The sequence below is a fragment of the Mucilaginibacter terrenus genome, from assembly GCF_003432065.1.
Lineage (GTDB): Bacteria > Bacteroidota > Bacteroidia > Sphingobacteriales > Sphingobacteriaceae > Mucilaginibacter > Mucilaginibacter terrenus.
In genome coordinates this window covers 1,898,894-2,013,450 of the sequence record NZ_QWDE01000001.1, presented here as the reverse complement: position 1 = coordinate 2,013,450, position 114,557 = coordinate 1,898,894, and the positions used below count along the sequence as shown (strand labels likewise).

General features: G+C 45.2%; 115 protein-coding genes and 3 tRNA genes (2 of these 118 running past the window's edge). 63 read left to right on the top strand and 55 right to left on the bottom strand.

Going from position 1 to position 114,557, the window contains the following annotated elements; all coding sequences use genetic code 11:
* The 7 genes from DYU05_RS09055 to DYU05_RS09025 form a co-directional block, all read right to left on the bottom strand.
* Positions 1-2,106, bottom strand: the 5' portion of a protein-coding gene (locus DYU05_RS09055) for a xanthine dehydrogenase family protein molybdopterin-binding subunit (RefSeq protein ID WP_117382623.1). Its footprint begins 48 nt before the window's first position; 2,106 of the gene's 2,154 nt are visible here — the first part of the coding sequence; the start codon lies at positions 2,104-2,106; its stop codon lies off the left edge, out of view.
* Positions 2,106-3,086, bottom strand: a complete 981-nt coding sequence (locus DYU05_RS09050; protein WP_117382622.1) for an FAD binding domain-containing protein — start codon at positions 3,084-3,086, stop codon at positions 2,106-2,108. Before DYU05_RS09050 ends, DYU05_RS09055 begins: the two co-directional genes overlap by 1 nt.
* The gene (locus DYU05_RS09045; protein ID WP_117382621.1) at positions 3,083-3,721 is read right to left on the bottom strand and encodes a (2Fe-2S)-binding protein; all 639 of its coding nucleotides are present in this window, start codon (positions 3,719-3,721) and stop codon (positions 3,083-3,085) included. The genes DYU05_RS09050 and DYU05_RS09045 overlap by 4 nt, the downstream gene beginning before the upstream one ends.
* A gap of 126 nt (positions 3,722-3,847) precedes the next feature.
* Entirely contained in the window at positions 3,848-4,102 is a 255-nt protein-coding gene (locus tag DYU05_RS09040) for a hypothetical protein (RefSeq protein WP_117382620.1), read from the bottom strand.
* 48 nt (positions 4,103-4,150) lie between these two features.
* On the bottom strand, positions 4,151-4,948 hold the full coding sequence (locus DYU05_RS09035) for an NIPSNAP family protein (RefSeq protein ID WP_117382619.1): 798 nt from the start codon (positions 4,946-4,948) through the stop codon (positions 4,151-4,153).
* An 88-nt stretch (positions 4,949-5,036) separates the two neighbouring features.
* Positions 5,037-5,120, bottom strand: a tRNA-Leu gene (locus DYU05_RS09030).
* Between the two features lie 75 nt (positions 5,121-5,195).
* A tRNA-Leu gene (locus DYU05_RS09025) sits at positions 5,196-5,279 on the bottom strand.
* A gap of 162 nt (positions 5,280-5,441) precedes the next feature.
* Between DYU05_RS09025 and DYU05_RS09020 the strand changes: the two genes are divergently transcribed.
* From DYU05_RS09020 to DYU05_RS09010, 3 genes are all read left to right on the top strand, one after another.
* A complete protein-coding gene (locus DYU05_RS09020; protein ID WP_117382618.1) occupies positions 5,442-5,879 on the top strand; it encodes a DUF2147 domain-containing protein in 438 nt (145 codons plus the stop codon).
* Positions 5,876-6,883: a WD40/YVTN/BNR-like repeat-containing protein gene (locus tag DYU05_RS09015; protein WP_117382617.1), complete on the top strand. Its 1,008-nt coding sequence runs from the start codon at positions 5,876-5,878 to the stop codon at positions 6,881-6,883. The genes DYU05_RS09020 and DYU05_RS09015 overlap by 4 nt, the downstream gene beginning before the upstream one ends.
* Before the next feature lie 131 nt (positions 6,884-7,014).
* A tRNA-Lys gene (locus tag DYU05_RS09010) sits at positions 7,015-7,087 on the top strand.
* Positions 7,088-7,316: 229 nt separating this feature from the next.
* Here the strand turns inward: DYU05_RS09010 and DYU05_RS09005 are convergent.
* From DYU05_RS09005 to DYU05_RS08995, 3 genes are all read right to left on the bottom strand, one after another.
* On the bottom strand, positions 7,317-8,915 hold the full coding sequence (locus DYU05_RS09005) for a serine/threonine protein kinase (protein ID WP_117382616.1): 1,599 nt from the start codon (positions 8,913-8,915) through the stop codon (positions 7,317-7,319).
* Between the two features lie 134 nt (positions 8,916-9,049).
* Positions 9,050-9,532, bottom strand: coding sequence for a DUF4112 domain-containing protein (locus DYU05_RS09000; RefSeq protein WP_117382615.1), 483 nt, complete (start codon positions 9,530-9,532; stop codon positions 9,050-9,052).
* A gap of 202 nt (positions 9,533-9,734) precedes the next feature.
* Positions 9,735-10,703: a bifunctional helix-turn-helix transcriptional regulator/GNAT family N-acetyltransferase gene (locus DYU05_RS08995; protein ID WP_117382614.1), complete on the bottom strand. Its 969-nt coding sequence runs from the start codon at positions 10,701-10,703 to the stop codon at positions 9,735-9,737.
* A 153-nt stretch (positions 10,704-10,856) separates the two neighbouring features.
* Here DYU05_RS08995 and DYU05_RS08990 point away from each other — a divergent pair, with 153 nt between their 5' ends.
* Positions 10,857-11,357, top strand: coding sequence for a protease (locus DYU05_RS08990; RefSeq protein WP_117382613.1), 501 nt, complete (start codon positions 10,857-10,859; stop codon positions 11,355-11,357).
* A gap of 92 nt (positions 11,358-11,449) precedes the next feature.
* Here the strand turns inward: DYU05_RS08990 and DYU05_RS08985 are convergent, their stop codons facing one another.
* Positions 11,450-12,553 (bottom strand): SPL family radical SAM protein, encoded by a 1,104-nt coding sequence (locus DYU05_RS08985; protein ID WP_117382612.1) that lies wholly within the window; start codon positions 12,551-12,553, stop codon positions 11,450-11,452.
* A gap of 143 nt (positions 12,554-12,696) precedes the next feature.
* Here DYU05_RS08985 and DYU05_RS08980 point away from each other — a divergent pair, with 143 nt between their 5' ends.
* From DYU05_RS08980 to DYU05_RS08965, 4 genes are all read left to right on the top strand, one after another.
* A complete protein-coding gene (locus tag DYU05_RS08980) occupies positions 12,697-13,569 on the top strand; it encodes a DUF808 domain-containing protein (protein ID WP_117382611.1) in 873 nt (290 codons plus the stop codon).
* Positions 13,570-13,713: 144 nt separating this feature from the next.
* Positions 13,714-14,463, top strand: coding sequence for an SDR family NAD(P)-dependent oxidoreductase (locus tag DYU05_RS08975; RefSeq protein WP_117382610.1), 750 nt, complete (start codon positions 13,714-13,716; stop codon positions 14,461-14,463).
* A gap of 82 nt (positions 14,464-14,545) precedes the next feature.
* Entirely contained in the window at positions 14,546-15,127 is a 582-nt protein-coding gene (locus DYU05_RS08970; protein WP_117382609.1) for a TetR/AcrR family transcriptional regulator, read from the top strand.
* Between the two features lie 65 nt (positions 15,128-15,192).
* Entirely contained in the window at positions 15,193-15,603 is a 411-nt protein-coding gene (locus DYU05_RS08965) for a DUF1810 domain-containing protein (protein ID WP_117382608.1), read from the top strand.
* Here DYU05_RS08965 and DYU05_RS08960 read toward each other — a convergent pair.
* The 13 genes from DYU05_RS08960 to DYU05_RS08900 form a co-directional block, all read right to left on the bottom strand.
* Positions 15,600-15,848 carry a hypothetical protein gene (locus DYU05_RS08960; RefSeq protein WP_117382607.1) on the bottom strand — a complete coding sequence of 83 codons (249 nt, stop codon included), beginning with the start codon at positions 15,846-15,848 and terminating at the stop codon, positions 15,600-15,602. The two genes, DYU05_RS08965 and DYU05_RS08960, sit on opposite strands and share 4 nt — an antisense overlap.
* Before the next feature lie 22 nt (positions 15,849-15,870).
* The gene (locus DYU05_RS08955; RefSeq protein WP_117382606.1) at positions 15,871-16,092 is read right to left on the bottom strand and encodes a hypothetical protein; all 222 of its coding nucleotides are present in this window, start codon (positions 16,090-16,092) and stop codon (positions 15,871-15,873) included.
* 124 nt (positions 16,093-16,216) lie between these two features.
* Complete coding sequence (locus tag DYU05_RS08950) at positions 16,217-16,960, bottom strand: class I SAM-dependent methyltransferase (RefSeq protein ID WP_165852031.1); 744 nt, start codon at positions 16,958-16,960, stop codon at positions 16,217-16,219.
* 251 nt (positions 16,961-17,211) lie between these two features.
* Entirely contained in the window at positions 17,212-17,532 is a 321-nt protein-coding gene (locus DYU05_RS21500; RefSeq protein ID WP_394339610.1) for an FxLYD domain-containing protein, read from the bottom strand.
* Between the two features lie 52 nt (positions 17,533-17,584).
* The gene (locus DYU05_RS08940) at positions 17,585-19,816 is read right to left on the bottom strand and encodes an SGNH/GDSL hydrolase family protein (protein WP_117382603.1); all 2,232 of its coding nucleotides are present in this window, start codon (positions 19,814-19,816) and stop codon (positions 17,585-17,587) included.
* Complete coding sequence (locus DYU05_RS08935) at positions 19,816-20,436, bottom strand: DUF6712 family protein (protein ID WP_117382602.1); 621 nt, start codon at positions 20,434-20,436, stop codon at positions 19,816-19,818. The genes DYU05_RS08940 and DYU05_RS08935 overlap by 1 nt, the downstream gene beginning before the upstream one ends.
* 4 nt (positions 20,437-20,440) lie before the next feature.
* Entirely contained in the window at positions 20,441-21,727 is a 1,287-nt protein-coding gene (locus DYU05_RS08930) for a hypothetical protein (protein WP_117382601.1), read from the bottom strand.
* Complete coding sequence (locus tag DYU05_RS08925; protein ID WP_117382600.1) at positions 21,724-21,981, bottom strand: hypothetical protein; 258 nt, start codon at positions 21,979-21,981, stop codon at positions 21,724-21,726. The genes DYU05_RS08930 and DYU05_RS08925 overlap by 4 nt, the downstream gene beginning before the upstream one ends.
* 69 nt (positions 21,982-22,050) lie before the next feature.
* Positions 22,051-22,635, bottom strand: coding sequence for a hypothetical protein (locus DYU05_RS08920; protein ID WP_117382599.1), 585 nt, complete (start codon positions 22,633-22,635; stop codon positions 22,051-22,053).
* A 109-nt stretch (positions 22,636-22,744) separates the two neighbouring features.
* Positions 22,745-23,953 (bottom strand): hypothetical protein, encoded by a 1,209-nt coding sequence (locus DYU05_RS08915; protein WP_117382598.1) that lies wholly within the window; start codon positions 23,951-23,953, stop codon positions 22,745-22,747.
* A 121-nt stretch (positions 23,954-24,074) separates the two neighbouring features.
* On the bottom strand, positions 24,075-25,265 hold the full coding sequence (locus DYU05_RS08910; protein WP_117382597.1) for a head maturation protease, ClpP-related: 1,191 nt from the start codon (positions 25,263-25,265) through the stop codon (positions 24,075-24,077).
* A gap of 552 nt (positions 25,266-25,817) precedes the next feature.
* Complete coding sequence (locus DYU05_RS08905; protein WP_117382596.1) at positions 25,818-26,048, bottom strand: hypothetical protein; 231 nt, start codon at positions 26,046-26,048, stop codon at positions 25,818-25,820.
* A 111-nt stretch (positions 26,049-26,159) separates the two neighbouring features.
* On the bottom strand, positions 26,160-28,505 hold the full coding sequence (locus DYU05_RS08900; protein ID WP_117382595.1) for a hypothetical protein: 2,346 nt from the start codon (positions 28,503-28,505) through the stop codon (positions 26,160-26,162).
* 96 nt (positions 28,506-28,601) lie between these two features.
* Between DYU05_RS08900 and DYU05_RS08895 the strand changes: the two genes are divergently transcribed.
* Positions 28,602-29,243 (top strand): hypothetical protein, encoded by a 642-nt coding sequence (locus DYU05_RS08895; RefSeq protein WP_117382594.1) that lies wholly within the window; start codon positions 28,602-28,604, stop codon positions 29,241-29,243.
* Positions 29,244-29,249: 6 nt separating this feature from the next.
* Here DYU05_RS08895 and DYU05_RS21095 read toward each other — a convergent pair whose 3' ends face one another.
* Positions 29,250-29,426, bottom strand: a complete 177-nt coding sequence (locus DYU05_RS21095) for a hypothetical protein (RefSeq protein ID WP_165852030.1) — start codon at positions 29,424-29,426, stop codon at positions 29,250-29,252.
* A gap of 377 nt (positions 29,427-29,803) precedes the next feature.
* Between DYU05_RS21095 and DYU05_RS21090 the strand changes: the two genes are divergently transcribed.
* The gene (locus tag DYU05_RS21090) at positions 29,804-29,980 is read left to right on the top strand and encodes a hypothetical protein (RefSeq protein ID WP_165852029.1); all 177 of its coding nucleotides are present in this window, start codon (positions 29,804-29,806) and stop codon (positions 29,978-29,980) included.
* A 110-nt stretch (positions 29,981-30,090) separates the two neighbouring features.
* Here DYU05_RS21090 and DYU05_RS08885 read toward each other — a convergent pair whose 3' ends face one another.
* The 7 genes from DYU05_RS08885 to DYU05_RS08860 form a co-directional block, all read right to left on the bottom strand.
* Positions 30,091-32,133 (bottom strand): hypothetical protein, encoded by a 2,043-nt coding sequence (locus DYU05_RS08885; RefSeq protein WP_117382592.1) that lies wholly within the window; start codon positions 32,131-32,133, stop codon positions 30,091-30,093.
* Positions 32,134-32,237: 104 nt separating this feature from the next.
* Positions 32,238-34,310, bottom strand: a complete 2,073-nt coding sequence (locus DYU05_RS08880; protein WP_117382591.1) for a hypothetical protein — start codon at positions 34,308-34,310, stop codon at positions 32,238-32,240.
* A gap of 10 nt (positions 34,311-34,320) precedes the next feature.
* On the bottom strand, positions 34,321-34,767 hold the full coding sequence (locus DYU05_RS08875; RefSeq protein ID WP_117382590.1) for a hypothetical protein: 447 nt from the start codon (positions 34,765-34,767) through the stop codon (positions 34,321-34,323).
* A 133-nt stretch (positions 34,768-34,900) separates the two neighbouring features.
* The gene (locus DYU05_RS21420; RefSeq protein WP_262511254.1) at positions 34,901-35,032 is read right to left on the bottom strand and encodes a hypothetical protein; all 132 of its coding nucleotides are present in this window, start codon (positions 35,030-35,032) and stop codon (positions 34,901-34,903) included.
* Between the two features lie 11 nt (positions 35,033-35,043).
* Positions 35,044-35,745, bottom strand: coding sequence for a hypothetical protein (locus DYU05_RS08870; protein ID WP_117382589.1), 702 nt, complete (start codon positions 35,743-35,745; stop codon positions 35,044-35,046).
* Positions 35,746-35,770: 25 nt separating this feature from the next.
* The gene (locus tag DYU05_RS08865; RefSeq protein WP_117382588.1) at positions 35,771-36,985 is read right to left on the bottom strand and encodes a terminase large subunit; all 1,215 of its coding nucleotides are present in this window, start codon (positions 36,983-36,985) and stop codon (positions 35,771-35,773) included.
* 38 nt (positions 36,986-37,023) lie between these two features.
* Positions 37,024-37,479, bottom strand: coding sequence for a terminase small subunit (locus DYU05_RS08860; RefSeq protein WP_117382587.1), 456 nt, complete (start codon positions 37,477-37,479; stop codon positions 37,024-37,026).
* Between the two features lie 162 nt (positions 37,480-37,641).
* Between DYU05_RS08860 and DYU05_RS08855 the strand changes: the two genes are divergently transcribed.
* Positions 37,642-38,121: an antitoxin Xre/MbcA/ParS toxin-binding domain-containing protein gene (locus DYU05_RS08855; RefSeq protein WP_117382586.1), complete on the top strand. Its 480-nt coding sequence runs from the start codon at positions 37,642-37,644 to the stop codon at positions 38,119-38,121.
* A gap of 130 nt (positions 38,122-38,251) precedes the next feature.
* Positions 38,252-38,713, top strand: coding sequence for an RES family NAD+ phosphorylase (locus DYU05_RS08850; protein WP_165852028.1), 462 nt, complete (start codon positions 38,252-38,254; stop codon positions 38,711-38,713).
* Between the two features lie 13 nt (positions 38,714-38,726).
* On the opposite strand, the gene DYU05_RS08845 is transcribed toward DYU05_RS08850, so the two are convergent.
* Entirely contained in the window at positions 38,727-41,117 is a 2,391-nt protein-coding gene (locus DYU05_RS08845; RefSeq protein ID WP_117382584.1) for an ABC transporter permease, read from the bottom strand.
* Positions 41,118-41,498: 381 nt separating this feature from the next.
* Between DYU05_RS08845 and DYU05_RS08840 the strand changes: the two genes are divergently transcribed.
* From DYU05_RS08840 to DYU05_RS08815, 6 genes are all read left to right on the top strand, one after another.
* Complete coding sequence (locus DYU05_RS08840) at positions 41,499-42,083, top strand: hypothetical protein (protein ID WP_133300201.1); 585 nt, start codon at positions 41,499-41,501, stop codon at positions 42,081-42,083.
* Between the two features lie 119 nt (positions 42,084-42,202).
* On the top strand, positions 42,203-44,137 hold the full coding sequence (locus tag DYU05_RS08835; RefSeq protein WP_117382582.1) for a PAS domain-containing sensor histidine kinase: 1,935 nt from the start codon (positions 42,203-42,205) through the stop codon (positions 44,135-44,137).
* A 104-nt stretch (positions 44,138-44,241) separates the two neighbouring features.
* The gene (locus DYU05_RS08830) at positions 44,242-44,520 is read left to right on the top strand and encodes an RNA recognition motif domain-containing protein (RefSeq protein WP_117383000.1); all 279 of its coding nucleotides are present in this window, start codon (positions 44,242-44,244) and stop codon (positions 44,518-44,520) included.
* Between the two features lie 93 nt (positions 44,521-44,613).
* Positions 44,614-45,036 (top strand): DUF1801 domain-containing protein, encoded by a 423-nt coding sequence (locus DYU05_RS08825; protein ID WP_117382581.1) that lies wholly within the window; start codon positions 44,614-44,616, stop codon positions 45,034-45,036.
* 159 nt (positions 45,037-45,195) lie between these two features.
* Positions 45,196-46,530, top strand: coding sequence for a sensor histidine kinase (locus tag DYU05_RS08820; RefSeq protein ID WP_117382580.1), 1,335 nt, complete (start codon positions 45,196-45,198; stop codon positions 46,528-46,530).
* 93 nt (positions 46,531-46,623) lie between these two features.
* Positions 46,624-46,962 (top strand): hypothetical protein, encoded by a 339-nt coding sequence (locus tag DYU05_RS08815; RefSeq protein ID WP_117382579.1) that lies wholly within the window; start codon positions 46,624-46,626, stop codon positions 46,960-46,962.
* Between the two features lie 213 nt (positions 46,963-47,175).
* Here DYU05_RS08815 and DYU05_RS08810 read toward each other — a convergent pair whose 3' ends face one another.
* Positions 47,176-47,592: a hypothetical protein gene (locus tag DYU05_RS08810; RefSeq protein WP_117382578.1), complete on the bottom strand. Its 417-nt coding sequence runs from the start codon at positions 47,590-47,592 to the stop codon at positions 47,176-47,178.
* Positions 47,593-47,615: 23 nt separating this feature from the next.
* On the bottom strand, positions 47,616-47,810 hold the full coding sequence (locus DYU05_RS08805) for a hypothetical protein (RefSeq protein ID WP_117382577.1): 195 nt from the start codon (positions 47,808-47,810) through the stop codon (positions 47,616-47,618).
* Positions 47,811-47,974: 164 nt separating this feature from the next.
* Between DYU05_RS08805 and DYU05_RS08800 the strand changes: the two genes are divergently transcribed.
* From DYU05_RS08800 to DYU05_RS08785, 4 genes are all read left to right on the top strand, one after another.
* Positions 47,975-48,667 carry a S24 family peptidase gene (locus tag DYU05_RS08800; RefSeq protein ID WP_117382576.1) on the top strand — a complete coding sequence of 231 codons (693 nt, stop codon included), beginning with the start codon at positions 47,975-47,977 and terminating at the stop codon, positions 48,665-48,667.
* A 371-nt stretch (positions 48,668-49,038) separates the two neighbouring features.
* On the top strand, positions 49,039-49,539 hold the full coding sequence (locus DYU05_RS08795) for a GNAT family N-acetyltransferase (RefSeq protein WP_117382575.1): 501 nt from the start codon (positions 49,039-49,041) through the stop codon (positions 49,537-49,539).
* Between the two features lie 205 nt (positions 49,540-49,744).
* Positions 49,745-49,957, top strand: coding sequence for a hypothetical protein (locus DYU05_RS08790; RefSeq protein ID WP_117382574.1), 213 nt, complete (start codon positions 49,745-49,747; stop codon positions 49,955-49,957).
* Between the two features lie 116 nt (positions 49,958-50,073).
* Positions 50,074-51,105 (top strand): aldo/keto reductase, encoded by a 1,032-nt coding sequence (locus tag DYU05_RS08785; RefSeq protein WP_117382573.1) that lies wholly within the window; start codon positions 50,074-50,076, stop codon positions 51,103-51,105.
* 65 nt (positions 51,106-51,170) lie between these two features.
* Here the strand turns inward: DYU05_RS08785 and DYU05_RS08780 are convergent, their stop codons facing one another.
* The 3 genes from DYU05_RS08780 to DYU05_RS08770 all read right to left on the bottom strand — a co-directional run bounded on the left by DYU05_RS08780 (position 51,171) and on the right by DYU05_RS08770 (position 54,019).
* Entirely contained in the window at positions 51,171-51,836 is a 666-nt protein-coding gene (locus DYU05_RS08780; protein ID WP_117382572.1) for a Type 1 glutamine amidotransferase-like domain-containing protein, read from the bottom strand.
* A 68-nt stretch (positions 51,837-51,904) separates the two neighbouring features.
* Entirely contained in the window at positions 51,905-52,645 is a 741-nt protein-coding gene (locus DYU05_RS08775) for a 3-keto-disaccharide hydrolase (RefSeq protein WP_117382571.1), read from the bottom strand.
* 3 nt (positions 52,646-52,648) lie between these two features.
* Positions 52,649-54,019 carry a Gfo/Idh/MocA family protein gene (locus DYU05_RS08770; protein ID WP_117382570.1) on the bottom strand — a complete coding sequence of 457 codons (1,371 nt, stop codon included), beginning with the start codon at positions 54,017-54,019 and terminating at the stop codon, positions 52,649-52,651.
* A 589-nt stretch (positions 54,020-54,608) separates the two neighbouring features.
* Here DYU05_RS08770 and ubiE point away from each other — a divergent pair.
* From ubiE to DYU05_RS08635, 27 genes are all read left to right on the top strand, one after another.
* A complete protein-coding gene (ubiE, locus tag DYU05_RS08765; protein ID WP_117382569.1) occupies positions 54,609-55,340 on the top strand; it encodes a bifunctional demethylmenaquinone methyltransferase/2-methoxy-6-polyprenyl-1,4-benzoquinol methylase UbiE in 732 nt (243 codons plus the stop codon).
* A complete protein-coding gene (gene porT, locus DYU05_RS08760) occupies positions 55,337-56,074 on the top strand; it encodes a type IX secretion/gliding motility protein PorT/SprT (RefSeq protein ID WP_117382568.1) in 738 nt (245 codons plus the stop codon). The genes ubiE and porT overlap by 4 nt, the downstream gene beginning before the upstream one ends.
* 148 nt (positions 56,075-56,222) lie before the next feature.
* Positions 56,223-56,981, top strand: coding sequence for an SDR family oxidoreductase (locus DYU05_RS08755; RefSeq protein ID WP_117382567.1), 759 nt, complete (start codon positions 56,223-56,225; stop codon positions 56,979-56,981).
* A 115-nt stretch (positions 56,982-57,096) separates the two neighbouring features.
* Entirely contained in the window at positions 57,097-57,546 is a 450-nt protein-coding gene (locus DYU05_RS08750; protein ID WP_117382566.1) for a GatB/YqeY domain-containing protein, read from the top strand.
* Positions 57,547-57,666: 120 nt separating this feature from the next.
* A complete protein-coding gene (locus DYU05_RS08745) occupies positions 57,667-58,428 on the top strand; it encodes an alpha/beta fold hydrolase (RefSeq protein WP_117382565.1) in 762 nt (253 codons plus the stop codon).
* Between the two features lie 3 nt (positions 58,429-58,431).
* Entirely contained in the window at positions 58,432-59,094 is a 663-nt protein-coding gene (locus DYU05_RS08740; protein ID WP_117382564.1) for a CBS domain-containing protein, read from the top strand.
* Positions 59,095-59,182: 88 nt separating this feature from the next.
* Positions 59,183-60,493, top strand: a complete 1,311-nt coding sequence (locus DYU05_RS08735; RefSeq protein WP_117382563.1) for a hypothetical protein — start codon at positions 59,183-59,185, stop codon at positions 60,491-60,493.
* A gap of 17 nt (positions 60,494-60,510) precedes the next feature.
* Positions 60,511-61,140, top strand: a complete 630-nt coding sequence (locus tag DYU05_RS08730) for a hypothetical protein (RefSeq protein ID WP_117382562.1) — start codon at positions 60,511-60,513, stop codon at positions 61,138-61,140.
* Positions 61,141-61,200: 60 nt separating this feature from the next.
* Complete coding sequence (locus DYU05_RS08725; RefSeq protein WP_117382561.1) at positions 61,201-62,082, top strand: NAD kinase; 882 nt, start codon at positions 61,201-61,203, stop codon at positions 62,080-62,082.
* Between the two features lie 9 nt (positions 62,083-62,091).
* Positions 62,092-62,880 carry a type IX secretion system protein PorG gene (porG, locus tag DYU05_RS08720; protein WP_117382560.1) on the top strand — a complete coding sequence of 263 codons (789 nt, stop codon included), beginning with the start codon at positions 62,092-62,094 and terminating at the stop codon, positions 62,878-62,880.
* A gap of 879 nt (positions 62,881-63,759) precedes the next feature.
* Positions 63,760-64,284 (top strand): ExbD/TolR family protein, encoded by a 525-nt coding sequence (locus tag DYU05_RS08715; RefSeq protein WP_117382559.1) that lies wholly within the window; start codon positions 63,760-63,762, stop codon positions 64,282-64,284.
* Positions 64,285-64,584: 300 nt separating this feature from the next.
* On the top strand, positions 64,585-65,325 hold the full coding sequence (locus DYU05_RS08710; protein WP_117382999.1) for an isoprenyl transferase: 741 nt from the start codon (positions 64,585-64,587) through the stop codon (positions 65,323-65,325).
* Positions 65,326-65,388: 63 nt separating this feature from the next.
* On the top strand, positions 65,389-67,941 hold the full coding sequence (gene bamA, locus DYU05_RS08705) for an outer membrane protein assembly factor BamA (RefSeq protein ID WP_117382558.1): 2,553 nt from the start codon (positions 65,389-65,391) through the stop codon (positions 67,939-67,941).
* A gap of 19 nt (positions 67,942-67,960) precedes the next feature.
* On the top strand, positions 67,961-68,491 hold the full coding sequence (locus DYU05_RS08700; protein WP_117382557.1) for an OmpH family outer membrane protein: 531 nt from the start codon (positions 67,961-67,963) through the stop codon (positions 68,489-68,491).
* A gap of 51 nt (positions 68,492-68,542) precedes the next feature.
* The gene (locus tag DYU05_RS08695; protein ID WP_117382556.1) at positions 68,543-69,055 is read left to right on the top strand and encodes an OmpH family outer membrane protein; all 513 of its coding nucleotides are present in this window, start codon (positions 68,543-68,545) and stop codon (positions 69,053-69,055) included.
* Positions 69,056-69,116: 61 nt separating this feature from the next.
* Complete coding sequence (gene murI / locus DYU05_RS08690) at positions 69,117-69,959, top strand: glutamate racemase (RefSeq protein ID WP_117382555.1); 843 nt, start codon at positions 69,117-69,119, stop codon at positions 69,957-69,959.
* A 140-nt stretch (positions 69,960-70,099) separates the two neighbouring features.
* Entirely contained in the window at positions 70,100-71,173 is a 1,074-nt protein-coding gene (locus tag DYU05_RS08685; RefSeq protein ID WP_117382554.1) for a complex I subunit 1/NuoH family protein, read from the top strand.
* Positions 71,174-71,213: 40 nt separating this feature from the next.
* Positions 71,214-71,804, top strand: coding sequence for a NuoI/complex I 23 kDa subunit family protein (locus tag DYU05_RS08680; protein WP_117382553.1), 591 nt, complete (start codon positions 71,214-71,216; stop codon positions 71,802-71,804).
* Positions 71,801-72,340 carry an NADH-quinone oxidoreductase subunit J family protein gene (locus DYU05_RS08675; protein ID WP_117382552.1) on the top strand — a complete coding sequence of 180 codons (540 nt, stop codon included), beginning with the start codon at positions 71,801-71,803 and terminating at the stop codon, positions 72,338-72,340. The genes DYU05_RS08680 and DYU05_RS08675 overlap by 4 nt, the downstream gene beginning before the upstream one ends.
* A complete protein-coding gene (gene nuoK / locus DYU05_RS08670) occupies positions 72,337-72,642 on the top strand; it encodes an NADH-quinone oxidoreductase subunit NuoK (protein WP_117382551.1) in 306 nt (101 codons plus the stop codon). Before DYU05_RS08675 ends, nuoK begins: the two co-directional genes overlap by 4 nt.
* The gene (locus DYU05_RS08665; RefSeq protein ID WP_235853975.1) at positions 72,639-74,702 is read left to right on the top strand and encodes an NADH-quinone oxidoreductase subunit 5 family protein; all 2,064 of its coding nucleotides are present in this window, start codon (positions 72,639-72,641) and stop codon (positions 74,700-74,702) included. The genes nuoK and DYU05_RS08665 overlap by 4 nt, the downstream gene beginning before the upstream one ends.
* Positions 74,702-76,303, top strand: a complete 1,602-nt coding sequence (locus DYU05_RS08660; RefSeq protein WP_117382550.1) for a complex I subunit 4 family protein — start codon at positions 74,702-74,704, stop codon at positions 76,301-76,303. The genes DYU05_RS08665 and DYU05_RS08660 overlap by 1 nt, the downstream gene beginning before the upstream one ends.
* A 63-nt stretch (positions 76,304-76,366) precedes the next feature.
* On the top strand, positions 76,367-77,947 hold the full coding sequence (locus tag DYU05_RS08655) for a DUF4139 domain-containing protein (protein WP_117382549.1): 1,581 nt from the start codon (positions 76,367-76,369) through the stop codon (positions 77,945-77,947).
* Positions 77,948-77,950: 3 nt separating this feature from the next.
* The gene (locus DYU05_RS08650; protein ID WP_117382548.1) at positions 77,951-79,450 is read left to right on the top strand and encodes an NADH-quinone oxidoreductase subunit N; all 1,500 of its coding nucleotides are present in this window, start codon (positions 77,951-77,953) and stop codon (positions 79,448-79,450) included.
* An 83-nt stretch (positions 79,451-79,533) separates the two neighbouring features.
* Complete coding sequence (locus tag DYU05_RS08645; RefSeq protein WP_117382547.1) at positions 79,534-80,841, top strand: ammonium transporter; 1,308 nt, start codon at positions 79,534-79,536, stop codon at positions 80,839-80,841.
* A 299-nt stretch (positions 80,842-81,140) separates the two neighbouring features.
* On the top strand, positions 81,141-83,105 hold the full coding sequence (locus DYU05_RS08640) for an amidohydrolase family protein (RefSeq protein ID WP_117382546.1): 1,965 nt from the start codon (positions 81,141-81,143) through the stop codon (positions 83,103-83,105).
* A gap of 2 nt (positions 83,106-83,107) precedes the next feature.
* On the top strand, positions 83,108-83,455 hold the full coding sequence (locus DYU05_RS08635) for a hypothetical protein (RefSeq protein WP_117382545.1): 348 nt from the start codon (positions 83,108-83,110) through the stop codon (positions 83,453-83,455).
* Positions 83,456-83,504: 49 nt separating this feature from the next.
* Here the strand turns inward: DYU05_RS08635 and DYU05_RS08630 are convergent, their stop codons facing one another.
* Complete coding sequence (locus tag DYU05_RS08630; RefSeq protein ID WP_117382544.1) at positions 83,505-84,356, bottom strand: sugar phosphate isomerase/epimerase family protein; 852 nt, start codon at positions 84,354-84,356, stop codon at positions 83,505-83,507.
* Positions 84,357-84,568: 212 nt separating this feature from the next.
* Here DYU05_RS08630 and DYU05_RS08625 point away from each other — a divergent pair, with 212 nt between their 5' ends.
* Positions 84,569-86,476, top strand: a complete 1,908-nt coding sequence (locus DYU05_RS08625; protein WP_117382543.1) for an amidophosphoribosyltransferase — start codon at positions 84,569-84,571, stop codon at positions 86,474-86,476.
* A 595-nt stretch (positions 86,477-87,071) separates the two neighbouring features.
* On the opposite strand, the gene DYU05_RS08620 is transcribed toward DYU05_RS08625, so the two are convergent.
* Positions 87,072-87,728: a LysE family translocator gene (locus DYU05_RS08620; protein WP_117382542.1), complete on the bottom strand. Its 657-nt coding sequence runs from the start codon at positions 87,726-87,728 to the stop codon at positions 87,072-87,074.
* A gap of 187 nt (positions 87,729-87,915) precedes the next feature.
* Between DYU05_RS08620 and DYU05_RS08615 the strand changes: the two genes are divergently transcribed.
* Together DYU05_RS08615 and DYU05_RS08610 are read left to right on the top strand one after the other, a co-directional pair.
* Positions 87,916-89,526, top strand: a complete 1,611-nt coding sequence (locus DYU05_RS08615) for an MFS transporter (protein WP_117382541.1) — start codon at positions 87,916-87,918, stop codon at positions 89,524-89,526.
* A gap of 201 nt (positions 89,527-89,727) precedes the next feature.
* Positions 89,728-90,180 (top strand): deoxycytidylate deaminase, encoded by a 453-nt coding sequence (locus DYU05_RS08610; RefSeq protein WP_117382540.1) that lies wholly within the window; start codon positions 89,728-89,730, stop codon positions 90,178-90,180.
* A gap of 122 nt (positions 90,181-90,302) precedes the next feature.
* On the opposite strand, the gene cmk is transcribed toward DYU05_RS08610, so the two are convergent.
* Positions 90,303-90,980, bottom strand: coding sequence for a (d)CMP kinase (gene cmk / locus DYU05_RS08605; RefSeq protein ID WP_117382539.1), 678 nt, complete (start codon positions 90,978-90,980; stop codon positions 90,303-90,305).
* 85 nt (positions 90,981-91,065) lie between these two features.
* Between cmk and arfB the strand changes: the two genes are divergently transcribed.
* Positions 91,066-91,476 (top strand): alternative ribosome rescue aminoacyl-tRNA hydrolase ArfB, encoded by a 411-nt coding sequence (gene arfB, locus DYU05_RS08600; RefSeq protein ID WP_117382538.1) that lies wholly within the window; start codon positions 91,066-91,068, stop codon positions 91,474-91,476.
* On the opposite strand, the gene DYU05_RS08595 is transcribed toward arfB, so the two are convergent.
* The 3 genes from DYU05_RS08595 to lon form a co-directional block, all read right to left on the bottom strand.
* The gene (locus DYU05_RS08595; protein ID WP_117382537.1) at positions 91,473-92,426 is read right to left on the bottom strand and encodes a lipid A deacylase LpxR family protein; all 954 of its coding nucleotides are present in this window, start codon (positions 92,424-92,426) and stop codon (positions 91,473-91,475) included. The genes arfB and DYU05_RS08595 overlap by 4 nt on opposite strands.
* An 83-nt stretch (positions 92,427-92,509) precedes the next feature.
* Entirely contained in the window at positions 92,510-93,127 is a 618-nt protein-coding gene (locus tag DYU05_RS08590; RefSeq protein ID WP_117382536.1) for an SMI1/KNR4 family protein, read from the bottom strand.
* A gap of 44 nt (positions 93,128-93,171) precedes the next feature.
* Positions 93,172-95,646 (bottom strand): endopeptidase La, encoded by a 2,475-nt coding sequence (gene lon, locus DYU05_RS08585; RefSeq protein WP_117382535.1) that lies wholly within the window; start codon positions 95,644-95,646, stop codon positions 93,172-93,174.
* A 356-nt stretch (positions 95,647-96,002) separates the two neighbouring features.
* Here lon and DYU05_RS08580 point away from each other — a divergent pair, with 356 nt between their 5' ends.
* The gene (locus DYU05_RS08580; protein WP_165852027.1) at positions 96,003-96,629 is read left to right on the top strand and encodes a tetratricopeptide repeat protein; all 627 of its coding nucleotides are present in this window, start codon (positions 96,003-96,005) and stop codon (positions 96,627-96,629) included.
* On the opposite strand, the gene DYU05_RS08575 is transcribed toward DYU05_RS08580, so the two are convergent.
* Together DYU05_RS08575 and gpmI are read right to left on the bottom strand one after the other, a co-directional pair.
* The gene (locus DYU05_RS08575; protein WP_117382533.1) at positions 96,626-97,177 is read right to left on the bottom strand and encodes a hypothetical protein; all 552 of its coding nucleotides are present in this window, start codon (positions 97,175-97,177) and stop codon (positions 96,626-96,628) included. The genes DYU05_RS08580 and DYU05_RS08575 overlap by 4 nt on opposite strands.
* The gene (gene gpmI / locus DYU05_RS08570; RefSeq protein ID WP_117382532.1) at positions 97,164-98,717 is read right to left on the bottom strand and encodes a 2,3-bisphosphoglycerate-independent phosphoglycerate mutase; all 1,554 of its coding nucleotides are present in this window, start codon (positions 98,715-98,717) and stop codon (positions 97,164-97,166) included. Before gpmI ends, DYU05_RS08575 begins: the two co-directional genes overlap by 14 nt.
* 59 nt (positions 98,718-98,776) lie before the next feature.
* Here gpmI and DYU05_RS08565 point away from each other — a divergent pair, with 59 nt between their 5' ends.
* The 5 genes from DYU05_RS08565 to DYU05_RS08545 all read left to right on the top strand — a co-directional run bounded on the left by DYU05_RS08565 (position 98,777) and on the right by DYU05_RS08545 (position 102,646).
* A complete protein-coding gene (locus tag DYU05_RS08565) occupies positions 98,777-99,172 on the top strand; it encodes a DUF4783 domain-containing protein (RefSeq protein ID WP_117382531.1) in 396 nt (131 codons plus the stop codon).
* A 46-nt stretch (positions 99,173-99,218) separates the two neighbouring features.
* The gene (gene nadC / locus DYU05_RS08560; protein ID WP_117382530.1) at positions 99,219-100,067 is read left to right on the top strand and encodes a carboxylating nicotinate-nucleotide diphosphorylase; all 849 of its coding nucleotides are present in this window, start codon (positions 99,219-99,221) and stop codon (positions 100,065-100,067) included.
* Positions 100,068-100,115: 48 nt separating this feature from the next.
* On the top strand, positions 100,116-100,763 hold the full coding sequence (plsY, locus tag DYU05_RS08555; protein WP_117382529.1) for a glycerol-3-phosphate 1-O-acyltransferase PlsY: 648 nt from the start codon (positions 100,116-100,118) through the stop codon (positions 100,761-100,763).
* Positions 100,764-100,773: 10 nt separating this feature from the next.
* The gene (locus DYU05_RS08550; RefSeq protein ID WP_117382528.1) at positions 100,774-101,580 is read left to right on the top strand and encodes a M48 family metallopeptidase; all 807 of its coding nucleotides are present in this window, start codon (positions 100,774-100,776) and stop codon (positions 101,578-101,580) included.
* Between the two features lie 337 nt (positions 101,581-101,917).
* Positions 101,918-102,646, top strand: a complete 729-nt coding sequence (locus DYU05_RS08545) for a YqjF family protein (protein ID WP_117382527.1) — start codon at positions 101,918-101,920, stop codon at positions 102,644-102,646.
* A 293-nt stretch (positions 102,647-102,939) separates the two neighbouring features.
* Here DYU05_RS08545 and DYU05_RS08540 read toward each other — a convergent pair whose 3' ends face one another.
* Positions 102,940-104,205, bottom strand: a complete 1,266-nt coding sequence (locus tag DYU05_RS08540; RefSeq protein ID WP_117382526.1) for an anthranilate synthase component I family protein — start codon at positions 104,203-104,205, stop codon at positions 102,940-102,942.
* 100 nt (positions 104,206-104,305) lie between these two features.
* Between DYU05_RS08540 and DYU05_RS08535 the strand changes: the two genes are divergently transcribed.
* Positions 104,306-104,782, top strand: coding sequence for a CPBP family intramembrane glutamic endopeptidase (locus tag DYU05_RS08535; RefSeq protein WP_117382525.1), 477 nt, complete (start codon positions 104,306-104,308; stop codon positions 104,780-104,782).
* A 68-nt stretch (positions 104,783-104,850) separates the two neighbouring features.
* On the opposite strand, the gene DYU05_RS08530 is transcribed toward DYU05_RS08535, so the two are convergent.
* From DYU05_RS08530 to DYU05_RS08510, 5 genes are all read right to left on the bottom strand, one after another.
* Positions 104,851-106,128, bottom strand: a complete 1,278-nt coding sequence (locus DYU05_RS08530) for an adenylosuccinate synthase (RefSeq protein ID WP_117382524.1) — start codon at positions 106,126-106,128, stop codon at positions 104,851-104,853.
* Positions 106,128-106,757, bottom strand: coding sequence for a nucleotidyl transferase AbiEii/AbiGii toxin family protein (locus tag DYU05_RS08525; RefSeq protein WP_117382523.1), 630 nt, complete (start codon positions 106,755-106,757; stop codon positions 106,128-106,130). The genes DYU05_RS08530 and DYU05_RS08525 overlap by 1 nt, the downstream gene beginning before the upstream one ends.
* Positions 106,712-107,005: a DUF6922 domain-containing protein gene (locus tag DYU05_RS08520; protein ID WP_117382522.1), complete on the bottom strand. Its 294-nt coding sequence runs from the start codon at positions 107,003-107,005 to the stop codon at positions 106,712-106,714. The genes DYU05_RS08525 and DYU05_RS08520 overlap by 46 nt, the downstream gene beginning before the upstream one ends.
* Positions 107,006-107,007: 2 nt before the next feature.
* Positions 107,008-107,478 (bottom strand): Fur family transcriptional regulator, encoded by a 471-nt coding sequence (locus DYU05_RS08515; protein WP_117382521.1) that lies wholly within the window; start codon positions 107,476-107,478, stop codon positions 107,008-107,010.
* A gap of 194 nt (positions 107,479-107,672) precedes the next feature.
* Complete coding sequence (locus DYU05_RS08510; RefSeq protein WP_117382520.1) at positions 107,673-109,895, bottom strand: RelA/SpoT family protein; 2,223 nt, start codon at positions 109,893-109,895, stop codon at positions 107,673-107,675.
* 109 nt (positions 109,896-110,004) lie between these two features.
* Here DYU05_RS08510 and DYU05_RS08505 point away from each other — a divergent pair, with 109 nt between their 5' ends.
* From DYU05_RS08505 to bshB1, 3 genes are read left to right on the top strand one after another with little or no spacing between them, the layout of a single operon-like run.
* Positions 110,005-110,622 (top strand): DUF4294 domain-containing protein, encoded by a 618-nt coding sequence (locus DYU05_RS08505; RefSeq protein WP_117382519.1) that lies wholly within the window; start codon positions 110,005-110,007, stop codon positions 110,620-110,622.
* Positions 110,622-111,119, top strand: coding sequence for a glutathione peroxidase (locus DYU05_RS08500; RefSeq protein WP_117382518.1), 498 nt, complete (start codon positions 110,622-110,624; stop codon positions 111,117-111,119). Before DYU05_RS08505 ends, DYU05_RS08500 begins: the two co-directional genes overlap by 1 nt.
* A gap of 12 nt (positions 111,120-111,131) precedes the next feature.
* Positions 111,132-111,857, top strand: coding sequence for a bacillithiol biosynthesis deacetylase BshB1 (bshB1, locus tag DYU05_RS08495; RefSeq protein WP_117382517.1), 726 nt, complete (start codon positions 111,132-111,134; stop codon positions 111,855-111,857).
* A 54-nt stretch (positions 111,858-111,911) separates the two neighbouring features.
* Here bshB1 and DYU05_RS08490 read toward each other — a convergent pair whose 3' ends face one another.
* The 3 genes from DYU05_RS08490 to DYU05_RS08480 all read right to left on the bottom strand — a co-directional run.
* On the bottom strand, positions 111,912-112,355 hold the full coding sequence (locus tag DYU05_RS08490) for a hypothetical protein (protein ID WP_117382516.1): 444 nt from the start codon (positions 112,353-112,355) through the stop codon (positions 111,912-111,914).
* Positions 112,356-112,553: 198 nt separating this feature from the next.
* Positions 112,554-113,885: an L-lysine 6-transaminase gene (gene lat, locus DYU05_RS08485; protein ID WP_117382515.1), complete on the bottom strand. Its 1,332-nt coding sequence runs from the start codon at positions 113,883-113,885 to the stop codon at positions 112,554-112,556.
* A 276-nt stretch (positions 113,886-114,161) separates the two neighbouring features.
* Positions 114,162-114,557, bottom strand: the 3' portion of a protein-coding gene (locus tag DYU05_RS08480; RefSeq protein ID WP_117382514.1) for a 1-aminocyclopropane-1-carboxylate deaminase/D-cysteine desulfhydrase. 495 nt of this gene lie beyond the right edge of the window; 396 of the gene's 891 nt are visible here — the last part of the coding sequence; its start codon lies off the right edge, out of view; its stop codon occupies positions 114,162-114,164.

Genomic DNA, 114,557 nt, shown 5'->3' with positions numbered 1-114,557 from the left:
TCCGGTGGCATTGTAAACCGCGTTAGCTACCGCCGCAGACATGCCTATTAACGCGATCTCGCCCATGCCTTTAGCACCAATGGGGTTGATGTAAGGGTCGGGTTTGTTCACGAATATAGCGTCTATCTGTGGTATGTCGGCATTTACCGGTACGTGATAGTCGGCGAGGTTGTTGTTTACGTACCTGCCGTAACGGTGATCTATCACACCTTCTTCCATCAAAGCCATACCAATGCCGCCAATAGCGCCCCCTACAATTTGGCTGCGCGCGGTTTTAGGGCTTACAATATGGCCGGAGTCGGCGACGCAGGCAACCTTATTTATCTTTACAACGCCGGTAGCCGGATGAACCAGCACCCTTACAAAATGCACCGACCATGATTGCATGGAGTACTTTTGATTATTTGGCCCGCCCTGTGATTTGGTAAGCACCTCTAACGATGGCAGGTTTTTGTCGTTTAATATTTTAACGTAGTTCAACTTGTCAGTACCGCCGTTACCCATCAGCTGCTGAAACTTTTCTTTCATCACCACACAGGCATCATGCACCGCCGATCCTACGGTTGATGTAATGGACGAGCCGCCCTGCATTGGCGCGTAGGGCAGGGAAGAGTCGCCCATTTCAAACTTTATCTTCTCTGGTGCTATGCCAAGTTGTTCTGCAGCGATACTAACAGCTGCCGTCCCGGTGCCGGGACCAATATCACTTACTGCTGTTTGTAGCACCAGGGTGCCATCAGCATTAAATATTGCCCTAACGGTAGCAGTATCTCGGTATGCACCGAACATGCCGCCGGCCATGCCATAGCCAACCAGCCAGCCATTCTCCTTCAAGGTGCCCGGTTCGGCTTTACGAACAGACCATCCGATCTGCTTTGCGCCCATCTGGTAAGCCTCATCCAGGTACTTGCTCGAGTATTCCTTTTTGTTCTCCGGATCAACCTTGGCATAGTTCTTCATGCGGAGGTCTATGGGGTCCATCTTCAGCTGGTACGATAGTTCGTCCAATGCGGACTCCAGCGCGAAAGCACCAGTAGCCTCACCCGGGCCGCGCATCCATGTTGGCGTATTTACGTCCAACGAAATAAGCCGGTAGCGGGTGGTAACATTAGGGCATTCGTAAAGCCCCTTACTGGTACCTATTGGCCCTTCGGCAAAATCTTCATAAGTAGATGTTTGGCCGGTAGCCTCATGCGTAATGCCAACCAGCTTGCCATCGGCTGTAGCGCCGATGCCTATCTTTTGCCAGGTATAAGGCCGGTAACCTACAGAAGTGAACATATCTGGACGGGTTAGTACCAGCTTGACAGGGTGCTTAACTACTTTTGCACCCAAAACAGCAGCAATCTCGTGCGGCCAAACCTGCAGCGCGCTGCCGAATGCACCACCAACAAACTTTGAGTTTACCTGAACATCTTCTTTCTTGAGGTTAAATGCTTTTGCAATGTCATCACGGGTGGCTATAGCGCCCTGTGTTTTGTCCCAAACCGTAAGCTTGTCAGGAGCATCCCAGCGCGCTATTATGGCGTGCAGCTCCATAGGGTTGTGCACTTCGGTAGGTATAATGTATTCTGCCTCCAGTTTTACCGGTGCAGACTGCCATGCATCTTCGGTACCGCGGATATCGTCCTTTCCGCCCCAGGGTGCCTTGCCTTTTAGTTCGGCAGGTGGCTTAGTCTGGTGGGCCTCTTTGTCGTAAGTTACCTTCACCAACGATGCGCCGTATTGTGCACGTTCAAAGGTATCTGCCACAACCATGGCAACGGGGTGGCCGTTGTATAATATTTTGTTATCGTTAAAAACTCTCAGAGGACCGCTTTTTACCTCAGGCTTGGCTGGGTTTTTAGCTTTTTGATGCCCGGGAACTTTGGGCGCGTTCAGGTGGCTTAATACCGCCAGTACTCCGGGTGCTTTTTCCGCAGCTTTTGACTCAATAGAGGCAATTGTGCCTTTGGTAATGGTACTCATTACCAACACGGCGTAAACCATGCCTGGCAATTTATGTTCCGCAGAATATTTTGCAGCACCAGTTACTTTGGCGCGGCCATCCACACGGCTCATGCCGTCAGCAGAGGTTGGGATTGTTTTCATAAGGTCCATTTCCATTATACCAATCCTCCCGCGTGTTTAAGGGCTTCGGTGATAGTAGCCGGGCCAAGTTTAAGTTTAAATGAATTGTACTCGCGTCCTTTAGCACCCTGCATTGCTAAAGCTGCTGCCTGCGCAAAGTTTTCTTCTGTAGGTTTTTTGCCAATCAGCGACTTTTCAGCATCGAACAATCGCCATGGTTTGTGCGCTACACCGCCCATTGCTAAACGTGCTTGTTTGATAACACCGTTCTGGATATCCAACGCGGCAGCTACAGACACCAATGCGAATGCGTAAGACTGCCTGTCGCGCACTTTAAGGTAGTAACTGTTCTTTGCAAAATTGTTGTCTGGTATTTCTACCCCTATTATCAGCTCGCCGGGGGCAAGGTTGTTGTCTTTCTCCGGATGTTCTCCGGGCAGGCGATGAAAATCTGTAAATAAGATTTTTCGCTGACCAGTCTTACCAACTATTACAACAGATGCATCAAGCGCAGCTAAGCCAACGCACATATCGCTTGGGTGTACGGCAATACATTGCGGGCTGGTACCAAAAATGGCGTGCATGCGGTTAAAACCGCCCATTGCGCCACAACCTGTTCCGGGTGCCCGCTTGTTACAAGGCATTGCTGTATCGTAAAAGTACGGACAACGGGTGCGCTGCATCATGTTGCCGCCAACAGTTGCCATGTTGCGCAACTGTGGTGACGCGCCGGCTTTTAGCGCCATTGAAAGCAGCGGTTGTTTATTTAACACTAGCTGATTTTCAGAAACTGCTGAATTTAGTGCCAGTGCACCAATGTGCAGGCCGTTTGCAGTAGTGTTTATACTTCTTAGCGGAAGCTGGTTGATATCTACCAGCCTGTCCGGACTGGTTACACCTTTCTTCATCAGGTCCACCAGGTTGGTACCGCCGGCTATGATCCTGGTGCCGGGTTTAGCTATCACATCAAGCACGGCTTGCTGGCTGGTAGGGCGTACGTATTGAAACTGTTTCATACAGTTTGTCCTCCTTGCTTAACTTCTAATATAGCATTAACAATATTAGGGTAAGCGCCGCAACGGCATATGTTGCCACTCATATATTCGCGTATCTCTGCTTCGGAATTGGCGTGTCCTTCGCGTACGCATGCAACAGCCGACATGATCTGGCCAGGTGTGCAGTAACCGCATTGGAAACCGTCGTGTTTTATGAACGCCTCCTGCATAGGGTGCAGGTTATCGCCGTTGGCCAACCCCTCAATGGTAGTAACTTTCCTCCCGTTAACCATTACACCAAGTGTAAGGCAAGAGTTTACGCGCTGTCCGTCTACATGTACGGTGCAGGCACCGCATTGGCCATGGTCACAACCTTTTTTTGTTCCGGTAAGGTCAAGCTGTTCGCGGAGTATATCCAGCAGCGTAGATCGTGGCTCAACGGAAAGCTTGTATGGCTTGCCGTTTACCTCCATGTTAAGCGGCAGCTTCTCGGCATCAGCCGTATGACCATCTAACTGGCCGGTAGCTGCCTGCAAGGCTAATGGAGGAGTTAAAGCCGCCGCGGTAAGCAACGACGTTTGCTTTATAAAGTCGCGCCGCGTTCCATTAGAGAGCATATCTCCCTCCGGAAGCATTTCGGGTTGTTTTTCGGGCATAAAAAAGTGTTTGATTGGCAATGTCAAGATAGCACTTTTGTTAGAACCCTGAAAGGCGCTGAATAGTTTTTAGAAAAGAACCTGACAACAGGTTAAAGCAAAGTAGTAAATAGCTGTTGTCAGCGGCTATTCTAGCTCCTCGTCCTCGTCTTCCTCTTCAGGAACGTAATTGTTTATAGCTTCGCCAATGCGGTTTACTTCAGGGTCGTCGCCAAACATCGGTAGTTCAGTTTCCGGGTTAAGCTTTATCCAAAGGTTTTCGGTATCCTTTTCTATTTTACCGTACTCTACACCAGCCTTAAAAATGGTGTAAACATTGTCTTCTTCCGGGAAAACGGAGTATACAACTCCGCCAGCCAAAACGTCAAATGGTTCTTGCATTACTTAGTAGATATGTAGCAAGGTAGCATTGCAGCTACCTTTGCTCAGTTAAATTTGTGAGTATGCTGTTGGCACTAGCAGGGTTGATGTTATTTTATTGACCAACAAGGCATCTGCGTATTCCGGTACCGAGCTTATCTTCTTCCACTGCGAATCGCCGCCAAAAGCTTTCCAGTGTGCGTCTTTTGCAGCCAGATCATCAAAGGTGATCATATAGGTAAGGTTTGGCCTTTGCGGACCAATGATGGTTTCGCCCCAAAATACCGGATTAAAGCCCAGACGTTTAAAGATGTCTATCTCGCCCTGATCATTAAACATCTCTATTTTCTTCTGGCCGGCTGCTTCGGTAGCGCTCTGGTACTGGCGTAATTCAAATATTCTGGTCTTTTTGTCGGGAGGTGCAAGTATAGGGCTGTGTTTAAAAGCTTTCATCAGGGAGCTTTCTATACGCTCGTAAGCCGGCTGTGATGCAGGCGCAGTAAGGTAAGCGGCACCTTTTGTTTTATAAGCCGTGTCGTTGTTTATGTTGTCGGAGATGTGGTCAAAGTGCGCAATGCCATTATACTGTATCAACACGTACAGCTTAGTTTGTTCTTCCGGCTTTAGTTCGGTAAACACCCCAACATGTTTTACCCCCATACTATTAAATGCAGGAATGGCAGCATTCTGCAAAAAGTCTTCTACCAATTTTTGCTGTTCGTCATTCTTTAACGTGTATACACGCAGTTCGTAGTAATCGGTACCTTTAGGCGGAACCGCGCTGTTAGCTGCTGACGCGACTGCCGGAGCAACTGTGCCCGCAGCGGCTGTTAAAAGAGTTGATTTCACAAAAGAACGTCTTTTCATAATAGATGGTTATTTATACTATCTCTACCATCAAAAATATGTAAATGTTTGGGAAAGAAACTATAAGGCGGTAAGAGAATAGATAATGTGCCCGAGACGAGATTCGAACTCGTACAACCTTACGGATGCCACCCCCTCAAGATGGTGCGTCTACCAATTTCGCCACCCGGGCCTTTTCAATAAGAAGTCTTAAGTAAAAAGCCGTGGTAATTAACCATTGCAACTTTACTTAAGACTTAAAGGGATGTGCCCGAAGAGAGACTCGAACTCTCAAGAGACAATTCTCAACGGCTTCTGAGACCGCAACGTTTACCAATTTCGCCATCCGGGCATTATAGAACAACTCACAAAGCATTGATAATGTATCTGGCATTTATGAGGCTGCAAATATAACGGTTTGCCCCATGCAATTAAAAATTAATGCAAAATTATGAACGTTTTGTATTAACCGACGTAAACGTATACCTTGGGCTAACCAATTCTAAAAAATACTATGATCAGAAAAATATTTTTAACAACTGTACTGGCCGTTGCTTGCGTGATTACCGCGTCTGCCCAAAATGCAGATGCAATATTGGGAAAATGGTTGAGCAAAACAGGAGAGGGCCAGATACTTATCTATAAAAAAGGCAGTAAGTTTTACGGCAAACTTGCCTGGATCAAAGTCCCTAATGATGAAACGGGCAAACCTAAAACCGACGAAAAGAACCCGAAAGCGGAACTTCGATCACGACCGATATTGGGCCTGGAGATTATAAAAGATTTCGTTTTTGATGGTGATGATGTTTACGAGGATGGTACCATTTACGACCCGAAGTCTGGCAAAACCTATAGCTGTAAAATGACGCTTAAGGGCGATGTGTTGAAAATTCGCGGGTATATTGGTATATCATTAATAGGAAGAACCGAAAATTGGAGTCGCGTAAAATGAAGATAGCATTTAAACTATTTGCCCTTGTGGCGCTGTTATTCCCAACATTTGTAAATGCCCAAACCATAACCCGGATGAACCAGCCCGCGTCTGCCAGTATCCGTGGACTTTCGGTGGTAGACAATAATGTTGCCTGGGTAAGCGGCAGTCGCGGTAATTTCGCTATCAGTACAGATGGTGGCAAAACATGGGCATGGAACCAGGTAAAGGGATATGAGAAGAGTGACTTTAGGGATATTGAAGCCTTTAGCAGTAAAGAGGCGATAGTAATGAGTTCGGGTTCGCCTGCCGTGATCCTGAAAACTACGGATGGAGGCACGACCTGGCAGGAAAAGTACCGCCAAACAGAAGAAAGGTACTTTTTAGATGCAATGGACTTTGCCGATGAGCAACATGGCTTTATACTGGGCGACCCTATAAATGGCAAGTTCCTTCTGCTGGAAACTAAGGATGGCGGCAGCACCTGGGCGCAAGCCAATGGCCCTGAAGCCTTAAAAGATGAGGCTGCATTTGCAGCCAGCGGAACCTGTATACGGGCGGCGCCAATGCTAACTGTTGTAACAGGTGGCAGCCATAGCCGTATTTTGATAGCTAATCCAAACAATTTAAAGTGGACAGCAACTATGCTGCCTTTAACCAACGGTACGCCCAGCAGAGGAGCATTTTCATTTGCCACCGGCAGTAATAGTACCATAGTAGTAGGTGGCAACTATGCTAAAGATGTTGTTGCTGATTCTGTTGCTTACGTATTTAAAGGCATCAAAAAGCTGAGTAATGGCGGCAACCCACAGGCTGGTCCGGCAGGTTTTCAATCCAGTGTGGAGTTCTTAAAAGGGCAAACCTTTCTTGCGACCGGTACATCAGGCAGTAATATTTCTACTGATGGTGGTAAGAACTGGCGTAAAATAGATGACAAAAGTTACAACGTTTGCAGGAAAGCAAAGCACGGAAACCTTGTTCTGTTAGCTGGCGATGGTGCTAAGATTGGTATCTATAATCCTTAATTGCTGATAATGAAATTGTTATTATCTACTTAAAAATAAATTTAAAATACGTTTGCAGGCAATGTACAATAAGCGTATATTTGCACCACTTTAAACGGAAACGCTTTCAACAGCGAAAAAGTTAAAAGGATGATTCCGTAGCTCAGCCGGTAGAGCATAACACTTTTAATGTTGGGGTCCTGGGTTCGAGTCCCAGCGGGATCACAAAGACCACCCAACAGGTCGAAACGAAAAACCCTTTAAACAAATAGTTTAAAGGGTTTTTTCATTATTTACCTTACTAAAGCCAGGTTCTGAACATCCTTCTCATTACCCTTGGATAGCTTGTACTTCAGGTCGAAAGTAGCTTAATGTGCTAACTGTAAAAAAGTAGATCATGATTGGAGGTTCCTTGATATCTGCTTTAGCACTCAGAACACGCATCGAACTTGCATTATTGTCCAACCACAATCAAATCCTTTTTCCTAAGCCAGCCTTTGCTGGTTTGTCCTTTATCGTTGGTATACACCACATAGATAAACCCGTTTTGATCGTCCAGGGCTTTTAAGCGTGCGTTGTTCCATTGGTTTATGTTTGCCGCACGTTTGCTTGCCTCATCCGGGCGGCTGTGGAAGTAGGCGTAGGTAGTAAACAATGTAAATACTTTACCTACATCGCTGCCCTTACCGCTACTGACCGGCGCAGCTTCAGCAGGCTTTGGTTTAGGCTCCGCTGTTTTTACCACCTTTTTAGCTGAATCTTTTCTTGTTTTCTTAACCGCCAGCGTTTTGGGTTTTGTAACGGACTTCTTTACCGTTACCTCTGGTGTTCCCTTTATACTATTCTGCGGCTCTGGCTCTATCCGTGCTGCTTTCCCGTTATTAAAAAGGTAATGGCCAGCCAATGCACCCATGCAGGTAAGCAGCAAACCTATGCCTAATAATGCCGCTTTTGACATACTCTTGCCACTGTTTTTATGTGGCAACGGTGCTGTAACAGGCGCTGCCTTGAAAGCTACCTGGTTGTTTTTAAGCTGCGTTATTTCCTCCAATAACCGGCTTGTCTTGGTCTCCTCTTCCTTTAGTTTTAATTCCAATGCGTCTTTTTCGTTTTGCAGGATCAGGGCACTTTCTGCATCACCTTTTACGCTGATCACACTGTGTTGTATCACCTCGCGAAGCTCGGTGCCGTTCGTGTAACGGTCGGCCGGATTCTTTTGCAAACATTTAGATATGAGTGTCAGCAGCCACGCAGGCACCTGCATTTCGCGGCGGCGCTGGTCTTCGGGCCAGCTTAAAGGCATGTTCTTTTCACGCAACGTCAACAGATCAGGCGGCTCCTGCTCCAGGTGTGCTATCATTACAGCATTACGGGCAGTCTGGCCGTTGTCATTCAATTTAAAGGGAACAGTGCCAGCCAGCAATTCGTAAAGAATAATGCCGTAGCTGTAAACGTCGCTTTGCGGCAGCAGGTTGCCTTCGCTTTGCTCAGGCGCCATAAACTCTACCGCCCCAGCGTTTCGTAAGCTGCTTCGCCGCTGCTCGTCGCTCATAATTGCGAGACCAAAATCAAGCAGCATATAGTTGCCGGTATTGATATTGAATTTAACGTTATTGCTTTTGATATCGCCATGCTTTACTGATACTCTATGGCAATGGCTCAACGCATTTGCAAGCTGATAAGCCACCTTAATGGCTTCATGAATGGTAAAAACAGGTGTATCTTTTTCAGTAAGGAGTTCTGCGAGATCAGGACCCTCAATAAATTCCATCTCGATGAATGGGAGGGAGCCACTTTCAGTAATCCCGGAATTGAGAATTTTAACTACGTTGGGGTTTGATACCTGGTTAACCTTTTTTAATTTCTCTACCTCGTTAATGAAATCTTTATAGTGCTTGTCATTCTCATCTTCGGCGTGAATTGGGGTTGGCAAAAGCTTTACCGCTACAAAAATTTCGCCGATGCGCCTGCCTTTATATACCGAACCCTGGCCACCGGTATGAAGAGCACCCATGTTTTCGAGCCCCTCGGTTATCGTAAAAATTTTACCCATTTGGTTGTTAACGATAAAGCAGTTTAGCTATAAAAGTATCTACCTTAAACCCTACTGCACAAAAATAGTTTTTGAACAGCAGGTATTGGAACCGGCCTTGCTGCCAGAGATTGGTATGCTTGTAATTATCATGTCTATTGAAAAAGCCCCAGTAGCCATCGCAAAGTGATGTAGGAGACATAAATAGTTGACAAAAGGAAAATCACCAATACAATTAATATCAAGGCAATAATACCTTTACCGCTGCCCTGGTGCTTGCCTTCTTGATAGTGCTCTTTTAGCAGCTTAATGTTGCGGGTATTTGCTTTGAAATAGAAGTCGGTTATCTGACCTACGAGGGGAATTCCGCCAAGAAGTCCATCTACGCAAATATTAACAGCCATTAAAATAAGTACCTTTCGACTCACACCTCCGTTCTTTGCAATTACATAAAGCAGCGCTGCTGCTACTATGAAGCCAGAAACATCTCCTGCAAAGGGGATGAAGTTCAGCACAGGATCGAGCCCGAAGCGAAAATTTGTACCAGGGACGCGGAATTTGTCGTCCATAACGGAAGCTACCTGCTCCACCCATTTTAACTGCCCTGTAAGTGCTGTGTTTTTTGGTAATTGTTTCATCTACTAAAAGAATTGAAAGCACAGTGATTTGTTTTGTGAATTTTGAGGCGGTAAACTTCAGCAGAACGGTATCGCAGTGTTTAATTGGATTAGGGAATTGGCTATAAGATAAACGCCCCAAACTTTAATTACATGTCATTGGTTCTCGCTTTGTAATTGGTAAAAACAAATAAGATCATCTAAGATCAATGAAAGCACATTCTTACTGATTTTTACTTATATCACAAGCCATCTGAATGTTACATCTTTCATAAGGAGTAGGATGGCCCACGACCTTTTTAAATCCGAGTTTATGATAGAGGTTAATAGCCGGTTTCAACAAGGTGTTACTTTCTAAATAGATCTTTTTAGCACCTTGCCTACTTGCCCAGTTTAGTGCTGCCCGGCCCAGCAGCCATCCTATATTCTTACCTTGAGCAAGTGGCGACACCGCCATCTTGGCAAGTTCAAAATCATAATCGCTGTTATGCATTTTAATCAACGCGCAAACACCAACTGGTTTGTCGTGGTATAAAGCAACCAGTATATGGCCGCCTTTTTTCAAGATATAACCTTCCGGGTCATCTAAAGACTTATAGTCTGTTTCTTCCATCTTAAAATAGGTGGAGATCCATTCTTCATTCAATGACTTGAAAGCCGCTGCATAATTCGACTGGTAGTCTACAATTTGTACGTCTTTACTTTCCCGTTGTTTTTTTTCTTCTGTCACCCTGCGCAGCAAAGGTTTTTGTTCAAGCAAAAACTCCCACTCTTCTATTGCCTTCCATAAATCATGTGTCGCCTGCGCGTTTATGGTTGTAATGGCTTGCTCAAGATCTGCGTACTGGTCTTTTATTTTGTCTGCATAGCCTTTTCCTTTCTTAGAAAGAGCCACTAAGGTTCTTCGGCCATCCACTGTACCTTTTTTCTCGATAACCAATCCCGCCTTGATCATTTCGCTTACAATTTTACTTACAGACGGGTGCGAGTGTCCGATTTCAACAGCTATTCCCGTTATAGTCTTTTCTTCGCCACGAGATAAAGCATAAAAAACCGGAAACCACTTCGGCTGAATTTCGATTTCATAGAGTTTGTATATACCAGCAGCTTCATTGGTAATAGCCTCCGTAAGCATTCTTAGCCTGCTACCAATAGCTATGATGCCTGCATCGTTAAAAAATTTATTATTCATTGATTACGTAACTAGTTACGCAAATATAATAATTGTTTGTTAAAGTCGAAGAAATAGTTAAAAATTCTGGGTTTAATTACCTGGTGGTGATGTTGTTGAACAAATACAAGGAGAGAACATCAAACCATTGTGCAATTTTAGTGTCTCTGAGGTATGAAAATTAGAATATTTCTCGCCGCCATTACTATTTGCCTGTTTTCATTTGGTTGTAAAAGTAGAAAGCAACTTAGCCAAGAGGGTGCATCTAATGCAAGTCAAAATTCTGCCGGTAAGTTGATAGTGCATATGACCATGAAAGAGAAGTTTGTCTCAAGCGGTTCTGCGCTTTTATCTTTTACAGTAATAAATAACACTAATCGTGATCTGCGTTTCTGCAAGTGGGAAACCCCTTTTGAGCCGCGCATTGGGAAGTATTTTGAAATTATTGATGGTAACGGGAATGAGGCTGTTTTTAAAGGAGCAATGGCAAGGCGTGTAATGCCCCCGCCAGCAAGTGCATATATCACGGTAGCTGCTAAGAGTAAAGTTACGACTGAGATTAATCTAGCAACCAACTATGTATTAGCCAAAACCAAGTATAAGCTAACGTATGTTGGCAGCGGTGTAAGTGGGCTGCAGGTGAAAAATACAATAAGCTTCTCAGTTGCCAACTAAGATCTGTTTTGAATAAATGTTACGTTGTGATTTAATCCAGATAACATCAACTACGGAGTATATTTAAGCGTGATATTATCAAAATCAAATAGTTACGTCCAGTATAATATCCTGGCATTCGGAAACCTGCGTGCTATTTCAGCTTCAAAAAACGATTTTAGTTCTTTCATCAGTTCTTTTACAAAAACATACTTATGGCCACCAAACTTATTCCGTTTTATAGCTCTGTTCGTTTCGCTAAAATCCAGGCTGGTATTGGGGTACCACTCCATCAAAATATCTCGGGAACCAGGTGTGAACCGGTGCGTTATCAATTCAAAGGTTAAATCAATTTCAAAGTTAAGGTTAAGCTCCAGTTCATCCATCAGTTTGGAATAATGTAGTTCCCAATCGGGTATAGGCATTATTGGTGCCAGCACTACACCAATAGGGTAGCCTCCACCTCCCTGCTGGCGTGGCAGCGCCATTTTCCTTAAAGCCTTTATGCGGACTGATACATTTGGAGTGCCACCTTCCAACTTCCTGGCAATTACATCTGCATTTAGGCTGCTCCGGAACCTTGTACGGCCCTGATGATTGAGGTTGAGCAAGCCGCTTACATTATCAAATTTGGTAACAAAACGCAAATGTGTATTCGGGCGATCTGCAAAGTGGTTAATCGATTCGGCCAAACCTCCGGTAAGATGTTCCAGGCTCAAGGGATCTGTATAGCAGCTGGCCTCAAATGAGGTGACCTGATTTAAGCTTTCAAATTTAATGGTGTTTTCTAAAATCTGCGGCAGGTTTGCAAATACCCTTATGGCGGGCGGACCGGATAAACTCCCGGCTAAATAACAGTACTGGCAGTGAGCAGGGCAGCCTTCGGCCAAATGAAACTGCCAATCTGCAGAAGGAGGGATTGGGCGAAGATTAAATGCGCTTGGCGGTGCATTAACGATTGCTAACGTGTTCTTAGCTATACGGTAGGTTTCACGTTCGTCTTTACCGCGCAGCCCTGTTATGCGATTGTTTTTTGCTATTTCAATATTTAGGTTAAGTTCTTTAATCCGTTCATATATCTTTTGGCCGTAGGCTTGCTCCAGTGCATCAGCTGTAAAAACTACCCGCTTCGGCATCCACAGTTTAAATGACTTCTCTTCACCGTTTAACTCCCGCGCTTCTGTGGTGATGTCGTTTAATATATCCAGTAACTCCATGTAATCTCAACTGCAATTCGCGTTCCGCAAAAACCATTAATGTGCTCATCGCAGGCTAATATTGTTACATTTTAAAACTTTACTCTGCAACTCGCATTTATACGGTTGGGTAAACACGAGTCCACTAAATATAATACTACCAAATGGCTGCAGGCATATTCGCAATTCTGGATGATATAAGTGCATTAATGGACGATGTAGCTGTGGCCGCTAAATTGGCAACACGCAAAACGGTAGGTATATTGGGCGACGACCTGGCTGTTAACGCGGAAAAAGCCACCGGCTTTCTGTCGTCCAGGGAATTGCCGGTACTTTGGGCAATTACAAAAGGCTCCCTGGTAAACAAGCTTATCATTGTTCCTGTAGCATTATTGCTGAACCTGTTCTTCCCGGCTGCAATAAAAGTTATTTTGATTCTTGGCGGTTTGTATTTAGCCTACGAAGGCGTAGAGAAAATTATAGAGTATTTTTTTCATGGTAAAAAAACCAGCGACAAAGTAGTAGAGAAGGAACAGCAAGATGACAGTGCTGCTGAAAAGGCGAAAATCAAGTCGGCTATTGCTACAGATTTTATCTTGTCTATTGAGATCGTGATAATTGCTTTAGGGTCTGTTTCTGATAAAACCCTCGCTATCCAAATAATAACTGTTTCAGCCGTAGCCATTTTGGCAACTGTAGGAGTTTACGGGATTGTGGCTGTAATTGTCAGAATGGACGATGCCGGTTATAACTTGATTAAGCGGTCGGGAAATAAAGGTTTTTTATCAACATTGGGTACGGTACTTGTAAAGTCGTTACCGGTAATTATCCGCATACTTAGCGTTGTAGGTACTATTGCTTTGATACTTGTTTCCGGCGGCATCTTCGTTCATAATATCGAATATATACACCATCTGTATCCCCAAATTCCCTCAATTGTTAAAGAGCTTGCATTAGGACTGGTTGCGGGTTTAGCCGCAGTGTTGGTGATAACTGTAGGTAAAAAAGTATTCTCCTCACTTAAGCCCCAAGCCTAGCCCAGCACCACACACGCACAAGTAATTAGTCGTGTTCGCCTCATTGTCATACCTGTATAATCTTTGAAACTAATTGGAACGGTCGTTCTGTTTTGAATATATATTTGCGGAACGATTATTCCAAAATAATATTCACAACAGAAAATGAAAAAGTTAGAAAACAAAGTAGCAGTAGTTACAGGCGCATCAAAAGGCATTGGTGCCGAAATAGCAAGAGGTTTAGCAGCAGAAGGCGCAGCCGTAGTAGTAAACTATGCGTCAGCTAAAGAAGGTGCTGAAAAGGTAGTAGCAGACATAGTTAGCAATGGCGGCAGGGCAGTTGCCGTACAAGGCGACGTGTCTAAACCAGCCGATGTTGACCGTTTATTTGCTGAAACACAACAAGCTTTTGGTGGAGTAGACATACTGGTGAATAATGCCGGCGTTTACCAGTTTGGTGCTATTGACGATTTTACGGTAGAAGAATACACCCGCCAATTTAATACAAACGTATTGGGTTTATTTCTTGCAACCCAAGCGGCAGTAAAAGGCTTTGGCGAAAAAGGCGGTAGCATAATTAATATTAGTTCGGTGGTAACACGTATAACACCTCCACAAAGTGGTATATACACTGCAACTAAAGGCGCGGTAGACTCGCTTACACAGGTACTTTCAAAAGAACTTGGCAGCAGGAAAATACGGGTTAATTCTATCAACCCGGGCATGGTAGAAACTGAAGGCACACAAACGGCCGGCTTTATCGGTAGCGACTTTCATGCGGAGGCCGTAAGCCAAACACCACTTGGCCGTACAGCTCAGCCAAATGATATAGCACCTGTAGCTGTTTTCCTGGCATCTGATGATTCACGGTGGTTAACAGGCGAAGTGATTATAGCCAGCGGTGGCGTACGCTAATTTTTAGCTGCGAACTGCTAATAGTAAATAATTAATATCTAAATGAATAGCTTTGCCCTGAAAGGGGCAAAGCTTTTTGATTATGGCAAGGACGAAGGATTTTGATGAAGAGGAAGTTTTAGGTAAAGCAGTCTGCCTGTTTTGGCATAAGGGCTACAATGGCACATCCATGCAGGAACTTGTAGATACCCTGGGGATCAGCCGCTCCAGTTTGTACGATACCTATGGTGATAAGCACACGCTTTATGTAAAGGCGTTGCAGTTTTACCAAAGTGGTTCGGGCGGACAAATGTGCAATATCATCAGCAATGCTGAGTCTGCCAAAGAAGCAATAAAAAAATTACTTGAGTTCACTACCGTAAACTTGCTTAATGATGTACAGCAAAAAGGCTGCTTTATGGTGAATGCCGAGGTAGAAGTAGCACCGCATGACGTGGAAGTAAAAGCCCTTATCTCACAAAATAACCAGCTACTGGAAGATACCTTTTGCCATGCCATAAAAAAAGGCCAAGACAGTGGCGAGATCAATGGTAAACAAGACGCTCGTGCCTTGGCACGTTTTATCATGAACGTAGTTAAAGGTATGCGGGTGACGGCCAAATCCAGTACCGACAAAGCCATTTTTGACGACATCATTAACACCACGCTTACCGTATTCAATTAATTTGCGATACGGTCCAATTTAGCTGTGTTCAGCAAACCATCCGTTAGGGCATTTGTAGTTCCTGTATGGGACTTGAGAGATTCATAAAAGCGCAGGAACGTGATTACACTAAAGCGTTGGCCGAGATCAGGAACGGGCGTAAACGCAGCCACTGGATGTGGTACATTTTCCCACAGATTGCGGGATTAGGATACAGTGAAATGGCTCGACATTATGCCATTACTGATTTGGCCGAAGCTGGCTCCTACCTCGCACATCCAATACTTGGACCAAGACTAGTAGAGATCAGCAAAGTTTTACTGCGGTTGCAAGGGGATGATGCTAATGCTGTGTTTGGCAGTCCCGACGACATAAAGCTGCGATCATCAATGACTTTATTTAGTATGGCAAAGGGCACTGACCCGGTTTTTGAAGCGGTGCTAGAGAAGTATTTTGATGGAAAGAAAGATAACGCAACGGTAGATATCGCCGGCTAAAACTTTCTTGTTCTTATTTCCTCTACTTCGCGTTCCAGTAAGGCCACTTGTCCCTCAAGTACCTTAAGCCGTATTTCGTTTACCCGTGTTTGGGCTTCTTGTTTGGTCTGCATGTCACGGAGGTCGCCTTTAATTTGCAGATAACTCGTCATTACGGTTGCCACTATACTGGTAGTGCTAACTATAGTTACGATGATGCTCCTGATAGTAATACCGCGCAATTCGCGGTGTTCAAAAGATGTCATAGGTGTTTTATTAAGGTTGTTGTTAACTGTTTTCCGGCTGTAACTGCTTTACCGCAAACTGCGACACTATCGCTATGGTAGTACCTACCGAGATGAGAATAGTGCAAAGTTTCGACGGTATACCCGCTACAGTAGATAAGGATGTACCCACACCAGCAAGCCCGAACCCAAAAAGTTGGGCACGCTTAAAAAAAGCCGGGGTTTCGCTGGTAAGGCGTTTGATAAAGGTAAGTTTAGGTTGCATGGGAATAATAGTTAACGCTGCGACAAGAAATATCAAGTCGAGTGCGTACAATTAAATAAAAATGATATTTGTTAACGTACTTGGATCGGTACTCTTAACATGTAAATTTCAACAAAGAACTTGCTTAGCGAATTACAATATTCTCCCATTTTTCATCAAATGGTAAAACATCGTCAGACGCATAAAAATATAGATTATGACGAGATGGATAGATTGTCTCAAATACTTTTACGTGCGTGAAGTGTGGTTCAAAAAACGATAATAGGTCAGCCTTAGATTTAAATTCTCTTTCATGATGACTTAATCCTTTTCCAAGCGGCGATTCCACAAGAGTATACCCGGTTAGCACGCCTGCTGGCTTTAATCTCTGCTTAATATCTTTAAAAATTGCTGCAATTTCCTCCTCTGTGAAATGTTCTATCGCCGCATCCCATACAATGTTGTCAAAGGTTCCTTTGGGCATTTCCATACGTATATCGGCAAGCTTAAATTCAATATTTTTCGCTTGATTATACTTTAGGGCATGTGTTATTGCACCCTTATCAAAATCAACAGAAATAAGCTGCTTAGCACGGCCAGAATAGAAATGAAAAGCATTGAAGCCGTCACCGCAACATAGTTCCAGCACTGTTGCTCCGGGCTTAATCGCTAACAGGCCAAAAATCCCTCTTTCTGCCCACAACGGATTTTGAGATAATCTAAAGTTATAGAATTGGTCGCAATAATGATCGAACCACTCTGGTTCAGGTGATACGGTCCAATCGAAATTTAATTGAGTTTTGTGACAAAAAGAAGCGAATTTTCTAGACATTAAAGAAACTGATTGCAAGAAATTTGAAACGTTTTGTTTTCCAAACGTAGTTGCCAAACTTGATCTAAGATGTTTTCTTATTCGCATAATTTGAAAAAACAAAGAAGAAATTTTTTACGCAAATAGTATAGTTTTAAATAGATTGGAATTGCACTTCCCACATCGCAAGCATGTTAATATTTCATCTACAACATAAAACGTGTTACCGCTGTTACCTGCTAAAAACAATCTTGCAGATAAACTATTAAGCGGGTGACTATTCCACCGAGATAGCGGCCTTTAACAAAGATTTAATACCTTTTTCTGCATCACATCAATCCTGGTATTACAAGTGCTTTAGAAATTGGCTCGGTATCAGAGATAATCGCACTTGTTGCAAATGAAGCAATCTGACCGGGTTTAAGACAGTCTATAATATTACTTCTGGTAGTAATAATGTAGTATCCGCTAGCATCATAATAGTTAACGTCAACGAACACTTTTCGCAAGGCTGACAGACCTGTATTCTTCAGAACAATATCGACGTGGCAACCTTGTTTAAGACTAATCTTTTGCTTTGTAACAATTAGTGGGATGCCCTTTGAGCGATAAAGAAGTATCGGTGTATTTTGCACACCGCAAGAGCACATCGAAAAAAGCAAAAGACAAATAATCAACTTCATTCAACAAATATAAAAAACCTCATACACCTAATAGCCGCTTTACTACTGGTTTTACTGCTGCTGCAATGTCATTAGCTAACGCTATGGTTGGGTGTGTACCATCGCTGTAATAGGTCGTATTAGTCGGTTCCAAAGCATTTGGCAAAACAGCTATGTCCACGATAGCGTCAGCAAACTGTCCCCATGTATTTCTCAATTTAGTATTTATATTACTGTCTAGTGATGCGGTAGTGTAAGCTGTACTAGGCAAAACAGTAAGTATTATAACTTTGTAACCTACCGATTGACACTGCTGACATATCGAAACTATGTTACTATACAAGCTGCCATTTAGGTCATTATGCCCAATCAACATACAAAATACGTTTGTCGTGGTTGGCTCTGCTTGTGTTAGAACCTCTGTAGCAAGTCTCGTTAAAATACCACTACTGCTTTCTCCGTTCAACGCTCGGTTTGAAAAACTTAGCAAATTATCAAGATAAAGGTCTTTATAGATATATTCCGGATAATTGCCATTGGACAGATTTGGCGCTGTAATGCTGTCACCTATGAATATTATTCGCTTCGGCTTTACCAGCCTGTACTTATCCAACAAATGAGTATTTACCCGTCTAACCTCCTGGATGGATAGCTTTCTATTATACACTATCACCCTTTGAATGCCTCCAATAAAGGGAAATTGGCAACCCGTACCTATACTGTGTTTGAGAGTAGGGTCAACGCCCCAGCTTGCTGTGCCCGCAAACGCATGAGAAGATGTTAATACGTCGAAAAAGATAAACTTCGTTGCATCAGCTTTCTTAACGGTCATGCAAAAAACCTCCCAGTTTGGTGAAATCACTGCCGGGATGTCCGTGTTTAGTTGAGCAGACTGGGGAACATAGCCACCCATGTATTTTGTTATCCCAGGTATAGTTGCTCCGCTGATGTAAGATGTAAATCCAAATCCATTTGAATTGTCGTTACCTTGATGAAATACACTTTGTATTCTTTCATCAGTATACTTACCACCCTGTTTTTTAATTAGGAAAATAGTGCATTCTAATGTGCCTTGTAGTAATGCTCCCGATAGCCATTGTGTACCGTCAAAAGTTGCGAATGGTTGGTTATTTGCACCTCCGTTCAACCTTAAAATTGGCTGGTTGGTGGTTGTCGCTTGCAGGCTTACGACAGCATTCACGCTGTCAGTTATTTGCGATATTTTTTTTGTGACATTATCATATTGGATATTTGCTAATACACCAAAGTCGAAATCGTGGACTAAGCTTGTGATGTCAGAAGGAAATGGAACACCGCCACTTGCCATTCCACTCTGATCCACCCATTGTGTGCTGTAGTCCGCATTGCTTAACTTGGAAAGAACCTGGCCTGCGCTGCCACCTATTGGAATACCCTGACCCGCGGGCCCTGTTGCTCCGGCTGTGCCTGACGGCCCGGCTGGGCCGCTGGCACCCGTGTCGCCTTTGTCTCCCTTTAGTCCTTGGGGGCCTTGTAAGCCAGTGTCGCCCTTTGGTCCTGCAGCGCCGGTTACTCCCGTGTCACCCTTGTCTCCTTTAGGTCCTGTTGCCCCGGCAGGTCCAACTGCACCCATTGGGCCGGGTTCTCCTTGTGCGCCATCCTCACCAATCATAGATGTTCCGGCGCCCCAAGTCCCTGCCGCTTTTGGGCCAAATAAGGTTAAAGTGCTGGTGTTAATGTAAAAATCCCCATCTGCCCCCGTGCTCAGGTTGGCAGGGTTGCTGGTTCCGCTTAATAATGTTTTGCCGTTAATACCTGCTACTCCAATATCACCCTTATCACCCTTTGGCCCTTGCGGTCCGGTTTGCATAGAAAACACCTGGCTCCAGCCGGTAAGGCTTTTCTGGTAAAATACACCGGTAAGCGTATTGATGTAGCTGTCACCGTTTTTGCCGGTTCCGCTGCCGGGGATTCCTGCGCCATACAGCAGGGTGCCGTCGGCGCCATTCGCTTCCGGCAGTTGGTAAACTATGCTCCAGGTACCGGCAAGTTTTTGCGCAAACCGCCCGGTGTTGGTCTGCAGGAACACGTCGCCATCTTTACCGGTAGAATTTTGCGGGAGAGCAGTACCGAATGCAATTGACGCACCTGCAAATAAGTTGCTGCTTAAATATTGCAGCAGCTGGGCCATAGTGAATTGGTAATCTACGCCGTTACGTACCAATAACGATATATCTGCCGCATTGAGTCCGGATGTTACCGGTAGTTCGCTTATTTTTTTATCTGTAGCCATTAGTTAAATAGTTCTGGTATGAGCGGATCAATGTTGTAGTCATCTTGCAGGAACAGGTCTGTTCTGTCTACCCCGCGTATGCGCGGCCCTGCCTGCCTTGCTGTTTTGTTCTTTTGGTTGTAATGCCATATCGGGAACTGTTCTTTGTGGTCCAGCAGGAAGCGTTCAACCTCGTTGGTGTAAGCATTTGCGGTACTGCGCTGCTGCTGTACCAACTTTACAACATCTTTGGCAGGTAAGGCGTCGGCATTATCGTAACGCTTAGTTACAGGGCCGGTAGCGGTATAATGTATCGCATCGGCTTCAATAAAGCGTGCAAAGGTGAAGTAAGCCAATACCGGCTGCAGGCCCTGATGCAGCACTATGTAGCCTTGTTCGTCCAGGTATTCGCTGCCATTCAGCAAGTCTTTATAATGCTGCGGGGTGCCCTCGCTAAGTGTGCCGTCTGCTTCCAGGTGTTTTATTAGATCATAGTACAAGGCATAACCTAAAAATGGTTTAAGGTCCAGTTCCTGCGCTTTTTGTATAAATACCTTAATGCGCTCGGGCTTTATATTGGCAGCTATGTCCTCGTAACGCTTCAGCGTGTCTGGGATAATAAGTGTGTTTTGTGTAGACATATTGTTATTGATTATGCGGGTTTACCATGGCTTCAGCTTCGCTTTGTTTTAAACCGTATGCGTGTACCAGGGTGGCAATTTTGCTGGCAGGTGAAAGAGTAGATAAGAGTAACTGGTTAATGGCCGATCCGGCCTTTAAGCCGATTGCATCATCGGCAACGTTGGTCGGTACGGGTATAATATTCCAGTTAGCAGCAGGGTTGATGTTGCTGTAGTAATTGGCGAATATGCTTTCAAGCGTTTCGCTCAGTTCGAGCCTGTCTGGCGCGGTGTTGTCGTTAAACTCGCGAATGGCTTCTTTCTTTTCGCTGCCGTTGCTTAAGCCGGATGATTTCTCGGCATTAACCAGTTCCTTGGGTACGGAGAAGCCTTTGATAATACGAGCCTCTACCGATCGTTCTGTTGTTTCGAAAAGCTTGTCATTATTTTGTATCGCATATGGCTGAAACTCTGGTTTGGAGCTTTCGTCTTCGTACTCTATTACAATTATTTTTTGCGCGCTTTTAGCACCCTGGAAACTGCTTAGGTCACGTTCTAATTGAGACGGCGTGTTACCTCCTCTGCCATTATCCGTGCTGTTATCTGCTTCTTCGCGGCGTGATTGCATGAACAGCATGGTTGATGGCAAAAAGCCTGTAGTCACTTCCCTGTTGTTGAAGGTTTTTATACCTGCTTCGGTCTCGAAATCTTCCCATACCGAATCTGCTTCTAACAGCGGGTAATCATCCACTTCGGGGTTAAAGTAAAACAGCTGCCCTTTGTATTTGCTCCAGCCACCTGCTGCAATCACCTGGCGCTTTATTACTTCTGCATCAGGGTTATAATTGTCCAGGAAGGTGATCTTGCTGCGCATGATGTGTTTCCAGGTGCGGCGGCCCCAGTCATTATAAACGGCAAACTTGCCCGCGGTTTGTGCATCATCGGTGTCGCCCATGCGGATGTCCTCAAACTTGACATAATTTACAGAAGCGATCTTGCAATTAGCGTTGTAGTTTACGTGAATGCCAAACCCGCAAAATAGTGCTTTATCAGTAGCTATTGCTTTTAACAATTTGGCCATCGTGAGCCCTTTGCTATTGATAACCTGTTTGCCCAGGGTAGCATCTTCAAAGCCGTTGCCGGCTATAAATTTTGCGCGTTTGTTCCAGCAGTCCTTTGCTGTGGGCGAGCGCGATACCAGCTCGAGCATACGCTGCGGATAGGCGTTATCCATATCGTAATTGAGGATGCCAAACGTTTGATTTGGCCTTACCACTATCCGCCGTTCTATTTGTGGAAGGAAAGTCTTCATTGTCCCGCCTTACCCCCTGAAGGGGGAGCAAAAGCTGATGTTTGCTCCATTTCTGTTTGATTTGATTTCATCTTAGATTTCTTTGCTGTTGATACTTCCCCTTCGGTAGGCAGTGGTATAAACAACTTTGCTATGTGCGGGAACCGTTGCAGGTACCATTTGGCTTCAGTATCCGTAAGGGTATCGTTGATATGCACTGCGGGCGAACTGGGTGCAAACTGGTGCCTGCCGGGTTTAAGTATGTATTTTTTCATGAGCCCTCCTTTTAAATTATTTGAGTAGGTATTAAAAGTCTCCCCATTCAGGGGGAGACTTAGAGGAGGTTAGACTGTAAGTGCCTCTATAGCAGCCAGGGTACTGGCGTAGGTAGCGGTTCCGTTATCCGGTGCTATGGAAATAGCGCGTGGAGGGTACGGTTCTTTAAGCTTGTCGGGATTGGTTAGCTTTATTTTGTAACCACCATCGAGTGTCTCGTCGGCTGCGTTGCGCTCAGCTTCGGTTACAATAAGGCCGTTTACAGCACCAAACAATTCAACGGCCGAATTGCCATCTTTATAGTTGTTTACTGCAATAGCCCGCACTCGACCATAGCCCATTGCCATTAGCTGTGCTTTTACCTCAACCGAAAGGCCGGCGATATTAAAATCGATCTCTTCGGTATAGCGCGGCCCAACCTGCGTTTTAGCAAGCTTGCTCATAGTGTTAAAGCTGTTGTTTGTACCCTCGAACTTGTAAATTTTTGCGCTGCCAACAGCGGTAAGGCCGGTTACAATAAGCGGATTTGCGGTATCATACGTAAGCGTTACATCTTCATCGTTGAAAATGTAGATAACATCCTCAATACCTGAGGTGATAGGAGAGTTGGTGCCCAGGCTAAACCCGGCGTTTATTTTATTGTAGATTGACATTATTAAGTGGTTAGCCCCCTAGCCCCCTGAAGGGGGAACTGAGAAGGGGCCGGTTAAGTGGAATAGTTAATTTTGCTCCCCCTTTAGGGGGTGGGGGTAAGCTGGAGGCTTACGCGCCCAGGTAGAAGAGTTCGTTGGCGAACTTAAAGTTTACGGCGGCTTTCATGCGGGCCTTCATGCGCACCACGTTATCGTTGGTGTAAGGCTTCATGTAAACGGTTGATAGTTCGGACATGTCGCCAAGCAGATCCACACCCAGGAACAGGTTTGATGAGCGCGCACCCAATATGGTGTTGGCCTGCCAGTGATTCATCAGCTGCAGCGGTACACCCAGGTAATCCATCTTTTTAGGATCGGTAAAGGCGTTCAACACGTTCACCGCTTTATCTGCCTGTGCCTGTGCGTAAGCATAGCCCACATGCAAAGGTATTTGCAAGTTGAAATCTTCCTGGCTGCGGTCAGCAGGGTCAAGCTGCGCGTAAATACTGGTAAGTACACCCAATACGTTGCTAGCGTTGATGAAGTTGATGGTGGCCGCGCTTGCTGCACCTTCAAAGATGGCAGGCTTACGGGTGTTTACTTCGTTATAGTTGCGCACCAGCTTAAAGGTAGTGGCACTCAGCACTTGTATGAAGTACGATTGCCCGCTAATAGCCACACCCGGGCCGCCATTGGTAATGTCTAATATGCCGCCGGTTACGCCTGTTATGGTTACCACATCGCCGTCCCTTAGAGCTGCTGTGCTGCTTACGGTAACAATGCCGGCAGAGTTGATGGCACTTGCAGCCACAGATGTGGCCGGTTTGCTCAGGCTTACTTTATAAGTGCCTGATGCATCTGCAATCGAAGGAAGCAAGCCTTTGAACTCTGCAGTAAAGGCGGCTTCTTTAGTGGCACCTTTGCCAAGCCAGTACAAACGCTCGTTGGCTATTTGTATTTTGGTGAGATAGCGCTGTACCATAAAGTCGCTAAGGTCCACTACGCCTTCATAGTCCTGGAAAGCGCCGGGTTTAAGTTGCTGGCTTTCCCATGATTGTACCAGCCTGTCCCATTGTTCCTGTTTCATGAATTCATACACCACTGGGTCCAGGTAGCTTTCGGTTTGTGTTGTGTTTGTTCCCTGGTCGGTAAACATGCCCTTAGGGTCTTGCAGTACCACGTCATCGTCTACATCAAGGATCACCTTGCGCGATTTTACATCGTTGATAACGGTGAGCAATCCGCGCTTAACGGAGTCGGCCTCCAGCAGCGTGCTTGCCATGAAACCCGCCAGCGCTTCGCCGGCGTAGGTGTTGTTTGTAAAAGTAAATTGAGCCATAGTTTAAGCCCCATGCTGAACATGGGAAGAGCCCCCCGCCCCCTAAAGGGGGAGCTTGATTGTTAAGTAACCTTGTAGGGATAGGTGTTGATTAGGTGATTAGGATTTAGGTTGAAAGTCTCTATCGGGCAATAGCTTTCTTTACCGCCTGCTGCGCCAGCGGACTTTGCGGAGCGAAAAAGGGCTGAGCTTCTGTTTTAGCCTTGTTGCTGCGTTTGGAGCCTTCGGGCGTAAAATCGCTTTTAACTTCATTGCGGATCTCTTCGCGGCTTTGTTTAAGGCGGTTGCCGGCATCTTCAAGTGCTGCCCGTGCTTCGTTTAAAAGAGCATTTTGCGCGTGTAGCCTTGCCTTAACTTCCTGTAAACGGTTTTGGATGTTTATCGGCTTCCGGGCTTCTTTAAACTTGTCGGCAGGCACGGTTTCTTCCTCATCTTCGTTAGTTGCTTCAGCGCCTTCAACAGGTGTTACTTTCTGCACCTTGCCCTGCTTAACCGCAAGCTGTTGCCCGTCGGCCGTGGTGTAAGTGTCGGTAATGGCAGGGGTGGTCATGTCTTCGTCCTGGTATACCTCGCAACCTTCTTCAAGTTCGCCGGTGTGGTGCAAGCATCCCTTATCGGTAATCGTTTGTTTGTTCACAACTTTCTTAAAGAAGTTCATGATCTTGTCCAGTACCGATGTTGTTTTCTCGATAAGTTCTCTGTTGTCTGTATTCATATTTGTGTTTTGAGTTAAAAGCTTATTAATGCAGCGCTGGTAAACGGCCGGAGCACTGTCGGTATACTTTTTTATTAGCGCACTGTTTATAATGGTTTCGCTGTAATCTTCAATGGCGTCTATAAAGCCAAGGTTTAGTGCCTGGTCGGCTGTCATCCAGGTAACGGAGTTGATAAGGCTGTTAATGGTAGCGCTATCCAGGCTGGTGCGGTCCATGTAGATCTGCGCCAGGCGCGATTGTACCACGTTGAGCATCTGGACATCTTTCAACAATTCATCGGCATTGCCACCGCTGCCTACCATAGGTTTGTGTATCATGAGCAGCGCGTATTTGCTCATTACTATCCGGCTGCCTGCCATGGCTACAACCGATGCCGCCGATGCTGCTAAAGCATCAATGTAGGTGGTTACGTTACCAGGATACTTCTTCAGCAGATCGTAAATGGCAATTGCGTCAAAAGCGCTGCCGCCAACCGAGCTGATGTGTACCTCTACATTGGCACCGGCAGCTGCATCCAGTTGTGTTTTAATGTATGCAGACGACAAGCTCCCGGAGCCTATGCAATCTGTTTCGTTGTCGTATAAATATATTTTCATTTGCTATTGGTTACGGTGTGATTAGTTGATGAATTCTATGCTGATTGGCATAATTGTCTGAAGCAGAATTAGAGAACTGGTCTGAATCAGAATTTACAAGATTAAAGAATTAGCAGAATTTTAGGAATCTCGTCTGAACTCGAATGAGAAGTATTGTTAAAATGGCAGAATTAGGCGCGATCTGTAATTCTTTCAATTTGGTGAATCCCGGTTCAGATAAAAAGAACACTACAAATATCGGTATTACTTCTGATTAAAGTGCTGACACTGTTTTGTCAGTAGAGCTGGTCTGAATTCGAATTAAAAGAATGTTTTGGAATTATCGAATTTTCATCCATTCTGTTGATTCTTAAATTCTATAAATTCAGGTTCAGAATGCTGAGGAGAACAATACAAATATCGGGATTACTTTTGATTAAAGTACTGACACTGTTTTGTCAGTGATGGTGGTCTGAACTCGAATTAGAAGAATTCTTTAAATTGGCAGAATTAGTGCATTCTATAATTCTTTAATTCCGAGAATTCTGATTCAGACATACTGATTCTGACAATTCAGGCAGTGAAGCTGTTCAGCGCGCGCCATACTGTTCGCTCGTCCTTGTCAAACTTTGTTGCGGCTTCTGACACAGCCTGGTTCTTGGTGATATGTCGTGTTTGTACCTGGGCGTGTACCCACAGGTAGATCTCGCGGTAAGTAAATACTTTTGCTGTTATGAACCCGGCCTTGTACATGGCCGAGAACACCCCCTGGTCGAACAAGGTGTTTGCTGTTTGTATGTTCATGAACCCCTCCCGTCCCCTAAAGGGGATGCTGTTGATAGTGTGATTAAATTATAGATCTATTTGTTAGCCCCAGCTCAGTTATCCTGTTCCCCCTTTAGGGGGTTAGGGGGTTTACAGATTCACCCTGTTAACCGTTTGTGCCAGTATATTCTGCTGGTTATTCACGTCCTTTACGTCGACGTATATAGGCGGGAAGTTGTTGATCATCTGGTAAGCCAGCGTGTTAGCCATTTCTTTAATGTCGTTTACGGGCTGGTTGTAGTAGCGGTTAGCGTTACCGCCATCGGTGTAAATACCACCAACAGCATAGCCATAGCTTGTATTCGGAACAGAGAAATCCCTGCCGCCGTGGGCAACGTTTATAGCACTCACCAGGTTACGCGCCCAAGGGTTACGCATCGCTTCGGAAACCACTACCGCTTCGCCGCTGCGCAGGTAAGCGTTGGTATCATCGGTACGGCTGTAACCAGGTAGGAGAGCACCACGGCCATCCGAGACAAAGCGACCGCCTTTTGCATATGCAGGTGGTTTTTGCGCCAGGATAGTGGCTACCTGCAACGCGGTGGACGCAATAATGCCTGGTATAACAAACGGTGCCAGTATACCTGTTTGTGAAGTGGCCTTGGTTATAGCCAGGGCGCCATTCACTACGGCCTGCAGTATGGAAGCTTTTTGCTCGGCCTTAAAGGCTTTTACCTTTTCCTCATTTTCTTTTTTCCTGTACTTGTCTTCTATTGCCTTGCGCTGGGTTGCGGTAAGATTCTTATTGTTCAGCTCTGCCGCCTTGTCTTTTTCCAAACCTTTGATCTTTGCATCACTGGACGACTTTATGTTGCTGCCGATGATAGAAAATGCCTTGTCGGCCACCTGCTGGGCTGTGTTGAGTGCAAATTCTTTCCGCTGCTGCTCGTAGCTGCGCGTAACATTTGTGAGGTCCTCCTGCTTTTTTTCCTCAAGTTCTTTTATCTTTTCGGCATTGCCGTTTGCCAATAGTATCTCGTAGTTGTACTTGTCTGTTATGAGTTGTTTTTCTGCCTCAAGCTTTTGGCCGGGGAGGATGGTTTTTTCAACCTTTTTTTTGTCTTTACTAATTATCTCCTGCAGGCGGTTTGCTTCTATTACATTATTAAGTTGCTCAAGGGCTTTATCCATATCGCCACCGGTAAAGTTCTTTACCATTGCCTCTATATGCTGATGGTACTTTTGCTGCAGGTCTTTACTCTGTTTATAGTACTCATCCTCAGAGATCAGTTTTTTTGAAAGCTGATCATTTAGCTGGTCAAGCTGCTGTTCATAAGCTTTTTTATCCTGCTCGGTCTGTAACACCAACTTCGGAGCAATAGCATCTGGTAGCAGTTCTTGACGTGAATACCTGGTTTTTTCTCGTTTGTTTTTGTTGCTGCTGTTGCTATTATTTTTGTTGTTCTTAACAGTTTTAACGGGTTCTTCCTGATAATTACCTGCGATAACTAACTCTGAAAGGGCTTTATTCCGTTTGGTCAGTATATCGCTATCCGTTTTTAAATCGGCCAGTTTCTTTATCAATTCATTACGCTTGAGATAAAGCCTATCAATTTTAGGTTCACTTGCAGTATCTTTCGATTCGGTACCTGCTGTTATGGTGCTTGAGCCTATTATAATCATATTCTGCAACTTCTTTTGTTGCTTTTCTGCTGCTTTTATTTGATCATCTATATTATGAAGCTCAGTAATTAATTGCGTTGATCGCTCGCTGTTACCAAGTTGCCTTTTTTGGTTGTTAACCATCAAGTCTTCTGCCGCCCTGGCACGCGCCGACGCAAGAATAGAAGAGGTCAGTTGATCATATGTTTTTTTTGCTTTCCCTGCTAAAATTTCTTCTGTTTTTAGGTTGCCGAATATAGCCGGATACTGATCTTGTAAATCTTTTACAATTCTTTTTCTTTTATCGAGTGAGATGTTTTGATCTTGCGATGCGTCATACAACAATTTAAGGTGAACCAATTCCTGTTGGGCATTGTTATTTCCTTGGATTCTAGCATCGTTTACAGCTTGTAGTATTAATTTCTGATCTTTCATAGCCTTGCCCAGGGCCGACAATGTTGTTTCACCTTTTATCATGTCGCTTATCCAATCGATTATGACACCACTGTATGCTGCAAGCAGCGTAATTCCCACCGATACCAGTCCATTCCACGATAGCAGGGAAGAGGCAAGCTCCTTTAATACGCTTTTGGGTTTTTGACCATTCTCTGCGAGCTGCTTATTTTGGTCGTTTAACTTTTTCATAGCTTCAACTACTTCCGGGAGTTTTTCTCCTACGGCCTGTAATCCGGCTTTTACTCCGTCGGCAAATGACGGCAGTTTACTGTTTAAACTGATCACCGAGTTTCTGAGATCATCGAGTGCCTGTTTGTACTCTTTCGCTTTTGTAATATCGTCGTTAGATATCGGATTTAAATTGTTGTCGTTTGTCATTGCTTATGTATTTAGTGCCAAATGGCATATTATTTTAAAATAAGTTCGTATGGTTGCCAAGATTTTTAGCACTTTCATTGCTGTAATTCTAGTATAATGAAATCTATCTTTTACATTACCTTACTATCCTGTTTTTTAGTGACGGCCTGCGGTAACCAAACAAAAAAAAATACCCGTGACCAGGTCAGTTCAGAAACAGGTGACGTTGATCCGAGGCCTGCAGACCAGGTGAAATTCCTTAACAAAGTACATGATAACTCTGCTTATGAAGTTACATCAAACGCGGCGATTAAAGATGCACACATAACGGCGTTCAATAAATATGCGTTAGACTCGTTAAAAGATTTTAAAAATTGGGAGTTTATCGTTAGCGAAATTAATGACAATACTTACGATGCAAATACTGTAAGCAAGTTACTCGGCTTTAATAACAATCCTGTTTATAATTTAAAACTGGTTGCCCCTATAACGATAGATAAAACCGTAGATAGCATAGCAATTGACAACCAGGTTAGATTTACTTACACTACTCTCAAGACCCCAAAAGGAGCTGAATTAAAAAAATATCTTTCGGTTATTAAAAATTTAAAGAAAGACGACACCGTAATAATTTCAGGTGCAATAACTCATTTGGATGAACATGGAAAAATAAACTTTTCAAATTTCTTTGACGACAACATGCCATGGGATGTTGACCTTATGCTTACAGATATACACAAAAAGTTAATAAAACAATAAAACCGGTTATTTGGATGGCTTGAGGTCCTTTAGATTGAAGTCTACCATCATATTTACGAAAGTATCGTTATCATTGAGCATACCGTTTTTCTGAAGAAGTACTTCGCCCGATGGTTGCGCTGAAATATTACCGCTAGTAATCACTTCATCATGTTTTTGCAGTTGCTTTGACTGATCTTTCAAGGGTCCTTGTTTATCAGGAATAATCTCCGGATCAGTATTTTACCAGATCTTTCTTTCCACTTTCTATGAATTCTTTTTGGCCCATCTCATTTGCCTTGATTTTTTAAACGGAATTAAGGGCTTTCACCTATTTGATGAAAGCTATTTCAATTCGGGCATTTTAGCGCTTGTGTACCTTGCCTCAGGTGGCGGGGTGCAGCTGTTTAATAAAAAAGCGGCGAATATGCAGGCGAAAAATTGTTTTAATGGAATGAAGGTTTGCTAATATTTTTGGTAAATATAAAAAGGTGATTTCAAAATCGCAACCGCGTTCCGCAAATATTTTTATTATTTGGTAACATATTTTCGCCGCACATCTCTTACCGAAAAGCAACATCATGATCGTTTTAAAATCTGACTACTTCAGCTCCCACGAACGCCTTACCCGTTTCATTAACGAGAACAAAATAAAGCGCGAAGATATATTGGTAATTACCCAGGCACCAAGCATGTACACCATCTTCTTTTATGGCGATGATGCTGTTAAAGAGATTACACACGGGTTGTTCTCCTAAACCACCCGAAAATCCTCAAACCCCCTCTAAATCTCCCCCTGAAAGGGGAGACTTAAAAAAATATTCTCAAGGCCCTCCCTTTCAGGGGAGGGTTTGGGTGGGTTAGTGGACTACAACCTTACCAGCTCAACCTTTACCGGCTGGCCTTTGCGCCAGCTGTCTATTTTGTTGATGTAGTAGTATGCGCTATCCTGCTCCAGGTAAACAGGGATAAGCAGGTCAAGCTCCAGTATGTCGCGGGGAGAGAGCATAAAGTAGCGTACTACCTTTTTGGTCTGTTGCAGTATCTTCTCTAATTCCGGATAGTACTGTTTACGCAGGTATTCCCAATCCAGGCTTTCTGCTGCGCCATCTTTAGCAAAATAGGGGATAGCTATGGTGCTGTTAACCGCCCGCTCGTTTGTTCCGTCGGTAAAAGTGATTTGCTTGCCGGTATCTAAAAGATTGAGCGTATCATTAATGAGCAGGCGTGGCTGGGTACTGACAGAAAAATCAATTGCATCCTCCTCGGTACTTCGGTCAACTTTTAAAATCTGCGCGATGGTACCATTTACATAAGGGCGGTTTAGGGTAGGGGCAAACTGGCTTTCTACCAGGTCGGCCGTTGCAGCCAGCGTCTTATCATTAACAGTTATCTTTGTATTACCGAAGCCTTTGGGCTTAATGCTGTCGTCTTCTTTTTGTTTCAGGTAATTCTCCTGCGCGTAACTGCCTAGCTGAAAGTTGATAGCTTTACCCTGATCTATGCACTTGCGTGTCCAATCCCGGGCAACCGGTATGTTATTTACAATGTCCCTGAAAGAAGCGAATGTTATTGTCCGTGCAGCGTTATCAGTTTGGCAGATTATGCCAAACCGCTGCAGGGTGTCCTTCAGGAGGTCTTTAAGAGAAAGATCCGGAAAAATACGTTCGCATTGAATTGTTTGGCCCAGCAGCACCTCTTCGCGCTTTGTCTCTATCTTGAAAGTGGCACCCGCTTGTATCTCCGAATACAGGTCACGCGCTGCCCGGTGGTTTACTTCATACCGCACCTTTAAGCTTTCGCCGGCAAGCAGCTCAACATCAGCAGACAACTTTTGGTTGGTAAAGGTTTTGACGGCAATACCTCTTTGAAAAAAGGATGTTATCTGCGCGTAGCTGTTTACTAATTGTGCATCATTATCAAGTGTGTGGGTTATGCGGTCCAATTTTGTTGGGTTGCCGTGTACATCGTAATACTCAAAGTAAATGTGCGCTTTGGCACCGCCATCATCCAAAGTGATTTTGCCGGCAAGTGTTAGCGAATACGTAAAGCTGGCAGTAAACGCCACACGTGCTTTTGCTACATAAGCATTGCTCTTAAAAGAATTCGAACTATCGTTTATTACCGTGTTAAGGCGCATATCTTCTTCATATGCATCGTTAGTGTGCACATACTTAGCCGCGTTGGTAACCTCTATCCCAAGGTCGTCGGTAGTGTTCTGGTAGTTGGTGCCATGGCTGAAATTGTCGTTTGCAAACTGCACAATAAGCTTTTGATATAAAGGCTGCTTCAACAAAAAGGAATCGGGGTTTATGCGGTAACCTGCTTGTTTGGCTATGAGTTCTACCATGGTCTTCAGGAAAAATCCGGGACGCATCTGCCGAATGTCAATCTTCAACGGCTGATCGGTAGGGTAAGTTATAGTGCCATAATCTATTACCGGCCATATCCAGCCTTCGTTTTTATTTTGAGATGCCACTACATTATCCACAGTGTAGGCATGGTCAAAGTACTTGAGCAGGCCTTGTTTACCAATAGTAGTTTCTGCGTCGCCCATGTCATATATCTTAGCATCCAGCGTGTCAAAAAAGTCTACGTTGCCGCTCAGTACTGTTATAGCCGCGCCATCCTGCTCTATACCATTTAGCACTGCAATACCATTGGGTATTATCTCCAAACCATCCTGTACTATTTTTGCCGGGTAGTTGTCATAAGGTGCTTTACCACAAAATGCAACATCATCCGGGAAGCCCAGTATACGCCTGTTGCGTTGTGTAAGGGGCAGCTTAAACTGGTTACTTGTATTGCCTTGCTGGTTTTTGACCTCGGCCAGATTGTTTATCTGGAATGTGAGCGCGATAGGGCTATCATCCGCCAGATCCATTAGCTCGTTATCGATATAAAGTTGCATGTTGGTGAGTTTGAGCCCCGCCCAAACCCTTCCCTGAAAGGGAGGGTTAAAAATTTTAAGTCTCCACTTTCAGGGGGAGTTTTAGAGGGGGCTATTGGTTGGGGCTATTGCGTTTGTATATTAATTGCCGGCAGATTAAAGGTTACACTAAATGGCGCCCGACCGTTGCGCGTTTCGTACTCGCTGTATGTAGCTGTGTTAATCACAACGGTTTGCCATTTTACCGGGTTGCGGTTCACCAGCATTTGCACTTTTGGTGAGTATTTAATGGATTGAAGTCCCTTGATGTCGGCTACGGATAGATCCTCGGCAACAACCTTCATTTTTTGACCTGCCGACTTACTGATCACTTCTTCAATACCCTGCTGGTTCTCCCAGTCGTGCACAAAGTTTTTGATGATTACGGCATTCTGTACATCCAGCGTTACTTCCTGATTGAAAACAAAACGGTAGTAGTTCCAACTGCCCGAGAGGCCTATCCAGCGCAGGTAAACAACGCTGTCGTCCACAGCATCATCCACCCGTATGGTTTGAGTTTGCGTAACGGTATGAACTACATTGTTATCATTGTACTTAAGTGCCAGGTTAATGTAGTAAACCTCGGACGGCAAATTGGTGTTTATAAGCAGCCTGTTGAGACCGAGCTGATCGGGTACCGGAATGTTACCGAAACCCTGCGTTGCAATTACCAGCCTGCCGCCGTCCTGGTTCAGCAGCCACGATCCATCTTCATTTAGCAGCCCAACCTGGTTTTCGCCGCCCTGGATAGGTTGCCGGTTAATATCCAGCAGGGTAAATTCGCAATATAGCTGGCGGCCCAATAGGTCTTCGCTGTATATAAAGCCAATATCAAACGGGTAGCCGTTCCTACAGGCGGGCTCGGCGAAGTCGGTTATCCACCTGGCTTTAGCTACCCCGTCGGGCAGCGACGCAAACGGCACATAAGCTGCCAGGTTACCACCGTAACGTTCTCCCAGTTGTTTAGCCGCGTACAGCACGTAGTAGTTGTGGTCTAACGATACAAATACCGGCTCTTTGGTTGTGCCGTTCTCGTCCCAAACTTCGGCATAGGCTATGGAATAGCTGGCACTTAAGTTATCGTCTCTGAAGTTAGGCAGGCTGTAATCGCTTTCGTCAGCCGGCTGTACAAGGCTTTGCAAAAAGCTGGAGAGATCAGCTTTTACCAGCCCGGTTACATCGGGGCGATTGGTTGATGTTATGGTTTTCTGCCGACCATCGCTATCAAAATAACTTATCCGGGTAACTATGTTATAATAGGGCCTAAGCTTATTGATATTGATAAAGCCGCTGATAGGTTCATCGGTATGTATGGGCGGAGTTTTTATGATGAGATTGTAAACGTCTTCGGCGCGATCAACATCATATATACCCTTGTAAGTGGTACTGTTGATGTACACCTTGTCGCCGGTGGATAGTACCGGGTTGCCCGTTGCGGGATCGTTCAGCGAGGCATTTATCCTGAGTTTGGCATATCCGGTAAGTGTATCTGTAGTGGATGAATGGATGCCAAAATCCTTACGCTGATAAGTGAATACAATAGAGTTGAACGCGGCATTCCATCTTGAGATTTTACCGCCCGGTAAACTCACGGACGGATCGGCCACGAGCAGCCCCGTTACAGTGCCAAGCAATACACTGTATCCGGCCAGGCAACCATTACTATCCCGCGCGTAAATAGGTATTATGCCACCTGTGAGGCCGCCAAATGTTGGAGACGATTGGAAGTTTACGTTGTCGGTACTGTATTCTATTAACCCGTTGCTGCTGGTAGCAAATGCCGTTATCTGCCCGTCGTTAGCGCCAACGGCACTCTCCAGCTTGTCTACATTTACATGGCTGATCTGGAGGTCGCAAACGGCAACCGGTGGCGGCATGGTTACCTCTTCGTGGCTGAGTATGGTAAAACTGCTGTAGTGGTAGTTTTGCGGATTGATGTTGCTTATACGGCCGGTGTAAATTGCCTTCCCCTGCCCGGAAATGAGGATAGTGTAAGTGTTTGATACACCATCCAGGTTTACCTGGTAAGTGACCTGCATGTTGTTACCATTGGCGGGCTGACCGGTAGCCGCGTCAATCAGCCTGATGTATACCTGCCCGTTAGTTTCGGTACCGTTTACATAGGTGTTGGTATAGTCAATAATAGGGATAATATTCATTGTGAAAGTTTTAAGCCGGATAGGTATCGTAATACATGGTGTTAAGCGTTATGGTAAGCCCAACGCCGGTGGTATTGGTGTCGAACTTATTGTAAACGGGTACGCACTTGGCCTTTTCGCCAGCCTTGATACGGAAGTAACGGCCATCGCCATCGCGGTACCTGGCAGCTTTCACCACAAAGTCGCCTGCCATCCGCAGCGCCTGCTGCACGTAGGTTTCGTTTTCTGCTGTATATTGGCCAAACTCTGTTTGGTACAGGAACTCGAGGTATATGGTGAACACATTATCTACCGAGCCATTTACCTGCGGCGACAGCAATATTGGTTGCAGCGGGTACAGCATTACACATGGGAAGGCTGCGTTATCGGCAAGGTTATTCAGTTCTTTTTCGGTGCCGTACAAAAATGACGGCGAGGTGCTTAAGCTTTGCACCACAGCTTCAATTTGGTTTCTCATAGAGCCCCCTAACCCCCTGAAGGGGGAATTTTAATGGTTTTAGTAAATAAATCTTGTTTAGCCCCCATCCCTGAAGGGGGGAGTTATCGGTTTTATGATTAGATTGTCAATCTCCTGTTCCCCCTTCAGGGGGCTAGGGGGTTTGAGTTTGAATCTCCATGTACCGTTTCTGGTACTCAGCTTCTGTTTTGTTGAGGAGAAGTTTGGTGAGGATGCGTTCGTATGGCATGGCCATTACCTGGCTCCATTTGGTTATGTCGCCCACGGCGAGGGCGTTTACCGTATTGATGTACTTAAAACGTTCGAAAGCCCCGATACCAGCACGTTTTTCAAGAGCTGTAGCAGGCGAGGCCAAAAGTCGGTTTTCGGTTTCGACAAGTCCGGATACGAGGTAAAAAAATGCTTTGCGATGGGCAGTGCCTCCGTTACCCAAAGCTTTTTAACAACGTTTAAAAATTCTGCGGCGGCATACTCATCGTAAGGCAAACCAGTTACACGGGTAAAGAAGTATTGCGCCAGCAATTTGGCGCACGCAAGTAACGACGGCTTAAAGGTTTCCTGCCAGTTGTCTTCTCCGTTTTGTTTAATGTGTGCGGCAATCTCATCGGCAATAATGTCCCGCGCAGCCATGAAAGCACCCGCAGGCTCTACCGAAAGGTTGTTTATCACGCTTACTTTTACAGGTTTGCCGTCTATAGTAACGGTTACCGATGTCGGTACCTTCTCGCTGTTGTACAAGTTTTTTATCTCGTTGGAGAGGGTCAGCACACCGTCGGCAAATTGGGTGAAATCATTAGCATCCGCTACGTTTTGCAAGTCAGCCACGGAGACGCCCGAAAGTATGCTGATGGCATCGAGGTCGGTCATGTCTTTTGCTTCCTGCAGGTCTATCATCTGCCCTAAGGAGACTTCATTCAGCTGAGTAGGGATGCTGAGCTTCAGCCTTCCCTGCGTTGTTTTAAGTGTTCTTTCTATCATGTTGTTATTATTTGATTTTAGAGGATCAGATGCCGAGCATTTCGTCCAACAGGTCCCGTTCGGTTGTTTGCGGAGCAGTTGCCGGCAGCTTACTGGTGGCCGGCTTTATGTTACCCGCTTTTAGCTTGTGCAGGGCTACGTAGCGCAGCGGATCTATCAAGTGGTTGCAGGTATCAATAGGCTGGTTAGTGGTTTTACCGCTGTGGTTCACCTTCCATTTGTAGCGTTCCAGTTCTTTGCGCAGGTTAACGCTGTCAGCGGTTACGTTTATGTGGTAGCGTTTAAGTATGTCTATGGAGTTGTTTACGCTGTCGGCACCTTTTTTTGCAGGGGTAATAAACCAGCCCAGGCGCCTTAGTTCTTCAATAGACTTCGGTTCGGCGCTGTCGGCAATTATCTCTATGTTCTTGCTCATGCCCAGTTGTTGCAGTTTTCGGGATAAGTCGGTATTGGTGAGTCCCGTTTCGTAAAGCAACTCACGTACCCATAGTTCGCCGTTTTGCCGGTACACCAGCAGGCAGCCGGTTTCGTCATTACTAAAGCCAAAATCCAGCCCGGCTGCAAGCAGTGTTGCTTGGTGCGGTATGGCTTCGCAAAGGTGCCAGTTGCTGAACACCAGCCCGGTTATTTTGCCGGTGAGCCCGCGGGCGTATACCCGCCAAAGCTGCTGGTCTTCTTCTTTCAGCTTTTCTATTTTATTACGCTGTGCCTCAGTAATAAACGGGTTGTGCCTGTGGTCGGATATGAACATTTGCACGCCCCGCCGCCCCATGAGCTTCTCATGCGCCCAAAAGCTGGTGTTGGGGTTGTAGTCTATAAATACCCGCTTGCGGGTACGCAGGGCCAGTTCTGTATAGATAAGCCAGCTTATTCCGTTTGCTTCGTTGATAAACAGGTAATCGCGTTTACCGGATTTCGCATCTTGTGCATTGGCGTAACTCTTGTATTCAATTATGCTGCCGTTATTAAACTCAAACAGGTGATCGCTGCGGTTGTAGTTCTTGATTGCAGCCTGCATTGCGGCGGAGGAATTTTGTATTTCGATAGCATCTCGTATGGCACCCGATTTAAGGTGCGGCATGTCCTGTCCGGCAATGGTAATTATTAGCTTTTCCGACGCGGCAAGTGAGAATAGTACCTGTGTAATGGCGTAGGTTTTACCGGAGCTGGTGCCACCCTGGTTAATCACAACATCTGCCGTAGCGTAATAGTTGTGTTTAAATAAAAGGCTTGTTTTCATAATGGTTTAGGTTGTTTGGTTTGACGTGGGCTAGAGATTTACATCGCTACATCCTTTTCAGAAGGCGCTATGGCCGGGCCTGCATCAACAATTTCTATGCGCAGCTTTTTGGTGGCCTGGCTTTGTTTAAGGGCGCTCTTGTCTGTCCACCCCAGGGTTTTCAGAACGAAGATGGCACCTGTGGGTGCTTGCTGCAAAACGCGTTTTTCATACTCCAGTTCTACACGCAGGCGGGCCCGTCTGAGTAGTTTTTTATACCGGCCCTTTACCTCGTACTTTTCAAACTCTTCTTTACTGGTAAAGCCCATATACAGGGCCAGTCCGGTTAGCAGGGCAGGTTCGGGCTTACGGTCCCACACGATTATTTCGGCGGGTTGTGCTTTCTTGTTATCGGTTGTTGTTTCGGGTTTTTCTATATGGTACTGGCCCTGTATATAACGGAAGTATTCGTCAATGCGCTCGGCGCACTGCTTTACAGTATAGAAGTATTTCATGCTGGATTTTAGTTTATGTAAGAGATGCCGGTTGGCATATTTGATATACAAAGATAAAGAATATTCTTTATAATTACTAATATATTTAGGAATTATTTTTTCATCGGAGAAAAACTATTAGAAAATAATTTGTTTTTAATTAGAAAATAATTACGTTTGTATATGGAAAAAGTAAAGCATAACACAAAGCAGGCTGCAGTTAAACAGTATCAGGCAGATACGCCTGTACCTGTTTTAAATGATCTTCTGATGCCATACAATACCTACTTTAAATCGCCAATAGCAAAACTAGGTGTAATAAAGCAGGGGCTGCAGCCCGGTGCCCTTACAGATCTGCTGCAGCTTACCGGTGTTACCCAGATAGATATTGCCAAATGGCTTGATATTACCGAGCCTACCCTGCGCAAGCACATACAGGGCAGCAAGGGTTTAAACCCCGGCCTTAGTGAGCACATTATCCAACTGTTTGAGCTTTTTGATAAGGGCCTTGATACCTTTGGTTCTTTAGATGAGTTTAAAAGCTGGCTGCGCCACTACAATGCCGGTATTGATGCCACACCTTTTGATATGCTTGATACCATTACCGGTATTGGCATTGTTATGAGTGAGCTTATCCGTATAGATTACGGGGTTACAGCATAAGCAAAGCCCCACCCAACCCTCCCCTCAAGGGGAGGGCTATAAAGTTAATCCGTTGAGCAATTCTTAAATCTCGCCCCGAAGGGGGAGATTTAGAGGGGGATTGAAGGATTTTGCTCCAAACATTTACCAATTGAAAACTTACCGTATAGGACAAACCAAATACGCTGCCGACCGCAATGCTTCTGGTATTGACGGCAGGTGGAACTCGCGGGGTATGTACGTTATCTACTCAGGGGGATCGCTGGCGCTCTCGTGCCTGGAAAAACTGGTACACACATCGGGCACGTCCCTTTACTCAGGCGATTTCTCAGTGACAGTCTTCAGTGTACCGGATAAACTAGCAGTAAAGGAGATCACACTTGCACAGCTTAACCGGTTAGAGCCCGAGTGGCAGCGCGTACTAAACTACCCTTACACGCAAAGCCTTGGCGACGCCTGGCTGCAGGGTATGGAAACGGCTGTATTAAAGGTGCCATCTGCCATAATTGATATGGAGTATAATTACCTGTTTAACCCGGCACACCCCGATTTTGCACGGGTGAAAATTGCATCTATCAGCAAGTTCTCTTTTGATGAACGATTGCGGAGCTAATGGCTCCCCGCTGTTATTCGTCTCTTAAGCTTCTTACCGGGTTAGATACCGCCGCTCTGATGGCCTGGTAGCTGATGGTAGCAAGGGCAACTAACACTGCTGCCAGCCCGCCCACTGCAAATATCCACCAGCTGATCTCAATACGGTAAGCAAAGTCGCGGATCCAACGGCTCATGGCGTAAAAGGCCAGCGGTGATGCTATTACCACGGCAATTATCACCAGGTTGATAAAATCTTTGGCTATCAAAGCTACAATTTGCGCTACAGAGGCGCCCACAACCTTACGTATACCCACTTCTTTAGTGCGCTGCTTAACACTGAACAACGCTAGCCCGAACAGCCCGAAACAAGCTATGCTTATGGCCAGTAAGGTAAATACTGCAAACACCTGCCCAAACTTGGTTTCGGCTTCGTAAAGCAGGTTAAACCGCTCGTTTAAAAAGGTGTATTCCAATGGGCGCTGCGGCACCTGCTGCTTCCAGAGCTGCTCTATCTCAGCAATTGTTTGTTTTAGGTTGGCGGTATTAAGCTCAACCGAGAAGACCCTGAACTTGTTGGGTATAATGCGGATGACTAACGGTTCGATAGGTTTCTGCAGCGACTGGAAGTTAAAGTCTTTGTAAACGCCTATTATCCGCGCGTCATTCGGGTACATGCCTACCTTAACACCAATAGCTTCTTCGGCAGAATTAAAGCCAAGTTTGCGTAAGGTAGTTTGGTTGATGATCATAGATTCGACCGTATCAGCAGCAAAGTTGGGCGACAACCCGCGGCCTGCAACCATTGGTATGTTGTACTGCTGCATAAAATCAAAATCGGTTAAAAAGATGGGCAGTTCAGCATGTACCGTGTCGCCCGTGCGTTTAACCACATCCATAGACCACCCACCGGGATTTGTTACGCCCGGTACGTTTGACGATGCGGTAACGTTTTTTATACCGTTTATCTGCTTAAGACTTGCTTTAATTTGTTGGTAATGCCGCTGCACTTCGTTATCGCCCTCAAAGTTGATTACCAGCGTTTGCGATGGCTTAAAACCGAGGTCGTGCTTTTGCATGTATTGCAACTGGGTGTATACCACAATACTGCTTACAATAAGTACGATGGATATAGTGAACTGAAATACAACCAGGCCTTTACGTATAAAAATGCTGCGTGCAGATGAGCGGATGTTGCCCTTAAGTGCAGTAACCGGGTTAAAGGCTGATATAACCAGCGCAGGGTAACTGCCGGACAGCATACCTACCAACAGCAATATGGCCAATAGCCCGCCGATATGTACAGGTGTAAAAACCTCAAAAACGATATTTTTCCCGGCGAAGGTGTTGAATGACGGTACCAGCAACACGGTTAACACAACCGCTATAAGCAGCGCGACACCCACCATGGTAAATGATTCGATAAAGAACTGCCATATTAATTGTACACGGGTTACGCCATTAACTTTTTTTACACCCACTTCTTTCGCCCGTTCGGCAGCGCGTGCGGTGGACAGGTTGATAAAGTTTACGCATGCAATAAGCAATATGATCAGCGCCACAGCGCTAAATATATATAAACTGGAGAGGTTGCCTGTTTTACCCACCTGGCCCTCACGGTTGCTGTGCAGGTAAATATCTGTAAGTTTCTCCAGGCTGTAATGGTGTTTGGTGTTTGCGGTATTGGCATTGTGGCGGTTAGCAAAGCTGTCAAACTGATTTTCCAACTGTTTGGCATCATAGTTTGACGGTAGCACGATGTACGTCCAGAAATTATTGGAGTACCAGTTGGTGAACATCCAGTCGTACCCGGAGTCCTTTTGTTCAACCGTGGACATAGACAAAAGCATGTCAAACTGCACGTGCGAATTCTTAGGCATGGGTTTTACAACTCCGGTAACACGCATTCCTTTTCCATCCACCAAAATGGTTTTGCCTAAAGCATTGGCGTTGCCAAAGTATTTTTGTGCAGTTGTTTTGGTAAGCACTATGCTCATGGGCGCTGCGAGGGCAGTATTTGCATCGCCACTTAGCATAGCTGCATCAAACACCTTAAAAAAGCCTTTATCAGCATAAAACAAAGCACGTTCTTCAAATAACTTATCCTGGTACTTTACAAGGCTTTCAGAGCTTATCAGCCTAACCGCTTCTTTAACTTGCGGAAAATCATTTAATAATGCAGGTGCAATTGGGGCAGGGGAGCCCGCTGTATGCTGCATTAACGCATTTGTTTGCTTGTCATCAACTACGCGGTAAACATTTGCGGCGTTCCTGTTCTCCTTATCAAAGCTTAACTCATATTGTATGTAGAGTGCCATCAGCATAAATGCGGTAAGGCTTACTACCAGTCCGGCTATGTTTATGGCAGAGAACGTTTTAGTCCGCATCAGGCTTCTGAATGCAAACTTTAAATGGTTGATTATCATGAGATTTAGTGTGAGTTGTTGTATGATATTCTAAGTTCATGCCATTTGGTTAAATATTTGATTATCAACCTACTAACTAGTTATTGTCTTTTCGTTATGTTCGGTTACGTACACCTGTCGTGCGAGCGTGATACACTGTTTTGAGAATAAAACATCAAAAAATAGGAGCGCTGATTTATAGGTTGTTAAGCATTTTCTGATTTAGAGAGGGGTGAAAGATTTGCCTGGAAATTTATTTCACAAAGCCATATCCGCTGCCCAACCTCTTGTTTGTCTTATTCGTTTACAGATATAGTTAAAAAATGTTAAAAATTTAACTAAAACAATGAGCCGGGCTTTGACGGGAATAATTTTTCTGTAATTTTATAACATCTATTGCCTATGTACGCTAAACGGTTTACGTCTCTTTATTTTGGAGTTGCTCTGTTCCTGATGACGGCGCTGAGCGCCTGTCAGAAAGATCAGAACGCCAATACCGTAGATCAGAAAAAGATGGCTACCGTGGCCGACAGCGCCATTGCCGCAGCGCCGGCCACCAACTTTTTAGCAGCAAAAGGAATACTCACTTTTGACCTTGGCGACACCACTTACACTTTTAACGCTGCTGAAGATTCAATAGCTTTTGTAAACCTGAGCGTTGGTGATAGCCGGTACTTTGGCATTACAGCTATAAACAAAGCCCACACCATGAGTTTTGCCATAAGCAGCAAAGGTACTGCCGCCGCTGACGTGAAAAAAGGTGTAGAGGGCAGCCAGCTGTTGTTGCGGCCGGATGCCATGCACATTAAGCAATACAGCCTTACCCAATTTACTGCACCCGGTGATGCCGGAGTGATAGATGTGCAGCAATACCGCCAGGATAGTGTGCTGGCAAAAGGTACCTTCTTTACATTTTTAGCGTACGACGATAAAGCCGAATCACCTTTTTACAGGGTGCAGGGCAGCTTTAATCTGAAGCTTAAGTAATGCTTTTCTTAACCCTTCTTTTATTAAATCTTTTACCTGCTATATTTGCTTAACCTATTATTTGAGCTGTTGCTGCCTTTCCGTTTGATAATAAACTTTATTGTAAATGGTTTAATAATATGCCAACATCACCAGCCAGCTTGTTACAGCAGTTTTTTGACAAAGGCCCGCCTATGGTGCTGCTGGAGGCTAATGCGCCGTCGTTTCGCATCGTAGCAGCGAATGCTGCCTTTTTAAGCATAACCTCAACAACTTACGAAGGTGTGGTGGGTAAGGATCTGTGTTCAGCCTTTCCTGAACAACTGGCACCCAGCGGCAGTAAGGAAGGCACTATGCTGCTGCGTAACTTTACTACCGTAACAGAAACCAGAACCGCACAGGAACTAAACGGCCTGCGGTATGACAGGTCGGGCGCTGCAGGCGACAGCGAGGCACATTACTGGCGAATAAACACATCTCCTATTATAGATGATGACAACTACGTATCGCACCTGTTGTGCGAAGTAACCGACATTACCGACAGCTGGACACTAGCCGGCGTTGAAAGTTCCCGCAAAGCTTTCAGCGAACAACTGCAGCATCAATTTATGAAGGCACCAATTGGCATGATGTTCATTAACCAGGAAAACTATGGTATTGAGTATGCCAATGTTGCCATGCACCAGCTACTTAACCGTGCACCTGCCGAAAAGATAATAGGCGAGCCGCTATTTAAACTTTTGCCTGAACTGGAACACCAGGGCTACAAGCCGTTGTTTGATGAGGTATTTGCTACAGGCCAATCCTACAGTGCAATTGAGGCCCCCCTGCAGTATAAGCGCGGCGACAAAGCTAAAACCTATTATATAGACCTTACCGTTGAACCACTGTACGACGACGCAGGCCAAATAAGAGGTGTGGTAGGCTTCGCGCTGGATGCTACAGATAAGGTAAGGTCCCGCGCCAGGCTCCAGGGTATCATTGACGAAAAAAAGATAGTAGAAAGTAACCTGCGTGCAAATGAAAAACGGCTGGTACAAATATTAGAGACCATGGCCGAGGGAGTAAGCATTATTGATACCTCTGGTAAGCTCACTTATGCAAACCCCATGGCCCAGCAAATATTGGGCATGCACGAGAACGAGGTACTGAGCCACAGTACAACCCACTCTAGCTGGCAGATACTTAAGCCGGATGGTTCGCCGCTCCCTGATGAGGAACACCCTATGGCGATGATGATGGCTACCGGCAAGCCTGTATATGACAGGGAGATTGCCGTACAGCCACCTGATGGCGACCGCTTTTATATATCCATTAACGCTGCACCTATTCGCGACGATAACAATAATATTGTTCTAGGCATTGGTACGTTTATGGACGTTACCAGCCGCCGCAAAATAGCCGAGCAGAAGGACGAGTTCATCAGCGTGGCGAGTCATGAATTAAAGACACCGCTTACCTCGTTAAAGCTGTCAATGCAACTGCTTACCAAGGTGCTGGGTACCGATCCGACGTCGCCCCGAATACCGTTGTTCCTGGAGAAAGCTAATGATAATTTGGTCAGACTGGTGCACCTTACCGAAGACCTGATGAATGTATCCAGGATGGACCATGGCAAACTTCCGCTGAAGAAAACCTGGTTTAACCTGTTGAAGCTGATTGAGGAAGGTACCGAACACATCAGGAACAACAACTACAACCAAATTATCCTGAACTGCGACCCTAACCTAATGGTTTATGCCGACGAGCACCGGATTGACCAGGTGGTGGTGAACTTCGTAAACAATGCCGTTAAATACGCACCGGATTCAAAGGACATCATCATTAAGGTGATGTGCAACAGTACCGAGGTGCGGGTATCTGTACAGGACTTTGGTATAGGCATCCCACCGGAGAAGATTCCCCACTTGTTTGAGCGGTACTACCGGGTAGATCAATCGGCAATGCAATTTTCGGGTCTGGGGTTAGGGCTGTACATCAGCGGAGAGATCATCACCCGGCATGGTGGTAAAATAGGGGTGGAAAGTGAGACTGGAAAAGGCAGCACTTTTTGGTTTACCCTGCCGTTGAGTTGAATATTCAGTTGATTGTCAAAAAGGGTACAACTGACACCTATAAGCCAGCCATGTACCTGAAAACCCGCCTTTTTTGCCTATCTTTGCAAAAACAAAGGAGATTAATGAAAGTATTTATTGGAGGCCTTCCGCTAGAAGTAAGCGAGGCCGAATTAAATGCGGTTTTTGAAGATTTCGGGCCGGTTAGGTCCCTTAGGATAGTGAAAGACCGCGAAACAAAAGAAAGCAGGGGTTTTGGATTTGTTGAGATGGTAAATGATGATGAAGCTAAAGAAGCTATAAGATGCATGAACGGCCAGAGCTATTACGGTAAACGTATTACCGTAAACGTGGCTGAAGACAAAGGTTTCAACGGCGGCCGTAACGGGTTTAGCCGCAACTAATACAAAATTCTTGATTACTGAAAGCCGGGCACTGCCCGGCTTTTTTGTTTATAACGCGTTTTGTATATTTGGGAAAGTAGCTCTGCATCAGTTATGTATAAACTTAAAACCCAGCTTACCAACGCCGCTTTAAATGGCTTTTTAGATACCATTGCAAACGATGCTGTGCGGCAGGATTGCCTGGATATAGCTGAAATGATACAGGTTGCTACCGGCCATCCTGCAGCCATGTGGGGAACAACTATTGTTGGTTTTGGTACGTACAAATACAAATACGCCAGTGGCCATGAGGGCGAGATGTGCCAAGTAGGGTTTTCTCCCCGGAAAGCCAACATATCTTTATACCTGCACCTGGGTTGTATAACTGATAATTTGCTTTTAAACAAGCTTGGTAAATACAAAGTGGGTAAAGGCTGTTTATACATTAAAAAGCTTGCCGATGTTGATGTAGAGGTATTTAAGAATATTATCGCACTATCAGTAAAACACGTCCGCGAAACTTATTCATTAAGCTAGCTAGTTTGATTATATGGAGTTGATTGTGCGTAATAACTTGTAAATTAGAAACCTGTACAAACGCATTAACTACAGATTTTACCACGAGTAACCCTGCGTTTGTATTAGTTGCTCGTTTTGGTTAATAATTGAATCTTGTTTTCCCTAAACTAATTTAAATTGGACATCCCCGGAAAAATTTACAAGCTTTGGGTAAGGGCAACCGGTTCCACAGCCGAGTTCCCTCTGGAGGTCAGGATATTTCATTCAGTATCTTTAATTGCTATTGCAGCGCTTGCTTACAACGTTCCTTTTAACTTAATTATAGGCCTGCCCTTTATCGCATTGTTAAGTTTTATAGCGGTGCTTGCATTTACGTGTCTTTACTACATATCGCGTTACAAGGGGTACACTGCCTTTGCTACAATTGTCTTTGCAACGCTGGGTAATTTGCTTTTTGCAATAAATTATCTTTACAATTCAGGTACCCAGGGCCCTACCGAAATTTTTATGGGGTTGTGTATTTTGTTGCTATTGTGCACTCTGCCACAAAAGCAGCACAAGCTTTGGGTTGCAATTAACGCTGCTATTATGCTGGGGTTGCATGCTCTGGAGTACTACCATCCAAGCCTTGTCCCTTATACGTATGACAGTCGCGAAAGCCGCTTTTTTGACCTTACTTCTGCCTATGTAGTGGTTATTGTAGTGGTTTACTACACTGTTACATACATGCTTAAAAATTATGATCACGAAAAGAGGTCTGCAGCAGACAAGGCAGAAGCAATAGAGCGTAAGAACGCCCAAATTACCCGTCAAAACCAGGAGCTTGAGCGCATAAACCAGGAGCGCAATAAATTGATGTCGATAATAGCGCATGATCTCCGTTCTCCGCTCAGCAATATTCAAAATTATCTTGAGCTGATAACGGAGTATGGTTTGGACACCGAAGAACGGCAAATGGTTGAGGGGGATCTTTTAAAGGTTACCCGCCGCACAGTTGATATGCTTAGTAAGCTGCTGATATGGAGCAAAGGCCAAATGGATGGTGTTAATGTACAGCTGAGCCAGGTTAGCCTTAAAGATGCGTTATTTAACACCCTCGAACTGGAGAAATCGATAGCTGCCAAAAAGCAAATAACCCTGACAACCATGGTTGACTGGGAGATTAAAGTGGTGGCCGACAGTGACATGTTGCAACTGGTACTACGCAATCTCATCAGCAACGCAATTAAATTTACAAACCCCGGAGGCGAAATACATTTCAAAGCCAGGAAAATAGGAGGCGAATGCTGGCTCATTATCCGTGATAATGGGATAGGCATCAGCAAAGAAAAACAAACAGAACTTTTCTCCCTTCGCAGCGGCAATACAGTTGGTACTGCTAATGAGACAGGGGTAGGGCTGGGTTTATTGCTGTGCAAAGAATTTACCGAACTGCAAGGCGGCCGCATTTGGCTGGAAAGCAGTCCGGGCGAGGGTACTGTCTTTTATGTAGCTATGCCGGCCGTCGGCTAAGAAGTTAACCGATGTTAAAACGTTTAAGTCGATGCGGTAAACCATAGTTACTTTTCATGCTTAAGTTACTATTAACTTCTTAATTTTGTTGTTATGAAGCCAGGTGATAAAGTGATTTGCATTAATGATAAGATAGATCCTGAAAAAAGCGAGGAGATACGCCGCGATTTTGAGATATGGATCACCAAAGATAAAGAGTACACCGTTCGCGAAGTGCTTGATAACAACGGCATTGTACCCGGCCTGCTGCTTGAGGAAGTGCATAACTTTCCGAAATTTTTTACGCTGCTTAACCGTTACCAGGAGCCTGCATTTGCTACCTGGCGTTTCCGTAAACTTAATTATAACACCAAACCTGCCGAAGCCCTTACCGAAGAAGAGGTGCTTGCAGATGTGGATATCAGCGAGCTGGTAAAGGTTGGGGATAAATAAGGGGTAATTACACGGCTATTTACCGTTTAAACACGGTTGTATCAAGCTTTTGCTATCATGAATTTTGTAGCATCAATCTACACCGTCATGAAATCGGCAATTGTACTTTTCGCATTGTTTATCTTTCTCTGCATGTTTGCTAACGCGCTTCTAAGTTAAACAGCTTAATAAATGTTTAATTAAAGAATGATAATAATGCCGTTTGGCATATTATCAGCAAAATTCTTCATGGTTTGCAGTCTCGGTCTCTATTAAGTAGGTGAGGATGCTTTTCAACATTGCCTCCCTTGCCCAGGTTTGTTCAACAAGTGTAGCATCATTGCGGTACCATTTAATGGGCGAGTTAATCTCAATACGCGCTTTATAAACGTATTTTTTGCAAGGGTGCAGCCTGGTGCCTTCGTAACTGTTAAAGTTTTCGTTCTTAATTAGTTTTGCAAAGTCCCTAATAGGTATGTCCACCTGCAGGCATTCGTCAATGGTGTTCTTGTAATCCTGCTTGTCCTCCAGCCATAAAGTCAGTGTGGTATCGCTTAGATCGTGTTCTGCAATACAAATGCGGCTGTAATCATAATTAACGGAGATGATGAGCCACCAGAGTTCGGTTTTTAGTTTTTGAGAGAGTTTCATGTTTATAGCGGTATGGTTTGTTGTTAAATACTTTTTAAAGTCGAATGGTAGTTAAAGGCAGGCTGCCAGCCGGGCAGATACCGCTGTATAGCTGCAATATCTTCACTGTATTTTTCACATGCCAACCTATAGGCATTTATGCGTAACTGTAGTTCGGTTTGTTGGTTGGTGCGTTCTGCCTTAGCGGCGATGCGTAACGCGCTGTAAACAATATGCATCCTGATTTATTAAGTGTTCTGAGTTACTTGTATTTAATCTGTAATAATTTAAAGAATACCTATCCGTTAATGGATAATTTGGCTATCTTTAACAATTATTGACAATGCAAATATAAAGAATAATCTTTATTTAAATAAAGAAATTAGTTAAATTATTTTTTGCCATGGATGACATATTAAAGCCGAATAAAGTAAAGACAGTAAGGCCTGAGACTCTCGAATTTATAATATTGTATAACCAACTTCGTGGGCGCGCTTTTGCAAATAACCTTGAACTGGCGGAAGCGCTGGGCTTTAACAATGCCAGCAGTATTACTGAGATAATAAAGAGCCGGCAAAATATAGACCCTGAGAAGTTAAAGATATTTAAAGAAAAATACAGAGATCATCTTTCAGGGAAAAAAAATACAGACAGGCAAGTGAGTTTGAGAAATGAAGATGGGATTCCTATGTATGAGATAACTGCAACAGCTTCGGGAGTAGAAGTATATAATGATATAAATGATTCACGTCCGGTGGGTCGTATGAACTTCCCGGGAATTGAAGAATGTGACTTTGCATTACCGGTATGGGGACACTCTATGTACCCGTATCTTGAAAACGGCTGCTGGGTTGCGCTTAAGGTAATCAGCGATAAAAAGATTCTACCCGGTGAGGTGTACTATATAGAATGGGGCGATTACCGCATGTATAAGCGCTTGCTGCTGAGCGATGATCCTGAAGAAGTAATTGCCCATTCGGACAATACCACAGAGATGATAGGCAACCGTTTAAAGTATGCTCCTTTCCCCATCAGGATAGATGAAATTAAAAAGCTCTGCCTAGTTAAAGATATTCACAAAAAGCACAATCATTAAGCACCTTGATGCTGAAGTGGGTGTTGCCTGATGTAACAACCAGGCGGCCTGCTTAGTCTATATAATGAACATGAAAAATGTTACACAAACACGTGCAACCGCACTTAGGCCTTTATATCAGACACTGCTATATTATGCTTTGATGGCGGGGGTGATTTGGTTTTTTAATACAATGCCGGGCTTTAAAAGCGGACCATGTACGCCAAATTTAGACGTTTTATCTATGTTTATCGCGTTTATTTTAAGTTGCATATTGTTAATAGTTTATACTATTAAAGCTATCGTCTACAGGAAGGCTTATTGGTGGGCGACAGGTATGCATATTTTTGTGATATTACTTGTTCTTATCATTTTCAATCGATAGATTAACCATGCTAATTCGTTTCGCAACCCGTGCCGATATACCAGCTATCATGTCCATTGTAAAAGCGGTAGTGCCCTTAATGCAAGCTATCGGTAATTACCAGTGGGACGATACCTATCCTAACCCCGAGGTGTTTGAGCGAGACATCCGTCTTAATCAGCTTTGGGTTGCAATTATTTACAACAGTGTTGCCGGTGTTTCTGCAATAACTACAGATCAGGATGAGGAATACAGGCAGGTAGGTTGGGACATAAACGAGGATGCAATAGTCACCCACAGGCTGGCGGTTGATCCGGCATACAGCGGCAAGGGCATAGCTGCAGCATTGCTGATGAAAGCCGAAGACGAAGCCCTGCGCAGGGGTATTAAGTTGCTAAGGGTAGATACCAACTCCAATAACCAGGCAACTCAAAAGCTGTTCCCCAAATTAGGTTATGAGTTCGCGGGCGAAATAGGCCTCAACTTCAGGCCCGGGCTAAGGTTTTATTGTTACCAAAAAAAGTTGTAATGCTAACTTTAGGGAAACGCCGTCAGCAGTCCTTACCTTATTGTACTCTTTTTGTTACTGAAACGAAAGAATTGTAATCAAATATTAATCTTTTTCGTTGGTATTCCCAATAGTTGTTTTTGTTGTATATGTTCGTTATTATTGGTTAAGTTTTCAACCTGAGTTGTAACACATAATACCTAGCCTGTCCTTTAATAATTTAGTTATGCCTGCCTTGTTACCTTCTGCTCAAGATAATTCAGCATCCACGCATACTTTAACGCACAACATAATTGTGATGAGTATTATTGCAGTTATGCTGATGGTGATTATTGTGCAGTTAAATGTTTCGAAGGAAACAGGCACGCGCCGAAGCGTAACAGAATCTGTAAAATGGGTAAGCGCCCGCATTCGCAAGTTCTTTGGCCGTAAGCCGTAGTCTCTCCAGTGTTTTTTTTCACCTGAATATCCTTTTACAAATGCGTTTTTCTGATGTTGAAACAATCTCCGACATTTGAAGTAATTAGGTGATAGTACTCATAAATAATACACGCTATGGAATACAGGAAATTAGGCGGCTCGGGCTTACATGTGCCGGTGCTTAGCTTTGGTACCGCTACTTTTGGTGGTGAAGGCAACTTTTTTAAGGCCTGGGGAACCACGCAACTAGATGAAGCAAAACAGCTGGTAAAGCTTTGCATGGATGCCGGCGTAAACTTTTTTGATACTGCCAATATATACTCGGGTGGTGTGTCTGAAGAGATACTAGGCAAAGCCCTGGAAGGTATTCGCGACGAGGTCTTGATCTCTACTAAAGCTACGTTCCGGATGGGAGACGGTGCCAATGATTATGGCTCGTCCCGCTTTCATCTCCTCAGATCAGCAGACGAAAGCCTTCGCCGGCTACAGACAGATCATATAGATGTTTACCACTTGCATGGCTTTGATGGCAATACACCTGTGGAAGAAACCTTGCGCGCCCTGGATGATCTTATTACCAGCGGCAAGGTACGTTACATTGCCTGCTCTAATTTTTCGGGCTGGCACCTCATGAAGTCGCTGTCTATATCTGAGCGGTACGGCTGGGCTAAATACATTGCCCACCAGGCTTATTACTCACTTCTCGACAGGGAGTTTGAATGGGAGCTGATGCCTTTAGGTATTGATCAGAACGTTAGCACTATTGTTTGGAGCCCGCTATCATCAGGCAGGCTGAGCGGCAAGTTCAGGAGAGGTGTAGAAGTGCCTGCAGATAACCGCATAGCGCAAGGCGGCAGTCATGGCCCGGCAACCAACTTCGAGCGTCTGTACAATATAGTAGATGTGCTGGACGAAGTAGCTGCCGAGACCGAGAAGTCTGTAGCGCAGGTAGCCCTTAACTGGTTATTGCAGCGCCCAACAGTAGCTAACCTGGTAATAGGCGCACGTAACGAAGAGCAACTGAAGCAAAACCTGGCGGCAGTAGGATGGAACCTGACCACAGAACAGGTTAAGCGCCTTGATGCAGCCAGCGAAGTAGATCCGATATACCCTTACTGGCACCAACGTCAGGATATAAGGCTTAATCCGCTGCCAAAGTTTTACTAAAAGAAAATTCGTTAATTAACAAAGCCGGAATGTCGCGAGCATTCCGGCTTTTCTTGTTACATATCCTAATTATTAAACAACTTCCACTTTCCTTCCGAAACCACTTCTATTACACCATCCACCACTTTAACAGCGGTCTGGTCATCAATAGCGTAAGATGGCAACGGTATGGTAGCAGCAAGCTTTTCAATATTATCAAGGGAGTTGCTCGGGAACCACTCATGATCCAAATGGGGGTGTATAGCAATATCAATAATGTTTAGCGACTTAGGGCTTTCTGCCGGCAACAGGTGGTTGCCATAGGTAGTGCCGTACCGGGTCATGATCATGCTGCCTGCACTTAGTCCAACATAAACCAATTTATTTAGCAGGGTAGGTAGTAAGTCCGCCAAGCCTGACTGCTGCATCCAATAACATAGGTACTGGCAGTCGCCGCCGCCAACCAGCAAAGCATCAGTTTCTTGTAACAAGGGAATCCAGAGTTCCTGCTTAATGCTGGGTAACGCGGTAAGCTCCAGCAATCCCAGCGATTTCCATCCCAGCTCACAAAAAGGGTCGCCTAAAGATCCACGAATTACCTCTCGTACTAGTCCTTGGCCACCTGCTATACCATATATAGCGGTAGGAATAAACAAGGCGGTAGTCTCTGCAACAGGTTTACCCAAAAGCTCAACCAATGCATTATGGATGCTGGCATTACTAATGCCTGCTGATGTAAGTAGTAGCTTCATTTGTTGATTATACCGCTCTGTTAATTGTTAGCCAAAAACACTTTCCTTATCGCATCTGCTTGTTCAATTTATAATTCCCTGATCCTAATATTCTTAAAATAAGCCTTATGCCCATGGTCCTGCAGGGCTATGCGGCCGGTTTTTGCCATGCCGTATTCCGGGTGTTCCTTCCACTTGCCAGCAGCTTTTTTGGCGGTCCAGTCGCGTCCCCAGGCGGTAAACTCCAGTATCTTTTTACCATTTAGCCAATGCTCTACATGCCCTTTATTAAACACGATCTTGCTCGTGTTCCATTCGCCAACCGGCTTTAGCTTTTTTTCACTGTTAGGTACAGTCATGGCATAGTCGGCACCGGTTTTTTGCCAGTCTTCCAGTTTATCGGGTACCCATCCAAGGTCATCAATTATCTGGTACTCGGGCCCTGTTTGATAGGTGGAAGTGTATTTCGGGTCTTCCACTACATGGTAAAGTACGCCACTATTGCTGCCTTTGTCAATCTTCCATTCCCACACAAGCTCAAAGTTGCTAAACTCCTTGTCGGTAGCTATATCGCCGCCGGTGTCGGTGCCTTTTACAGTGCCGAGGCAAACCAGTGCGCCGTTCTCAACTTCCCAGTTTACCACAGGGGTTTTCTTATTGTAGCCATGCCAGCCTGTAAGGTCCCTGCCATTAAACAAGCTTATCCAGGCATCTTTTTTGGCAACTTTCTTCACCGGGTCAGGGTCGGTAAGGCGAGATGCAAATGTTTGTGCGCCGGCAATACAGGTAATGGCAGTTGCAATACCAAGGATAGTTATTGGATTTTTCATAGGTTAGCCTTTTAAAGTCTTCATCTTCTCCGGATCCCAGAACATGGGCGAGTTTTTAAAATAGCTGTCGTTGCAAAGCAGGGCAGGGGCAGCCGCGCGATAGCCGAAAATGGCATCTTCAGTAACCTTACCGTTGGTTCTTATAGCAGTTATAAAATTGTTCATATGGTCATAAGGCCCTCCAAGGTATCCTTTCTCGGCATCATAGGTGATCTGCTCCGGTGGCAGCATCATTTTGCGCCCTCCGCTTGCCTGGCCCATCTGCTTCATCTTTTCTATGTAGAAAGGGTCCGTATTGTCAATCATCTTGTTGCGTTTTAAAGTAACACTATCCCAGGTTACGTCCATAGCGCCTTCGCTGCCTACCAGCCTCAGGTAGGTAGTGCCGCTCGTGCCATCCACAAAGTTGCAGCGCAGCGAAAGGTTAAACGCCGGGTGCGCCGCAGCTTTGGCATAGTCGAAAGTTCCCAGCAATACATCAGGTACTTCGCGGCCGTCGTTCCAATAGCGTAATCCGCCGGAGGCATATATTTTATTGGGCCCCATAGATCCGGTAATGAAATGCAGGCTGCTAAACAGGTGCACAAAAAGGTCGCCGGCCATACCGGTACCGTAATCGGTATAGTTTCTCCAACGGAAAAAGCGTTTGCTGTCGAACGGTCTTTTTTTGGTATTGGCTACGTAAGTTTCCCAATCTACCGTTTGTGTAGATGCATCCTCCGGAATAGGGTATTGCCATACCTCAACTGCTCCACGGCGTGCCCAAAAGCCTTCAGCGTAATTCAGTTCACCAATGGCGCCTGCCTTAAGTAACTCTTTAGCCTTTTCGTTGCCGAGTGACGATACGCCCTGGCTGCCCACCTGGAATATCTTCCCGGTTTCCTGCTGTGCTTTTATTACAGCGGGGCCTTCCATCACGGAGTGTACCATTGGCTTTTCGCAGTACACATGTTTACCGGCGCGCATAGCGTCAACAGATATCTGCTGGTGCCAATGGTCAGGCGTGGCTACAATTACGGCATCTACATCCTTACGGTTAAGTATTTCCTTATAAATCTTAGTTGTGAATATATCGTTACCCCATTTCTTTTTGGCATCTGCAAGGCGGCCATCATACAGGTCGCACACAGCAACCACTTTCACGCCTGGTACTTGCAGGGCAGTGTTAAGGTCTGAAGTGCCCATGCCACCCGCGCCAATAAGCGCAATGTTTACCTGGTCGTTAGGGCCAAAGTGGTTATACTCCTGTTTAAGATAATGAAACGTGCCTGGTTTATCGGTTGCCAACAGGCTATTACCAACGGTAACTGCGGCGGCGGTAGCTGCCAGCTTTTTAATAAATCCCCTGCGCGATGCTTCGTCCGGTTCTTTCATGATGATGTATTAGGTGTTGTATAATTGTTAAAAGTGAAGATATAAAATAGGATTGGCATTCAAAGCGTAGCTCCGAATTTTAGGTCAATTTCAACTTCATCCGAGGTGCTTGCCATTGGCCTTTTTCCGCTGGTTCTACTCACCCCGACATCGCTATCGCTCGTCGACCCTCTTTGCTGCGCGCAAAGAGGGTTGAAGATGGGCATTTAGCCCAACACCTTACAGCACCCCCTCTTTCCGCAACGCGGAGAGAGGGGGCAGGGGGGTGAGTAGATTCGACAACAAGGCACAGCCCTTACTCAGCGCACCTACTCACCCCGACGTGCTTCGCCGTCGACCCTCTCTCCGCTGCGCGCAAAGAGGGTTGATGTAAAAACGCGTCATTACGAGCGATAGCGTGGCAATCATCTACATGCTTGCGGTGACCTTTCTATCGAGGATTGCTTCGTACCTCACAATGACGCGGTATCAAGAGCACCGTACCAAAAAGAAGCAAGCATCACTTATATAAACATTGCACAAGCTCAACACTCCACTTACTACCACCGTTATCACTCACCTGCAAAAAGCTTATCTTTGCCGCTACAACATGAGCAAAACAGTAACCCCATACCAGGACGAGAAAGCCACTAAGAAAGAACAGGTGGCCGATATGTTCAACAACATTTCAAAAACTTACGATTTCCTCAACCACTTTATGTCGCTTGGTATCGACATTATCTGGCGCAAGAAAGCCATAAATGAGCTGAAAGCCGACAAGCCGCAGCTAATTCTGGATGTTGCCACGGGTACCGGCGATTTTGCTTTTGAAGCATTAAAGATACTTAAGCCTAAAAAAATAATTGGGGTAGACATTTCGCAAGGAATGCTAAACATTGCTGACCAGAAGATTGCTAAACGACACCTGTCAGACAAGTTTGAAGTAAAGCTTGGCGACTCTGAAAAGCTGCCTTTTGCTGATAATGGTTTCGATGCTGTTACTGTAGCTTACGGGGTACGTAATTTCGAGAACCTTTTGGATGGGCTTACCGATATTCACCGTGTGCTTAAGCCTGGAGGCAAGGCGGTAGTACTGGAGTTCTCTAAACCTAAAGCATTCCCTGTTAAGCAGCTTTATAACTTTTACTTCAACTACGTAACGCCCGGTATAGGCAAGCTGTTTAGTAAAGACGCGCGGGCTTATTCTTATCTGCCGGAGTCTGTTGCTGCTTTCCCTGATGGGCCCGCCTTTACCGCCATGATGGCTAAAGCAGGCTTTACAAATACCAAAAGCAGGCCTTTGGCGTTTGGTATTTGTTCAATATATACCGGTGTTAAATGATAAAACGTTACCTGGCCATCTTAACGGTGCTTTTATGCTGCAGCAATATATCGCGGGCACAGCAATTTGCACCTGCATGGGGTGGCGGGGCCGACCAGACCGACCTCAGTTTCGGTTTTAGTTTTTCATACGTAAGCAGCAATTTCAAGATTGTAAAGCAGCCCAACTGGCGGTCGCCCTACTTTGATGCCGATCTTGGCAAACCTGCTACTGATTCGCTCAACTCTATTAGTTCGCCATCTACACCGGGGTTTGCTGTTGGTTTTATAACGCGTTACCGCATTACCGATCACCTGGAGGTGCGTACAACACCCTCACTGGTTTTCTCTGATAAAAAGCTCATATACACCTACGCAAACACTACTGAGCCAATTGAAAAGCAGGTGCAAACCACCACGGTAGACCTCCCGCTTTCGCTCAAGCTAAAATCTGACCGGATCGGCAACATGCGCGCTTATTTATTAGGCGGCGTTAAATTCTCCGGCGCTATTGGCGGCAAAAAAGACGATGCTAATACCGCACCGTTAGACAGGATAGTAAAAAACGTAAAAAGCTATTCTTCTTACGAGGCCGGGTTTGGCTTCGATATCTACTTCGAATATTTCAAGCTCTCGCCCGAGCTAAAGGTGACCAATACCTTTGGTAATATGCTGGTGCCCGAGAATCATCCATTCTCATCGCCCATCAGCAAACTGTCGCTGCATACTATAATGTTTAGCTTGTATTTTGAGTAAGAGTCCCACCCAGCCTCCCCTGAAAGGGAGGGGCAAAAAACGCAATAATAAACTTGTATTAAGTCTCACCCTTTAGGGGGAGATTTAGAGGGGGCTTCTTTCATCTCAAATAAAAACATAATTTCGCTGCCGATAGTTACATATATCTATGGCAAAGATCGCATTGATAACAGGAGCAACCGCAGGCATAGGCGAAGCGTGTGCACGGCTATTCGCCCGCGAAGGGTACAACCTTATTTTGACGGGCCGCCGCATGCAGCGGCTGGAGCGACTGGCACAGTCGCTTAACGATAAATACAACGTACAGGTGGCAGTATCCTGCTTCGACGTGCGCAGCCGCCAGCAGGTAACAGAAAACCTGCAAAGCCTGCCCGAACAATGGAAACGGGTTGATGTGCTGGTGAATAACGCCGGCCTGAGCCAGGGTCTGGACCCGATTGATCAGGGCAACCTGGACGATTGGGATACCATGATAGATACCAATGTTAAAGGCTTATTGTATATTACCAAAGTAGTAAGCGGGTGGATGGTGGAGAATGGCTTTGGCCACATTATCAACATTGGCTCTATTGCCGGAAAAGAAGTTTATCCTAATGGCAACGTTTACTGTGCCTCTAAGCATGCGGTAGATGCCCTCAACCAGGGTATGCGTATAGACCTGTTAAAGCATGGTATTAAAGTTACCGCTGTACATCCTGGTGCTGTGGAAACGGAGTTCTCTGAAGTGCGCTTTAAGGGCGACACCAACAGGGCTAAAAAGGTTTACGAAGGTTTTGATCCGCTTGTAGCAGATGATATTGCCGAAACCATTTGGTTTGTAGCATCACGCCCGAAACATGTAAATATAAACGATATTGTAGTAATGCCAACAGCGCAGGCAAGCGCGACAAACATTTTCAGGGGCTAGTTAAGTCGGAAGTCCGTAAAGTCAGGAGGTCCGAAAGATGAATACAGTACTTCATAAATAAACAACATAATACCGGACTGCGGACTTTCCAACTTCCGGTCTAAATAATCAGACCATGTCACTCATACAACAAATAGACCAGGATATTAAACAGGCCATGCTGGCTAAACAACCCGACCGCCTGCGTGGCTTACGTGCCATAAAATCTGCTTTGCTTTTAGCCAAGACAGAAAAAGGCGCAAGCGAAGAACTTACGCAGGATGCCGAAATAAAAGTGCTGCAAAAGCTGATTAAACAACGTAAAGAGTCAGCAGACATCTACAAAACACAAGGCAGGGAAGACTTGTACGAGATAGAAATGGCGGAGATGTATGTAATAGAACCTTACCTTCCACAGCAGATGAGCAAGTTCGAGATAGAAGGCTACGTGCAGGAACTTGTTGGCCGTTTGGGCGTAACATCAGTTAAAGAAATGGGCCGGGTGATGGGTGTTGCTAATAAAGAGCTCGCCGGCCGTGCAGATGGTAAAACAATATCAGAAGTAATTAAGCAATTGTTGGGATAATTAATTTTCTAAATAGTTGTAACTATATCCGAATAATCTAATTTTACCGTGAAATATTGCTTTTTCAGACCGAAATGAAAAGTGGTCTGAATTAACCGGAAGGCAGTTTTAAGAGATATTATGAGTTTTGCACTTAAACAGGAAAAAGGCTTTACATATATAGATGAAGGGGAAGGCGAACCGCTTTTGCTGCTGCACGGCCTTATGGGTGCGCTCAGCAACTGGGAAAAGGTGATAGAAGAGTTTAGCCCTAAATACCGGGTTATTATCCCTATCCTGCCTATTTATGATCTGCCGCTTCTTACCACAGGTGTGCGGGCACTCTCGAAGTTTGTACACAAGTTTATTAAGTTTAAAAAGCTGCTAAATGTAACTATGCTGGGCAATTCGCTTGGCGGGCACGTGGGGCTTATATATGTACTTGCACATCCGGGTTATGTAAAAGCACTGGTGCTTACCGGTAGTTCGGGGTTGTACGAGAACGCCTTCGGCGGATCGTTCCCTAAACGGGAGAGCCGCGATTTTGTGAGGGAAAAAGTGCAGTATACTTTTTATGATCCGGCTACCGCTACTGATGAACTTATAGACGAAGTATACCAAACCATTAACGACCGCGCCAAGGTAATACGCATTTTAGCCATGGCAAAATCGGCCATAAGGCATAATATGAAAAGCGAACTGCGCAAGATAACCATGCCGGTTGCGTTAATATGGGGCAGGGATGATAAAATTACGCCGCCCGAGGTAGCTGTTGAATTTAACGAACTGCTGCCCAACTCGGAGCTGCACTGGATAGATAAATGCGGGCATGCGCCAATGATGGAACGCCCCGAAGAGTTTAACCATTATCTGAAGCTGTTTTTGGATAAACATAAAAAATGATATATGCTAGCAATTGAGCTCGTAGCCGACGCAATTCCCCCATTGCACACGTCAGACACTGTACAAAAGGTGTTAGACCGCATGGCGGAATTTCGTGTGCGCCACTTGCCTATTGTGAACGAAGATCAGTTTCTGGGCCTCATCTCTGAGGACGACCTGATTGAGGAGGCCGACTACAACACCCAGATAGGTGCAATAGCGCTTTCGCTCGTAAACCCTTACGTGCTGGAAGATCAGCACATTTACGATGTTATCCGGTTATTTTACGAGCGCGACCTGAGCGTAGTGCCCGTACTGGATGCCAAAAAGGATTACCAGGGCCTTATTTCTATCAATACTATGAACGAGTACTTTGCCAAGATCACTTCAGTAAGTGACCCCGGCGGTATTATAGTGCTGGAGATAGATAATAAGAACAACTCCCTGGCACATATGGCGCAGGTGGTTGAGTCGGACAACGCGCAGGTGCTTAGCAGCTACGTACGTACCTTCCCGGATAGCACCCGGATAGAAGTAACCCTGAAGGTGAACAAGCAGGACCTATCCAACATAGTGGCTACTTTCCTGCGCTATAGCTATGACATAAAGGCCACCTTTAACAGTACCGATCATAACGACAATTCCCGCGACCGGTTCGACTCCTTTATGAACTACCTCAACCTTTAAGTGCGCGGCTGTTTCTTATAAATAGCAAACTTTTGTGCTGCAACCACCGTCTTTTTTTAGCTTTGCAAAGCTACCATCACCAGCTGCTATGAAAAAACTGTTCTTTTTGCTCCTATGCGCCGGCCTTTTTGCGTCCTGTGAAAGAAATGCCGACAAGCCCGAAACTAAAAAGCTAAATAAACTTGCCGAGCAATACGTAACCCTCGGCCTCACCATTGGTCAGTACGATAAAGACTTTGTAGATGCTTACTACGGCCCCGACTCTTTAAAGCCTAAAGACACTATAGTTAAAGAAGAGTTCCCGAGGGATAGCTTACTGGCATCAACTAACGAATTGATGAACGAGGTACGGTTAATGGCACATTCGGCGCAGGTAGACTCCAACCGCCTGCGGGCAAACTGGATATACAACCAGCTCATCGCGTTTAACGCCAGGCTAAAAATTTACAGCGAGGAATACAGCAGTTTTGATGAAGAATCTAAACAGTTGTTCGGTGTAGCTGCGCCGGTTTACACCGAAGATCATTTTAAAGAACAACTTGCGCTGTTAGATAGTATTTTGCCGGGCAAAGGCAACGTGAACGATCGGTTTCAGAAATTGGCAAACAAGTTCGTAATCCCTAAAGATAAACTGGACCCCGTGATTAAGGCCGCCATTGCGGAAGCACGTAAGCGTACCCTGGCGCATTATAAACTACCCGCAGAGGAATCATTCTCGCTGGAGTTTGTCACTAATAAAACATGGAACGGCTACAACTGGTATCAGGGCAAGTATAAAAGCCTGGTGCAGATAAACACCGACATAAAGATATTTATAGACCGCGCGATAGACGTTGGCAGCCATGAAAGCTATCCCGGGCACCACGTATACAATATGCTGCTGGAGAAAAACCTTTATCACGACCGGGGATGGGTAGAGCTTTCTATGTACCCGTTGTTTAGTCCGCAATCACTTATAGCAGAGGGAAGCGCTAACTACGGTATCGAGGTAGCTTTTCCAGGCAACGATAAAGTAAAGTTTGCTAAAAGTACACTGCTGCCCCTGGCAGGGTTAGATACTACCGGCATAGACCTTTACTTTAGGGCGCTGGATATTAAAGGTAAACTAAACTATGCCCGTAATGAGGCTGCGCGCGGCCTGCTTAGCGGAGATATGTCCAGCAGTAAGGCGCAAAGTTATTTGCGTAAATACTGCCTGATGAATGATGAAACGGCGGAGAAATCGGTGAGCTTTATCAAAAAATACCGCAGCTACGTTATCAACTACAATTACGGGCTGGACCTGGTGAAGAACCATATCGAAAAACACGGCGGCACAGCAAAAAATCCTCAAAAACGATGGGAGCTTTTTGGTAAACTGTTAAGCAGTGAAGTTACTACCGAGGAATTACAGAAATAGTACCTGACATTAACAGTATGATAAAACGCTTTTTCCTTGTCGCTGTCTGTTCAACGTTAACTTACAGCGGCGTTGTTGCTCAGCAGGCATCGGCACCCAGGCAGCTAAAAAGTGACTTGTTCGGGTGGACAATCACTCCTCCTCCGGGCTTTAACACTATGGACGCTGCCGATTACCAGAAGATGAAGGCAAAAGGCGCCGGCGCCATCGAAGGTACTTACAACGCTAAGGTCGAAGATCATACGCACGCTATATTTGTAATGCGCAAAGATCAGATGCATTACTTTGAAGCTAACTGGCAGCCGGCAGAGTTAGGCGGAGGGACAATGGCCGAGTCTGATAAAGCTGTAGGAGACATCCTGTACGGCACCTTTGAAAAGCAAATGCCGGGCGCTAAGCTGGATACCAGCTACACTTCAGAAGTGGTGAGCGGTTTGCCGTTCCGGCTTTTTAAAATGAACATTTCCTTTCCTAACAAGATCAATCTAACCATGAACTTATACAGCAAGGTTTTTGGTAACAAGGACCTGTCCGTGGTGATGATGTATGTTGATAAAACAATTGGCGAAACCATGCTGGCTGCGTTCAGGGCGTCTACATTCAGTAAAAAAGTACAAGCTCAGCCACAACCTAAACGCAAACCATAAAGAGTATTAGCGGATAGCTCCGGTTTTTACATTCAAAATTCGATATTAGTAAGAAAATATATGAGGATAGCAGTATACGGCAGGCAGTTTAACGATCCGCAGGTGTTCCCGTTCATCAGGCAGGTTTTTGATAGCCTTGTGCTGCATAATGTAGAAGTGTACATACATGCACAGTTTAACGAGTACCTGCAGGGCAATGTAGATACTTCGCCTTATAACGTACTTCAGCCAACAGACCCTATAAAGGATTTCATCGACATTTTTATCACCATTGGTGGCGACGGCACATTGCTGGATATGGTTACGCTTATCCGCGACAGCGGAGTGCCAGTTATAGGCATTAACTTTGGCCGCCTGGGTTTCCTGGCCAGCATTAATAAGAACGATATCGTGGCAGCTATTCACGCGGTAGTGAACAGGGAGTTTACACTGGATAGCCGGGAACTGCTGGTGATAGATTCTGACGATAAGATATTTGGTGAAGACAACTTTGCGCTTAACGATGTTACCATACACAAGCGCGATGATTCGGCCATGATCACCACGCATGTGACGTTAAATGATGAATTTCTGAACTCCTATTGGGGCGATGGTATTATCATATCCACCTCCACCGGCTCAACCGCATACTCGCTTAGTTGCGGTGGCCCCATTATCTTCCCGCAATCAAACAGTATAGCGCTAACGCCCGTATCTCCACATAACCTTAATGTAAGGCCGGTGATACTGCCCGATACCAGCAAGCTATCATTTGAGGTAGAGTGTCGCGCAAACAACTACATCGTATCTTGCGACAGCCGCACGGCTACTATTGATAAAACAATGCAGTTCAGGGTGTATAAGGCCGGCTTCAGGCTCAATTTAATCCGCCTGAATAATGAAAGTTACTTATCCACGTTAAGGAAAAAGCTGTTATGGGGATTGGACGCCCGTAACTATTAACATTAACGGATGCCAAAACTCTCCGCTATTTTATTCTTTTGCTTTATAGCCTTAAACGTAAGCGCCCAAACCTGGGAAATAGGCGGCAACTTGGGTGGTGCAGGTTACATTGGCGATCTTAACAGCAATCCGGTAAAGCTTAGCGGCGGCTCTTTCGGATTATTTGTGAAACGCAATTTCAATGGTTACTTAGGGGCAAAGCTTAATTACCAGTACGGTAAAATAGCAGGCGCGGACAGCACATCGCGTTACGAACAGATCTACAACCGCAACCTGAGCTTTACCGACGGCCTAAAAGAACTGAGTCTTACAGCCGAGTTCAACTTCATGAAGTACATTCCGGATGCCGGCAAAAACAAGTACACGCCTTATGTATATCTGGGCGTTGGGCTAACAGCCTTTGCACCACATGCTATGTACGGCGGAAGCGAGGTTTCGCTCCGCTCTTTAAGAACGGAGGGGCAGGAGTCCGAATATCGTAAAAACACCATGGTAATACCCTATGGTGCGGGTTTTAAATACAACATTGGCGGCAAATGGACCCTGGCTGCCGAAGTTGGCTACCGGTATACCCGTACCGATTTTCTTGACGATGTAAGCGGTTTATATGCTGATAAAAGTAAGCTGCCAAATTCTACATCGGTAGTTCTGTCGGACAGGTCTGGTGAGCGTGGCGGTGCATACATAGGCACACCCGGTACCCAGCGTGGCGATCTTCGGCCAAAGGACATTTACATGTTTGCAGGTTTTACGCTCACCTATACTTTTGTGACCGAAAAGTGCTACTACGAAGAGTAATTGTAAAGGCATCCCAGTTGCCTTTTCTCCCCGGACAAGAATGAATTATAGTCAGGTTCCCTAACTCTCTTTAAGAAATTTCGTGCATTGCTCACAAGGAAATCTTCTTTATGCGGGTTTTTTGTAATCAATCAGAAACCAATACGTCATTGCGAGGATCGAAGCAATCTTCCTATGGAAAAGGTTGCCGCGAGCATGTCGGGAGATTGCCACGCTATCGCTCGCAATGACGATTTCTTGTATTACCCTCTTTGCGCAAAGCGGAGGGAGGGTGGACGAGAGACAGCGATGTCGGGGTGAGTTAGTGCTCATGAGGAATGAGTTTGCTTTATTAACGCTAGTGGATGTTCATTTCTTTTGACACCAAAAGAAACGAACCAAAGAAAAGTGCCGGCTACGTTACGTTCTGTTAAAGTTAGTGTTTTAGCATTTGCTCTGCCACCCGAACGTTCCTGATGCCGGTTTTTAAGTGCTTGTTCTGGCACTACGTAATTGCAAGAAATACAGCAATCAGATGAAAGGGTCGCACGCAAGCACATCCGGAATGATGGCGTTGTACTTGTAAAGCGCGCATTTTCTCCTCACCCTCTTTGCGCAAAGCGGAGGGAGGGTGGACGAGCGATAGCGATGTCGGGGTGAGTCGTCCTGCGTTCCTTTTCTTTTACTCACCTTTTTGGGGCAATATAGTGTCAACGAGCAATAGCAACATCGGATGGAATTTACAGTTAACAGGTTCTACAAAGTTGTTAAAATAGTGTTTTTCGGTTTTTAATTTTATAATTTTATATATAACAGAATTATATTTTGTTTATCAAAATTAATTAGTACTTTTATTCGTTGACTAGTAAGCACCAATTATTCACCTAAACAACTAAAGCCATGGCTGAATTAAACACCGCTCCCGAAAACAAGGGCAAAAAAGTTCCCAGGAGCAAACAAGCCTTACGGGTAGATCTTACCGCAATGGTTGATCTGGCCTTTCTGCTCATTACCTTTTTTATGCTCACCACTACACTTGCTAAACCAAAGATCATGAAGGTGGTGATGCCGGTTGCTGATGCAGAGCCTGAGCCGTCAGGTGCATCCCGTAGCCTTACTATTTGCCTGGGTGCTGATGATAAAGCTATGTGGTATTTAGGCACAGCAGATGAACCGATAATATCTGCCACCGTAACAAACTACAGTAAGGATGGGCTGCGCAGGGTAATTAACAACATGCGCCAAAAAGTTCTTGAGACTACAGGTAAAACCATGCTTGTACTGGTGAAACCATCTGCAAAATCGGTCTACAGCAACCTGGTGAACACTATTGACGAATTAAATATTGCCGCTGTCGATCAATACTCAATAGCTGACACGGATGCAAAGGACGTGGCCATGCTGCGGGATAAGCATGTGTACTAATCTTACCCTAAACTTTATATAATTAAAACAAAAGCCTTTTTCCTGCAATGGAAAAAGGCTTTTGTTTTCTGGTACGGGCTTACATTACAGTTCACTTTCTAAAAAGCGGGTATCGTTTCGCTTTCGCTACTCCGGCCATTATTTCTTTTCCGTCATACTAAAATAATACAAAGTAAGTTTTACCTTTGTCACCTGAAAAAAAATAGCATAAGTTGTTGAAAGCTTTGCTTAAAGCAAGGTGTTTTACAATAATGCATGTATTTGATAGCTGATGTCGGGCTGTTAAAACCGCAGGTAGAAATGAGTTACAAAGATCAGATTGATTTGCAGAAATTGCCCCGCCACATAGCTGTTATTATGGATGGTAATGGCCGCTGGGCTAAAGGCAAAGGCAAACTAAGGGTATTTGGCCATCACAACGGTGTGCTGTCTGTACGTGATGTAGTTGAGGGTGCCGGCGAGCTTGGGGTAGAATACCTAACTTTATACACCTTTAGTTCCGAAAACTGGAACCGCCCCTCCTTTGAGGTAAATGCCATTATGGAGCTCCTCATCAGTACCATCAATAAAGAAATAAATAAGCTGATGCAGAATAATGTACGGCTTAACGCGATAGGGGATATGCAGCAGTTGCCGGGCAAATGCTTTAGAGAACTTAACAACGCAATAATTAAAACATCAACAAATACGGGGCTGGTACTTACACTGGCTTTAAGCTACAGTTCGCGCAGGGAAATGGTGCATGCTGCTAAAGAGCTGGCCACCAAAGTGCAAAGCGGAGAGCTGCAACCCGAAGATATTGATGAGCAAATGTTTGAAGATAATTTATACACACACGGTATGCCTAACCCGGAGCTTTTGATAAGAACCAGCGGCGAGTACCGTATAAGTAATTACCTGCTGTGGCAAATTGCCTACGCCGAACTGTATTTTACCGATAAGCTGTGGCCCGATTTCAGGCGCGAAGACCTGTTTGAGGCCATACTGGATTACCAGAAGCGGGAGCGCAGATTTGGACTTACAAGCGAGCAGGTGAACTAAATTTTTTCTTTTAACAAATTTTAACAACTGTATAAATTATTTTTAGCCCACTAAAATATTCGGATGAATAAAGTTTTTTTCGCTATACTTTTCTCTATTATAAGTACTGCTGCAATAGCGCAGGTTCCGGGCCAAAGGCGCGGAGGGCTTACCAAAACCATACCTGCTGATAGCTTAAGCTACCTTAACCCCAAGGAGTATATCATCGGCGGCGTGTCTATCAGCGGGGCTAAATATCTCGACAAGGATGTATTGCTCCAGATATCCAAACTAAATAAAGGCGACCGTATCACTTTACCCGGTGAAGCCAACGCCAACGTTATTAAAGACCTTTACAAACAAGGTTTGTTTGACGATATTCAACTTAATGTTACCGACATTAATGCAGATACCATTTACCTGCAGATTGCCGTTGTGGAGCGTCCGCGTTTATCAAGGTTAAAATTAACCGGTATACGTAAAGGCGAAATAGAAGACATTAACAAAAAACTAACCGACAAAACAGGTAAGATTGTTAACGAGAACCTGCTGAGCACTACTACAGCAATCATTAAAAAGCACTTTAACGAGAAGGGCTATCTAAACACTACAGTCAACATCACCCAAACCAAAGACCCCGGCGACCCCAACAGCGTTATACTTAACGTTGCTGTAAACAAGGGGAGCAAGGTGATGATACAGCACGTTACGTTTGAAGGTAACAAGGAGTTCTCTCAAAAGAAACTGCGCAAGTACCTTTCAAAAACCCGTCAGCGCCGCTGGTACAATATCTTCGGTTCTAAAAAATTCAAGCAGGACAAGTACGAAGAAGACAAGCAGAACCTGGTTGATCAGATGCAAGGTAAAGGCTATCGCGATGCAGAAATACTAAGCGACACCGTTACCAAAAACGACGAGAAAACCGTTAACGTAAAAATTAAGGTTTACGAAGGCCCTAAGTATTACTTCGGTAATATTAAGTTCTCAGGTAACGCTCAGTACCCTGCCGAACTGCTTACCCGTATCATGCAGATAGAAAAAGGACAGCCGTTTAGCGAAGAAGAGCTTAACAAGAGGCTTACCGGCCCAACGCCAAATAACGATGACGTTTCATCGCTATACCTTAACAACGGTTATCTGACCTTTAATGCTGATCCGGTTCAAACACGTGTTTACAACGACACCGTGGACCTGGACATCCGTATTTATGAAGGGCCGCAATACAATATTGGCCGCGTGGTATTAAAAGGTAACGACGTTACCAACGACAAGGTAGTAATGCGCGAGATACGCACCAAGCCTGGCCAGAAATTTAATAAAGAATTACTTATCCGCAGTGCGCGTGAAATTGGCCAGCTGGGCAACTTCGACGAGCAGAAAATAGATCCCCGCCCAACCAATATCAACCCTGCCGAGGGTACAGTAGACCTGGTTTATAACGTGGTAGAAAAACCGTCCGACCAGATAGAGCTATCAGGTGGTTTTGGTGGCGGTCAGCTGGTGGGTACACTGGGCTTAACGTTCAACAACTTCTCGCTTCGTAATATCTTCAACGGTAAGGCTTACCGCCCGCTGCCAAAAGGCGACGGACAAAAGCTTAGCCTGAGGGGACAATCAAGCGGCCGTACTTACCAGAACTTCTCGTTCACTTTTAGCGAGCCTTGGTTAGGTGGTAAAAAACCTATCTACTTTGCACTGTCTGCTTATACGCAAGGAAGCTCTACGGGTCAATACTACCCAAAAAGCAGTCCAAACTACAATAAACTGCGTATTAATGGTGTGGGTGTTACCCTGGGTAAACGCCTTAACTGGCCGGATAACTACTTCCAGTTGAACTACTCATTAAATTTTGACCACTACGACCTGGATAACTACGGAGGTTACCTGTTTAACAATGGTACATCGTACAACATTAAGTTAACGCAGGAGCTTAGCCGCAACTCTATCGACGTTCCTCTCTATCCTACGCAGGGTTCAAACATGAAACTTACCCTACAGGGTACGCCGCCATACTCGTTGTTCAATAGCACCAACTATACTATTGCAACGCCAGAGGAGCGCTACCATTTTGTAGAGTATTACAAGATCAAGTTTGACGCGCAATGGTTCACCAAAATTACCGGTAAGCTGGTGTTGATGTCTCAGGCAAGGTTTGGTTTCCTTGGCCAGTACAACAGCAAGGTAGGCCCATCACCGTTCGAGCGCTTTAAATTAGGTGGCGACGGTATGCAGAGCTACCAGTTCCTGCAGGGTACAGATATTATTGGTATGAGAGGTTACGAGAACTTTTCGGTAGTGCCGGAAGGGTCAAACCTTACCGCCAATACAAACCAGGGTAACGCTATTTATAACAAATACACTTTTGAGTTAAGGCACCCTGTTGTTGCCGGTTCATCGGCTACAATATACCTGCTTGCATTTGCAGAAGGTGGTAACGTTTGGGATAATATAAACAAGGTAAATCCGTTTAACGTAAGACGCTCGGTAGGCTTTGGCGCGAGGATTTTCTTGCCGATATTTGGTTTATTAGGTTTGGATTATGGTTACGGTTTCGACAAGATCCCCGGCCAGCCTGATGCCAATAAAGGGCACGTTCACTTCTCTATCTCACAAAGCTTAAGCGGCGGTTTCAATTAATTAATTTGTAAATTTATTTATGAAGAAGATAATTTTAGTACTGTTTTTCACGTTTTCAGCATTCACCGCGGCACTTGCGCAACGTTTTGCTTATGTCGATTCGGATTATATTTTGAAACATATACCCGATTACGCTTCATCACAAAAACAATTGGCAGCATTGTCTGACCAGTACCAGAAAGAAGTTGATGGCCGTTTTCAGGAGATTGACCGACTTTATAAAGCTTACCAGGCAGACCAGGTATTGATGACCCCTGAAATGCGTAAACGCCGCGAGGCCGAAATTGTAGAAAAAGAAAAAGCGGCGAAGGATTTCCAGCGCCAGAAATTTGGTCCGGATGGTGAGCTTTCACAAAAAAGCACATCCCTTATTAAACCAATTCAGGATAAAGTGTCCAAAGCAGTACAGGCGGTAGCCGAGAGCGAAAACCTTGACATGATATTTGACAAGAACAGCGAAGTGATAATGTTATATGCAAGCCCTCGTTACAACAAAAGCGACGATGTGATCACCCGCTTAGGACTTAAGCCCGGCGTATTAGCCAAGTAAAAAAAAATACATAAATTCGCGAACTATTTTTTAAACACCAGAACAAAACAAATGAAAAAACTATTTAAAGTTGCTTTGGTTGCAGCAGTGATGTTATTTGCAGGCAACTTTGCACAAGCTCAATCTAAAATTGGCCACATTAACTTTGAGCAACTTGTTAGCTTAATGCCCGAGACTAAAACACTTAGTGCACAGATAGACGCTTTCAAAAAAACTTACGTTGATAACCTGCAGGCGATGAATACCGAATTGCAGAACAAAAGCGCTGATTACCAGAAGAACCGCGCTACCATGACCGAAGCTACACGTACAGTTAAAGAAACTGAACTGAACGATCTGGGCAAACGTTTCCAGGATTATCAGCAAACAGCTCAGCAAAAGGTAGAAGAAAAAGGTAACGAATTAACCAAGCCGCTTATTGATAAAGCACGTGCTGCTATTGCTACTGTTGCAAAAGCAAAAGGTTATACTTACGTTTTAAATTCATCACAGACAGACCTTATTGTGTCTCCTGCTGCTGATGACCTAATGGCAGCTGTAAAAGTTCAATTGGGCTTAAAATAATTAAACCATAACTTATTTTTAAAGCGCCTTGCTAACAGGGCGCTTTTTTTATTTTTACCAAATGGCAAACAGCAGCCCCTTAGGCATATTTGATTCGGGTATTGGCGGGTTAACTGTATTCCGCTCCATAGTAGAGCAGCTACCCGGGTACGATTACCTTTACCTGGGCGATAACGGCCGTGCACCTTATGGTAACCGGTCGTTTGCTACCATACACCAGTACACCTGGGAGTGCGTACAGTGGATGTTTAAGCAGGGCTGCCCTTTGGTGATACTAGCATGTAATACAGCATCGGCAAAAGCGTTGCGTACCATACAACAGCAGGATTTGTCCGCCCAGCATGCAGATAAACGGGTATTGGGTGTAATACGCCCTACGGCAGAAGTGATAGGCAACTACACGCAAAGCCGCAATATTGGCGTGCTAGGCACAAAGGGCACGGTGCAAAGCGGATCGTACCTGTTAGAGATAGAGCATTTCTTTCCCGAATTGAAAGTATATCAGCAGGCCTGCCCATTATGGGTACCGTTAATAGAGAACGGTGAGTACGACAAGCCGGGTGCCGACCATTACGTACAACTTTATCTGGATCAGTTGCGTAAACAGTCGGCTGATATAGACACTATATTACTCGCCTGCACCCATTACCCCTTGCTGCAGGAAAAAATAAAAGCGCATTTGCCGGCAAACGTTAATGTAGTAGCGCAAGGCGGCATAGTAGCTGCCAGCTTGGTGGATTATCTTAAACGCCACCCGGAAATGGAGACTAGGCTGAGCAAGGCAGGTACCCGCACCTTCTACACCACTATAGACGATACTGCCGAGTTTAATCACCACGCCTCGTTGTTCTTTGGCGAAGAAGTAAAAAGCGAGAGCGTTGATGTAAGTGTGGGATGTGAGTAGTGGTAGAATAATCAATACTACATCGTCGTTGCGAAGAACAAAGCAGTCTTCCCGGCGCTAATTACCACTACTAAAAAACCCCTACCAAAACAGTCAACTATCCTGCTCATTTAGTAAGTTTGCACGCTAAAGCAAACGCCTTGGAGTTTTACCTTACATATTTTATTGTAGCAATAGGTCTGTTCGTTTTTGTAGGCCTTTTTACAATGGTTGGCGTTTATGCCGAGCGTAAGGTTAGCGCGTTCATTCAAAATCGCTTAGGCCCAACCGAAACAGGTAAATTCGGGTGGTTGCAGGTGCCGGCCGACATGCTGAAGATGGTACAAAAGGAACTTATTATCCCGGCAGCTGCAGATAAGATTTTATTCCTGCTTGCGCCTGCCATCATATTTATTGGTGTATACCTGGGCTTTGCGGCGTTGCCTTGGGGCCCCGGAGTGGTACCTGCAAACATTAACATAGGGTTATACTATGTTTTCGCTATCATCTCTATAGAAACCTTAGGTATCCTGATGGCGGGTTGGGGGTCCAATAACAAATATTCAGTATTGGGTGCCATGCGTTCTGCTGCGCAAATCATCTCTTATGAAATACCCGCGGGTTTTGCATTGATAGCGGTAGTGATGATCGCCGGGACGCTTGATTTGCAAGCAATAGCCTTGCAGCAGGGCATTTTATCAGCGGAGAAAATCAAGTTTTTAGGATTGTTAGATGTATCTGCCACCGGCGGAATACTCTCGTGGAATATATTCAGGGGGCCGCATTTGCTGGTAGCCTTTGTTATTTATTTTATTGCCTCCCTGGCGGAAAGCAACCGCGCACCTTTCGATATCCCGGAAGGGGAGTCTGAGCTGGTAGCTGGCTTCCATACCGAGTTTACAGGGCTGCAATTCGCGCTGGTGTTTTTGGCCGAGTACAGCATGATGTACCTGGTGTCGATGGTTGGTGTTATATTGTTCCTTGGAGCATGGAACTCGCCACTGCCTAACATGGGCTCGGTTGCATTGGCAACGTGGACTACAGGCACCGTATGGGGCATTATTTGGATATTGTTAAAAACGCTTGCACTGGTAGGTGTGCAGATGTGGATCCGCTGGACCTTGCCGCGTTTGCGGGTAGACCAACTGATGCGCCTCTGCTGGAAAGTACTTACACCCGCGGCGTTCGCCTGTATGTTGATATCTGGCGTATGGCGTTTGTGGGTAATGCAGTAGTTAGGCGAGTAGCAGGCTTTTAAAAATTGATAGCAGAGAAGTGATAAACAAGATAGTAAACGGATTTAAAACAGCAGCGCAGGGCCTAAGCCTTACGCTGAAGCACCTTTTTAGCGGAAACTCGCGCCGCAAGGTTGTGTCCGTTACTGATAACAATTACTTTAAACTTCAGGAAGACACCACTACCATACAATATCCAAAACAGCAACTGCCTATACCTGAAGTAGGCCGTTACCAACTGGATGTAGAGATAGACGACTGTATTGTATGCGACCTTTGTGCCAAGATTTGTCCCGTAAACTGCATTGATATTGAATCGATAAAATCGACCCAGGGTACGATTGGTGAAACCTCCGACGGATCAAAAAAGCTGCTTTATGCTGCCAAGTTTGATATAGATATGGCCAAATGTATGTACTGCGGCCTGTGTACCATTGTGTGCCCTACCGAGTGCATCACCATGACCAATCAATACGATCGCACCGTATTCGACCTTGGCCAGCTAACCTATCAGTTCTCGGATATGTCTCCGGAGGAAGCCGATGAGAAACGCCGCCTGCTGGAACAACAGCAAGCCGAAAAGCAGGCCGCTAAACAGGCTGCCATGAAAGCGAAGGGGGGCAGCGCGTGAGCCTCATTAAAATAATGTTCTACCTCATGAGCCTGGTTGCGGTTGGTTCGGCACTTACAGTTGCCATGAGCAGGAACCTGGTGCGCAGCATTTTCATGTTCTTTATAACACTATTCGCCCTGGCTGGACTTTACGTGCTTTGCCTGGCGGACTTTGTGGCGGTCACCCAAATAGTAATATACGTGGGCGGTATACTGGTGCTTATTCTGTTTGCCTTTATGCTGTCCGGCAAGGAGGCTTTGGCGGCAGCTGCCGAACAGGAGAATAAATTTATTAGTCTGAAGAACTGGCCCGCTTTGCTGTTGGCCGGCTTGTTTTGGATGGTAATGGTGAATGTGGTGCTGGATGCTAAAGTTGATGGCCTGGAGTGGCTGCTGTTATCGAAAACAAGCAACACAGCTGCGACGCCCGGAATAAACAACATCGGCATCAACCTAATGACGCGTTACCTGCTGCCCTTCGAAGCAATATCTATCCTGCTGATGATTGCATTGGTTGGAGCGGCGCACCTATCGCGTAAGGAGGACAAGCAATGATAGGCTTGCAAGACTATATGCTGGTGAGCGCTCTGTTGTTTTGCATAGGGCTGTTCATCGTGGTATCAAAAAAGAACGCCATACAGGTGCTCATCGGCATCGAACTGATGCTGAACGCCGCCATACTTAACCTGGTAGCGTTCAGCCGTTACGACAGCTTTAAGAACGCCGGGCAAATGTTCGCCTTGTTCGCCATTGTACTTGCCGCAGCAACCACAGCTGTGGCGCTGGCGATAATACTTAATGTATACCGCCGGTATAAAACCATTAATCCTGATGAAGTAAACCAGTTAAAGGATTGAACCCGGCTAACCTAAATACCGACGCGCAAACTGTAACCTTCGCCATAATGGCGGCGGTACTGCCTTTTGCTGCCTTTGCGGTTAACTTTTTGGTGTTTACAAAAAGTAAGGTTGCTGGTTGGGCATCAACGCTGGCTATTCTAGGTAGTTCTGTGTTGGCGGCTACGGTTTTTGCAAGGGTATGGAACACCCACACTATCCATGTGCAAACCGTATGGTTTACCATTGGGGCAACTAAGGTTTACGCGGGCATACTGCTCAACAACCTGTCTGTACTGCTGTTAGGGCTGGTTTCTGTAGTGGCTTTACCGGTGCACGTTTACGGCACCACGTACATGAAAGACGACGAGAACTTCAGCCTGTACTTCCGTTATCTGAGCTTCTTTTGCTTTAGCATGCTGGCGCTGGTTATTGTAGATAGCCTTGTATTGTTTTACGCTTTCTGGGAACTTGTAGGCTTTTCATCGTACCTGCTTATTGGTTTTTGGTACCACCGTGATAAGGCAGTAGCGGCCAACAAAAAAGCCTTTATCATGAACCGCATAGGGGATATAGGCCTGCTGTCGGCGATAATCATCCTGTTCGTGCAGTTTGGCACGTTTGATATAGATGCACTATTCCGTTCTGACGGCCTGGTTGCGTCGTCGGTTCTCGCCAATGGCGAATGGACGAGTACCATTAATCACCTGCCGGCTATGTGGCATTATATAGCTTTTGCGGGGATATTTCTTGCGGTTGCCGCCAAGTCGTCGCAGTTTCCGCTGCATACCTGGCTGCCCGACGCTATGGAAGGCCCGACATCCGTCTCAGCGTTGATACACGCTGCTACCATGGTTGCTTCGGGCGTGTTCCTGCTGGGCAGGGTTTACCCTTTGTTCAATGCCGGTGAGCTTACTTTTCTGGCTATTATCGGTTGCTTTACGGCTTTCATGGCCGCTACCATCGCCCTTACACAAAACGATCTTAAACGCATCCTGGCGTATTCTACGGTATCACAACTAGGGTATATGGTAATGGCAATGGGCGTTGGCGCATACTCGTCTTCGCTGTTCCACCTGGCTACGCACGCGTTCTTTAAATGCTTGTTGTTCCTGGTAGCAGGCGTTATTATTCACGAAGTAAAACACATCAGCGACGAAAACAATCTCGACATAGATCCGCAAAACATCCTCCACATGGGTGGCCTGCGTAAACGATTACCCGTAACATTTTGGGTGGCAATCGTAGGAGCCGTCGCGCTGATCGGCCTCCCGCTTACATCCGGCTACCTGTCCAAAGATGGTATATTGATACAAGCCTTTAACTGGAGCGATGGCAAAAGCGGCATTTTTAAACTTGTCCCTGCTATAGCCACCTTCACCAGCTGGTTAACGGCATTCTACGTTGCAAGGCTTATTGTAAAAGTATTCTTCGGCGAGTTCCGCCTGTTGCAAATGAAGCCGAACATCAGCGTGCACATTAGCGATGGCGGCTGGGGTTATAAGGCGCCTTTGATCTTGCTCGCGCTTTGCTGTTTGTTCCCGCTGTTTAGTATTAACCCGTTCTCGTACGAGCAAGCCTGGCCCTTTACCGGGCTAATGCAGGCGAATGCACCGGCTGTAGAAGGTGCTTACCATCTTGTTGTACCCGTGCTGGTAAATGTTGTCAGCTTACTGGTAATGTACGGTGCTTACCGGCTGTATTCCGGCCGCAGCACATGGGCGTTCCCGCAGAACAACCTGCTGTTCCGGATATCGTGCAACGAGTGGTATATCGACAGGTTTTACAACCGTGTCATCGTGAAATATGTAGTGGCGCTCAGCACCGCCGCTTTCTGGTTCGACCGCAAGGTGGTGGACGGCTTTATACATTTGCTGGAGAAAACCGGACAACTGGTAGCTAAAGCCGCCGCCTGGACCGACAAATATATTATAGATGGCACATTGTGGCTGCTTGCCCAAATTGTGCAGGCAATAGGTAATTTTACACGCCGTTTCCAGGGCGGTAAAATCCAGTACTACCTGTATAGCATGCTGCTGGCAGTAATTGTATTTTTTGTATTTAAACTGATCTGGACCTGATGAACATATTAACCCTGCTCATATTTACCCCTGCGTTGTTCGGCCTTATTATATTGCTGCTGCCTTCGTCGTTACGGGTTGCCTACAAGTATATTACGCTGGCTGCTACGCTGGTGCAGTTAGGCATCAGCATCTGGATGTATTTTAACTTCCAAACGGGTGCGGGTTTCGCGGGGATTAATCATGAAGAGCAGTTCCAGTTCGTACAGAAGCTGCCCTGGATACACCTTGACCTTGGCGCGCTCGGCCGCATGCAGATAGATTATTTTGTAGGGATAGACGGTATCTCCATCACCCTGATGGTTATGACGTGTTTGGTAATGGTGGTTGCCGCTATTGCCTCCTGGGAAATAAAAGGCAATCTTAAGGGCTTCTTCGCGCTGTTCCTGCTGCTGGATATGGCGGTGGTGGGTGTGTTCTGCGCGCTGGATTTCTTCCTTTTCTATACTTTTTATGAATTGATGCTGCTGCCACTTTATTTCCTGATAGGGATGTGGGGCGGTGCACGGCGTGAATATGCGGCTATTAAGTTCTTCCTGTATACGCTCTTTGGTTCGGTGTTTATGCTGCTGGTGATGGTAGGGCTGTACTTGTCTGTAAAGGACCGCAGCACCGGCGATCACACATTTAATATGATTACGATGATGGACCCGGCCAATTACGTCCGGAGTTCTATATTCTCCACCGTTACGCATCAAACCATATTTGGCCTGCCTGCGCGTATGGTGGGCTTTGTGGTGCTGTTTGTGGCCTTTGCCATTAAAGTACCCGTTGTTCCTTTACATACCTGGCTGCCCGATGCGCACGTAGAAGCGCCAACCCCTGTATCCATTATACTTGCCGGTGTGCTGTTAAAGATCGGTGGCTATGGTATCATCCGTATCTGTATGGGTATCTTCCCTGATGCCGCGCACCAGTCGGCTTTCTGGCTGGGGTTGCTGGGTGTTATCTCCATCTTATATGGCGCTTTTAACGCGCTGGCACAGCAGGACCTGAAACGGCTTATCGCTTATTCCTCCGTATCACATATGGGCTTTGTGTTGCTGGGTATAGCCTCTAATACTGCCGAAGGGATTAGCGGCGCCATTATGCAGATGGTGAGCCATGGCTTTTTGTCTACTATGCTGTTCTTTTTAGTTGGTGTGATTTATAACCGCGTGCACGACCGGTACATATACCATTTCCGTGGATTGGGTAACCTGATGCCACGCTATACGGTTTACGTGATGATCGCGTTCTTCGCGTCACTGGGCTTACCGGGCTTTTCGGCTTTCGTGGCCGAGGCTTTCTCGCTGGCGGGTGCTTTTAAATCCCAATCGGTTAACGGCTTGCTGCCTTACTGGATGGCTATATGTGGATCGGTAGGTATATTGTTGAGCGCGGGTTATTTCCTGTGGACGCTGCAGCGCATGTTCTTTGGTAAACTTTCCCTAAAAGGAGGGGAGATATGGCGCATTGCGCTTACCGATCTCAACTTTAGGGAAACCGCTACGCTGCTGCCGCTGGCGCTCATCGCGCTGGGCTTGGGTGTAATGCCTTCGGTGGTATTTGATAAGATAAACGACTCGGTACTGGCGCTGGTTAATTATATGGGTAAATAATTTGGCGGACCTTTATGGAAAATGCCCGGCAAGATCATCATACAGGTAAATAAATTATAAGCCATGAAGAAATTCTTATTTATTGCCTGCCTGTTGATATGCTCTGCTACTGCCCGTGCAGAAGAAGGACAGAAGATTGCCTCGAAAATAGAGAACGTAACAGTGTTCCTTAATGGCGCGCAAGTTACAAGAACATCTTTAGTGAATATTGTACCTGGGAACTATGCACTTGTTTTCGAGAATTTATCCCCCAATATAAATGTACCAAGCATTCAGGTACGTGCTGCCGGAGATTTTACCATTCTGTCCGTCAAGCATGAGCGTAATTTTTTAGGTGAGTCTGCTAAAACCAAACAGACCGAAGAGTTGCAGACAATGCAAAAAAGTTTAAAAGATAAAATAGCACTGCAAACTGCATTGCTAAATATTAATCAGGAAGAAGCCAACATGCTTGCCAAAAATCAGGTGGGAAACGGTCAAACCGGTGGGCTGGACGTAGTAAAATTAAGAGCAGCTCTTGATTTTCAAACCTTGCGTCTAACTGAAATAAAGAAAAAGGAACTTGTAATAAACAACGAACTTGAAAAGCTGAACGAACAGCTACAGAAGTATGACAGTCAGCTTGATGCCCTACAACGAAGCCAGTTACCCTCTACCAGTAATATCGTCGTAAATATATCTTCCAAAATAGCCTTACAAGCCAACTTCACTTTGAGCTACGCTGTAGGCAACGCATTTTGGTACCCAACTTACGACATCCGGGCCAAAAATGTGAACAGCCCAATAACAATAGCCTATAAAGCAAATGTGTCTCAACGTTGTGGCGAAGATTGGAAGAATGTAAAACTGACATTGTCTACCGGAGACCCTTCTGTAAGTGGCGTAAAGCCAGAATTGAATCCTTATTACCTGAACTTATATACGCCGCGCCCTTTAGCAGGTAAAAGTTTTTCAAGCCAGTCTCTAAACGAAGTGGTTGTAGTAAACGAATTCAGGAGCACAAACCCGGTTGCTGTTAACCCTACAGAAAACCAGACCAACATAGAATTTAAAATTCAAAATCCTTTCTCTATCCCAAACGACGGCAAGCCGTATACCGTGGAGATAGACCAAGTGACCATACCGGCTACCTATCAGTACTATGTGGCACCTAAGTTAAACACAGATGTATTTCTTAACGCCAGAATAATTGACTGGACTAAGTTTAACTTCCTTTCGGGAGAAGCCAGCATATTCTTCGAGGGAACTTTCGTAGGAAAATCTGTATTAGATACACATACCGCTAGTGACACGTTGCAACTGTCGTTAGGCATAGATAAGAGTATCCTGGTAAAACGCACTTTGCAAAAAGACTTAAACGAAAAACAAGGCCTGTTGGGTTCCAGCAAAAAAGAAACACGCGACTGGCTGATATCAGTAAAGAACCGTAAAACGCAGCCTGTAAACATCCTGGTACAAGATCAGGTACCGGTGTCACAGAATACCGCTATTGAGGTAGATGCGCAGGAAACCAGCGGTGCGGAAATGGATAAAGTTACCGGCAAGCTGTCGTGGAACTTAACGCTGGCACCGCAGGAAGCCAAACAACTGCGTGTTAAGTACCAGGTAAAATACCCCAAAAATCAAGTAGTAATTGTACAATAACCCATGCAGGACCAACTATCCGACATATCTAACCAGTTAAGCGGCGCCCTTGTTAGCTTACCCTACTTAATGCCCGAGGTGTACATCACGGTGTTGTTTGTTGTGGTACTGCTTACCGATCTTCTGTTCAGGAAGAACTCCGCCTGGTTGTGCCGGATAGTTGCCGCTGCCGGGGTGCTGCTGGTGCTGTTTAAGGACGCGCAGCAGTTTAGCATGATAGCCTCCGGTCCGCAGTTCATCTTCAGCGGTATGCTGCTGCTTAATCACATGGCCATCATCTTTAAAATGATAGTAGGGGTGCTGGCGTTTATACTGCTGCTGTACTTTAGCTGGGATAACCGCCTTAAGATACACCGTAAAGGCCTGTCGGACCTGTACAGCATTGTTACCGGCTCTTTGCTGGGGCTGCACATCATGGTAATGGCTGTAAACATGCTGGCTATGTACCTGTCGGTAGAAATGGTTTCTATAGCATCGTACCTGTTGGTAGCGTATAAAACCGAAAACGGCATCAGTGCCGAAGCGGGTTTGAAGTATGTATTGTTCGGCGCTGCATCGTCTGCAGTAATGTTATACGGCATTTCATTGGTTTACGCCTTTACGGGCGAACTGAACCTGTTTAACCCAATTGTGGTGCAGCAACTGGGCCATGTAAACCAGCTAAGCGTATCGTTTGCGGTGATGCTTATTTTGCTGGGCATCGGCTTTAAAATGTCGTTTATTCCGGCCCATTTTTGGGTGCCCGATGTTTACGAGGGCGCTGCTACACCTATTACGGCTTACCTGTCTACCCTGCCTAAAATTGCGGCATTTGGCTTATTGGTAAACTTTATTACCCCGCTGATATTTTACGGCGGCTGGACAGGGTTTGATATCCGTGCTGCTTTTTCGGTCATTGGCATTGTAACCATGATAGGGGGTAACTTTGCTGCCGTGATGCAGAACAACGTAAAACGCATGCTGGCTTATTCCAGCATAGGGCATACCGGTTTCGCACTAATGGCGATAACCACATTCATAGGGCAAGGCATACAGGCGCTAAGCTACTACCTGCTGGTATACGGTATTGCCAATATCGCCGCGCTGGCACTTGCTAACTATTTTGAGAACGCAGAAGGGATAACCGATGTGCGCGAGTATAAGGGGCTTGGCTTTAAATACCCATTGGCATCAGTAGCTTTTGTGGTAGTGCTGGTTTCGCTTACCGGCATACCGGTGAGCGCTGGTTTCACAGCCAAGTTATTTGTTTTTTCGGCGCTTTATGGTACCTATCAGCACACGCATGATACCTGGCTGGCCGCACTAATGGCTGTTGGGGCGCTGGTGACGGTGGTTTCGCTGTTCTATTACATCAAAATTCCGCTTAATCTTTTTATTCGCCGGTCGGAATTGCTGGTTAGCGAAAATAAGTGGTCTATAAAGCTGGTGGTATTATCTACAATACTGGCTGCAGTGCTGCTTATTTTTGGGATTTTCCCAAATTTGTTGATAAAGTACATGTAGTTAATAGAAATTTTACAAATTTCATTACAGATGGATTAAAAAATTATATTTTCAGCCATTCTTAGCAAAGAGTGCTGTAAAATATGAAACGTTATATCCCTTTCTTCATTATCCTGGTCATCCTGGCGCTAACTTTTGCGTTTCCGTCGGTAGATCATGATACAACTACTACTGCAAACTTTAACACGGGCGATATTGCCTGGATGCTGATGTCTACCGCGCTGGTGCTGATCATGACACCCGGGCTGGCGTTCTTTTATGGCGGTATGGTGAATAAGAAGAACGTGATATCTACCATGCTGCAGAGCATTGTTTGTATGGTTATCATCACCGTAATGTGGGGCATATTTGGTTTTAGCCTGGCTTTTGGCGACAGCATTGGCGGGGTAATAGGCAACCCCTCTACCTTTTTTATGATGAAAGGCATGCTGGGTAACGCAAGCTGGAAACTGGCACCAACCATCCCGCTGCTGCTTTTTGCCATGTACCAGCTTAAGTTTGCTATAATTACCCCTGCACTTATCACCGGCGCGTTTGCCGAGCGTATTCGCTTTAATTCTTACATCATTTTCCTTTGCCTTTTTTCCGTGTTCATCTTCTCGCCGCTGGCCCATGCCACCTGGCACCCCGAGGGTATACTGGCTAAGCTGGGCGTGCTTGATTTTGCAGGTGGTACAGTAGTGCACATGTCTGCAGGTTGGGCGGCACTGGCATCGGCGCTTTATCTTAAGCGACGCAACGAGGCCAATCATTCGCCGGCACGTATCACCTATGTAATGATAGGTACTGGCTTGTTGTGGTTCGGTTGGTTCGGTTTTAATGCGGGTTCGGCATTTGGTGCAAACCATACGGCGGTAATTGCGCTGGCGACCAGCACAACCGCTTCTGCAGCCGCAGGCGTCACCTGGATATTTTTCGACATACTGCGCAAGCGAAAACCTTCTGCAATGGGCACCTGTATAGGCGCCGTAGTTGGTTTAGTGGCTATTACCCCGGCAGCGGGTTACGTAAGTGTACCGCACTCGCTGGCCATAGGCATTATATCGGCAGTGGTAAGTAACCTGGTGGTAGAGTGGCGCACCCGTACCAGTATTGATGATACGTTGGATGTGTTCCCCTGCCATGGGGTAGGTGGTATGGTGGGTATGCTGCTTACCGGTGTGTTCGCCAGTCAAAAAGTTAACCCCGGCATTACCACCGGCGAGGGCTTGTTCTTTGGCCATACGCATTTATTCCTTATACAATTGGTGGCACTGGTAGCCACATCCATATTCTCTTTCTTTGGGTCGATGCTGTTGTTAAAAGTTACCGATATGATTTCGCCGTTGCGTGTACCTTACGAGGATGAGCTGGTTGGCCTGGATATTAGCCAACACGGGGAGAAGCTATAGATTTCAACTTAAAGTGTTTCGCCCGGAGTGTTTCGCTTCTATCAGGTAAGAAAACCTATATAACATAAGTATTTAATTTATAATTACTTATACAGTCAGGTGTTATTTCGGCACTGTTTCGGGTTGTTTCGCTTTGTTTTTTAAACTTCTGATAGCGAGTACATTAATAAAATTAAGTGTTTCGGGTGTTTCGCTTTACCGAAACGAAACACCTCCCGGTATTACACCATATAATCCGGGAACTTGTTAATTCCCGTTTACAGTTTTCATTATATTTGGTGAACACAGCACCTCATCGCATGAAACGTATTTTCACCCTTGTTACATTATCATCAATTTTATATACCGCCAGTGCGCAGGATAAACCTGCCGACAGTGGCGTGTTTCTGCTGCACAAATTTGAGCAGCATATTGGTAAGGAAACCTATAAAGTAACCAATAACAAGGACTCAAAAACCTACGAGGTCGACTTTAAGTTTGTTGACCGTGGCAGCCCGGTTCCGCTAAAGGCTACCATAAAAGTAAACCCGGTATACGAGCCACTGGAACTAGTTGTAAAAGGCCAAACATCCAGGTTCTCCAAGGTGGACGATGCTATTAAGATGCAGGGAGGCTCGGCCGCTATACGAGTCGGCGATTCAACCTATACAAAAAGCATTGGCGCTTTAACCTTCCCCGTTACGGGTTACTCACCGGCGACCGTTCAAATGCTGCTGTTAAAATATTGGAACAATCATAAACAACCGGCTACCATCAACACGCTGCCGTTCGGCGCATTGCAGATCAGGAAGGCGGGTACGGATGTACTCACGTTTGAGGGCAAACCGTTGTCGTTCATTCGTTACACCATCAGCGGCCTAATATGGGGCGACGAGCAGGTATGGACCGATGCCGCGGGTAACCTCATCTGCATCCTCACCATTGATGCCGAAGGCGACAAGACAGAGATGATGAGCGAGCCTTATGAAAGTTTACTGCCCGAGCTGATAAAACGCGCAGCGAGCTACGGCATGGAGGCATTTGCTAAAGCTGCCCCGGCGCAAAAAGGCTCTACAGGTGTAATCGCTATAAAAGGGGGGAATATTATTGATGTATTGACTGGCACCAGCACGCCTAATTCGGTAATGATATTGAAGGATGGAAAAATAGAAAGCATAGGTAAATCAACCGTTCCGGCGGGCGCACAGGTGATAGATGCCACGGGGAAAAGCATAATGCCCGGTCTTTGGGATATGCACGCGCACTTTGAGCAAACGGAATGGGGGCCGGCCTACCTTGCGGCAGGCGTGACCACCGTACGCGACTGCGGTAATGAGCTGGGCTTCATAGATGCCATTCGCGACGCCATTGATGGTGGAAAAGGTATTGGTCCAAAAATATTGATGGCGGGGATTATAGACGGAAAAGGGCCAATGTCGCTCGGCATAATTCAGGCAGATACAAAAGAAGAAGCCATTAAAGCTGTTGATACTTATAAAGAAAGAGGCTTCGACCAGATTAAGGTTTACAGTTCTGTTAAGCCGGCAATATTAAAAGTGATTTGTGATAAGGCGCACAGACTTGGGCTAACCGTTACCGGCCATATTCCTAACTACATGTCGGTAAGGACGGGTGTTGATTCGGGTATGAACATGGTCAATCACATCCAGTATGTTTATTCGATAATGAAGCGGAACAAAGACCGTTCTATCGATTTCAACGACAGTGTAAATGTAAAGAACATCAAGTTCCTGCTTGATCATAAGGTGGTAATTGACCCTACGCTTGCTGTATATGATCTAAGCATGCGCAACATCAAGGATGATATCACCAAAATGGAACCCCGTTTTTACGACCTGCCGCTGCCGCTGCAAACACAGTTTAAAACAACCGGTGAAGAACCGGACCAGGCTGCAAAACTTAAGCCCATAACAAATGCATTTGGACAGATTGTAAAGAAACTATATGACGCCGGCGTGCCGATTGTGGCGGGTACTGATATGGGTTTCCCCGGCTTTAGTGTACACCGGGAGCTTGAGCTTTATGTAAACGCAGGGCTTACACCTGCACAAGCTTTAAAAACAGCAACTATCATTCCCGCGCAGGTGATGGGGCTTGGCAGCAAAACAGGTTCGGTAACCGTCGGGAAAAACGCCGACCTTATAATCGTCGACGGTGACCCGCTTAACAGCATCAGCAACACCCGCAATGTTAATGTAGTAATAAAAGGTGGCAAGGTTTACGATCCCGGTACCCTGCACAAATTGGTAGGGTTTAGAAAGTAGTAATGGAATTGACAACATTATACAGGCCAGTAGGGCCAAATGAACTTAGAAAGATAGAAGACTCAGGATGGAAGCGCTTTCCCAAACGTTTAGCTGAACAGCCTATATTTTATCCTGTTATGAACGAGGAGTATGCGATCCAGATAGCCCGGGATTGGAACGTTCCGGCGTCAGGCTCAGGCTTTGTAACTAAGTTCGCCTTACCTGCAGATTATCTCAAGAAATACACTGTTGAAAATGTAGGTGGGCCTATTCACAATGAACTTTGGGTTCCCGCAGAAGAGCTCGAGGATTTTAACGATCATATAGTAGGTGGTATAGTGGTCACCAAATCGTTTTATAAAGAATGAACGCTTTAAGCGGACTTAGTTAACTTATCCGCTTAAGCGTTCCACGTCGTTAAAGGCTTTTCAAATACTTTATTGTTTGTGGTATCTGTTTAGCATGATCGGGGCTTTCGTCCTCAATAAAATAATGCTTAATGCCCACAGCTTTTGCAGCTTTAATAACTTCGGGTACGTTTATCTGGCCGGTGCCTAATGCAACGTCATTTTTAATATCGGTACCGCCGGTAAGGTCGTTAGCTATCCCTTTGCGAATGTCTTTCAGATGCATCATTTTCCAGCGCTTTGGGTATTTATACAACAGCTTAGCAGGGTCTGCACCGCCGTGGAAAGCCCATAACATATCCAGTTCGAAGGAAACGTATTTTGAATTGGTATTCTTAACGATATAGTCGAATAGTGTGCCGTCCTGGTAGTCTCCAAACTCGTAGCCGTGGTTATGATAGCAAAGCGTAATACTGTTCGCTTTTAAAATACGTCCTGCTTTGTTGAAATCGTTTACTGCTTTTTCAGCATCTGCAATGTTAAACGTTTTACCGTGGGGTATCCAGGCAACCATAACATAGCTGGCGTTGAGAATTCCTGCCAGACGCACCACTTCCATCGGATCTTTCACCAGCATGTCGTAATCAACACCAATAGATGGCATGCTGATCCCACGTTGATTAAGTAGCTTTTTAAACTTATAAGGATCAACTCCTTTGGGGTTTGGCCCTTCCATTTCAGTAATGCCGAGCGCTTTCACACTGTCAAGCACCGCCTCAGTATTGGTGGCGAGGGTGGCCCGATACGTATAAGATTGTACGCCTATAGGCATGGTAAAAAGCGGTTTAGCCTTCTTTTGAGCAAATGTATTTACAGCTATAAACAGCGACAATGCCGATGCAACAAGAACGGATTTCTTCATTATAGGATAGATTATGTTCATGGTAAAGGTAACAGCGATAGCCGCTTTAATGTTGATAGTATTTTACCAATTAACACCTAAGTTACATCAAATTGCGATTTTTCTTAGCGTTGAACCAGCTTGTTGAACTGATATAATTAATGCAGAATAATGACAATATGTTTAAACGCTATTTAAGATAAAGTTTTACCTTTGCGAGCTCATTCCCAATCATGAGCGATCAGATTAAACATGAATGCGGCGTTGCATTCATCAGACTGTTAAAGCCGCTATCTTATTACCAGAAAAAGTATGGCACAGCGCTGTACGGCTTAAATAAACTTTATCTTTTAATGGAAAAACAGCACAACCGCGGGCAAGACGGCGCGGGCGTTGCTACCATTAAATTGGATATTGAACCGGGCAAAAGGTACATCAGCAGGCACCGATCCATGGCGTCAAACGCGGTGGCGGATATTTTTGAGTATATCCAGAAGAAATTCGCGGAGATACAAAAGGAGACGCCTGAAAAGATGGCCGATACCGAATGGCTCAAAGAACACATAAGCTTTACCGGCGAAGTTCTGTTGGGCCATTTGCGTTATGGTACACACGGTAAGAACAGTATTGAGAGCTGCCACCCGTTCCTACGCCAGAACAACTGGATGACCCGTAACCTGGTTATTGCCGGTAACTTCAACATGACCAATGTTGATGAATTACTGCAACAGCTCTACGATCTCGGACAGCATCCTAAAGAAAAAGCTGATACCGTAACTGTACTGGAGAAAATGGGCCACTTCATTGATACCGAAGTTCAGGGTCTGTTTGATCAGTACAAGCGTGAAGGGCTTGATGATAACGCGGAGATAAGCAAGCTGATAGCCAACGATATGGACGTAGCCAAGATCTTGCGCAAATCTGCCAAGAACTGGGACGGTGGCTACACCATAGCAGGTATATTAGGACATGGTGACGCGTTTGTTATGCGAGACCCAGCAGGTATACGCCCTGCATTTTACTATGCTAATGACGAGATAGTTGTTGCCGCTTCCGAGCGCCCTGCTATCCAGACTGCCTTTAACATCCCGATAGGGGAAGTAAAGGAGATACGCCCTGGCCATGCCCTTATTGTTAAAAAGAACGGCAAAGTTACCGAGGAAGAATTTAGCGAACCTAAAGAGAAAAAAGCATGCTCTTTCGAGCGCATCTATTTCTCCCGTGGCAGCGATGCATCTATCTACCGCGAACGTAAACAGCTGGGCAGGTTGCTTTGCCCACAGATATTGAACGCTGTTGATAATGATATTAAGAACACCGTATTCTCCTATATCCCCAACACCGCCGAAGTTGCTTTTTACGGCATGGTGGAAGGTGTGCACAAGTACATCAAGCAATATCAGCACGACAAGCTTATAGCCGGTAACGGTAAGCTGAGCGACGAGGAGCTAAAGGAGATCTTATACCTGGCACCGCGCGTAGAGAAGATTGCCATTAAGGATGTAAAGCTTCGTACTTTTATTACACAGGATGCCGACCGCAGCGAGATGGTTGCCCACGTGTACGATACCACTTATGGCCTGATCAAAAACGACCTGGATACCCTTGTGGTACTTGACGACTCCATTGTACGAGGCACTACATTAAAACAAAGCATCCTGAAGATACTTGACCGCCTTGGTCCTAAGAAAGTAGTTGTGGTATCGTCTGCTCCGCAGATACGCTACCCGGATTGTTACGGCATTGATATGTCGCGCATGGGTGAGTTTGTGGCCTTTGAAGCTGCTATCAGCTTACTTAAGGATGCCGGTAAGGACGATGTGATACTGGATGTTTACCAGAAATGTAAGGACAGTTCTAAACTGCCTAAGGAACAGGTGGTGAACTATGTGAAAGCTATTTATGAGCCATTTACTGATCAGGAGATATCTGACCGTATAGCACAGATCATCACTCCTAAGAACATTAAATGCGAAGTACAGGTGCTTTATCAAACCCTTGATAACCTGCACAAAGCCTGCCCTGATCACTTGGGCGACTGGTACTTTAGCGGCGATTACCCTACACCGGGCGGCAACAAGGTTGTGAACCGCGCTTTTGTTAACTGGATGGAAGGCAAGAACCAACGGGCTTACATGTAAAATAAACGTTAACGATAATATTAAGGCGATGAAGAATTCATCGCCTTTTTTGTTACCGCAAAACTGTAACACGTGAAGGTGTTACACCTGTTACACTCTTTTTTGTGATTTTATAAATAATTATCTGATCTCTAGTTACTTGCAAAAAATGAATGTTTAAACATGTTACAGTTTTTGCAATCATGATACACTTGTTAAATGCAAGCTATTTTGTATTTATTTGATATACAGTAGTTTAAAATTTAGCCTGTTTGATGTCACCTGCGGTGTTACAGCCGCGGAGATACGCAAGAGGTGAAAAGAAGAAATGACTCTGTGCAACGAGAAGCACAACGCAAGCAATCACCTTAAAAAACCGGCATCAGGAACGTTCGGGTGGCACAGCAACTGCTAAAGCATTAACTTTAACAGAACGTAACGTAGCCGGCACTTTTCTTTGGTTCGTTTCTTTTGGTGTCAAAAGAAATGAACATCCACCGCCAATCATTAAGCAGAACCATTCCTCATAAGCAAAACCGCCTACCAAATCACCCTCGGAACGCTATCGCTCGCCGATCCCTCTAAACTGGCGGCCCGCTAATTCAATAATCGGAAATTATGACCCGGTAGAGGCGCTGAATACGTAGTGGGTCACCAGCCGGTCTACCAGTACCAGGGAGGCGATAATGAGCGCTATGCCGGCAACCTGGTTTAGGCGGTGCACCAGTTTTACCGAGATCTTATCGCGTAGTTTATTTGCATAAAAAGCTTTTGTAGTATCCAGCGCAAATTGTACCAGCAAAATGGTCAGGAACATAATGCCTATTTTAAGGCTGCGGTTGTGCACGCCCTGGTGGTACACGGTACTGGCCGCACCAATAACCACCGTCCAGTGGAAAAGTATGGTAGGGTTAAAAATGCACATCAGGAAACCCTTCAGAAAATAGCCGGCACGGTCCACATTGGTGGGCACGGTGTTCTGGTAGTTCACCTCGCTCTTTTTAAACAGGTAATATATGCCAATGGCGAACAGTATCACCGCCCCAAATACGCCTACAAGGGTTTTGGTTTGCGCGCTTACAGTAAAGAGTTGCGAACCGAAAAGAATGGCGCCGACGAATACAACGTCGCTGCAGACAACGCCAAGGGCTAAAGCAACACCTGCGTGAAAGCCTTTCTCGATACTGGTTTTAATTAGAGCGAAGAACACCGGGCCGGTTATGAAGGTGAGTACCAATCCAAAACCAATTCCCGAAATAACAGCTTCTATCATTAAGTCCGGCTTATATTTAGTATTGTCCTGCTATAAAAAGCAGGATACGAATATGCAATTAATATTCTTTAAACAGCAAAAGGCAAAGTTGTGATTTATATTTTGAAAAAATTATGAGCTAATTATAAAAATTCCTTTAAGTTTAGTGGTTTAAAACATCAACACCAAACAAACTGATCAACAGACAATGGAACAAAACAACTCCAAGAGTAACGGTTCGGCATTATACACGCTGGTAACGGTATTCTTTTTCTGGGGCTTCCTGGCGGCCTCCAATGGTATCTTTATCCCTTTTTGTAAAGCACATTTTCATCTTTCACAATTCGAATCTCAGCTTATCGATTTTACCTTCTACGGTGGGTATTTTATCGGCTCGCTGATATTGTATTTTGCTTCTGCAGCCACCAAGGTGGATATCCTAAATAAAATAGGGTACAAGAATGGTATCATCTATGGGTTACTGCTGTCTGCTGTTGGCGCGCTTATTATGGTGCCTGCTATTAACTCCGGTTCGTTCGCGTTCATCCTGTTAACATTCTTTATTATAGCCCTGGGCTTTTCATTACAGCAAACCGCTGCAAACCCATTTGTGGTTGCGTTAGGCAGTGCCGAAACCGGTACACACCGCCTGAACTTTGCGGGTGGCGTAAATAACTTTGGTAGTATTTGGGGACCGGTAATTGTTGGATTTGTTTTGTTCGGATCTGCATCAGCTAAAATCCCTGCCGAACAGGTAAAAATATCATCAGTTAATACCCTTTATCTCATCCTGGCCGGCTTGTTTATAGCAGTTGCGGCCTTTTTCTGGATATCTAAACTGCCAACAGTAACCAGCGACGAAAAGATAGAACCAAGTAATAAGGCAAACAAACCTTTGGGCGTTATCTTTATCGCGTTCCTGCTAATTTTAGCTGCAAGCCCGCTTGCTGATGCAACCCATGTGCCTAAAGCATACTTTGTATACGCATCATTGGCAATTATTCTGATCACGTTACTCTCTACTATAGCAACCAGCAGCAAGCATAAAGAAGGCTGGGGCGCAATGCAGTATCCGCAATTGATATTGGGTATGCTGGCCATCTTTACTTACGTGGGTGTTGAAGTTACCATCCAAAGTAATATGGGTGCATTGCTGGAAACGCCTGCTTTTGGCAGCTACACTACCGACCAGGTAGCACCTTTTATCTCCCTTTATTGGGGTAGCTTGATGATAGGCCGCTGGACAGGTGCTATCGCAGCGTTTAACCTTTCTAAAACCATGAAGTTTGTGCTTACGGTAATCGTTCCGTTTATAGCCTTTGGTGTGGTACTATTGGTAAACAGCATCAGCGGCACTAACGTTAGTATGCTAATACCTTATGCAGGCTTTGTGGCTGTGTTGGTTATAGGCTTCTTAATCGGTAATCAAAAGCCTGTACGTACGCTGGCATTGTTTGGCGTACTTGGCGCTATCTTCATGATAGTTGGTTTAATGAGCGCCGGCATGATCGCTATTTTCTCGTTCACTGCGGGCGGCCTGTGCTGCTCAATCATGTGGCCGTCTATCTTCTCGCTATCTGTTACCGGTTTGGGTAAATACACCAGCCAGGGTTCGGCATTCCTGATCATGATGATCCTTGGTGGCTCTATTATTCCGCCAGTGCAGGGTATATTGGCTGATAGCAGCGGTATACATGCATCATACATTGTTCCGGTGATTGGCTTTGCTTACCTGGCATTTTTTGCATGGAAGGCTGGTGTTGAATTGAAGAAACAAGGTATAGATGTTGACAACCTGGAAGCAGGCGGCGGACATTAATCGTCTAAATCAGAATTTACAGAATTCTAGAATTCACAGAATATTATATCATCTATAAAAAGGGGTTAGTTAACGAAGGTTGACTAACCCCTTTTTTGTTTGAACCTGAATTTCTTAGAATTAGAGAATAAACAGAAATCCTTTGTTCCTTAATTCTTAAATTCGGCCAATTCTTAAATTCGAGTTCAGATCAACCTCTAAATGGATAAACCAACTTTCGATAACATCTTCATGAACCTGGCGACGGACCTGGCTAAACGTTCACACTGTGTTAAGGCGCAGGTAGGAGCGGTGCTGGCTAAGGATACCCGTATTATATCAATAGGGTACAACGGACCGCCTGCCGGCACGCACAACTGCGATGAAGAGTTTCCGGAAACAGGTTGTCCGCGCGATAGTAAAGGAAGCTGCTCGCTGGCTTTGCATGCCGAAGAAAACGCTATACTTTATGCGGTAAAGAATGGTGCCAACCTGGAAGGTGCTACTTTATACACTACCTTATCGCCTTGCCTGCCCTGCGCGAGGCTTATTTACTCGGCCGGCATCAAACAAGTATATTTCGATAAATCGTACGCGCAATACAAAGGCCTTTCCAGTGATGAAGGCGTAGACTTCCTGAACAAGTTCGGGGTGAGCGCGGTAAAAGCTGGGTAAGCAGAAAGCGTAAAGCAAAAAGCTTAAAGCAAAATACAGAAAGCCGAAGCGAAAAGGCTCCCTCGCAATGACGCTTAACAGAATAACCATTCTGTTAATTCTAAAATCCTGAAAATTCCAATTCAGACTTTTAGCAGCGGCGTTATCCTGTCCAATGCAAATTGTAACTGCTGCTCGGGGGTAAGATTGGTATTGTCGAGTATAACAGCATCATCAGCCCTTACCAGCGGGCTTTCTGCACGGGTTGTATCAGCGTAGTCGCGCTGAGCGATATTCTCAAATACCTCAGCCAGGGTAACCTCCGGATTTTTAGTATGTATCTCTTTATAACGGCGTTCTGCCCGCACTTTCGGGTCGGCGGTCATGAACAATTTAAGGGAAGCATTCGGAAATACTGCGGTGCCAATGTCACGGCCATCCATCACAATGTTCTTCGAGCGGCCCATGCGCTGCTGTTGCTTCACCATCTCACGGCGCACTTCTTTCAAAGCAGAAACAGGGCTTACGTTTGTTGATACAGGCATTTGGCGTATCTCTTCAGATACCTCCTCATCATTTAACGTAATGTGCGACTCGTAATCACGCGAATGGAAATTAAGGTGAATGTTCTTTAATGCCTGCTCGATACTGTCATGATCATTCAGGTCTATATTGTTACGCAGGAAATAGAGGGTAACCGCGCGGTACATAGCCCCACTATCAACATATATATAATTTAGTTTTTTAGCCAAAGCTTTGGCTAATGTGCTTTTGCCGCATGATGAATAGCCATCTATGGCTACTACGATATTGTTGCCCATCAAGGTACGAAGTTAATGCTTTTGCCGAAAATCTGCTTATTAACTTTTCCCCACTAGGTAAGGCGCGAATGCTTAGTTTTGCCGCATGAACTTGAATAAGGCCGACCTGCAAAAAGAGGTGAGCTACAAAACATCGCGCAGCGGCGGCAAAGGCGGCCAAAATGTTAATAAGGTATCTACCAAGGTAGAACTGCTGTTTGATGTTAATGCATCGGCATTGTTTACTGATGAAGAAAAGGCTTTGATCAATCAAAAACTGCAGAGCCGCTTTAACAAGGATGGATTAGTACAGGTGGTTTGTGATGAAGAGCGCAGCCAGTTCCTGAATAAAGAGATAGCGCTAGAACGGCTGGTAGTGCTGCTAACCACCGCGCTGATAAGGCCAAAAGTGCGCAAAGCGGTAAAGGTAAGCCGTGCCGCTAAACTGGCCCGGCTGGACAATAAAAAGGCCCACTCTGATAAAAAAGCAGGCCGCAGAAATAACTTTGATTATTAATTGAACCGGTACAGCAGCGTAGCCGAACCCCACTGGTGTGAACGTGCAACATTCTTTACATCCTTAGTGTTGAATATTGCTGCCAGGCCATAAACAAACCTGCCGCTTACATAGTTGGCGCCTACCTCGTTACTAAATACAAAATGGCGGATATTTTTGGTGATTTCCATGGTGCCCGGCTCCGGGTGGTCTTTAAATATGCTGCCCTGGATGGTAGCATCGTAACCTATAACGTTTGCCTGCGGTTTGTAGTAGAGGAAAAACTCATGCTCGTGCAACAGGCTGTTCTTGCCCTTTGATGCCGTACTTTGTGTACTTGCCGATTGAAATAATTGATTGAAGTTGCCAAACCTGAACAGCGGGCCGGCACCGGCGCTGATAAAACCTGTACCTAAGTTGGCATAGGTTGCGGCGCTTACGTCTATCCACGAACCACGCGCTATTAGCTTGCTGTAATCTGCCGAGAGATTTACTTCTACGTCATTCCTGATCTGGTACTGCCAGCCATCGGGAGGGTAGAAGCCAAATGTTTTATGAATGAACTCCTGTATGCCTTTTCCGCCGGCAGCAGGGCCAACCACGCCAAGCCTTGCAGTTAATTTAAGCGCGCTTTCGTTTTTATACAGCAGGTTTAAAGAGGCGCCTGCATATAAGTAGCCGGCAAAGGGCCTGTCCAGGTAGTCTGTTGATGGTATAGCTGCCGACTGCGGGTTAAATAGCTTTTGCCCAACCTCAAAGCCAAGTACCTTATTGGCCAGGCTGGTGTTTTTTGAGGCATCCAGCGCTTTACGGTAGTAAGCAAATATACCGTTGGTATAATACCTGTCTGAGCCTTGTGCCAGGAAGGAGTCGTTGTCTGACTGTAAGCCGATCTCGTGGCTGCGTGTTTGCGCGTACGCGCCGGCAGCTGCAAACAGGCTTACCGCCAAAGCAAATAGTTTAATTTTCATTGAGGGTTGTAAGTGAGCAAAGTGATGCGCTAAAATAAAAAAAGCGTTGATACTTAGAGCAAATGAAAACCATTAAACGGTACCTACCATGGGTAGTCAATTATGTGAAGGTGTGAAAAGTCGTTCCAATACTGACATTTTCGATTTAATCGAACAGCTTCCATATACTGTTTAGCGTCGTCAATAATGAGTTGTTTGCTGTCATAGTAATAGGCTCGAACCATGAAGCACCTGATATTAGTGGAGAATAACGAGATAAGTGATGAATAGATAGATACCGGCTCAAGGATTATTTCAGGCGGCGACCAAATAAATATCTTCTTAAAGTCAGGACTGGATGGGTCACAATTCACCAGCAAAAAATCTCCGCCACCGTTTTCAAAGATAGGCAACATCATTCTGAGTTCAGGATCACCGTGTTGAAATTGGTTTTGCCACTCGTTAACCGCTTGCTCTAACGACAATGGGATTCCGTGGTCGAAAAGCAATGCTTCACCAATGGTAAGGTTATGTGCTTTGTAGCCGTTCGTTAAAGTAAAAAGATATTTCACTTCGTCGGGAACACAAAGGCTTAAGGAGGAAAAGGTTTGTTCTACTTGCTCTGGTGCAAGCCCATCGCCTAAAAGGGAATGTAATTTCTTGTTTTTCTTTTTTATCAAGTCGTAGAACAATCCGATAAGGTACTTATCTGCCGGCGTCATTATTCCTAAGATAAAAAAAATGCAGGATACTATCCCGCATTTTCTTAGTTCAACACCTGTTTAACCGGTGTCTCCTTTATAGTAAGGTCCAGCGGGTTGCTTACCTTCTCGTCAAGCAAAGCAAGCTTTATTACATCGCCCATATCGGTTACGTAATGAAACTGCAGGTCTTTAATGTAGTCTTCCTTAATTTCCTCAATGTCCTTCTGGTTACTGCGGCAAAGTATGATCTCTTTGATGTTGGCGCGTTTGGCGGCCAGTATCTTTTCTTTTATACCACCAACCGGCAGCACACGGCCGCGCAGGGTGATCTCGCCGGTCATAGCCAGGTTCGGTTTTACCTTGCGCTGGGTGAAGGCAGACACCAGTGCAGTTAACATGGTAACGCCCGCAGAAGGGCCATCTTTTGGCGTTGCACCGGCAGGTACGTGCACGTGCACATCCCACTGTTCAAACAGCTTTGGATGAATGTTAAAATCACCTGCATGCGCGCGCAGGTAGGCCAGTGCAATAGTAACCGACTCTTTCATAACATCACCTAAACTACCGGTAAGCGTAAGCTTTCCGTTGCCGGGGCTAAGGCTGGCTTCGATGAAAAGGATGTCGCCGCCTACAGATGTCCAGGCCAGGCCGGTTACCACACCGGCAATGTCGTTGTTTTCGTAAAGGTCTTTATCAAAAATAGGCGCACCTAATATCTTCAACACATCCTTTTTGCTTACCACCGGATTGTACGGCTCTTCCATGGCAATGTTCTTAGCCACGCCACGCACTACCGAGCCAATTTTTTTCTCCAGGGAACGCACTCCTGACTCACGGGTGTAATCCTCAATTACTTTTTCTATAACGTCGTTCTTCAGGGTTACATCTTTATTGGCCAGGCCATGCGCTTCGCGTTGTTTAGGCACCAGGTGTCGTTTGGCTATCTCCACCTTTTCCTCAATGGTATAACCGTTTACCTCTATGATCTCCATACGGTCCAGCAAAGCTGGTTGTATGCTGCTCAGCGAGTTAGCCGTTGCAATGAACATTACGTTAGACAGGTCGAAATCCATCTCTACGTAGTTGTCGTAAAATGTGCTGTTCTGCTCAGGGTCCAAAACCTCCAAAAGGGCAGAGGACGGGTCGCCACGAAAATCGGTGCTTACCTTGTCCACCTCATCCAGTATAAAAACCGGGTTGGCAGCGCCTGCTTTTTTAATAGACTGTATTATACGTCCTGGCATTGCACCTATATAGGTTTTACGGTGACCGCGAATCTCGGCCTCATCGCGCAGGCCGCCAAGTGCCATACGTACGTATTTGCGGCCAAGTGCTTTGGCGATAGACTTACCCAGAGAAGTTTTACCCACCCCCGGAGGGCCTACCAGGCAAAGGATAGGGGCTTTCATATCGTGCTTTAGTTTTAGCACAGCCAGGTATTCTATAATGCGCTGTTTTACTTTATCCAGGCCAAAGTGGTCCTTATCCAGCACTTTTTGCGCGCGTTTAAGGTCAAAGTTGTCTTTTGTGAACTCGTTCCATGGTAAATCCAGTAATAGTTCCAGGTAGTTTATTTGCACAGAGTAATCAGCTGCCGCAGGATTGGTGCGCGCCAGCTTTTCCATCTCCTTGTTAAAGTGGGTGGCAATTTCCTTGCTCCATTTTTTAGATTTGGCACGTTTTTTTAAATTCTCTATCTCCAGGTCGGGCGTGTTACCGCCAAGTTCTTCCTGTATGGTTTTAAGTTGCTGATTAAGAAAATAATCGCGCTGCTGCTTGTCAAGATCCACACGGACTTTGGTTTGTATCTGGTTCTTCAGTTCCAGCATTTGCAGGTCCAGGGTAAGGTGTTCCAGCACCAGGTTTATCCTGTCGCGCAGGCTTTTGGTTTCCAGCAGGGCTTGTTTTGCCGCCATATCCGCATTCATATTTGAGGATATGAAGTTGATAAGGAACGATGTGCTCTCGATATTTCGAATAGCGATACCGGCCTCGCTTGGGATGTTTGGCGACAATTGGATAATGTTCATGGCCATGTCCTTTACAGACGATACCATGGCTTTAAACTCTTTGTCTTCCTTCGGTTTGATTTCCACAAACGGCTCTACAGACGCTTTCAGGTAAGGCTCGCTTTGAACTTCTTCTTTAAGGATAAAGCGCTTTTTACCCTGAAGTATCACGGTAGTGTTACCATCAGGCATTTGCAACATCTTGATAATAAGCGCAACGGTACCCACACGGTGCAGCTGCTCAAAGCCCGGATCTTCTATACTTACATCCTGCTGTGCTACAACGCCGATGAGGCGTTTGCCTTTGTTAGCGTCGCGTATAAGCTTTATAGACTTATCACGACCCACAGTAATGGGTATCACAACACCCGGGAATAACACGGTATTGCGTAAGGGAAGAATTGGTAATATATCTGGAACCTGTTCGTTATTCATTTCTTCTTCATCTTCCGACGACATTAGCGGGAAAAACTCAGAATCTTCGTTTATAGCGGCAGCGTTTTTAAAATCAAACGGATCAAAACTCATTAGTATCCTTTTTTTCGGGTTGTTTCAACGTCAAATTGTCAGCCACCGTAAAAGCAGTAGTTAATTTAACCTCAATATTCCCCTGTTAAATTGTACGGTGACAGAAGTTCAAGAGATGTGCCAAGATAAGTTTATTTAAGACGATCTTATTGTTGGTTGTGTAATTAACTGTCAATTAAGTGTTTATATGTTGATGGTAAAACGCGCTTAACAGCTGACTATTTTAGTATTGCGGAAAAAAAGTCATGCTTATTGGGGTATGATTGATAACACGAATTTTACAAAAAGTACATCCTGCACATAATATTTTGTATTTATGCAAGTTAATAGAGTACCGTTACACGTTTATGCATTTGATGAGGCTCCCCGCAATATTCTCGCTTCTGCTTATTACTTCGCTCGAGTCATCGGCACAAAACGCCTATGTAAAACTTGGGCAGCAAGCCTTTATGGACGGTAACTTCAAGAGCGCTGTCGCGCAACTGGAAAAGGCCTGCATGATAGATTCTACCAATGCTAACGCGTATTGGATGCTGGGCTACTCATACTATCACAGCCAAAATTACCGCAAGTCTATAGCCGCTTTTACAAAAACAATATACATTCATCCTACTGATGCTACGGCGTATTATTACCGTGCACGTGCCAAAAGCTACCTGGGTAAAGATACTTTCCTGTCCTATGACGAGCGGGAGAAGTACCTCCTGGGCGCTATATTCGACCTTACTAAGGCGATAGCCATAGATCCCACTGAACAAACAAAGTGTTTCCAAACACGTGGTATAGCCTATCGCGAATACGGTATTTTTAAGCTGCAGCCCAACATTAAGAATTACGATAAAATACGGGGTATTAGCTCCCTTAAAGCATCAATAGGAGACCTGGAGAAAGTGTTGAAAGACAACCCTAGCCGGTCTGACATTTCATCCCTGATTGACCTTTCGAAAGAGAAGCTGGCGACATTTACCGGCAAACACAACTAAAATACGCCTTTTACCACGTAGTTGTTGGCGCCCATTACTTTTACCTTCTGGTCTTTTTCTATCTGGTAGTACTTACCCGGTACGTACATCAGCTTTTCCGTAGTGTTGTAGAGTAAGTTGCTGATGTTGTTCAATACCGATACAGATATCACCTTGCCATCTTGCTTTTTAATAACCAGCCGTCGTGTTTTTAGCTCCGGGAATTTGGCTTGATAAACTATGCTGTCGGCATTTTGCTGTATGGTGTAGCTATCTTTCCAGGCGGGTTTGTTAATGTCCGACGATACAAACAGGCCAAACTCTTGTCCCCAGTTCTGTATAAGCAGCTTCTTTGTCTCTGTTACGCCGTTGTGAGTAACTGTTTTTACAACAGGCTTGTTGGCGGCAGCTAAACGTGCGGAATCAGCCCTGAAGAAATCCTTCATATCAAAGTACTTCAGGGTAGCGCCGGTTTCTTTTATTTCCGGTTTGCAGGCATACCAGCTGCCCAGCAGCAGCAAGCCGCCCGCAAACAGGGTGTATCTCTTTAACGGCTTATACCAATACATTACCGGTCATTTCTGCGGGAACTGGTACGCCAAGTATTTTCAGTACCGTTGGGGCAATATCGCCCAGTTTGCCGTCATATACAGCCTTCACGTCCTCGTCAATAATTATACAAGGTACCAGGTTGGTAGTATGCGCAGTATTTGGAGAGCCGTCATCATTTATCATGTAATCGGCATTACCGTGGTCGGCAATAATGATGAAGGAGTAGCCGTGTTTCAAACCTGTTTCTACAACAGCCTGTGTGCAGGCATCTGCTGTTTCAGCAGCTTTAACTACCGCGCTGAAAACGCCGGTATGGCCAACCATATCTGTATTGGCAAAGTTAAGGCATACAAAGTCCGGCCATTCTGCTTCAAGTTCCGGGATAATTGCATCACGGATGCCTTCAGCGCTCATCTCCGGCTGTAAGTCGTAAGTGGCCACCTTTGGCGATGGTACCAACAACCTTTTTTCGTTTGTGAATTCTTTTTCACGTCCGCCCGAGAAGAAGAATGTAACGTGCGGATACTTTTCAGTCTCGGCAATACGTATCTGGTTCTTGGCAGCACCTTCCAGCACTTCGCCCAGCGTCATGGCCAGATCGTCCTTGCGGAACACTACCTTAACGTTCTTAAACGTGTCGTCGTAAGACGTCATGGTAACATAATGGAGGTCTAGCGGTTTCATGTCATACTCCGGGAACTCCCTTTGGGTAAGCGCCTGTGTAATCTCGCGGCCACGGTCCGTACGGAAGTTAAAGCAGATTACTACATCACCTTCTTTTATAACGGCAAGCGGCTGCCCGTCTTCACCGGTCTTTACTATAGGCAGTATAAATTCGTCGGTAACACCTGCTTCGTAAGATCTGGTGATAGATGCTGTAATATCCTTTGTAGGCTCGCCTTCGCCTTTAACCATCAGGTCGTAAGCTTTTTCAACGCGTTCCCAGCGGTTATCGCGGTCCATTGCATAGTAACGGCCAATAGCCGAGGCCAGTCTTACCGGTGTGTCGGCTATGTGCTGCTCCAGTTCGGTAATAAAGCCCAAGCCCGAATTTGGGTCGGTATCGCGGCCATCTAAAAAGGCATGTACAAACACCTTTTGCAAATTTAGTTTTGCTGCCGTAGTTGCAAGCCCTTTAACGTGGTTAATATGCGCATGCACTCCACCGTCAGATAACAGGCCAATCATGTGAAGATCTTTATTGTTGTCGCGCGCATAATTAAAGGCTTCTACCAGGGTTTCATTCTGTTCAAACTCGTTATCCAGTACGGCTTTGTTTATACGGCCGAGTTCCTGGTATACCACGCGGCCAGCGCCCAGGTTCATGTGCCCCACTTCGGAGTTACCCATTTGCCCTTCTGGCAAACCTACCGCAAGGCCGGATGCTTCCAGCTTAGAGTTTGGGTAGTTACTGATAAGAGAATCGAAGAAGGGCGTGTTTGCGGCTAAAATAGCGTTAGAGCTGTCCTGACGGCCGTAACCCCAGCCGTCTAATATAATGAGTACTACTTTTTTTCTGTTTTCCACAATGCAAATATAAAAGCAACGTTTAAACATTATAGTTTAAAAGAGTGTTAATTTGTGCAACATTTAAAGTTTTATCCGGTCATGTTGATATGAAGCTACTTACACGTATACCCTTGCTGATACTTTTGTTCACAATTCCTGCCGCTGCCATAGCCGGGCCTATAGATAAAGTTGCGGAATTGATAAAGCAGGGCAATACGCATGAACTTGCAAAGCTTTTTGCCGCAACTATAGATGTGACCGTATTAGAAAACGCTAATGTTTACTCCAAAGCGCAGGCAGAGATTATCCTGGAGAAATTTTTTAAAGAGAACAGGCCTCAATCTGTAAAGATAATCCACCGCGTTAATTCAAGCGCCGCATATAATTTCGAAGTAATGCATGTAGTTACCGACAAGGGAAAATACCGGGTGGCGGTGACCATGAAAGAAATTGAAAAGCAGATGGTTATTATTGAGTTGCGCGTGGAAGTCGAAAAAACCTAATTACTCGTCAATTGTTCTTACTTTTGAAACTCAAAAATCAGAAGGTTTGGACAAACAACTTATCCACCAGTTTATAGTAAAAGCTCTAAGTGAAGATGTAGGCGATGGCGACCATACATCTTTAGCTACCATTGAGGCAGGCACAAAAGGCAAAGCAAAACTTTTAGTAAAAGATACCGGCGTACTTGCAGGGGTAGAACTTGCCCTGGCAATATTTGAAGAGGTAGACCCCAATCTGCAAGTAGATGTACTGCTTAATGACGGTGCCGAAGTAAAACCCAAAGATATTGCCTTTACTGTTGAAGGGGATGCTCAAAGCATACTAAAGGCTGAGCGGCTGGTGCTTAACTGCATGCAGCGCATGAGCGGTATTGCAACCAAAACACGCGAGATTACAGACCTGCTGGAAGGCACCAACACCAAGGTTTTAGATACCCGAAAAACTACGCCCGGTATGCGTTACCTGGAAAAGTGGGCCGTACGTATTGGCGGAGGGGTCAACCATCGCATTGGCCTGTATGACATGATACTCATCAAAGACAACCATGTTGATTACTCGGGCGGGATACGGCAGGCAATAGAGAACGCTAACAACTATCTAAAAGAGACCGGAAAAAAGCTGGCTATTGAAATAGAAGTGCGTAACCTGGAAGAACTGGAAGAAGTACTGCAAACCGGTAACGTAAACCGTATTATGCTGGACAACTTTAGTTTTGATAACCTGCGGCAGGCTGTAGGGATGATAGAAGGCCGTTATACAACCGAGGCATCCGGCGGCATAACCGAGGAGAACATAAAAGATTACGCCAATTGCGGTGTGGATTATGTATCTGTTGGCGCGCTTACGCACTCGGTGAAAAGCCTCGATCTGAGTTTAAAGGCCGTTAAATTATAATTGAATATATTGCGGTATATTACATCTATTTAATAATATTGCAGGCAGATGCTATCAATCTCGTCTATTTTAGCGCTCATTCTTGCATATCTCTTCGGGTCTATACCAACCGCGGTTTGGATAGGCCAGGCATTTTACAACATTGATGTAAGGGAATATGGCAGCGGCAACGCAGGTGCTACCAATACCTTTAGAGTGCTTGGCAAAAAGGCGGGCATACCCGTAATGCTGCTGGATATTTTAAAAGGGTGGACAGCCACTAACCTTGCCTACATCATTGGTGTCTCTACAACGGGCGCTTATCATTCCATAGCTTTTACTAACTACGCGCTGGCACTTGGCGTTGCGGCAGTAATGGGCCACCTGTTCCCAATTTTCGCTGGTTTTAGAGGCGGAAAAGGAGTGGCTACGCTTTTTGGAATGATATTAGCTATAAACCTGCAGGCATCTTTACTTTGTGTGCTTGTTTTCCTGGTGGTGCTGCTGATAACCAAATATGTATCGCTGGCATCAATTATGGCGGGTTTTACTTATCCCATCGGTGTAACTTTCATTTTCCCGGTGTATATAAAATCGGTCATAATATATGGCATGTGCATATGTGTGCTGATATTAGTAACCCATCAGAAAAATATAGAGCGCCTATTAAAAGGTAAAGAGTCTAAAGTAAACTTATTTAAAAAGAAAACTGCCTAAAGACTCACCAATGAAAAAACTAAAACCTTTGCTGTTAGGCGTGGTTCTGGCCTCGGCTATCTACGCTTGTTCCACCGTTCCGCTTACCGGCCGCTCTCAACTGTCGCTTGTAGGTGATGATCAGATCAACACTGCTGCTGCAAGCAGCTACAGACAACTGCTTTCCGATCCAAAAACAAAGGTGATTGCATCTGGTACAGACGCGCAACGCGTTAAACGTATTGGCAGCCAGCTGGCGTCATCTATCGAAAGTTATCTTAATTCAAACGGCTATGCCGGCAAGTACAACTTCCAGTGGGAGTTTAACCTTATCCAAAGTGCCGAAATAAACGCATGGTGTATGCCCGGCGGTAAGGTTGCTGTATACAGCGGTATATTGCCGGTAACAGCAAACGATGCAGGCCTGGCTACTGTAATGGGTCACGAAATCGGCCACGCAATTGCACGCCACTCTGCCGAGCGTATGTCGCAGGAACTTGCGCTTCAAACCGGCGGTGCTGCTATTGGCGCAGCAGCCGGCGGTCAATCGCAAACTTCGCAGGCAATTATAGGCCAGCTTTATGGCGTAGGCGGGCAGTTAGCTTTACTACACTACTCTCGCAGCCAGGAGTCAGAAGCCGACCGTTTAGGCCTTACCTTTATGGCAATGGCTGGGTATGACCCTCACCAGGCTGTATTGTTCTGGCAGCGCATGCAGGCTCAAAACAAAGGTGGTACACCGCCGCCGTTCCTGAGCACTCACCCTTCAGACGCTACGCGTATTGCAAATATCCAGAATTTGATTCCGGAAGCGATGAAATACTACAAGAGACGATAGTCGCTTAAAGATATTTGAAGGCCGCAAAGTTGATGACTTTGCGGCCTTTTTGCTATGTGGTTGTTAGGAGTTAGTGCTGATAAGATAGTTTCTGCGATTTCATGTTTTGCCTGTGATTGTTACTTTCTTTTTCCGCAAAAGAAAGTAACCAAAGAAAACTCGCGGCTGCACAACAGGCTGTTTAAGTCAGCATTATTTTAAAGTCTGTGATACCCGCCTGTTCTGAGGCCGCATTTTATGGTTTTCTTCTGTTTGTCTGGCTCGACATACGGTGTGTAGCACTTAAGAACATCTTAAGCATAGCGAACTAAATTGATTACTTTGTGTTCAACAACAAATGAACAAACGCCGCTTTCTTACTGCCGAATGGCGCAACCTGGTAATGCTTAATTACGAGATTGATCCCGAAATTTTGAAGCCCTATTTGCCCGCTGCTACCGAACTTGATTTATGGCAAGGTAAAGCGCTGGTGAGCATGGTAGGGTTTATGTTTAACGAAACCAAAGTGCTTGGCGTTAAGTGGCCGTTTCATGTGAACTTTGAGGAGGTGAACCTGCGTTTTTACGTGAGGCACTTTGATGGAAAGGAGTGGAAGCGCGGAGCCGTTTTTGTAAGCGAGATAGTGCCTAAACCCGTTATTGTGTTTATTGCCAATAACCTGTATAAAGAACATTACCGCGCAATGCCCATGCGGCACTCTGTCACCAAAGACGGTGCTAATCATACCCAATTTTTGTATGAGTGGAAACTAAAAGGCCGCTGGAATAAGATAGGTGCTACGGTACGCAACAGCCTCGCTAAAATTGAACCCGGCAGCGCCGAGGAGTTTATATTTGAACACTACTGGGGCTATAATCGCCTTAATGATCGTAAGACCATGCAGTACCAGGTAGAGCATGTTGCCTGGCAAATTGCCGAGGTACGTGACTATGTTTTTGAAGCCGACATTGCTGAACTTTATGGAGAAGCCTTTGTACCATACTTAAGTGTTAAACCATTCTCTGCTTTTTGGGCAAATGGATCAGAGATAGCGGTAAGGATAGGGGATAAGTTGGTGGTGGAGTAGTGTTATGTATTGCTAAGTGTAATTGCAAGCGCTACCGGTGCTATCATTGATAGAAAGTAACGCGCTGATTGCAAGCATTTGTTCTTATGAGGAAAGTAAGGGGTAGTTATTTAGCTTGTGGTTGTTACTTTCTTTTTCCGCAAAAGAAAGTAACCAAAGAAAACTCCCGGCTTGGTTCCGCACTTTTGAAGTAAGTGCTTGTTCAATGCCTGTACTACCCGTGCGTTACCGAGGCCGGATTGATTATGTTATCGTTAGGTTTGTCAAGCTGCACGTGTTTGCGAGCGTGGCAATCAAGAACTCACTCCAAGTACTTCCAGGATTGCTTTTGCTTTTAACAGGCATTCCTCATATTCTTTTTCAGCATCTGCGTGGAAGGTAATAGCGCTGCCAACATGGAACGACAGGTACTTTTTAGCTGAGTTATAAAGCAGGGTACGTATTACCACGTTAAAATCGAAGTCGCCATCCGGGCTAAAGTAGCCTAAAGCGCCTGAGTACACGCCGCGTTTACTGCGCTCAAATTGTTCCATTAACTGCATGGCGCTTACCTTGGGCGCGCCCGTCATGCTGCCCATGGGAAAGGTGTTCCTGATGGCCTGTACAGACGAGACATCTTCCCGTATTTCGCAGGTTATGGTAGAAACCATTTGATGTACCTGCTTAAAGCTTTGTATACCGAAGAGCTCTGCCGTTGTTACCGTGCCTCGTTTAGCCGAGCGGGTAAGATCGTTACGTACCATGTCTACCACCATTACATTCTCCTGTAGTTCTTTCGGATGGCTGCGGAGTTTGTCAATGTTATTTTTATCTATTGTGGGATCAGCGTTGCGCGGTGCCGTGCCTTTAATGGGTTGAGATATCAGTTTACTACCGCGTTTTGCCAGGAAACGTTCGGGCGATGCACACATAATGTAATTGCCATTCCACTTCATAAAAGAGGAGAAGGGAGTAGGCGATATGCTGTTAAGTTTATTAAAGGTCTCCAGCGGATCTAACTCGGCCTGTTCTGCAAAGAACTCTTGGCAAAAGTTGGTTACGTAAATATCGCCACGGGTTATATGTTCTTTAATTTTGTTTACGCTTTTAACGTATTCCTCTTTTGTAAACCGCGATTGTATTTGAATGCCGAGCTGAGAATTATCTCTTGAGGGTTCGAGTCTCTCTTTGGGCACATCGAAATCTATTTCTTTCCCGATTACCTCAACCGTGTCCCCTTTGATAGTGATTACCGTTGCGGGTACAAAAAAGTACAGGTCTGCAAAGTCAAGGTAGTCACCGTTGGCTGATGTTACGTTTTCTATCTCGTTCTTTAAGTCGTAACCAAAAAAACCAAAAACAAAGCCAGGATGCTGTTGCTGAAAAAGTTCAAGCTGATCAAAGGCGTTTCCCGCACTCATTATTAACTCGGCTTTTGCACCCACCGCAATTAGTACATCAAATTTCCCGTACGGGTCGGTAAAGTTGTTGCTGTCGAGATAACACGCCGTGTCAAACGAAGCTGCCCAGGCAAGCGCTTGTTGTTTGAATAGTTCCGGATGATTGTTGGTGAAAGTCACGGGCAGCCCTTTGGGAGATAATTAAGATTGGCAAAGGTTAAACTAAGCTTTTTGTTTTCCAAATTAATACAGGCATTTTTACTGTTCAATTGCTAAGTACATGGACTATGAAATAGCTGACGGTAAAGAACAGGCAACTGCACACAAGGCAATGTTTGCCCGAACGTTTTTTCTTTGCTTCGCGGCCTCTATTTTGAACGGGTATTTATTTAGCTATATTCAAGAGACTTTCTTCCCCGGTTTGGAAGGGAATCCTGTTGACAATTTAAGTCTGCCCGAACAATTGTTTCTGGCATGTCTTATTGCACCTTTGTTGGAAACCTTGATCTTTCAGTACTGGGCTATTAATATCCTGAACAAAGTAGGTGTTCGTAATTATTATTTACAGCTTGTTATACCCGCCGTTTTATTTGGGCTCGGTCATCAATACAACCCTCTTTATGTTGTAGCGATGTTTGTTGCCGGGATTATTATGAACTACTTATTTCTTTATTGTAAAGCAAATAAGTACAAAGCATTTGTATGGGTTGCTCTGCTGCATTGTTTATACAATTTGTATGGGACGTTGTTTGTTTAATAGTTCAGCATCGAACGATAACAAAAAGGCCCCGATCAACGGGGCCTTTAATATGAGCTTAAAATATATTAGTGTAACACTAAAGTTTGCTTCCTGTCCGGCCCAACAGATAACCATTTAATTGGAACACCTACTTCTTTCTCCAGGTACTCAATGTACGCCTGTAGTTTGGCAGGTATCTGGTCCAGCTCTGTAATACCGGTAAGGTCTTCATGCCAGCCGTCAATTTCTTTAAGCACCGGGTGTGCATCTACAGAGCAAATGTCGTACGGCATGTAGTCTATCTGCTCGCCCAGGTAATCGTAGTGGGTGCAGGCATATATTTTTTCAAAACCGCTTAATACGTCCGCCTTGGTCATTACCAGTTGGGTAACACCGTTCAGCATAATGGCATATTTAAGCGCAGGAAGGTCAATCCAGCCGGTACGGCGCGGACGACCGGTTGTAGCGCCAAACTCATGGCCTATCCGACGGAGTTCTTCGCCCGTCTCGTCGTTTAATTCGGTAGGGAAAGGGCCACCACCAACACGGGTGCAATAAGCTTTAAAAATGCCTATTACATCACCTATCTGGCTAGGGGCAATACCCAAACCTGTGCAGGCACCGGCGGCAGTGGTATTTGATGATGTAACAAACGGGTATGAACCAAAATCAATATCGAGCATGGCACCCTGTGCACCTTCGGCCAGTACTTTCTTGCCTTCTTTGATGTAGTTGTTTACAAAGTGCTCCGAATCTACCAGCTTAAACTGTTTAACCAGTTCAATCGCTTCAAAGAAAGCTGCTTCGCGTTCGCTGAAGTCGGCTACTTCGCCATAAAGCGACTGCAGCATAGACGTGTGCTTGTCTACCAGCTTTTGATAACGCTCATTAAAGTCGGGCAGGGTGATGTCGCCAATACGCAAACCATTACGGCCAGTTTTGTCCATATAGGTCGGACCGATGCCCTTAAGGGTAGAACCGATCTTGCCTTCGCCCATTTTCTTTTCAGAAGCAGCGTCAAGCAACTGGTGAGTAGGCAATATCAGGTGCGCTTTTTTAGCAATTACCAGGTTGCCTTTTGCCAATAGATCGTGGCCTGCATCTTTTAACTTGTCAAGCTCTTTCTTAAGTGTAATAGGGTCTATTACCACGCCATTACCAATAAGGTTAATGGTGTTATCAAAAAATATCCCTGAAGGAATGGTATTCAACACAAACTTTTTGCCTTCGAACTCCAGCGTGTGCCCGGCATTGGGACCGCCCTGGAAACGGGCGATAAGGTCGTAACCTGCGCTTAGTACGTCAACAATTTTACCTTTACCTTCGTCGCCCCACTGGAGGCCTAATAATACGTCAACAGCCATTAAATTTTATTTTTGTAGTATTCGTCAAATGCTTTTATAATTATTCCCTTTATTTCCTCCCAGGTTCTTCCATCTAAACAATCAGGTTCAATAGAGTCCTCGGCATCAGTAAAATATATTACTGATCTTATTACTGCAAAGGTATCATCATAAGGGTATCTGTCATGATAATATTGAAAAAGTTCTGCCAGGGTAAAAGTCTCCAGTAACTTAGCAATGTCCCAAAAATCTTTCTTCACCCCGCGTCCTTTCACAGCATTTAGTTTTAAGGCTGCTAGATCTTTTATATTGGCAAAGGGAATACCGTCAATAATTTCCGCAGGGTACAAGAATGAGTCTTTTAACGACACAAAGTCAACCTTAACATTTTCTATAATGCACTGGTAAATTGATTTCGATCGATTATTGGTGGTTTGAACATGCTGAAAGTTCTCTTCAAGTTCCTCTACAAGATATTCCTTTTCGAAAGGTGCGTCTGTAAACAGATCCAAATCAATGGATCTGCGATGCCCGTAAAAAAGTGAGAGTGCGGTACCGCCAACCAATCTGAATTGCTTAATGGAGGGTATAGAAACAAGTTTTTTTAGAAGCTCCAGTGTTGCTGGTTCAACCGTTTCTTTTCGTAACATTTAAAATCTGTAGGATGTACCTTAAATAAGGTGCAACAAAAATTTATACTGATGTCTGAAAGCCAGTTTGCTTGTAAAGCCAGCTTAGCAACCTTATCAAATCCGTAATACTTCAGAAGATTATCAAAGTCTTCTGTTTTGCCTCTTTCAATAACTTTCTCAACTATATGGACAGCATGCTTTTCGTAATCGATATTGTTCATATCAACATCCCAAAACGCCTGTTTGCTCAAAGCCGGTTTATCCATAACTACGATACCTTTCTGTCGCAAAAGCCATCACGCAGCTTTGTGCAGTTACCGTATAAATTTAGAGAGTGGTGCTTAATATCAAACTTAAGGATGTCGCCCATCATGCTTTGTATCTGCTGAATGCGGGGGTCGCAAAACTCAACCACCTTGCCGCAGTCTATACATATAATATGGTCGTGCTGTTTATACCCGTAAGATTTCTCGAACTGGGCCATATTTTTACCAAACTGATGCTTGGTCACCAGGTCGCACGATACCAGCAACTCCAGTGTATTGTACACGGTTGCGCGGCTCACCCGGTATTTTTTATTTTTCATGTGGATGTATAACGATTCCACATCAAAATGATCATTACGGGAGTATATCTCTTCAAGAATGGCAAAACGCTCGGGAGTTTTCCGCAGGCTCTTATTTTCGAGGTAAGCCTCAAAAATCTTCTTTACCAATGCGATGGTTTCCTGTACAGGCATAATGTTAAATTAACAGGTCAAAGGTATGGTTTTCAATGGCAAGAAACAAAAGATTGGAGCTGTAATGAAGAGTCAAGACTTAGAGAGTCAAGAATCAAGATAGGAGATCCAGGATAGAAGATTCAAGAATCAAGAGGGTAAGGTTCCCTAGTCTTGACTCTTGATTCCTGACTCTTAACTCCTTCCTCTCGCAGCTATGACGCTTTCTCCACTACCGAATCAAAGCGGGTCACGCCGGTTATACCTTTTACCATCTTCAGGTTCTTTATCAAGTTGTCCAGGTGGTTGGTATCATTTACATAAAGCATCAGCGAGCCTTCGAAAATGCCATTGTCGCTGTCAACAGTAATCGAGCGGATATTTACTTTAAAATCCTGCGATATTACAGTGGTAAGCTTGTTTATTAAACCAACATCATCTATACCGGTAATGCGCAGCCCGGTTAGGAAAGCCAATTCCTGCTGATTGGTCCAGCGGGCTTTTACTATACGATAGCCATAATTGGCCATCAGTTTGGCAGCGTTAGGGCAGTTAGTGCGGTGTATCTTAATGCCGTCGCTCACAGTAACAAAGCCAAATACATCATCGCCGGGGATAGGATTACAGCAATTTGCCAGCTTATAATCTATCTTTTGCATGTCCTCGCCAATAAGCAGGACATCGGTATCTTTTGCCTTTATATTGCGCACAAGGCTCTGCAACTGCTCGGCCTCCATTTTGTCCTGCGGCTTGTTCTCAATTATCTTTTCCGAAGCCTGGTACTCTTTCAGGTCCTTCATGTCTATCAAGCCCTTGGCTACATTGTAGAACAGATCCTGGGTTGATAGCAGCTTGAAAAAATAACTAAGCTTTTGCAGGTTCTCGGAGTTATAGGTGATCTTAAGCGATTTTAGCTTACGCTCCAGTATCTCTTTGCCATCTTCGGCAATGCGGCGTTTTTCTTCCTTAAGTGCAGACTTTATTTTGGCTTTTGCCTTAGCGGTTACTACAAAGTTTAACCAGTCTTCCTTAGGCGTTTGCTTGCCCGAGGTAATGATCTCTACCTGATCACCGTTTTGCAGCTTGTAGCTCAGCGGTACCAGTTTGTGGTTCACCTTTGCGCCAATACAGCTTGCGCCCACATCTGTATGTATCTCAAAAGCAAAGTCGAGTGCGGTGGCATTCAGCGGTAACTGTATCAAAGCACCCTTAGGCGTAAAGATGAAGATCTCGTCGCTAAACAGGTTCATCTTGAAATCATCCAGGAAGTCCAGCGCGTTAGAGTCCGGGTTCTTCAGCATATCGCGTACCTTTTGTACCCATTGGTCAAGCCCGCTGTCCGTGCTCGATTCCTTGTATTTCCAATGCGCAGCAAAGCCCTTTTCGGCAATCTCGTTCATGCGTTTGGTGCGTATCTGTACCTCTACCCATTGGCCCCGCGGCCCCATAACGGTAGTGTGCAAACTCTCGTAACCATTTGCCTTTGGCGATGATATCCAATCGCGCAAGCGATCGGGGTTTGGCCTGTACAGGTCGGTGATAATGGAGTACGCTTTCCAGCAATCCGCTTTTTCATTTTCGGGCGTGCTGTCCAGTATTATCCTGATGGCAAAAAGATCGTATACCTCTTCAAAGGGTATCGATTTCTTTTTCATCTTATTCCAGATGGAGTGAATGGATTTAGGCCTGCCAAAAACATCAGCATGCAAATCCTGATCTGCTACCACCTTTTTTACCGGTTCAATAAAATCACGGATGAACTTCTCGCGTTCAGCCTTTTTCTCGTTTAGTTTATTTTTGATGAAAGAGTAGGTTTCCCGCTCCATGTATTTCATGGAAAGGTCTTCCAACTCTGACTTAATGGCATACAAACCCAGCCTGTGCGCAAGCGGGGCATACAGGTATACCGTTTCTGATGATAGTTTAAGCTGCTTATCGCGCGGCATAAACTCCATTGTGCGCATATTGTGCAGGCGGTCAGCCAGTTTTATTAATATTACCCTAACATCATCTGCCAGGGTAAGCAGCATTTTACGGAAGTTCTCGGCCTGCAGCGAGCTGTTGGTATCAAACACCCCGGATATCTTGGTGAGCCCGTCAATAATTTTAGCAACCTTTTTACCAAATTCCAGTTCAATATCCTCCAGGGTAACATCAGTATCCTCCACAACATCATGCAGCAGCGCGCATACAATAGAGGTAGTGCCCAACCCAATTTCTTCGGCAGCAATTTGAGCCACGGCAATGGGGTGGTATATATAAGGTTCGCCGCTTTTACGGCGCATGTCTTTGTGGCTCTCCAGTGCCATGTCAAACGCTTTACGTATCATGCGCTTATCACCCTTTTGCAGGGTAGATTTACTTGCGCGCAGCAGCGTACGGTAGCGTTTTAGTATCTCCTTCTTCTCAGCTTCCAAATCAATCACCAGGTCTTTCATGTATCAGCGTATGTGCTATAGTATCAAAACTTTGTAACAATATTTTTTATTGCGGGTTAATATAAAATAACCAACTTAAATGCGTTAATTTTGTGTCAAGAGTAAATATATGAAATTAATAGCTTTTCTGCTTGTGTTTTGTTGCTCATTGGGCATCCTGAAAGCTCAGGACGAAAAGCCTGCTGCCCCTGTTATACTTGGCAAAAATGATACCATTAAGACATACATGACAAAGCTTGATGGTGAGTTGGTGCCTTGGATAGTAACTCCCGAGGTGCGCATTGTTGATACCCGTATATTTGCCAGCGCTGCCGACAGGGCCAAGTTTTACCGCCTGCGTTACAATGTTATGAAGGTGCTGCCATATGCGCAGTTTGCTGGTAAGCGTTACCGCCAGTTGCAACGTGACCTTGCTCTCACGGCTGACCGTAAAAAGCAGAAAGAGCTGATGAAAGCTTGCGAAACCGAGATTAAAGGCATTTTTAACAAGGAGATAAAAGACCTGAGCATAAATCAGGGCGAGATATTAATAAAGCTTATTAACCGCGAAACCGGCAACACCAGTTTTGCCATGGTTAAGGAGCTTAAGGGCGGTTTTAACGCTTTTGTGTTCCAGTCTGTAGCTCGTATATTTGGCCACGATTTGAAAGAGACCTATGATCGTGAAGAGCAGCGGGATATTGAATCTATCCTGGAGGCTGCCCATTATAACCCGAGCTATAATTGATGGATAGTAAAAGCATTTACCGGTTTAACGTGCAAGCGTTAGATGGCGAGCCCGTTAACCTAAGTGACTATAAAAATAAAGTTTTACTGATTGTAAATACCGCATCACAATGTGGTTTTACCCCGCAGTTAAAAGACCTGGTAAAGCTTAAAGCAGAATTTGCCGATAAGGATTTTGAGATACTCGCATTCCCTTCAAATGATTTTGGCGGACAGGAGCCTTTGGAAGGGCAGGCGATAGCGCAGTTCTGCAGCAACTATGGCAATAACTTCCCCGTGTTTGACAAAATACGCGTACGCGGCCCTTATGCTGATCCGCTATATAAATTCCTGGGCGACAAAAAGGAGAACGGCGTACTTAGCTCATCTCCGCGCTGGAACTTTCATAAATACCTTATTGACCGTAATGGCCAGGTTGCCGATTACTTTTACCCGTTTACAAACCCTACATCTTCAAAGATCAGAAAGAAAATACAGCGATTGTTAACAGCTGTTTAAGAGCATTTACCTATGTTAAAGTTAGATATACTTGTTTTACCGGTACACCCTGATGATGCCGAACTGGGCTGCGCAGGAACCATTCTTAAGCATATAGCCCTTGGCCATAAAGTTGGCATTGCAGATCTTACCCAGGGCGAACTTGGCACCCGTGGTACCGCAGAAATACGCGCTCAGGAAGCTGCCAAAGCAGCAGAAATATTAGGTCTTACTGTAAGGGAGAACCTTTGCCTGCCGGACGGCTTTTTTGAGAACACCAAAGAGTACCAGCTAAAGGTTATTGCCGCTATTCGGAAATATCAGCCTGAAATTGTTATCACCAACGCTTACCACGACAGGCATCCCGACCATGGCCGGGCAAACGAGCTGGTAGAAGCCGCGTGCTTCCTTTCAGGCTTGCGCCGGATTGAGACAGTAGAGGATGGGCAGCAGCAAGAACCATGGCGCCCAACCCAGGTGCTGCACTTTATACAGGACCGCTACATTAAGCCGGATATTATTGTGGATGTTACCGATTATTGGGACAAGAAAATTGAAAGTGTTTATGCTTATGGCTCACAGTTTCATAATCCAGATTATAACGAGGACGAACCACAAACTTACATTTCTTCACCGGACTTTATAGACCAGGTAAAAGGCCGTGGACGCGAATTTGGCAAAAGCATCAATGTGAAATACGGCGAAGGCTTTACGTCCCGTAAGATCCTCGGTGTTGATGATCTATTTAGTTTAAGGTAGTATTGAGCAACTTATTATAACAAATAAAGGCCGCTTAATAGCGGCCTTTATTTGTTAAACCCCTACATATTCGAAGCGGTTGTTCTCGTTGCTGCGTTCCCGCCGCAGCTTGTTTTCTTTTGCCAGTTTCAGCAAAATGCCCGATAGTTCTGATGTTTTAAAATCCGAATCAAATTTCTGCTTGCAGTACTCTGCTATAGAAGAAATAGAATGCGGTGTTTTAAAGTAATCGGTAGAAAGTAATTGGTTTAAAACTTTGGTGGCACCGGGCTTTTTACGCCTTTGTTCGGTTGTGCCCTGCTCTTCATTTTCCGATTCGGCTCTTCTGCCTCTCTTATTGAAATTTTCAGATCCTTCCGTATCCACCCGCTCTGTCTCCATAATCTCGTCTAAAAGCCTGTCTACAACTCTAACTTGCACCGCTTCAGACTGGAAAGAATTAACAACTTCGGCTATTTCCGCTAGCTGTTTTTTTAATTTTTCAATTTGTCTGCTCATCCTAAAATGTAACCCCTGATATTTAATATAAGTTAATGTGATTCAATGTATTAATCAATGAGCGTGGTGAGAGGTGCTCATTATTTAATAATTAATAATATTATAGATAACGTGAGGTTGCGATAATAGTATATTTAATTTTAAAAAAGTACACCCCAGCGGTTAAACGGTGGGGTGTAGCAATATTATTACATTATATTAAAGTAATGGGAGGATATTTCGCAAGGTATTAAGGCCCTCATCTATGTGCTCTTTTTCAATTATCAGCGCCGGTCGGAACCTTATACTGCGTTCGCCGCAACCCAGGTACATAATATTATTTTCAAGGCCATGATTTATAAACGCATTGCGGGTTTCCGCGCTGGGTAAATCAAAGGCGGTTAATAAGCCCTTGCCACGTACGTTTGTAACCAGCGGATTTTCTTCTGCTACTTTTAAAAGGCTCTGTTGCAGGTACGCGCCATTTTCAGCTGCTTTGTCGCACAGGTTGTCTTCTTCTATGATCTCCATTATTTTAGCCGACCGCACCATATCTACCAGGCTGCCACCCCATGTTGAGTTAATGCGCGATGATACTTTGAAAACGTTGTTTTCAACCTCGTCTATCCTGCGGCCGGCCAATATGCCGCATACCTGCATTTTCTTTCCAAACGCAATTATGTCCGGCCGGGCGTTCTCGCCAAAGTGCTGGTGAAGCCAAAACTTGCCGGTAAGTCCCACGCCTGTTTGTACCTCGTCGTATATCAGCAAAGCTTCGTATTCGTCGGCCAATTGGCGCAGTTGTTCTAAAAACACTTGGCGTACGTGTTTGTCGCCCCCTTCAGATAGTACAGGCTCTATTATTATAGCGCAAATATCGTCCGGGTTATCTGCAAATGCCTTCCGTATTTCCGCAACGGATTTCTGTTCCCTTTGCTCCAGGTCGGCAATATTCTTTTCATCTAACGGGAAGTACACTTCAGGAAGTGATACACGTGGCCAGTCGAACTTGGCAAACCACTTTGTTTTTACCGGCTGTGTATTGGTTAAGCTGAGGGTGTAGCCTGAGCGGCCGTGAAAGGCATGCTCAAAATGCAGCACTTTGTGACCCTTCTCGCTGGTGTGGCCCTTTGCAAAGTTCTTTTGCACCTTCCAGTCCATCGCTACTTTCAACGCGTTCTCAATAGCCAATGTGCCGCCCGAAATGAAAAAGGCGTGTGGCGAATAATCGGGTATGCCCACACGCGAAAAGGTCTCCAAAAATTGAGCGTATTGTTCGGTATAAATATCGGAGTTAGAGGGGTTGGTAAGTGCAGCCAGCAGCAGGTTCTTTTTGAAACCTTCGTCGCCCAGCATTTTGGGGTGGTTGTATCCTAACGGCACCGATGCAAAGCAGGTGAAAAAGTCCAGCAGTGTACGGTTATTCCGCGAGTCGTAAATGTGTACCCCGCGGCTTTTTTCCATATCAAAAATAAGATCGAAGCCATCCGCCAGGATGTGTTTGCTCAATCTTTCGTGTACGTTCTGTGGGGTGATCTGCAAGGTATTCATAGGATTATGCGTTTACACAAATCTAACAAAACCGCCTTAAAAACAATAATTTAAAGGTTTTTGAACCGATTGGCGAAAAAGTAACTTTAAATAAACTAAACCTGTTTTTTGAACCGTTCTGCAAACGGGTACATCAATTTTTTATGTAGAGCGACAATGAAAATCGTCGTTGCGGGGGTATAAACAATACCTACGATTGCCTAATTGCAGGCAAGTTGCTTTGATATAATTATACGGTTAATAACCATCAACGGCGGACGGGATCAGCTGGTTGCATCAATAAAACTTGTCCTTCATCCCCAACAATCCCCATATGCCGCCGGTGTGTATGGCAAGTATTTTACTGCCTGCGGCAAATCGGTCTTCCTTTATAAGCTGGTAAATGGCATACAGCATTTTGCCGGTGTAAACCGGGTCTATGATAATGCCTGTACTGGAAATAAAAGTTTGTATAAAGCTGGTCAGTTCGGGCGTGGTTTTAGCATAGCCACCAAAGTGGTATTTGGCATGCAAGCTGTAAGTGGCTGGCAATAGTAAATATCGGTCTATCTCATCCCGTATAAAGCCACCGTTCTTAAATACCGGCACAGCCTGAAAGTGTGCAGGTAGTCCATTCTCTGCAATCCCGTTAATAATACCGGCCGCAGTTGTGCCTGTTCCGCAAGCGCAGAA

Coding starts and splice junctions, on each gene's coding strand:
- DYU05_RS09050 (WP_117382622.1), bottom strand. CDS start 3,086: ATGAAACAGTTTCAATACGTACGCCCTACCAGCCAGCAAGCCGTGCTT.
- DYU05_RS09045 (WP_117382621.1), bottom strand. CDS start 3,721: ATGCCCGAAAAACAACCCGAAATGCTTCCGGAGGGAGATATGCTCTCT.
- DYU05_RS09040 (WP_117382620.1), bottom strand. CDS start 4,102: ATGCAAGAACCATTTGACGTTTTGGCTGGCGGAGTTGTATACTCCGTT.
- DYU05_RS09035 (WP_117382619.1), bottom strand. CDS start 4,948: ATGAAAAGACGTTCTTTTGTGAAATCAACTCTTTTAACAGCCGCTGCG.
- DYU05_RS09020 (WP_117382618.1), top strand. CDS start 5,442: ATGATCAGAAAAATATTTTTAACAACTGTACTGGCCGTTGCTTGCGTG.
- DYU05_RS09015 (WP_117382617.1), top strand. CDS start 5,876: ATGAAGATAGCATTTAAACTATTTGCCCTTGTGGCGCTGTTATTCCCA.
- DYU05_RS09005 (WP_117382616.1), bottom strand. CDS start 8,915: ATGGGTAAAATTTTTACGATAACCGAGGGGCTCGAAAACATGGGTGCT.
- DYU05_RS09000 (WP_117382615.1), bottom strand. CDS start 9,532: ATGAAACAATTACCAAAAAACACAGCACTTACAGGGCAGTTAAAATGG.
- DYU05_RS08995 (WP_117382614.1), bottom strand. CDS start 10,703: ATGAATAATAAATTTTTTAACGATGCAGGCATCATAGCTATTGGTAGC.
- DYU05_RS08990 (WP_117382613.1), top strand. CDS start 10,857: ATGAAAATTAGAATATTTCTCGCCGCCATTACTATTTGCCTGTTTTCA.
- DYU05_RS08985 (WP_117382612.1), bottom strand. CDS start 12,553: ATGGAGTTACTGGATATATTAAACGACATCACCACAGAAGCGCGGGAG.
- DYU05_RS08980 (WP_117382611.1), top strand. CDS start 12,697: ATGGCTGCAGGCATATTCGCAATTCTGGATGATATAAGTGCATTAATG.
- DYU05_RS08975 (WP_117382610.1), top strand. CDS start 13,714: ATGAAAAAGTTAGAAAACAAAGTAGCAGTAGTTACAGGCGCATCAAAA.
- DYU05_RS08970 (WP_117382609.1), top strand. CDS start 14,546: ATGGCAAGGACGAAGGATTTTGATGAAGAGGAAGTTTTAGGTAAAGCA.
- DYU05_RS08965 (WP_117382608.1), top strand. CDS start 15,193: ATGGGACTTGAGAGATTCATAAAAGCGCAGGAACGTGATTACACTAAA.
- DYU05_RS08960 (WP_117382607.1), bottom strand. CDS start 15,848: ATGACATCTTTTGAACACCGCGAATTGCGCGGTATTACTATCAGGAGC.
- DYU05_RS08955 (WP_117382606.1), bottom strand. CDS start 16,092: ATGCAACCTAAACTTACCTTTATCAAACGCCTTACCAGCGAAACCCCG.
- DYU05_RS21500 (WP_394339610.1), bottom strand. CDS start 17,532: ATGTGCTCTTGCGGTGTGCAAAATACACCGATACTTCTTTATCGCTCA.
- DYU05_RS08940 (WP_117382603.1), bottom strand. CDS start 19,816: ATGGCTACAGATAAAAAAATAAGCGAACTACCGGTAACATCCGGACTC.
- DYU05_RS08935 (WP_117382602.1), bottom strand. CDS start 20,436: ATGTCTACACAAAACACACTTATTATCCCAGACACGCTGAAGCGTTAC.
- DYU05_RS08930 (WP_117382601.1), bottom strand. CDS start 21,727: ATGAAGACTTTCCTTCCACAAATAGAACGGCGGATAGTGGTAAGGCCA.
- DYU05_RS08925 (WP_117382600.1), bottom strand. CDS start 21,981: ATGAAAAAATACATACTTAAACCCGGCAGGCACCAGTTTGCACCCAGT.
- DYU05_RS08920 (WP_117382599.1), bottom strand. CDS start 22,635: ATGTCAATCTACAATAAAATAAACGCCGGGTTTAGCCTGGGCACCAAC.
- DYU05_RS08915 (WP_117382598.1), bottom strand. CDS start 23,953: ATGGCTCAATTTACTTTTACAAACAACACCTACGCCGGCGAAGCGCTG.
- DYU05_RS08910 (WP_117382597.1), bottom strand. CDS start 25,265: ATGAAAATATATTTATACGACAACGAAACAGATTGCATAGGCTCCGGG.
- DYU05_RS08905 (WP_117382596.1), bottom strand. CDS start 26,048: ATGAACATACAAACAGCAAACACCTTGTTCGACCAGGGGGTGTTCTCG.
- DYU05_RS08900 (WP_117382595.1), bottom strand. CDS start 28,505: ATGACAAACGACAACAATTTAAATCCGATATCTAACGACGATATTACA.
- DYU05_RS08895 (WP_117382594.1), top strand. CDS start 28,602: ATGAAATCTATCTTTTACATTACCTTACTATCCTGTTTTTTAGTGACG.
- DYU05_RS21090 (WP_165852029.1), top strand. CDS start 29,804: ATGATCGTTTTAAAATCTGACTACTTCAGCTCCCACGAACGCCTTACC.
- DYU05_RS08885 (WP_117382592.1), bottom strand. CDS start 32,133: ATGCAACTTTATATCGATAACGAGCTAATGGATCTGGCGGATGATAGC.
- DYU05_RS08880 (WP_117382591.1), bottom strand. CDS start 34,310: ATGAATATTATCCCTATTATTGACTATACCAACACCTATGTAAACGGT.
- DYU05_RS08875 (WP_117382590.1), bottom strand. CDS start 34,767: ATGAGAAACCAAATTGAAGCTGTGGTGCAAAGCTTAAGCACCTCGCCG.
- DYU05_RS08870 (WP_117382589.1), bottom strand. CDS start 35,745: ATGATAGAAAGAACACTTAAAACAACGCAGGGAAGGCTGAAGCTCAGC.
- DYU05_RS08865 (WP_117382588.1), bottom strand. CDS start 36,985: ATGAAAACAAGCCTTTTATTTAAACACAACTATTACGCTACGGCAGAT.
- DYU05_RS08860 (WP_117382587.1), bottom strand. CDS start 37,479: ATGAAATACTTCTATACTGTAAAGCAGTGCGCCGAGCGCATTGACGAA.
- DYU05_RS08855 (WP_117382586.1), top strand. CDS start 37,642: ATGGAAAAAGTAAAGCATAACACAAAGCAGGCTGCAGTTAAACAGTAT.
- DYU05_RS08845 (WP_117382584.1), bottom strand. CDS start 41,117: ATGATAATCAACCATTTAAAGTTTGCATTCAGAAGCCTGATGCGGACT.
- DYU05_RS08840 (WP_133300201.1), top strand. CDS start 41,499: ATGTACGCTAAACGGTTTACGTCTCTTTATTTTGGAGTTGCTCTGTTC.
- DYU05_RS08835 (WP_117382582.1), top strand. CDS start 42,203: ATGCCAACATCACCAGCCAGCTTGTTACAGCAGTTTTTTGACAAAGGC.
- DYU05_RS08830 (WP_117383000.1), top strand. CDS start 44,242: ATGAAAGTATTTATTGGAGGCCTTCCGCTAGAAGTAAGCGAGGCCGAA.
- DYU05_RS08825 (WP_117382581.1), top strand. CDS start 44,614: ATGTATAAACTTAAAACCCAGCTTACCAACGCCGCTTTAAATGGCTTT.
- DYU05_RS08815 (WP_117382579.1), top strand. CDS start 46,624: ATGAAGCCAGGTGATAAAGTGATTTGCATTAATGATAAGATAGATCCT.
- DYU05_RS08810 (WP_117382578.1), bottom strand. CDS start 47,592: ATGAAACTCTCTCAAAAACTAAAAACCGAACTCTGGTGGCTCATCATC.
- DYU05_RS08805 (WP_117382577.1), bottom strand. CDS start 47,810: ATGCATATTGTTTACAGCGCGTTACGCATCGCCGCTAAGGCAGAACGC.
- DYU05_RS08800 (WP_117382576.1), top strand. CDS start 47,975: ATGGATGACATATTAAAGCCGAATAAAGTAAAGACAGTAAGGCCTGAG.
- DYU05_RS08795 (WP_117382575.1), top strand. CDS start 49,039: ATGCTAATTCGTTTCGCAACCCGTGCCGATATACCAGCTATCATGTCC.
- DYU05_RS08790 (WP_117382574.1), top strand. CDS start 49,745: ATGCCTGCCTTGTTACCTTCTGCTCAAGATAATTCAGCATCCACGCAT.
- DYU05_RS08785 (WP_117382573.1), top strand. CDS start 50,074: ATGGAATACAGGAAATTAGGCGGCTCGGGCTTACATGTGCCGGTGCTT.
- DYU05_RS08780 (WP_117382572.1), bottom strand. CDS start 51,836: ATGAAGCTACTACTTACATCAGCAGGCATTAGTAATGCCAGCATCCAT.
- DYU05_RS08775 (WP_117382571.1), bottom strand. CDS start 52,645: ATGAAAAATCCAATAACTATCCTTGGTATTGCAACTGCCATTACCTGT.
- DYU05_RS08770 (WP_117382570.1), bottom strand. CDS start 54,019: ATGAAAGAACCGGACGAAGCATCGCGCAGGGGATTTATTAAAAAGCTG.
- ubiE (WP_117382569.1), top strand. CDS start 54,609: ATGAGCAAAACAGTAACCCCATACCAGGACGAGAAAGCCACTAAGAAA.
- porT (WP_117382568.1), top strand. CDS start 55,337: ATGATAAAACGTTACCTGGCCATCTTAACGGTGCTTTTATGCTGCAGC.
- DYU05_RS08755 (WP_117382567.1), top strand. CDS start 56,223: ATGGCAAAGATCGCATTGATAACAGGAGCAACCGCAGGCATAGGCGAA.
- DYU05_RS08750 (WP_117382566.1), top strand. CDS start 57,097: ATGTCACTCATACAACAAATAGACCAGGATATTAAACAGGCCATGCTG.
- DYU05_RS08745 (WP_117382565.1), top strand. CDS start 57,667: ATGAGTTTTGCACTTAAACAGGAAAAAGGCTTTACATATATAGATGAA.
- DYU05_RS08740 (WP_117382564.1), top strand. CDS start 58,432: ATGCTAGCAATTGAGCTCGTAGCCGACGCAATTCCCCCATTGCACACG.
- DYU05_RS08735 (WP_117382563.1), top strand. CDS start 59,183: ATGAAAAAACTGTTCTTTTTGCTCCTATGCGCCGGCCTTTTTGCGTCC.
- DYU05_RS08730 (WP_117382562.1), top strand. CDS start 60,511: ATGATAAAACGCTTTTTCCTTGTCGCTGTCTGTTCAACGTTAACTTAC.
- DYU05_RS08725 (WP_117382561.1), top strand. CDS start 61,201: ATGAGGATAGCAGTATACGGCAGGCAGTTTAACGATCCGCAGGTGTTC.
- porG (WP_117382560.1), top strand. CDS start 62,092: ATGCCAAAACTCTCCGCTATTTTATTCTTTTGCTTTATAGCCTTAAAC.
- DYU05_RS08715 (WP_117382559.1), top strand. CDS start 63,760: ATGGCTGAATTAAACACCGCTCCCGAAAACAAGGGCAAAAAAGTTCCC.
- DYU05_RS08710 (WP_117382999.1), top strand. CDS start 64,585: ATGAGTTACAAAGATCAGATTGATTTGCAGAAATTGCCCCGCCACATA.
- bamA (WP_117382558.1), top strand. CDS start 65,389: ATGAATAAAGTTTTTTTCGCTATACTTTTCTCTATTATAAGTACTGCT.
- DYU05_RS08700 (WP_117382557.1), top strand. CDS start 67,961: ATGAAGAAGATAATTTTAGTACTGTTTTTCACGTTTTCAGCATTCACC.
- DYU05_RS08695 (WP_117382556.1), top strand. CDS start 68,543: ATGAAAAAACTATTTAAAGTTGCTTTGGTTGCAGCAGTGATGTTATTT.
- murI (WP_117382555.1), top strand. CDS start 69,117: ATGGCAAACAGCAGCCCCTTAGGCATATTTGATTCGGGTATTGGCGGG.
- nuoK (WP_117382551.1), top strand. CDS start 72,337: ATGATAGGCTTGCAAGACTATATGCTGGTGAGCGCTCTGTTGTTTTGC.
- DYU05_RS08660 (WP_117382550.1), top strand. CDS start 74,702: ATGAACATATTAACCCTGCTCATATTTACCCCTGCGTTGTTCGGCCTT.
- DYU05_RS08655 (WP_117382549.1), top strand. CDS start 76,367: ATGAAGAAATTCTTATTTATTGCCTGCCTGTTGATATGCTCTGCTACT.
- DYU05_RS08650 (WP_117382548.1), top strand. CDS start 77,951: ATGCAGGACCAACTATCCGACATATCTAACCAGTTAAGCGGCGCCCTT.
- DYU05_RS08645 (WP_117382547.1), top strand. CDS start 79,534: ATGAAACGTTATATCCCTTTCTTCATTATCCTGGTCATCCTGGCGCTA.
- DYU05_RS08640 (WP_117382546.1), top strand. CDS start 81,141: ATGAAACGTATTTTCACCCTTGTTACATTATCATCAATTTTATATACC.
- DYU05_RS08635 (WP_117382545.1), top strand. CDS start 83,108: ATGGAATTGACAACATTATACAGGCCAGTAGGGCCAAATGAACTTAGA.
- DYU05_RS08630 (WP_117382544.1), bottom strand. CDS start 84,356: ATGAAGAAATCCGTTCTTGTTGCATCGGCATTGTCGCTGTTTATAGCT.
- DYU05_RS08625 (WP_117382543.1), top strand. CDS start 84,569: ATGAGCGATCAGATTAAACATGAATGCGGCGTTGCATTCATCAGACTG.
- DYU05_RS08620 (WP_117382542.1), bottom strand. CDS start 87,728: ATGATAGAAGCTGTTATTTCGGGAATTGGTTTTGGATTGGTACTCACC.
- DYU05_RS08615 (WP_117382541.1), top strand. CDS start 87,916: ATGGAACAAAACAACTCCAAGAGTAACGGTTCGGCATTATACACGCTG.
- DYU05_RS08610 (WP_117382540.1), top strand. CDS start 89,728: ATGGATAAACCAACTTTCGATAACATCTTCATGAACCTGGCGACGGAC.
- cmk (WP_117382539.1), bottom strand. CDS start 90,980: ATGGGCAACAATATCGTAGTAGCCATAGATGGCTATTCATCATGCGGC.
- arfB (WP_117382538.1), top strand. CDS start 91,066: ATGAACTTGAATAAGGCCGACCTGCAAAAAGAGGTGAGCTACAAAACA.
- DYU05_RS08595 (WP_117382537.1), bottom strand. CDS start 92,426: ATGAAAATTAAACTATTTGCTTTGGCGGTAAGCCTGTTTGCAGCTGCC.
- DYU05_RS08590 (WP_117382536.1), bottom strand. CDS start 93,127: ATGACGCCGGCAGATAAGTACCTTATCGGATTGTTCTACGACTTGATA.
- lon (WP_117382535.1), bottom strand. CDS start 95,646: ATGAGTTTTGATCCGTTTGATTTTAAAAACGCTGCCGCTATAAACGAA.
- DYU05_RS08580 (WP_165852027.1), top strand. CDS start 96,003: ATGAGGCTCCCCGCAATATTCTCGCTTCTGCTTATTACTTCGCTCGAG.
- DYU05_RS08575 (WP_117382533.1), bottom strand. CDS start 97,177: ATGTATTGGTATAAGCCGTTAAAGAGATACACCCTGTTTGCGGGCGGC.
- gpmI (WP_117382532.1), bottom strand. CDS start 98,717: ATGTTTAAACGTTGCTTTTATATTTGCATTGTGGAAAACAGAAAAAAA.
- DYU05_RS08565 (WP_117382531.1), top strand. CDS start 98,777: ATGAAGCTACTTACACGTATACCCTTGCTGATACTTTTGTTCACAATT.
- plsY (WP_117382529.1), top strand. CDS start 100,116: ATGCTATCAATCTCGTCTATTTTAGCGCTCATTCTTGCATATCTCTTC.
- DYU05_RS08550 (WP_117382528.1), top strand. CDS start 100,774: ATGAAAAAACTAAAACCTTTGCTGTTAGGCGTGGTTCTGGCCTCGGCT.
- DYU05_RS08545 (WP_117382527.1), top strand. CDS start 101,918: ATGAACAAACGCCGCTTTCTTACTGCCGAATGGCGCAACCTGGTAATG.
- DYU05_RS08535 (WP_117382525.1), top strand. CDS start 104,306: ATGGACTATGAAATAGCTGACGGTAAAGAACAGGCAACTGCACACAAG.
- DYU05_RS08530 (WP_117382524.1), bottom strand. CDS start 106,128: ATGGCTGTTGACGTATTATTAGGCCTCCAGTGGGGCGACGAAGGTAAA.
- DYU05_RS08525 (WP_117382523.1), bottom strand. CDS start 106,757: ATGTTACGAAAAGAAACGGTTGAACCAGCAACACTGGAGCTTCTAAAA.
- DYU05_RS08520 (WP_117382522.1), bottom strand. CDS start 107,005: ATGGATAAACCGGCTTTGAGCAAACAGGCGTTTTGGGATGTTGATATG.
- DYU05_RS08515 (WP_117382521.1), bottom strand. CDS start 107,478: ATGCCTGTACAGGAAACCATCGCATTGGTAAAGAAGATTTTTGAGGCT.
- DYU05_RS08510 (WP_117382520.1), bottom strand. CDS start 109,895: ATGAAAGACCTGGTGATTGATTTGGAAGCTGAGAAGAAGGAGATACTA.
- DYU05_RS08505 (WP_117382519.1), top strand. CDS start 110,005: ATGAAATTAATAGCTTTTCTGCTTGTGTTTTGTTGCTCATTGGGCATC.
- DYU05_RS08500 (WP_117382518.1), top strand. CDS start 110,622: ATGGATAGTAAAAGCATTTACCGGTTTAACGTGCAAGCGTTAGATGGC.
- bshB1 (WP_117382517.1), top strand. CDS start 111,132: ATGTTAAAGTTAGATATACTTGTTTTACCGGTACACCCTGATGATGCC.
- DYU05_RS08490 (WP_117382516.1), bottom strand. CDS start 112,355: ATGAGCAGACAAATTGAAAAATTAAAAAAACAGCTAGCGGAAATAGCC.
- lat (WP_117382515.1), bottom strand. CDS start 113,885: ATGAATACCTTGCAGATCACCCCACAGAACGTACACGAAAGATTGAGC.